The organism is Embleya sp. NPDC001921 (assembly GCF_053594475.1).
In genome coordinates this window covers 1-115,343 of record NZ_JBSFEO010000037.1, presented here as the reverse complement: position 1 = coordinate 115,343, position 115,343 = coordinate 1, and the positions used below count along the sequence as shown (strand labels likewise).

Sequence of the window (115,343 nt, the reverse complement as noted above, 5' to 3'; positions counted from 1 at the left end):
GCCGAGCCGCCGAGTCCCGACGATGGCCTCGTGATCCGGGACGAGGACTGGTACGGGAAGTCGTTGACGGAGAGCGACAGGTATACGCGCTACTCGTTCCTGGACACGGACTGGACCGAGGTGGCCGACGAGGGCGCGGTGTTCGACGAGTGCACGTTCGCCGGTGTGCGGTTCAACGCGTCGCGGCACACCGGGGCGGCGTTCACGAACTGCACGTTCAAGCGGTGCACCTTCTTCGATACCCGGTTCACCGACTGCAAGCTGGTCGGGAGCCTGTTCCGGCAGTGCACGTACACGCTGTTCGAAGTCTCGGGAGGGGACTGGTCGTTCGTCGGCCTGCCCGGCGCCGACCTGCGCCAAGCCGGCTTCGACGGCACTCGGATGCGCGAGGTGGACCTGACCGCCGCGCGCCTGGAGAAGGCGACGGTCACCGGTTGCGACCTGTCCGGCGCGCTGCTGCACGGCTCGAAGCTGAGCGGCGCCGACCTACGGGGCAGCGACCTCTCCTCGCTCGACCCGCTGACGGTCGAGTTCAACGGCGCGACCATCAGCCTCGAACAGGCCGCGACCCTCGCGACGACAATGGGGTGGCACATCGCCTGAACGGAACGCACCTGCGCGGCGCGGGATCGAGACGCCCCGCACCACCGCGGCATGACACACGGCGGCTATCACCTCCGCCACCGGGCCATCGGTGAACTCACGCTCTCCTACGTAAACTTCCGCACGGTCGACGACCCGGACCAGACCCTCGTCACCTGCATCGCCGAGGCCGACTCCCCTTCCGAAGCAGCCCTACGCATCCTCGCCAATCGCTCCCACCCCACTTCACCCCCCAGGCGGTATCAGGGCCACTCGCGTAGACGTCACTCCCGGCCGCCTGGACCCGGGCGACAAGCCCACGCTGCTCTCCCCGTGCGGCAACGCACGAGCAGCAGAGGTCAGTTCAGCACCTGAAGTTCGCCGATTCGAGTGGTGGTCGTGTCCGTGCCCGTCATACCCGGGAGCGGATGCGAGCCGGCCGCGTCGGTGTAGTAGGCCTCCCAATACACGGTGCCGGTCACTGTGAACTTGTCGCCGGTCTTCCCACGGGAGGTGGTCACGTATTTGTGGCCGCACTTACTCATATCGCCGAGGTCCGAAGGCTGGTACGGCCTGCCGGGCCCATTGCACACCACGGTGTTGCCATCGCCCATGTTCCAGACGACTTTGACCGAGCGCGCATAGGCCGTGACGGAAACACCGCCGAGATTCAAGGGCTGACTCAGCCACTCGGTCGACCACACGTGCTTGTCTTGGGAGTTGATCCACATCCAGACCGGGAGGCCTACCAGGCCGAGGTTCCCGTCGGCCGGGTTGACCGAAATCTTGGGGTTCTCGAGCCTGAGCTGCGCAAGGGCCATGAGTGCGACATCGGCGGGCGCGGGAGGCGGCGGCCCGGCGTTCCCACCTTGGCCTGCAGTATTGCCTGCTGTTCCGCCGATCCCGTCATCGGGAGGGAATCCCGGTTCTCCGGAACCACCGCCGGTGCCGCCACCTGTGTTCCCTCCGGTGCCGCCGCCGCTTGTTCCCCCTGGCGTGCGAATATCGATGCAGATGATCAGATTTCCGCATTGATTTACGTCTGCGGTTGCGGAGGGGAGAGTTATCAAGGCGGCGGAAACACCGGCAGAGCACGCTATGGCGACGTTGCGTAGAACCCTACGAGGTGCCATGACATCTCCTTTTGGAATGCCAGCGCTGGCGAAGCGGATTTATTGCTCTGATGGATTAAGCTGAGGTTCCGTCAACGGAGTAGGGGCGCCCAGAGCTGGCAACCAATTCGACCGGCCCATTGCCGGCGGCAGGCACTTTGAATGCATACATGCCTATATTGGTAATATCCAATTTTCGCCATGTAGTGACTCGCCCGCTGAGATTCTCATACGTTGCGCTCTGGTCAACGTTGAAAACTCCGGAGGGTCCCGCTGTCATATTTGATGTCAATTTTACGCTGCACATGACCAATTTTTCCCCGTCGGTGGTATTCCAGGCAGGGACGTGATTGTCATTCATGACTTCGGTGCGTACCGAGACGCTACCTCCCTTTGTGACCGAGATCAGATTCTGCTTGTTTGATTTCTCGTTCTGGAGGGTTTTCTGTGCTGAGCTTCCCCAGGTGGTCGAGACGGACCCCCCGGCGAGACTCGATGAGAAGTCGCCGCAGATCTTGTCTCCGTAATCGATGTCAGAGGTTCCATTCACGGTTGACATCTGTGCCACGCCGGGCAGTGTCTTCTTGACTTCGCTGAAAGCCAGGAATGTCATTTTCCACGGGCCCGACCCCTGGGTTTGACGCAATATGCCCAGTGATGATCGGGACTCGCTGCCCAGCTTTTGCGTGCCAATGGAAAGGAGCCATCTGTCACTGCCATTCGGTGCATCCTGAGGCTTGGCAACCTGGATATCACTCGTCGCGGCAGTCTCTTCAGCCAGTTGGATCTTGTTACCGAACTTGATAATTCGTTGCTGTCGAGCCTTTGAGATATCGAGAAGCGTACCGGTTTCAAGCTGATCGAGTCCGGCGATGTCGTGACTTGATTTGACCTTCTTGCTCGACTCGTAGTAGTTCTGCGCGATGGTTTTGGCCTCGGCCTCGCTGATCGGGGGCGCGACCGGCGCCGGGCTCTGGGGTGCGCTCGATGGAACGGGCGCGGGGGCTGCGGCGGTTTTGGGGGCGGGTTGGTTGATTTTGGGGGTATTGGGTTTTTTGTCGGAGGAGCAGGCTGTGGTGCTTGCCAGGAGGGTGAGTGTGGCTATGCCTGCCAGGAGGGTTGCCGGGATTGGGGTCTTCTTGGGTCCGGCCAAAACTGCCACCCCCGCAGTTGCGATCTTCGGAGTTCGGTGCTCAACGGTGATCTGACGAAGCATCATTGCACTTGATCGGGTGAGCCGTAAGCGTCTTCGGGAGATCACTGCACGTAGTGGGATTGCGCCACGCGTTGCGGGCAAATCGGTGGCTATCGCGTGATCATGCGTGGTCGCGGGTGGGTGCGCAGGTCCGGGCCGGTGGGGGTGGGATTGGTCGGCTCGGGGGTTGGGGGTGGGGCGGGCGCCGGTTCGGTGGGTGGCCGGAATGGGGTGGGGTCAGGGGGTGGTGCCGACGAGGGTGCTCAGGCCGTGGCCCTGTTGCCATTGCCCCAGGCGTGGGCGGTCGAGCAGGACGATGCCGTGGTGGCGGGCGAACTGGCGGGCCTCTGTGGTGAATCCGTGGAGGGCGACGAATACCGGGATGTCGGCTTGGTGGTTGTGGTGGGCCGTGCCGATGAAGTCGTGGAGGTCCAGGGGGTCGGTCTCGTGGTCGGCGGGGGCGCAGCGGATCAGGACCAGGCTGCCGTTGGGGAGGTAGGCCTTGACGTTGGCGTCCGGGGCGACCTGGACGGCGAGGAGGCCGTCGCGGCGGCAGAGGTCGGCGATCTGGAGCTCGAAGTCGCGGTCGTCCGGGTGTTCGGCGCGGTGGTCGAGGGCCGAGTTGGCGAGGTGTACGACCGCGCACAGGATGGCCACGGAGGCCGCGGTGGCCAGCCAGGCGTCGTTGCCGTTGATGCCGAGGAAGGCGAAGAGGTCGTGCAGCGCGATCGCCGGGATGCCGACCAGCAGGACTATGGCCCGGCCGCGGAGCTTGGCGTGGGCGGGGGTTCGGGGCATGCGGGATCCCTCCGTTGGCTGCCGACGGCGGAGCGGGCGGCAGCTTAGGCGGAGGGCGGACCCGTCAACCACCCGACTGGATGGGGGGAGTGGTGTGGTGGGCGGCTCCGGTGGGCCTCGTGCGGTCGGGATCGCCCTTGTCCGTGCGGGTGTTGGGGTCGGGTGGTCGGGTGGTCGGACGTTCGGTGGGCGCGGGGCCGTGTGGGTGATCGCAGGCGTTGGCCGCAGGGGGCTCGGAGGACCGCGGCGGTCCCCCGGATGCCACCGTGACTCGGGGGAGTCATGCGAGTGGGCGGCAGGAGGCCCACGGCTCTTGCCGGGCCGTCGTCCGGCGGCCGGCACGACTCAAGTCGGCCCGACCCGTCCCGATGCAAGCAACGCAACAGGCCTCGACGCGACCCAACGCAACAGGACCCGACCCGACCCACCCAACCGACCCGACCGACCCAACGCGATGCCGTGCCGGTCCCACGGGAATCCGAGTCGGGTCACCTTCGGCTCGACCTCCCGTCGACTCGAAGGTGAACGCAAGAAGAGATGACTGCCGGGAAAACAGTCGATGGCAAGACGATGGACCCCTCGACCGCATCCGGCGCACCGTCGAGGTTCTGCGACATTCGTTCGACCGGCGCCGACCGGTGCCGACCGCCGCCGATCGGCGCAGACCTGTGCCACCGACCGGCGCCACCGACCGGGGATTCGGGGACCGTTGGTCCTCGGCCCGGTGATCTGCGATTCCGAAGGCGGTTAGTGTGCCGCCGCCGGCTCCGCTATCTTCTGCCGAATGAGCAGGATCCGTAAGACAGCGATCATGGTTGTGGCATGTTTCGGTCTCGCCTTCGCCGGAGTGGCCTCCGCGTACGCGATTCCCGGGCAGCACCCGCAGGTCCGCAAGGTCTGTCGCGTACTCGACCCCGAGGCCAAGCACGCCAAGCGCGCGAACCATGATGGCCATGGCCGTACCGGTGACCCGTCGGTCCGCCGCCAGCGGCACGCGGGCGTGATGGGCGAGGTGGCCGACCACTACTGCGTGCCGGGCGGCGGGAAGCACCGGGTCAACCCAGGTGTACGACCTGCAGCACGGTGACGGTTGTCGTCCCTTCGTTGAGCAGGACCACCACGATCAAGGGCCCCGCGGCCGCGGTGCGGACGATGCGGTCGTCCTCGCCGTAGCGGACGGTGGCCGTGTACGGGTCACAGACCAACTTGTAGAGCAGCATTCCCCAGTGGTTCAGCGTGGTCTCGGGGAAGCGGTCGATGACCTCTTGGTGTTCGATGCCGATCCTCGGGCGCCACGTCACGCGGCACTGCTTTGCGCTCGGCCGCGTGCGATCCACTTGCGGACGATCTCTTCGTCCACTTCGTCGAGATCCGGGTCCTTGCCGGTGGCCCGCACCTGCGCCGCGAGGGCGCGCGCGTGCGGCAGGCCGGCGATCAGCTCTTCCGCGGCGTGGGTGTAGCGGGCCAGCAGCCCGGGCAGGTCGCCGATCGGCGTCAGGTGTACCAACCGCAGGAATTCGTGGCGGGCTTCGGGGTGCGGGAGTGCGTGGGCGATGCGATCCACGGTCCACGGGTCCGTGCTGTTCACGCCGGGCCTCTCTTCCCTCCGGACGAAATGATCCGGGATCAGATTAGGGGCCGAGCATGCGGTCGCGGTGTGATCGGCGCATGACGATCGGTGTGTCTCGGGAGTGACAATCCGTCAATTTCGGCCGGGTGAAGTGCATTTGCCCGTTCTGGCGGGCATGCACGCGACCGCCCCGGCGTCGTCGAGCGGGGTCGCCCCCGTCGGCTTGTTCGACTCCGGCTCCGCGACTCCCGATTCCGGTCGGACGTTCTCCTGCTCACGCGTATCGTCCCGCCGCGCCGACTCGGCCGCGTCGAGCGTCGGCGCCGTCGCCTCGGGTCCGGACGGCATCGCCTGCGTCGGCGGGGTCGATGAGATCGACGGCGGCGGCCAAGTCGGTGAAGTCGGTGAAGTCGGCAGGGTAGGCGAAGACGGCGAAGACGGCGGGCCCGACGGCATGGTCGGCATCGGCACCCGGGTCGCCGCCGGCGGTACTGGGGCCGCCGGCCCCACACTCGCCTGATGCGAGGGGACCAGGAACAAACCCGCGCTGGCGATCGCCAGTACGGCCACCCCCGCGCCGGACGCGGCCATCCGGCGGCGTCGGCGGACCCGCCTGCCGTCCGCGACGGCGGCGTCCACCACGCTGGGGAAGTCGGGCTCGGGCTGATCGAGGATCAGTTCGAACAGGTCGTGATCATTCATGGCCGGCCTCACCGTTCGGACAGCTCCCACATGTGCTCGCCGACGAGTTCGCGCAGCCGGGTCAGGCCGCGCGCGCTCTGGCTCTTGACCGTTCCGGTGCTGATCCGCAAGGCCTCGGCCGTCTGTTCGACACTCCAGTCCTCCCAGAATCGCAACACGAGAACGGCCCGGTAGCGCGGCGGCAGCCGCAGCAGCGCCGCCCGCAGGGTCAGCCGCAGATCCGGTGACGAGGGGTCGGCGCAAGGGTGTTGCGGGAGCTCGTCGACCGGCTCCTCCCGCCAACGGCCCTTGCGGTGCTGGTCGATGTAGGTGCGCGTCATCACGACGCGGGCGTACGCGTCGACGCTGCCGTCCCGACGCAGCCGGCCCCAGGCCGTGTACATCTTCATCAGCGTGGTCTGGGTGAGGTCCTGCGCCTCGTACCAGTCGCCGCACAGCAGGTAGGCCGAACGGCGGAGCTGGGCCTGGCGGGCCTCGGCGTACTCGCGGAACTCCCTCTCACGGGTGGCCTCCCTCACGCGGTCGGCGGCGTGGTGGCCAGGGAGTGGTCGCGGGGGTCGCGCACCGTGATCTCCTCCTTGCTGGACCCTCGGTTCGGGCGTGCGGCGCCCGGCCGTCGCCGGCTGCCTGTCCGCCTGTGCCTCGAGGGGTTGGTCATCCAGGAGATACGTGCTTCGGCGGCCTCGGGTTGCACGACGACGCCGAGATGTTTCGCACGCGCCCGGGGTGGGCGGACGGTGCAACGTGGGTCGATGGAGCGGCGTACTCCTCTCTGCAAGGTTCGGGACCCGATCGGGGTCCGGTGTCCAGCGAAGGGGTACGTACGTGACGAATCGTCAAGATCGGGCGCCCGGCCGGGGGATCCGCCGCGCGGGTCCCGTCGCCGGGGTGCTCGCGACCGTCGGCATCGCGCTGGGCGCCTGGGGCGGCATCGCGCCCGCGTCGGGAACCGGCGAGCCGCGACCGGAGCCCGCATCGGTGATCTCGGTCGAGGCCCGCGACCGGTCCGGCCCCCCGCCGACTGTCGAAGCCGACGGATCCACACAGCCGGGCGGATCCACGCAGCCGGGCGGATACACACCCCCGGACCGATCCACGCGGGATCGACCCACACCGGCGCGATCCACACCGAATCGGTCCACGGCGGACGGCTTCGGGGCGGACGGCTTCGGCGCGGTCGGGCCCAGGACCGCCGGCGCGCTCGTGCCGGGCAAGCCCCGCGTGGTCGTGCCGGGCAGAGCCGGCGTGGTCACGACCGGGAAGCCGTACGTGGACCGGGACTCCCACCCGGCCGCCCCGAGCGTGGCGGGAGGCGTCCAGCCCGTCGAGGCCCGTTCCACCGCCGTTGCCCACGGCCGCCTCGGGCGCGCCGCCCGGCACCTCCCGAGCACTGCCCCGACCGCCCCGCCCGCCTCGCGGGTCGCGTGGTAGACACTGATCGTCGCGGGTGACCCAGCCCGTGGTCGAGCCCGAACCCCACCGAGCCCCGAACCTCGAGTCGGGAGCCGGCCCCAGGTCAAGGAGTCGCAGCGTGGTCCCGATCGCCCCGGGTGCACTTCCGTTGCTCGGCCACACCCCGGCGCTGCTGCGTGACCGCTGGGACTTCGTGTCCTCGCTGCGGGCCCACGGGCCGATCGTGCGGATCCGGGTCGGGCCGAAGGAGCTGTACGTCCTCAACGATCCGGCCCTGGTTCGGTGTGTGCTGGTCGAACACGCGGACACGATCGAGCGGGACGGCTTCTTCAAGCAGGCCCGGTTGCACATCGGCGACGGCCTGGCCGCGTCGGACGGGCCGCTGCATCGAAGCCAACGGCGGACGCTGCAACCCGCGTTCCAGCGCTCGCGGATCGGCGGGTACGTCGAGCTGATCCGCCGCCAGGCCGAGGAGGCGAGCGCGCAATGGTTGCCCGGGGCCACGCTCGCCCTCGATCGGGAGATGAGCGAACTCGGGCTCGGCACGCTCGGCCGGTTGATCTTCGGTGAGAACCCGGCGGCCGACGCGGCGGTGGCCGAGGTGCGGCGGTCGTTGCCGGTGTTCATCCAGGAGGTGTTCACCCGGACCGTGTTGCCGGAGTGGGCACGGCAATTGCCCACTCCCGGCAACCGGCGCTTCGCCGAGACCGGCCGGCGGCTGCGTGAGGCGATCGCCTCGGCGGTGGACGCGGGCGCGGGGGAGGGTCTCCTGGGCGAGTTCGCCCGCATGGACATGGCGCCCGAACTGGTGCGCGACGAGGTCGTGTCGATGCTGATCGCCGGCAACGACAACACCAACGCCACCCTTTCGTGGGTGTTTCACGAGATCGGCCGGCACGAGGACGTGCGCAAGCGCCTGCACGCGGAGCTGGACGAGGTGCTCTCCGGCGGGCCGGTGACCGCCGAGAACATCGGCGCTCTCGTATATACAAGGTGTGTTGTCGACGAGACGCTGCGGTTGTACGCGCCGTGGCTGGTGGTGCGCCGGGCCAATCGCGACGTGGACGTGATGGGACATCACATCCCGCGCGGAAGCGACGTGTTGTACAGCCACCACGCGCTGCACCGGGATCCCGGGCTGTTCCCGGAGCCCGAGCGCTTCGACCCGGACCGGTGGACGGAACCGGGCTATCGCGGGCAGGTGCGCGGCGTGTACATGCCGTTCGGGGCGGGCGTGCATCGGTGCATCGGCGAACACCTGTTCCTGGCCCAGATCGTGACCACCGTCGCCGCGGTGTGCGCCCGCTGGCAGCTCGAACCCGTTCCCGGCAAGCCGTCCCGGCCCAGGACGAGCGCGCTGCCCCGTCCGGGCCGACTCCCGGTGCGGGCCGTCCGGCGCAGGCGCTGAAGTCGACGTCCACCGCGGGACCCGGGACCGCTGTCCGGGACGGGACCCCAGGCCGTCCGACAGCGGCCCACGCCCCGGTCGCCTGCACCTCGCGAGCCCGAACTGCCCACCCTGCCGCGCCTCCAGGCGACTTGGCGACACTTTCACCCGTTCGTCGGATTCGTCGAGGGGGCCCGAACAAGCGCACAGAGCGTGTCGAGTACCGTTCGAAGCGTCGGACCGGCGGTGCGTTATCACGTTCGGGCGATCACGGAGCGCGCAGAACTCGGCCGGCCAACAATTGCCCGAAAGTGCTTGCGGAGCGCCTCGTTTCGGGACCATCGTGGGGCCCGTTCGGTGTCCGGAACGAGATGCTTGCCCGTGATCTTGGGTGGGGTCGGGTTCGTCACATGGCGTCCCCGATCGTGCTGGTTGACGTGGTGGGAAGTCGTACCGGAAAGCTTCGAATGATCGACTTCGGCGGCTGTTTTCGGGCCGTTCACCATTCACCTGACAGTGTGTGTGGTGGAAGATACGAGCGGTAGCTCCGAAGTGGATCACGGTCCGCGCGGAACCTGGGTGGACCCGGCAGAGCAAGGGGGCGGAGCCGGTGGTGAAGGCAGCTACGGAACGGCCATCGGGCAACGGCGTGGCGCCGCAGGGCGCGGCCGCCGGTGCGATGCCGGTCACGCCTACGCGCAGCCTCGGCGCCAGACGCCGGCGGCCGGCGCTCATCGCGCTCTCGGTCGCACTGATCGCGGCCGGTGGACTCGGCTCGGCGGCGTTCTATCAGATGGGCGACGAACGGGTGCCCGTGCTCGCGGTCGCGCGTACCGTGCCCTACGGGCAGACCATCTCCGCCGAGGACCTGCGGGTCGTGGAGATCAACGACGCGCCGGGACTTCGTCCGATCGGCTCCGGCTCCAAGGCCGCCATCGTGGGCAAACGCGCGGCGGTCGAGCTGCGCGCGGGCACACTGCTGACCTCGGATCAGGTCACCGAGCGGATCGCGATCCAGCCCGGCGAGACGCTGGTCCCGATCGCCGTGGACGCGACCAGGATGCCGGTGCAGCGGGTCACACCCGGCACCCGGATCCTGGTCGTGACGGCCGCGCCCGGGGCCGGCGGCCCCGCCGGCTCCGCGCCCGCGCAGCCGGCCACCATCGCGGCCACGGTGATCCGCTCCAGTACGAGCGACCCGAACTCCGGCTCCGGCAAGTCCGTCCTGGACGTGGCGGTACCCGCCAAGGACGGTCCCGTGCTCGCCCTCCAGGTGGTCGAGGGCAGGTTCTCCATCGTCGTGCTGAACACGGGCAACGCGGACGCGGCGCCGGCCAGGACCGGAGGGGCCCCATGACCGTCGTCGCGGTCACCGGTGGCTCGGGCGCGCCCGGTGCCACCTCGACCGCGCTCGCACTCCTGCTCACCTGGCCGCTGCCGGCCGGTCGTCGGGTGATCCTGATCGAAGCCGATCCGGACGGGGGTTCGATCCTCGCCGGTGCTCTTCAAGGGCGGGTTTCGGCCGAATACGGCCTGCATCAACTGGGTGTGGCGCATCGTCAGGGAAACCTGGTCGACGCGTTCTTCCGGCAACTGGTGGACCTGTCCGACGGCCGCCGCGAACGGCTGTTGCTGCCCGGCCTCGTCGACCCCACACAGGCTTCCGGCCTGGCCTACACGTGGGATCCGATCTCGCAGCTCGCGGCCGGCCTGGGCAGCCAGCAGATCCCGCACGACGTGATCATCGACCTCGGCCGGCGCGGCACCACCGGCGCCTCGGCGATCGCCGCGCGCCGGGCCGACCTGGTACTGCCCGTCGTGCGCGGTACGTTGCCCTCGCTGGCCCAGGCGCACCCGCGGCTGGTCGCGCTGCGCAACGACCTCGACACGCACGGGACCGGCTCGGACTCGATCGCCCTCGTGGTGATCGAGCAGGGTCGCTACGCCCGGCAGGAGATCGGCAAGCACCTGGAGACGCCCGTCCTGGGCCTGTTGCCGTTCGATCCCGAGCGCGCACGGGTGCTCTCCGACGGCGAGGGCGACACCGGGAAGCGGTTCCTGCGCTCGAGGTTCATGCGCGCCGCACGCAGCACGGCGGAGGCCGCCCTCGCGTTGGCCGAACAGCGCCGGATGCGGTTGGCGCCGCGCCCCACCGGCGGCGAACTGCCGCCCGGACCCCAGGCGCCCATGCCGAGCGACGGCTGGGCGCAGGCGGCCGCGTACATCCGTCCACCGGCGGACTCCGAGGTCCGACCCGAGGCCGAACCGGCGCACCGGCCGGCCGGTGAGGAGGCGGGTCATGTTCGATAACGCGCGGCCCCTGCACCCGGATCCGCACAACAAACCGGAACCCGAACCACCCGCCGAGCCCGGCTACCGCCCGCACATGCACGTCGTGCCCGGGATCCCGGAGGCCGAGGACGTGCTGTACGCGCCGCCGCCACCGCCGTTGCGCACCTGGCCGGAGGGCTTCCAGCGGAGCACTCCGGGCGACCCCGACGCGGGCCCGGCGCCCACCTGGTCGGCGGGCGCGGGCTCGCTGACCCCTGCCGTCGGGCACATCCCGCCGCCGACGCCCGCCAACGGCACGCCGGTTCCGCCGGGCGCGCCGGCCCACCCGCACGCGCGGATGAACGGCGCGGCCCGGCACCCGGACACCCGGGACGGCATGTTCACCGTGCCGCCGACCGCGAGCGTGAGCGCGAGCGGAGTCGGCACGGTCAGCCGCCGTCCCCCGGCCGGTGCGCCGTCCCCGACCGGCGCCGTCAAGCCGCCCCGGAACCCGTCCGGCGAACCCGTGGTGGACCCGGCCGTGGTGCGGATACTCAAGGACCGCGCGGCCGAACAACTGCACGAGTTCGACAAGATGTCGCCCGGGATGACCAACGGGGACCGCGAGCAGCGCGGCCGGGCGATCGTCGCCCAGGTCGTCGCCGAATGGGCCGACGTCACCGCACGCGAGCGCGGCATCTCCACCACCCCCGCCGAGGACCGGGCGATGGCCCGGGCGGTGTGGGACTGGCTGTTCCGGGCCGGGCCGTTGGAGCCGTATCTGACCGACCCGGCCGTGGAGAACATCCTGGTCAACGGCTACGACACGGTCTGGGTCGACTACGCCGACCGGCCGCGTGTGCAGGTACCGCCGCTGACCTCCTCGGACGACGAACTACGCGAGTTGCTCCGCGATCTGGCCCGGCGTCACGGCAGCGGTGAACGCACCCTGTCCACCGCGCAACCCACGCTGGCCCTGCGGCTGCCGGACGGCTCGCGCCTCCAGGCGATCACCGAGGTCACTCCGCACACCTATGTGACGATCCGTCGGCACCGGGTGCGCGACGTACGCCTGGCCGAACTGATCGGCCTGGGCACGCTGGATCGGACCCTGGCCGCGTTCCTGGGTTCGCTGGTTCGGGCGAAGAAGAACCTGATCATCTGCGGGACGCAGGGCGTGGGCAAGACGTCGCTGCTGCGCGCGCTGTCCCACGAGATCCCCCGGGACGAGCGGATCGGCACCTTCGAGACCGAACTCGAACTGTTCCTGCACGAGTTGGGGCATCTGCGCCAGGTGGTCGCGATCGAGGCCCGGGAGGGCAACGGCGAACGCGGCATCGACGGCAAGTCGGCGGGCGAGTTGACCATCGGCGAACTGATCCCGTCCGCACTGCGCATGTCGCTGTCCCGGATGATCGTCGGTGAGGTCCGCTCCAGCGAGATCGTGCCGATGTTGCGGGTGATGACCAACGGCGAGGGCGGCTCCATGTGCACGCTGCACGTGCGCGAGCCGGACATGATCTTCGACCGGATCGCCGAACTCTGCCTGGAGTACGGCGCGCACATGAGTCCCGAACTGGCCTACCGGCTCGCCTCGAACGCCGTCGACTACGTCGTCTTCGTGCGGATGATCGACGAGACGGCGATCGGCGGGAAGCGGCATCGCTTCGTCTCGCACGTCCTGGAGGTGACCGGGATGGGCGAACACCGCCGCCCGGCCGTGAACACGATCTTCGCGCCGACCAGCGACGATCCGCGCGGCGTGGCCCGGATGTACCCCTCGGACATGCCGGACCTGATCCGGGCCGGCTTCAGCCCGCACCTGCTGGACGAACCGCACGGCTGGCGTCCGTTGCAGCTCAAGCTGCATCAGGTCGGGTGAGGGGCATGGGAGACGCGCTGTTGGTCGCGGTGTGCGGATGCCTGCTGGTCGGCGGTCTGATCGGTCTGGTGGTCGGCCTCGTCGGCACCTACGACGATCCGACGCCCAAGCCGCCCGGACGGCTGGAGTTGGCGGTACGGCGGTTGCGGTCGGGGCCGGTGAGCGCCCGACAGCGCACCGCGCGCCGGATCCGGCTCGGCATCGGCATCGCGGCGGCGGCCCTGGTCTGGCTGTTCACCGGGTTCCTGGTGGCCGGGCTGCTCGTGATCGCCGCGTTCAGCGGGCTTCCGTGGCTGCTCGCGCCGACCAAGAGCGATCGCACCATCATCAACCGACTGGACGCGCTCGCCGAGTGGACCCGGCGGATCGCCGACCTGATCGAATTGGGCGCGGGTCTGGAGAACGCGATCCTCACCTCGCGGGCGACCTGTCCGGAGCCGATCGTCGAGGAAGTCGGCGATCTGGTCAGCCGCTTGCAGTCGCGGTGGCGTCCGGACGAGGCGTTGCGCGCGTTCGCCGCCGACCTCGGCGACGCCACGGCGGACAAGATCGCCGCGGCGCTGATCCTGCGTGCCTCGGACCGCGGGCCCGGCCTGGCGATGGCGCTCAAGGATCTGGCCACGACGGTGCGCGAAGAGGTGCGTCAGCGCCGGGCGATCGAGGCGGACCGGGCCGGTGCCCGGATGGCGGTGCGCTGGATCACCTACATCACGCTCGCGGTGACCGGGCTGGTCGTGGTGATCAACCGCAGCTACGCGGAGCCGTACGGGACCGCGATGGGGCAACTGGTCCTGCTGCTGATGGCGATGGCCTACGTCGGCACGCTGATGTGGATGCGGGCGCTGGCCACGGACCGGGTCAAGCCCCGGTTCCTGGTCGCCGACCCGCGCAGCGTGGTCAAGGCCGCGCAGGCCGTGGACGTACAACAGGCGGACGGCGTGCACACCGCTCCCGTGTTGCGGGGTGAGTGGTCGTGATCCCACCCGTGATGATCGTCAGTGGTTGCGTGCTGGGTGCGGGCGTCGCGCTGCTCGTGCGCGAGCTGTGGCCCGCGCCACCGGACCTGGGCAATGCGCTGCATCGGCTCTCCGGAGCACCCAAGCGGCGCACCGAACAGACCGGCAGCAAGTACGACGACCAACTCGTCGCGCTGGCCCGACGGGTCCCGGGCTTTCGGGTGCCGCACCGTGAACTCGACCTGGTCGGCGAGACCGTCGCGCAGTTCGTGCGCACGAAGGCGTTGCTGGCCCTGCTCGGCCTGCTGCTGCCCGCGATGCTCTCCGCGGTGCTGGTGGCCACCGGTATCGGAGTGGCCTTCTACGTACCGCTGTTCCTGTCCCTGGCGGTGGCGGCGGGGATGTGGTTCATCCCGGACTTCGCGCTGCGCGACCAGGCCAAATTCGCCCGGATCGAGTTCCAGCACGCGGCGGCCGCCTATCTGGACCTGGTCGCGCTCGGCCGTGCCGGCGACGCGGGCCCGGCCGAGGCGCTGGAGCGGGCCGCGGCGGTGGGCGACGGCTGGGCGTTCGTCCGCATCCAGGACGCGCTGGCGCGGGCCCGGGTGGGCAGCGCCGACCCCTGGGACGGACTGCGCGACCTGGCCAAGGACCTCGACCTTCCCGAACTCGCCGACGTGGCCGACATCATCGAGATGGCCGGCACCGAAGGCGCCGCGGTGTACGGCACGTTGCGGGCCAGGTCGCAGTCGCTGCGCGTCGAGCTTCTCGCGAACGAGCACGAACAGGCGAACGCGGACTCGGAACGGCTCACCGTGCCCGGGACCATGCTCGTGGTGATCATGGGAATCCTGCTCGGATTCCCGGCGATATCCCGGATGTTCTCGGTATGAACCAGCTTCACGGTATGCACCGGCTTCACGGTACGAATCGGTGCCTTGGCGCGAATCGGCCTCTTGGTACGAAGCAATCTCTCGGTACGAAACAGCTTCTCGGTACGAATCAGTCTCTCGGTACGAATCGGCTTCTCGGTATGAACCACCTTCGGACCCCGAGCCGTTCTCCGGAAGGAGTACAGGCAATGCAGATCGGTTCCTCGTCCCCCGCGGTGCTCGATCGCGTGGAGACCGCCGTACACAAACTGGCCCCCGCCCCGATCGCCTTCGTGCTGATCGTCACGGGCGGTGTGGTGGACCGCTACCGGCGGCTGCGCAAGGAGCGCGACCACGGAGCGGTCAGCATCGAGACGGCGATCATCGTCGCGGTGCTGATGGTGGCCGCGGTCAGCGTCGCGGCGGTCATCTACACCATGTACAAGAAATACCAGGATGGGCTGAAGAAGTCCGATGACAAGTACCAGGAGCCGGTCCCCAACGCCGACTAGCGATTCGGACCACATCCTCGTGACCAAGGTGCCCCACGGCCACCCGTACGAAGCGATCCGGCGCCGCCTGCGCGAGGCGGGCGGGCCGGATCGTGGTGGCATGTCCATCACCATGGCGATCATCTTCCCGGTGTTCATCCTGGTCCTGCTCGCGGTGATCCAGGGCTGCCTGTGGTGGTACGCGCGAGAGGTGGCGATGCAGGCCGCCAAGGAGAGCGTCGAGGAGGCGCGGCGTCGCGGCGGCGACATCCCCGCCGCGGAACAGCGCGGGCGGGATGTGGCGAAGGACCTCAGCGGGGGAATGCTCAAAGACCTGAAGGTGGTTTCGGATCGGCAGGCAGAGCGGATCAGGGTGACCGTGCGGGGCACGTCGTTGTCGGTCGTGCCGGGGATCGGGAGTCTGACCATCACGCAGCACGCGGACGGCGTCGTCGAGCGGTGGACGACAGCGGGCCGATGAGGATCCGGGGGGCAAGGGTGTACAGGGGGAGCCCGCGGGCGGACGAGGGGTCGTTCGCCTTGGAGGCGGCGGTGCTCGCGCCCGTGTTGATCGCGTTCTTGTGTCTGATCATCGCGTTCGGGCGCACGACACTCGCCGGAAACGGGGTGGACGCGGCCGCGAAGGCGGGGGCGCGGGAGGCGTCGATCGCGCGCGACGCGGACCAGGCCGTGACGAACGCCAAGGCGGCGGTGGCGCGTTCCCTGGCACAGGACGGGATCGGCTGCAGGGCCGACACCGACGTGAGCACCGCCGGCTTCCGCGCCCCGGTCGGCACGGCGGCGACCGTCACGGTCACCGTCACCTGCAAGGTGTCCCTGTCCGACGTCGCCTTCCCCGGCATTCCCGGCTCGAAGACGATGAAGGGGCGTTTCACCTCCGTGATCGACACCTACCGGGAGAGGTCGCGGTGACGACCGGCCGGCGCCCGCGCGCGCACGCCGAGGGCGTCATCGGCGACCACCCCTCGGACCGGGGCTCGTTGGCCATCATGCTCGCGATCATGATGGCCGTGATCATCCTGCTCGTCGGGCTGGTCCTGGACGGCGGCGGCAAGTTGCGTACGGACTCCAAGGCCGACGCGTTCGCGCAGGAAGCCGCCCGTGCCGCAGGGCAGGCGATCGACCCCACCCAGGCCATTCCGGGCACCGCGATCGTGGTGCCGAGGGAGGCCGCCACGCGCGAGGCGCGCAGGTACCTCGCGTCCATCGATCCCGGTGCCATCGTCACCGTGACACCCGACGGTCGCAACGTCGACGTCTGGGTGACGCTTCACTACAAGACCAAGGTGGCCGCCTTCTTCGGCGTCTCCACCGTCACCGTCAGAGGCCATGCCCGTGCCGGGCTCGTCCATGGGATCCAAGCCCCGGAGGACGCACCGTGACCGTTACCCAAGGCCCTCGTCCCGGCTCCGGTCCCGGTACCCGGGCGCACGCTCGCAGCCGCGACGACCGCGGCCGACGCCGTGGACTCGGCCGCTTCCTCTTCGACTTCGTACGCGGCCTGCTCAGCCTCGTCGTCCTGCTCGCGTTGCTGGTCGGGCTGCCGGCGCTGCTCGTCGTGGCGACCACGACGCTGTTGCCGCACCGCCTGCCGGGGCTGGACGAGGTCACCAAGATTCTCACCGAGCCCGACGACGGGAGCGGCTTCATCGCCGCGCTCGCGATCATCGCGTGGATCGCGTGGTTGTGCTTCGCGATCTCCGTGGTGGTGGAAATCCCGGCGCAGGTACGGGGGTTGTCCGCGCCGCGGATTCGCGGTCTGGGCTGGAGCCAGAAGGCGGCCGGTGCGCTGATCGGCGGCATCATGCTGCTGCTACCCGCCGGTACCGCGTTGGCGGCCGGCGAGGCACAGGCGGCTCCGCATCTCTCGGAGCGTGTCGCGAGCGCGCCGAGCCGGGCCGTCGAGCAGGAAATCCCGGTCCGGGTACAGGATCCCGGGACGGGTTCCGGACCCACGCACACCGTTCAGCGCGGCGACTCGTTGTGGACGATCGCCGAGGAGCGGCTGGGCGACGGCAAACGGTGGACGGAGATCGCCAAGCTCAACGACGGCAAGGTGATGGCGAACGGGCAGCGGTTCGACTCGGCGGACTATGTCGAGGAGGGCTGGGTGCTGACGCTGCCCGCGAATGCGGCGCCGCCCGCCGAGGTCAAGTCCGCGCACGCGCCGGACACCGGACCCGGGGACCGGCGCGACGACAGGAAGGCGCTGCCGCAGACGGTCACGGTCAAGCCGGGCGACACGCTGTCGGACATCGCCGAGGAACTGCTGGGCGACGGCGACCGCTACCCCGAGATCTTCGCCGCGAACAAGGACAAGCCGCAGCCGACCGGTTCGGCCCTGACCGACCCGAATGCGATCGAGCCCGGCTGGACGCTCTCCATCCCGGGCGCCGGAGGCACCGAGGCCCAGCAGCCGCAAACCCCCCAGCAGCAACAGCCGCCCCAACAGCAGCCGCCCCAACAGCAGCCGCCGCAGCAGCAGGCACCACCCCAGCAGCAGGCGCCTCAGCAACAACCGCCCCAGCAGCAGGCGCCCCCACAGCAGCAACAGCAGCAACAGCCGCAGCAACAGCAGAAGCCGTTCGTCGAGACCCCGCCGCAGATCGCCAAACAGGATCCGGTCGCGGCGCCGAGCGCTCCCGCCGAGTCCGGCCAGGCGCCGAAGCAGAACGCGGAGAACAGCAATCCCACCGGGAGCCGCGCCGAGGCGCCCAGCCCGGGTGGCGACGAGCGTTCGCTGCCGGTCGGCGCCATCGCGTTGGGCGCGGTGGGCGCGGCGGCGGTGCTGGGCGCGTTGCTGGTGCGCCGTCGACTACAGCAGTCGGTGCGTCGGGACGGCCGGCGGATCGCGATGCCCGCGCCGGAGGCCGCCGACCTCGAACAACAACTGCGGGCCACCGAAACCCCGGACGCGCTCGACCTGTTCGACCGCACACTGCGCACGCTGTGCGCGCGGATGTCGGACACCGGACGTACCCTGCCGCTGATCGACTCGGTGCAACTGACCGACCGTCAACTCGAACTGCACCTGGCGGCCCCGTCACCGCCGCTGTATCCGTTCGAGGCGGTGCACGGCGACCACATGCACTGGACCTGCCCGGCGGACGCCGAGTTGCTGCACAGCAGTGCGGCGGCCAACGTCCCGGCGCCCTACCCCGCACTCGCCGTGCTCGGCGAAACCGACGACGGCAGGCAACTGCTGGTGGACCTCGAGTCGCTCGGGGTGGTCGGACTGACCGACGGATCGGGTGAGGACAACCTCGCGGTGCTGCGCGCGCTGGCGGTCGAACTGCTCTCCAACGTGTGGAGCGACGACCTGTGTGTGACCGTGGTCGGCTTCGGGCGCGAGTTGCGTGACGTGGAGCGCGAGGGCCGGCAACAACTGCGCTACGCCTACTCGCTGGACGAGGCGCTGGGCCGGTTGGCGACCTGGTCCGACGAGGTGGTCGGGCTGCTCGACGACGCCAGACTCACCTCGCCGCGCCAGGCCCGGACCAAGGGCATCCTGCCCGACACGTGGCCGCCGGAGATCGTCCTGTCCCTGGAGCCGCTGACCGAGGCGCACGTCGCGCACATCCAGCGCCTGACCAACACCTATCCGCGCGCGGCCGCCGCGATCATCGCGCCGATCCACGCCGAGCCCTGGCTCAGTGGGCTCGGTGTGACCCGATTGCCCACGATGCCCGGGGTGGTGACGCCGAGTCGGATCAACACCGATGTCCACGTGCAGCGTCTCGAAGACCCGCAGTACCAGGCCCTGGTGAGCATGTTCACCGTCTCCAAGGACCTGGACGGCGTGCCCGCCGAAGAGCCGCTGATCCCGGTGCGGCGCACCGAGCGCGCGCCGGAACCGGCGCACGCGGGGGCCGCGTCCGTCGGCGGCAGCATGTCCACGGCCGCGTGGTCCGCGGTCGGCGGCATGGAGCGGCCGGCCCGGGTGGGCGGCGGCATCGCCACCGAGGCCGACGCCGGGGCCGAGCCGGTACCCGGCTACTACCAGCCGGATCCCACCGATCCGGAGCCGGACGAGCGGGCGTTCGCCGCCCCCGGACGACCCGCGGCCGGTTCGGGACGGGACGCGCGGGTCGGCTCGGGTCCGGGCACGGGTCCCGGATCCTGGGGCACGGCCGTATACCCGCTCCCCGGAGGGCCGTTGGCACCTCCGGAGCGGATCGAGCGGCGGCTCGGATCGACCGAGGACACCGGTTCGCTGCCGCTGCCCTGGCTGCCCGAGGAGCCGCACGAGTACGACGCACAGTCCCCCGACGACGTCGAGCGCCCCTACGAACCTCAATTGTTCCAGCCGCCGGTGGTCGGTCCGGACATCGGCCCGACGGAGCCGCCGGCGTACTCGGAACCCGCCGACGCGGCGGGGCCGGCGGCCGAGGTGCGGGCCGGGGAATCGACCGACACGGAACCCGCGTACCCGCAACAGTCATATGCCGAACCGCCCTATGCGGAACCGCCGTACGCGCATCCGCCATATGGCGGCGAAGCGCCTGTGACGCCATCCTTCGAGGAGCCGGCCGCCGAGGGGTCGGTCCGCACCGGGTCGGTGTACGCCGACCCGAACGCCCAGGAGGCCGTCGTCGCCACGCCGGACCGGCAGGAAGCGGCCCCGGGGACGGTGGAATTCGAGGTGGCCGCGCTCGGGACCGCGGTGTCCGAGGCGGCGGACCCGGCGGACTCGACCCTCGGCGAACCGGTGTTCGGAATGCCCGTGGTTCCGGAACGGCGCGCCGCGCACGACCCGTTGGTCGACGAGCGGACGCCCGAGGACACCGGGCACGACGAAATAGGACTCGAAGGGGTGGACGATCCCGAGGACCACCCCTACGCACCCGCCGGGGACGCCGGACGACCGGCCGACTCGGTGGCGGCCGCAGAGGCCCCGGACGAGGGAACAGCAGTGCCGATCGAGGCTCGGACCAGCACCGGAGAACAAGCCGCGCCGTGGGATGTCGAGGAGGCCCCGGAGGGCGCCTACGCGGCCTACCCGGCCCACGCCGCCAATGGGCACGGGGGCGTTCGGGCCGACGTGCTCACCGGTCCTGGGGTCCAGGTCCTGGGCCCGGACGACGAGGTCGACCTGATGCAGGGCGGCGAGCGCGGGCGCACCGCCCCGGCGCCGGCCGAGCAGGCCCGTGCGGTGCCCCGGACGGCGGATGGCGTCGCGGGCGGCGTCGAGATGCCGTCCGCCGAGTACTGGGGCGCGCCGGGGCAGGTGCAGGAGGGCCTGACCGTCCAGGAGGGCCTGACCGCCGAGGACTCCGGCATGTTCCTCGTGGTCGCGCCGGAGGCGGAGGCCGCCGTGGTGGACGCCCCGGAAGTGGGCTCGACGTGGGACGTCGCGCCGCCGGTCGCCGCGCTCCCGGCCGAGGCGCCGGCGGCGCCGGGTCAGGCCTCGGAGGGCTTCGCGCCGACCTACCCGGAGATCCGGATCCTGGGCCAGGTCGATCTGATCGGCGTGGGCGAGGAGGTCGAGCACGGCCGACGCGCACGGCTCACCGAACTCGCGGCGTGGATCGCGCTGCACCCGGGCCGTCCGCTGACCGAACTCGACGCCGCGGTCTGGCCGCTGGGGGTCACCGCCACCGCGCGCAACTCGGCGATCAGCCAACTGCGCCGCTGGGTGGGCATCGGCCAGGACGGTACGAGCCACCTGCCGGCGGCGGTCGGCGGCGAGGGCTACGCCTTCGGGCCGGGCTTCGCGTGCGACTGGTTCCGCTTCCGTGAGTTGGTGGCGCCCGGCCTGTACGGGAACCACGAGGTGGCGATGGACTACGCGAGGGCCCTGGACATAGTGCGCGACGCGCCGTTCGACGGGGTGGGCCCGCGTCGCTACGTCTGGGCCGAGCCGTTCCGTCAGCAGATGATCGCCGAGATCGTCGACGTGGCCGCCCGACTGGCGGACTACCACCTGGACAACCACGACCCGCAGGCCGCCAAGCGCGCCTGTTCCGTCGGCCTGGTGGTGTGCCCGGAGTCGCAGATGCTCTACCGCACGATGTTCCGGGCGACGCACATAACCGGCGATCGTGCCGAGTTGGACTACTACGTCGACCGGTTGGACGGACTGCTCGCCGGCCTCGGCGCGGAACCCGAGCCGCTCACCGTGGAGTTGTTGCGGGACCTGTTGGACGACTGACCCGACGGTGGGCGGATCGGCGCGGTTCGCCGGTCCGCCCGCCGGATCGGGCATGACGCGGGCCGGATCGGGCATGAGGCGGGCCGGGTCGACCGGGCCCGGTCAGGCCCCGCGAATCAACAGCACGAGTACGGCCGCGCCGAGCAGGAACGGGCCGAACGGGACCACGCTGCCCCGACCGGCGCGCCGAGTCGCGGCGAGCGCGATCGCGTACAGGCCCACGCAGACGTACGCCAGGACCAGCCCCTGTACGAGCGCGGACCAGGACAGCCAGCCGAGCACCAGGCCGACCAGGCCGGCCGCCTTGGCGTCGCCCAAGCCGATGCCCAGACCGCAGAGCGCGAGCACGAGGTGCAGGGCGTACGCCGCGGCCATCGCGAACAGCGCGCGCAGGTAGGCGTCCCAGTCCAGCGGGGCGAGCAACAGCGCGGCGAGCACGGGATAGCCGGGCAGGGTCAGCGGATCGGGCAGCCGCATCAGCCGGGCGTCGCACACCACGAGTGCCGAGGCGAGCAACGCGAAGACCAGGAAGGCGGGCAGCACCGCCTGGATGCCCACCCGCCACGACAACGCGCCGGCGGTGAGCACGAACGCGACCGCGATCACGAGTCGGTCGCGGCGCAGCACGCCGGCGGTGTCCGCGTCGAGATGGATCGGAGATATCCGCACGGCATCGGATCCTGTCAGACCGACGAGCGACTCGGCACCGGGCCCGCGGGACTCGCACGCCGCCGCTGTGCCATCCGGGTGGAATCCCACGCCGTCCCGGCACCGGATCGGGCACCGGGCCGGGACGGATCCGGGCCGGATCGGGGTCGAACCCGGGTCGGACCGGGATCGAACCGGGATCGAACCGGGTTCGGATCGCGCCCCCTTGTGCCGGAATCCGTACCGAGGCACCCGGTCGGGCGGCACACTGGGGACGTGTCCAAAGCCATGGCGTTCGACCCGTTCCGGCAGCCTCCTCCCGCGTCCGCACCGGAGTTCGGAGACGGCGGGACGACGTCGGACCACGGCGTATACGTGTTCGACGACGAGCGCATCGTGCTCGCGGTGAACGTCGCGCTGGCGACGCGGCGGCCGTTGCTGGTCTTCGGGCCTCCGGGGTCGGGCAAGTCCACGCTCGCGCCGAACGTCGCGCGTCACCTGGGGCGGGTCTGCCACACCGAGGTGATCACCGCGCGCACCGAACCCGAGGACCTGCTCTGGCGGTTCGACGCGCTCCGCCGGCTCAACGACGCGCAGGTCCGCGAGGTCGCGCCGACGATCGGCGCCTACTGTGCGCAGGGCGTGTTGTGGAAGGCCTTCGATCCGTATCGCACCGCGCCCGGGCGGGCCACGCGGGCGCCGGAGGACGGGCCGCTGTACGGCCGGCACACCGGTCCCGCTCCGCTGTCCGTGGTGCTGATCGACGAGATCGACAAGGCCGATCCGGACCTGCCGAACAGCCTGCTGGTGCCACTGGACACGCTGCGTTTCACCGGCCCGGACGGCGAGGAGGTGCGGGCGCGCCCGGGCGCCGAGCCGCTGGTGGTGATCACCAGCAACAACGAACGGGAGTTGCCCGCGCCGTTCGTCCGCCGCTGCATCCTGCTCTCCCTCGAAGCCCCGGACCGCGCACATCTGTTGAAGGTGGCGCGCGGCCATCTCGGGGACGCCTGTGACGAATCCATGGCCGAGCAGGTCGCCGACCACCTGCTGAAGATCGCCAACGAATCCGAGTCGGCTCCGGGCCCGAGCACGGCCGAGTTCCTCGACACGTTGCGCGCGTGCCACGAACTGGGCGTCACCGCGGGCAGCCGTACCTGGGACCTGGTCGTGGAGGTCGCACTGAGCAAGGGCCGAGGGAGCGCGAGGCCACACGGGTGAGCGCCGGACGGGGGCAGGTCCATCTCGGCGACCTGGTCCGGGCGATCGTCGCGCTGGAGGTCACCGAGGTCGACACGGCGATGGAGATCGGCCGGGTGCTGGGGTTGTCCGCACCGGCCGACTCGGCACAGCCGGGACGCACTTCGGATCGGACCCCGGCGCCGGCGGAGGGCCCCGACGAGCCGCAGGGGGCCCGGGTCGATCCTCCCGTGGCCGTCAGCGCGCCCGCGCCGCCGTGGCGGGAGGCCGACGGCGGCTGCTCGTTGCTGGTGCTGCGTGAGCCGAGGCCGGGTGCGGGCCGGGTCGTGGCGACCGAGTCGGATGAGGCCGACGTACAACGGCTGTTGGACTCCGGCGCGGACGGTGATACGCCCGAACCCGTGTGGCCGAGGCGTTGGGCGCCGGGGGTGATGTTCGCGGCGACGTCGACCGACGTGATCGGTCGCGTACTGGACGAACGTGCGCTGATTCGCGGGATGGTCGATCGCGGGTTGGTTGGCAGGCTTCCCTTTCGAGCACGGCCGACCACGCGGCTGGGCATTCAACTCCTGCTGGACGGCGGCGAGTCGATGCGGCCCTTCCGATCCGACCAGCGATGGTTGCGCGAACTCGCGGACGCGGTGGTCGGGCGGGGCCGGGTCGAGGTGCTGCGCTTTCAGGGCACCCCGAGGCGCGGCGTGCGCGCGGTGGGACGCCGTGGGCCGGTGGCCTACCGGGCGCCCGCGCCGGGTACGCCTGTGGTGCTGGTGTCGGATCTGGGCCTGCGCAGGCTCCCGTTCAGCGCCGCCGCCGCGGCCGGTGCGGCCGAGTGGCGGGATTGGATCGACGCGGTACGTCGTGCCGGATGTCCGGTGGTGTGCCTGACGCCGTACGAGGCGCGGGCGCATCCGTGGGTGTTGCGCCGACGTGTGGCGATGGTGCCACTGGATCGGCGGACCTCGCTTCGCGCGGCGTGGCGGGAGAGTCGGCGGGCGGGGGAGGGGGTGCGGCGATGACGGGTCCACACGAGCCCTTCGACGCGCGCCCGGATCCGGGCCGCGAAGTCCCGCCTGAACTCGGCCGCGGCGGCCGACCGGAACCCGACCGCGATGCACGCCCGGAACTCGGCCGCGGCGGCCGACCGGAACCCGACCGCGACGCACGCCCGAACGGCGGCGGCGACCCGCCGCACCTCGACATCGCGTCGGACGGCGTCGAAGCCGAGGGATCGGCGGAGCTTCGCTATCTGCGGTGGCTGGCCGAGGCGGATCCGCCGTTGTACACACTGGCCCGAGCCCTGTGCCTGGCCCCGCACGCCGCCCCGGCGTTCGTTCGGCGGGCGCGGCTGACGTTCGTTCCGGCCAGTGCGGCGGGACTGGAGGCGGACCTCTGGTTCTCGCCGCTGATCGAGTCCGCCGACGCGCGGGCGCTCGTGCTCGATCCGCTGATCGCCGCCGGGTTGCGGCACGAACTGGCCCGGGAGCGATGGCAGTGGAAGGCGGTGCTCGACCTGACCGAGGACATGCAGCGCGACGCTCCGGAGTTGGTCCGGCGCTACACGCGACTCGCGCTGGCCGACGCCGGTGTGCGGTGGGTGGACACGGAAGCCGAACTGGCGGGCTTCGCCGCCGGGATCTCGGCCGGGGCGCCCGACGGTGCGTCGGCGGACGATCTCGCCCGCTGGCTCGTGCACTTCCTGCCCAGGCTGCCCCGGGTACTCGCGGCCGGAGCGCTCGCCCGCACACTGCTCATCTCGGCGGCGGCCCGGCTCGCGGTCGATCCGCCGGACTGGGTGGTCCAGCGGCACGGAACGGCCCGTTCCGCAGCCGCACGGACGGCCGTGACCCGCACGCCGGTGCGGGGCCACGTGGAACTCGGGGTGTATCTGGACGATGCCGGACTGACCCTCAGCCGCCCGCCGGCACCGGGCTCACGGGTGCTGGAAGTCCCGGGCGGGGAACGGATACGGGTCGAGCTGGCGGGGCCGGGAGAGGTCACGACACAGGGCCATACGGTGGAGATGGGGGCTGCCGAGTCGGTGCGGGTGCCGGTCGCTGTGTTCGCCGAACTGGCCGCGACGTCCACCGACCGGGATCCGCGGACGAGCCGCCGACTCACCAACACGCAGACGGTCTTCGGGGCCGCGGGCGCGTGGGCGGACGGCCGGCTCCGGGCGGTGCTGCGTCGGGCGGGCGAGGGGACGGAACTGCTGCTGTGGCAGGGCAAGCTGCGCCGGACCGTACCGCTGCGGGGAACTCCGCGCCTGCTGGCGGCCGATGACCGGACCGGGACGGTCCTGCTGGTGGCCGACGATCACTTGCTCGTCGTGCGGACCGAAGGGGCGGAGACGGTGTCCATCGGCGGCCTGGGGGAGATTCGCGACGCGGTCGTCGCCACACCCGACCCCTCGTCGCCGACGCCGTGTGTGGTCGTGGCGAACGAGCGCGGTGTGTGTACGGTCCGGCCGGACGCGCCGACGGATGCCCCGACGTACCTGTCCCGGTCTGCCGAAGTGGGCCTGCGGATCTGGGTCGGGCCCGAGTCGTCGGAGCTGGTGATCGTGCGCGGCAGCGCGGAACCGGAGTTCGTCGACCTCGCGGGAGGCGGCGCGACCCGGTCCGAGGCGCGCGCCGACGTGCTGCCGGTGACCGCGATCACCAGCGCGCACGGCGGCCGTCCGCTGCTCCTCGCGCAGACCGGGCCGCAACTCGTGCTGATGCCCACCGCCGACACGACCCATGTCGTCCGGGGCGGCGGCCTGAGCACGGACATCGTGTCCGTCGCGATCAGCCGCGGTGGGTCCAGGACCGCGGCCGTGGACCGGTCGGGCCGGCTGTTGAGATGGGACGGCGCGACGATGTCGGGTCGGATGCGCGAAGTGCCGCTCCCGTTCCCGGCGGCGAGTGTCTCGGCGGCGGGCCTGTGGGCGTTCACCGTGGTCGGCCGGGGTGGCCCGGTCGAACTGCGGGCCGAGGACGGCCGCACGGTGCTGCTCACGCCGACCCGGAACACGGACCCGGAGACGGGTTGGCTACGGGACACCCTGGTCGGCACGATGCCCGTGCGTGCCGGGGACCTGGAGTCCCTCGTGCGCTCGGGCATCGGCTGCGCATGTCTGCCCGTGCCGATGCGGGAGCCGACACCCGGGCGCCCCGGCTCGATGGCGGCCGGGGGGATCCTGCGCGCGGCGAGGGCGGCCGGGATCAGGATGCTGGTCGACGTGAACGTCACACCCGGTTCGGACGCCGCCCGGAACGACCGGGAATCCCGCTTGTTGCGGCATTGCGCCGAGTTGCTGGCGGCGGGTGCCGCGGGAGTCCGGGTGTTGCCGGCGCCTCGCGGTCCGAGTGGCGAAACCTGCACCGGCCGGGACGACCCGACGGTGGAATTCCTGCGAGCGCTGCGGCGGTTGGTCGACGGACATGCGGGACGGGTGCTCGTGCTCGATCGCGGTGCGGTCGGCGAGCCGGAACCGCGGGCCGGCGACGAGTGTTGCCATCTTGTGCTCGCCCAGGGCACTCGGTCGGTGCCGCAGGCGCTGGGGCTCTTGGCGACCCACGCACCGTTGGCGGACGCCGTACCCGACTGGACCCTGTCGCTGTCGACCGGCATCGGGAGTGACCCGGCGCGTGCGGGCGCGATGGCTTCGATCGCGCTCGCGCTACCGGGACTTCGAGCCGTGGCCGGGCTTCCCGTCGGCCCCCCGAGCGACGCCGTCGCCGCGCTGCTGCGGGTGCGCGGGCGGGAGCGGGCACTTGCCCGGGGCACCACGACCCGACTGGGGTCGGGCGACTCGGACGTCGTCGTGCTGTCGCGGCGACACGAGGACGACATCGTGGTCTGCGTGGCGAATCTCGGCACGCGGCGAGGCACCGTCGCGCTGACCACGCCCAGTCTGCCGCCCGGCAGGCTGGTGGACCTGCTGGATCTCTCGGGGACGCAACCGGCGCGCGCGCTCGGCGACAAGTCGCCGGCGATGATCGCCCTCGCCGCCCACGAATACCGCTGGTTCCGGCTGCTGACGTCCAATGAGCTCTACGCGAGCCGATCGTGACGGCCCATCACGTCTTCGACCGGCCGGGTGCCGCCCCGGCGCCCCGGCCGCGGATCTTCGTCAGCCACAGCACGCGGGCGAAGCCGGGACAGGTCTGCTGCCGATGCCTGGACGCGCGCGAAGCGTTGGTCGCGCGGTTGAGCGCCGAGGGCTTCGAGGCCGTGTACGACAAGGACTTCCTGCGCAGCGGCGACGGATGGCAGCAGGAGATCGCGCTGGAACTGCACGGCAGTCAGGCCACCGTGCTGCTGCTGTCCCGGCACGCGCTGGAGTCGGCGAACGTCGGCTACGAGGCCAGCATCGCGGACGGCCGGCGGCGGGCGGACGCGCGATACCGCTTCATCGCACTGAAGTTACCGGACGTACGCCGCGTCGATCTGGCCGCGAGTGCGCTCAAGGCGATCCATCTCGGGGAGGTGGACATGTGCGACTGGGCCGACGACGAGATCGCCGGCGGTCGGCTGCCGGCCAAGCTGTGTGCGGATCTGGCGCAGATCCGGTTGTGGCACCTGGACCGCTCCTCGCCCACGCGCAACGCGGTGACCGCCGCGCTGGGCGAGGCGTACGAGGGCCCGTTGCGGGCCGCCGCGCAGGTGCTGGGGGTGCGTGAGCGGCTGGACCGCGAAGTGCTCCGTGAGCGGCTCAGCGAGGCACTGTTGACCGAGCGCGCTCCGGCGCCCCGGCGCGAACCCGATCCGCTGGTACGGGCGTTGGGGCAGGTGTTGCCGGTGCTGCGGTCGGAGCCGGCGGTCACGGTGGCCGACCTCAGCGTGGTGTACGCGCGGGTGCCCACCCTGGCCGCCGCGCAACTGGGCGAGTTGCGCGGGCGCGAGGACGGACAGGTCGCCGTGCTCACCGCGACGCGGGACGGGACCCTGCGGGCGTACCTGCTCCGGGCCAGCGGACACCCGCGTCCGTGGCCGCACCTGGAGGTCACGGTGCCGGCCGGCGCCCGGATGGCGGCGGGTCTGATCGCCGCGATCCGGGACGCGGTGGCGGGGTACCTGGACTACGACGGCTACGACGACCCGGAGTTGGAGGGCGAGGCCGGGTTCCGCGATGTGATCGAGGCGCACGCGCTGGAGACCGGACCGATCGTGGTGGTCATCCGGCACCTGCCGGACGCGGCATTGGTGCGCGAGTTGCGGGTGGCGTTCCCGTGCCTGCTGTTGTTGTTCCTCACCGACCGGGTCGGCGCGTGCGGACCGATCGAGGCGATCGAGCTGGCACCGTTGACGCCGTCCGGTGAAAAGGAGTTGAGGCGTACGCACGGCCGGGCGATGCACCTGGCCGGACATCCGGAACGACCCGATCCGCCCAGGAGGCCCGCGTGACCGTCGGTACGGATCCGGTGCTGGAACAGACCTGGCACGCGCAGCGCCGCTGGTCGCTCGCCGCGTCGGCGGCCAAGGCGTCGGTGCAGCGATGGCGGCTGGTCCGGCTGGTGTTGGGGGTGTCCGGCGCGGTATCGGTCACGGCGGGCACGCAGGTGTCCGGCGATCCGGGCAAGGTGCTGGCGCTGATCGGCGCGCTGTGTGTGGGACTGGTGCCACTGGTGACGTCGCTGCGGTTGCCCCCGGCCCGGATCGAGGCCTGGACTCGGCTGCGTTCGGTCAGCGAGGGGCTCAAGAGCGAGGTCTACCTCTACCTGACGGTGAGTGATCCGTACCCGGGCGGAGTGGCCGAGCGGCGGGCACGCTTGTCCGCACGGCGTGCCTTTTTCGAGGACGAGGCGAGCGAACTGCTGGGCCTGCTGCCGTCGTTGGATCCGGCGCGGCAGCCGGCGCCGCCGGCCGTGCACGATGTGGACGGTTATGTGCGGGAGCGGATCGACGCTCAGGCGGACGGCTACTACCGGACGCAGGTGTCGCGGATGCGGCGGGGGCTGACCCGGATCCAGTTCGCCGAGTTCGTGTTGGCGCTCACCGGCATGGCGCTGGCGGCGGTGGCGGGCACGGTGGGCGGTGGTCGGCTCGGGGCGTGGGTGCCGGTGGTCACGACGGTCTCGGCGTCGGTGATGTTGTACGGATACGGCGTTCGGTACCAGGAGAACCTGATCTCGTTCGCCCGGACCGCCGAGCAGTTGCGCCGGTTGCGCGACGACCGGGTGGCGCGGATGCCGCTGGATCCGGCCGAGGAGGCGCGGTTCGTGGAGCGGTGCGAGAACGTCATCTCGATCGAGACGCAGGGGTGGATGGCGCGTGCGGCGCACTCGGATCCGGGGCCGCCGCAGTAGGCGCCGCGGAGGCGGGTGTTCGTCGGGCGGCGTCCGGAAGTGGGCGCGTGGGTGCGGTACTTCCCGAAGCGGCGTCAGGCCGTCCGCGTGCGCAGGTGGGTGGCGGCCGGGTTGTGCGGGTCGTCGGCGTAGCCGTGCGCGGGTTCGTCCGGGACGACGTCGGGCGCGGTGTAGGGGGCGGAACGCAGGCCCCAGTCGTAGTAGCCGCGGATCCAGTTGCGCATCCCCTCGACGCTCATCTCGACGGCGATGCGTTCGGTCGTGCCCAGGCCGAGTTCGCCGCAGATCTGCGGCATGTACGCCTGGAGCGTCATGAACGTGTCGAGTTGTTCGTACGTCATCCTGGTCGCCTCGCGCAGGGCGACGTCGTACGAGCAGTCCAGCCGGTCGCGCAGGACCACGACCAGGTTGTGCGACGCGACCCGGCGGCCGCGGCGGCCCGGTGACTGGATGTCGTTGATGTAGGCGATCGTGTCGGTCGCGGCCTCGCGCAGTCTGCGCATGAGCGGGTGTGCCTGGATCTGGGCGGGCACCTCGAACCTGCGGCTGCGTTCGATCGCGTCGAGCGAGTGCGGTATGCCGGCGGTGTTGCGGCGCATCACGCGATAGCTGTCCAGATCGGGCACCGCCCGGGAGGTGCTCATCCGCAGCTCGGACGCGTGCGAGGCGAGGAACCGGGCCCAGCTTGCCGCGAACCGGTTCTGCCAGGTGACCGAGGTGCCGTCGGACATCGAGGCCCAGACCTCGGACCAGGCCAGGGTGATCGGGGAGACCAGGTCGGGCGGGGTGCCGGGTTCGCGGAACGGGATGGTGATCAGTTCGCGGGCGATCTCGGCGACGCGGTCCGGGCGTTCGGGGGTCCGCGGGCGGGCGGTCGCGCCGCCGCCGGGGGTGGCGTCGGTGCGGGACTGGGCTCTGGTGCGGGCGTCGGCGTCCGGGTCGGCGTCGCAGTCGTCGTCGAACAGGAAGGCCAGCGCGAACCAGTTCATCAGCATGAACTGGTCGTCGGGCGACGCGTGCGGGTAGGTACGGCCGACGGCTTCCGGCAGGTCCCACGAGGCGTATTCGCGCAGGCCCGTGTCGGTGCGGATCAGGCCGCGGTCGCGGACCCAGTCGAGGTGGCGGCTCCGTGCCTGGTCCAGGTACGGACTGATCGGGGCCTCGAACGGAATCGAGAACAGCACATCCTGCGGCACCTGGTCTCCCACCCGTTGCGTGATCATTGTTATGCCGCATCGGCGTCGCCGGCGCAAGATCCTTTGCATGTGCGGAGAGTGACGTCGACGGGCGCTTCGACACGTGCGGTGATGCTGGTGCGAGCACGTGCGGTGATGCGTGTGCGGGCCGTGTCGTGGTGCTGCGTGCACGAGGCTCTCGCGGACGGGCTCGGGGGTCAGGCCGCGATGTGAGCGGTGCTCTCGGTGGAGAGCAGTGCTTTCAGGTCGTGCACGGCGGCGCGGCCGGCCCGGTTGGCACCGATCGTGCTTGCCGAAGGACCGTACCCCACAAGGTGGATGCGCGGGTCGCGCGCGGTATGCGTGCCGTCCATCCTGATCCCGCCGCCGGGCTCGCGCAGCTCCAGCGGCGCCAAGTGCCGCAGCGCCGCGCGGAATCCGGTCGCCCACACGATGGCGTCGGCGCGTACCGAGGAGCCGTCGGCCCACTCCACTCCGAGAGCGGTGATCCGATCGAAGATCGGCAGTCGCGTCAGCACCCCGTGCTCTCGCGCGGCACGTACCGCGGCCGTCGGCGGCAGCCCCGTCACCGCCACCACACTCTCCGGTGGAAGCCCCGCACGAACACGCTCCTCCACCCGGGCGACCACGGATCGACCGACCTCGGCACTGAACTCCCCGTCGCGGAACACCGGCGGCCGACGGGTGACCCATGTGGTGGTGCCGACCTCGGCGATTTCGGCGAGCGCGTGGATGGCGGACGTACCGCCACCGACCACGACCACATGCCGTCCGGCGAACTCGGCCGGCCCGCGATAGTCCGCCATGTGCAACTGCCGGCCGCGGAACTCGCCGGCGCCCGGGTAGTAGGGGATGAACGGGTGCCGCCACGTCCCGGTCGCGTTGATCAGGGCGCGGGCGGTCCAGGTGCCCCGGTCGGTTTCGATGGTCAACAGGTCGGCGGGGGCGGGGGGTTGCGTCGTTGTGGTTGCGTCAGGCGGGGCGGTGGTATGCGGGTCGGTGCTGTGCGGGCGTGTGTCGAGGGGAGGTGTGCCGGGGGTGGAGGTCGGGTGGGCAGCCGTGCCGGGGGCGGGAGTTGCGCCCGCGGCGGGGGTCGAGCGCACGGCCGTGACGGTTACGGGGCGCACGATGTTCAGGTCGAAGGCGCGCTCGTAGGTGGCGAAGTATTCGGGCAGCGCCTCGAAGGCGGGCCGGGTCGGGGCGATCTCCGGTACCGGCAGGCCGGGAAGCTCGTGGATCCCGTGTACGGCTTCCATCCGCAGCGTGGGCCACCGGTGCCGCCAGGCTCCGCCCGGGCCCTCGTCGGCGTCGAGTACGACGAACGACAGGCCGGAGCGGCGCAGATGGTAGGCGGCGGACAGCCCGGCCTGTCCGGCGCCGATGACCACGACGTCGAGGACACCTTCGTGGACGGGGCGCGTGTGGGGCGGACCGGTGCTCGCGGCCGTGGTCGACGTCCCGGTGCCTGTCGTCGTCACACTCACCATCTCGGTCACACGAGCGAGAACAGGTGGCCCCGGGAGATCCTTCCCGATCACCCCGTGGCGTCGACCACCGTCGCGACACCGATCAGTTGGCCGGCCACGGTGACCAGGCCGAGCCAGCGCCGTACGCCGCGCAGCCCCACTCTCGGCAACGCCGTCGAAACCGCGACCAGGAAGAGCGCGAGCAGGCTCGTCCCGAAGGCGAGCAGCGAGCCGTCGGCCGGGCCGACCGCCGGTTCGCGGCAGCCCCACCGCTCCAGACAGTCGCTGGTGGCGTTCCAGTAGCCGGCGAGTACGACGGTGCAGTCCACCAGGACCAGCACGACCGTGCCGAGGAACAGCCCCCAGCCCACCAGCAGGGCACGCGGACCGGACGCGTCCTCGCGGGCGCTCATGGGCGGGGGCTCATCCCGGGCTCGCCGGAGTCGCCGGGCCCGCCGGAGTCGCCGGGCGCTGGGCCCGTCGGACGCACGGAACCCACAGGACGCAGAAAACGCGCACGGCGCAGGCAAGACGCACGACGCAGGCAACGCGCACGACACAAGCAGCGCACACAACACTCAAGACGCGCACGCCGCATAGGCGCCTCAAGGCTCCCGGCTCGCACGCGAAGCGCAGAACCCACCGACCTCACCGGAGCAACCCGCCGCACCGGACTCATTCTCGGCGGCTCCTTCACGGATCCGATCCGAGCAGCCGACCGAGTTGCTCCTGACAGCGGTCCAGCCGGGCCTGGAGCAGGGTGACCTCGGCTACCAGTTGCGGCACGATCTCGTACTCGCCGCGCACGTACGGACTGGCGTCGGCGGCCACCGGCACCCCGGCGAGGCGGGCGTACGACCCGAACGACAACCCCACCCGCCCGGACGCACACCCGGTACAACTGCCGACCAGGCCGCGCCGGCCCACCACCCCCGTACCGGCGTCGACCAGCAGTTCGGCCGGATTGCCGCACCCGCAGGCCCCGACCCACACCGAGGTGACCCGCTGCCGGCTGTACCGGAAACCGCGCTCGAAGCGGATATAGCCGCCCAGCACGTCCACCCGCAACAGCGCGGCGTGCCGATACTCCGTGACGCACATCAGTTCGCGCGCGTCCGATTCGGCATGCAGGCAATAGAACCCGCAGTCGCAGCGCGCCGCCGGCGGCCGATGCCGCCGCCCGTACGCGCAGCGCGCCTCGGCCTCGACCTCGTACGGCTGAGCGCGCCCGATCGACACGCCGGCGAAGCTCGCCCGATCACCGTCCACCGACAACAACAACGCCGCGACCTTGTACCCCACGGGTGCGACGCCCGGCCGCTCCTCGGGCAGCCGCCGCCGGCCGATCATCGCCCGGCGACCACCGGCGGCACCTCCACCGCAGGCACCGCCGGGGCCGGCCCATCCGGCCCCCGACCCTCCTTCGGCCCGGGCGCCACCACGTCCCGCTCCCGCTCCTCCTCCACCCGCGTCACCCGCTCCACGACCACACCCGTCGCCACCGGCCTGCCGAGCTGCATGGGATTCCCCTCCCGATCGACTCCTCCCAGGAATGTTCACCCGCCACACCGCCACCCACACCCACCACCTGATCCCCACAAAACGCCCACCGGAGCCGACCAAACCAACCAACAGGTAACCGTGTCGCAAAGCCCTCCTGAACCTTGCTATCCTTGCCATGCACGCAGGGCACCACCCCTGCGCCCACTCGTCCGGGTGGCGGAATTGGCAGACGCGCTAGCTTGAGGTGCTAGTGCCCGAAAGGGCTTGGGGGTTCAAGTCCCCCCTCGGACACGTCGATGAAGTAAGAGGGCGGTGCCGGTCGAGTTTCGACCGGCACCGTTTTTGCGCTTTCTCGTCGGAGGACAGGCACAGGTTCGGGTGCTTGTGGACTCGCTGCTTGTTTCCGGGCCGGCCGTCCGCAGGGTCCTGCGGCTGTGTCCTGCGGCTCGACGGGCGTGCCGGTATTGGGGCGGCTCGTGCGCACTGAGGCCTGCCGCTGACGTCGATGGGCTGGGCGAACCGGACCGGGCCTTCGTGGCAGGACCGACGGCGGGAGCTTGTGGGCCTTGCGGCGACGTGGCTCAGCCGAAGTCGGGGACGCGGTGGTTCGGCGCGAGGGCGGCGGCGGCCGAGGGCGAGGGACGCGATGAGCGCGGTGGCCGCGGCAAGGCACGGCGGCAACGACCGGCGGGTGGTTCCCGGGTGGTGCACGCGACAGCTTCTCCAGCGTGGGCGGTGGTGTGCTGACGGCTGGGATGATGCTCGGCGATATTGCGCCGGGCGGCACCGGGAGCGGTCTGTACGGCCTGTTGGTCATGGTGCTGGTCGCGGTGTTCGTGGGCGGTCTGATGGTCGGCTGGACGCCCGAATACCTGGGCAGGCGGCTGGGGTTCGGGGAGATGCGGTACATCGTGCCGTACGGCCTGGCCGGCCCGGTGGTGATCCTGACCCGCACGGCGTTCGTGGTGAGTCGACCGGACGCTCACGCGTGCCGGGCCGCCGCGCTCGAGGTTCGGGGCGTTACCCGGCGCATCGGTTCGGAGGGTGCGGTATGGGAGCATCGGGCCGTTGCTTTGACGGCGGGGATTGGGAATATGCTTATTTGGGGTTTCAAGACCATATTCAAGACGCTTTCCGAGGGCGTCTTTCACTGTCCGAGGTGCGGGGGTGATCGGCAGTATCACCTGAAGTTTGCTCGGCGCTGGTTCACGCTGTTCTTCATTCCGATTTTCCCGTTCAAGGAGCAGGGCACGCACGTCGAGTGTGCGACCTGTGGCGGCACTTTCGAGGACACGGTGTTGCAGGGCGCGACGAGTGCGCAGATCTCCGAGCTGTTGGGCCAGGGGATGCGGGCGCTCGCGGTGACCATGCTGCGCGTTGCGGGTACGCCGTCCACGGCGGCGCGGACGGTGGCCACGGAAGCGGTCGTCGAGGCGGGGGTGTCCTGGTACTCGGTGGCCCAGTTGGACGCGGATCTCGTGGGTACGGGCTTCGAGTTGCCTCCGGTGCTGGTCCCGCTCGGTGACCAACTCCAGCCGCAGGGGCGGGAATGGCTGCTCACCCGGGCGGCGTTGATCGCCGCCGCGGAGGGCGGGATCGGTTCGGCCGAGCGGGCGCTGCTCGATCAGGTCGGCGGCTTGCTGCAGATGACCCCGGCGCATGTCACGGGTGTCGTCGAGACGGCCCAGCGCAGCGTGCGGCGCGGCTGACGCGCCCTGCCCCGGGGCCGCAGACCCCGCCGAGATCCCGCCCGCCCGCAAGGGTGGGCGGGATCTCGGCGTTTCGGCCGGAGCGATGCCGCCGGGATGGTCGGGAACCGGCAAGACGACGCGGCCATCGCGGCGGGCGAGTCGGTGGCCGAGTCCGCGGGCGCGGAGTCGGACAGGACGCGGCGGGCCCGGCGGCCGAGGGCGAGGAGGCGGCCGTCCGGCGTCCGGACCGCGCTGTCGTCCATGACCCACCCGCGGCCGGCGTGTTCGGTGCGGATCCGAACGAGGCCCACCCTGGCACCGCCCCTCGTCCAAGGCCTCGCCGAAGTGCACCGTCAACTCCGCGGACGGGATCGGCCTGGGCCCGGTCCGGCGCGCGAACAGCGCCGGCGGCAGGGCGTCGGCCGGTACGACCACGGCCGCCGCGTCCGACGTCCTGCCGTCGGCGAACCGTACCCAAGCCGTCAACTCGGCGTCCGCGGCACCGGACAGCGGCAGTGTCGCGGTCCCGGTCGTATCGCCAAACGCCTTGCGAGCGGCATGAGTTCGACCGGAGGTCCAGCGGGGCGCAAGCCTCCACCGGCGCCACCGCCGGTGTCGATGCCGGTCGGCAAGGGCGATTCGGGGTGGTGCGGCGGGAAATTCGGGAATCGGCCGGCGGAATGTGGCGGTTGTTCGTCGGTGGTGGGGGTTCAGGGGCTCCCGGTGGGTATCGAAGGAGCAGATAGTGCGCGGCGCGCGCACGACGGCGATTGCGCCGGAGACCGGAACGACCAGGAGGACGTGGCCATGACGCGGATCAGGATCGTCAAACGCCCCGTTTCCCCGCGGCCGCAGCCGCCGGCGGATTTGCGTACACCTTCCGGGCGACCCTTGCCCTATTGATGTCGATGTGGACTCGCCGAGGGCCGCCGGGGCGCGGTGTCGGCTGCCTGTGCGGTGGTCGACGGTTCGCCGGTGCCGTATTCGGCGGGTCCGTGTGTCGTGGGTCGCGTGATCGTGGGCCCGCGGAAGGCGGCGCGCTGCCGGCGGGCCGGATGCGCCGTTCGTGGTGGCGTTGGGTGAGTCCGTCGGCGTGCGCCCGGCCGACGTCCCGGACGCCGCGTCCGAAGCCTGGCCTGGTGGTACGAAGTTCTGCGGCCGGTAGCGGAGTTGCCTGCCCTGGGAGTGCACGGCCCCGAGGCGGAGCCGAGCCCGCTGTTCGAGCCTCGTAGTTGTCGAACGTCCGGCGGCGCGCGCCGAAGCCGGGCCGCCGTGTTCATGAGGAACAGCCCCTTGCGCGGTCACGCGTTCGTGTGGCGCTGGGATGCGCTCCCCGATGGGGGTGCCGGACGGACCGCGCCGAGTCGAGTCGCGCCACGCCGAGTCGCGCCGCGGCGCGCCGCGCCGCGCCGCGCTGAGCTGAGCGAGCCGCGCCGAGTCGTGCCCCGCCGCGCCGAACTGCGGCGATTCGGTCTTCGGCAGGAGCGCGACCGGATCGCGGCCCGCTTGGCGCCCCGGTGGCTTGATGCCCCGGCACCCCCGCGCCCTCGGTGCCCCCGTGGCGCGGCAACGAGAGCCGTGGCGCGGCATCGCCTTGCTCTCGAACCGCCGACCCTCCCTCTCGTCGTGCCCGCACGCCTGCGGACGACGATGGAATGACAGATGTTGAAATCTGTCAGTCCATGCTTCATGCTTGAGGAGTCGGCACCGCTGCGGCGCCGGTGACGAGAGTTTGAAGGGAAATGTCATGATCAAGCGGAACCTGGGTGCTCCGGGCAGCGGCGATACCGTCTCCGCGCTCGGCCTCGGATGCATGGGGATGTCGGCGCTGTACGGGCCGGCCGACCGGGCCGAGAGCATCGCGACCGTGCGTGCCGCGCTCGACGCGGGGGTCACACTGCTCGACACCGGCGACTTCTACGGCATGGGCCACAACGAACTGCTGATCGCCGAGGCACTGCGCGGGCGGGATCGCGACGCGGTGCATCTCAGTGTCAAGTTCGGTGCGCTGCGCGACGCCGACGGCGGCTGGTCCGGCGACGACGGGCGGCCCGGCGCGGTGAAGAACTTCCTCGCGTACAGCCTGGTCCGGCTCGGTACCGAGCACATCGACACCTACCGCCTCGCGCGCGTCGACCCGAGCACGCCCATCGAGGAGACCATCGGCGCCATCGCCGATGAGGTCAAGGCGGGTCGCGTGCGACACATCGGCCTCTCCGAGGTCGGCAGCGACACCATCCGCCGGGCGCACGCGGTGCACCCGATCAGCGACTTGCAGATCGAGTACTCGTTGATCTCGCGCGGGATCGAGAACGACATCCTGGACACGTGCCGCGAGCTGGGCATCGGGGTGACCGCGTACGGCGTGCTCTCACGCGGACTGATCAGTGGCCACTGGACACGCGAGCGGGCCGTCGCGCCGGGCGACTTCCGGGGGATGAGCCCGCGCTTCTCCGGCGACAACCTCGACCACAACCTGGCCCTGGTCGACGCGCTGCGGACGATCGCCGAGGCCAAGGGCGCGAGCGTCGCGCAGATCGCCATCGCGTGGGTGCTCTCGCGTGGCGAGGACATCGTTCCGCTGGTCGGCGCGCGCCGCCGGGACCGGCTGAGTGAGGCGCTCGGCGCGCTGGACGTGGTGCTGACCACCGAGGACCTCGCGTCCATCGAGCGGGCGGTTCCCGTCGGCGCGGCGGCCGGCGGCCGGTACGCTGCGCCGATGATGGCCCACCTGGACAGCGAGAAGTAGCCGACCACCCCGCCGGGCGCCGGTGCGCGGCGGGCGCGGGCATGCGCGGCGACGCCGGCAGTACGGCGCGCGGCGCGGCGAGCAGTGAAAGAGGTACGACACATGGCCGACGAACCGCTGACCCCCGAGCAGATCCTCGGTGCGGCCGAGGACGTCCTGCGGCGGTTCGGCCCGGCCAAGGCGACCGTGGTGGACGTGGCCCGGGCGCTGGGGGTCAGCCACGGCAGTGTGTACCGGCACTTTCCGAGCAAGCAGGCGTTGCGCGAGGCGGTCACCCGCAGATGGCTGGATCGGACCCACGACACGCTCGCGACCGTGTCGGCCACGGAGGGTACGGCCGCCGAGCGGTTGTCCGGATGGCTGGTCGGGCTGTTCACGGCCAAGCGGGCCAAGGCGTCCGCCGATCCGGAGTTGTTCGCGGCCTACATGCAGCTCGCGAACCAGGCCAGCGCCGAGATCACCCGCCACGTCGACGGCCTGATCGAGCAATTGGCCGGCCTGGTCGCGGACGGTGTCGCCGACGGGTCGTTCGCGCCGACCGACCCGCACGACACGGCGGTGGCCATCTTCAACGCCACTGATCGTTTCCACGACCCGGTACACGCCGCCGAATGGGCCGCGCCGGGCACCGAGGCAGCCTTCGAGAACGTCCGCCGGTTGCTGCTGGCCGGCCTGACGAACCCGGCACGGGAAGTCTGAACGCCGGACCGCCCTCGACCGCCGACCGCTCCACCGCTCCACCGCTCGACCGCCGACTGCCGACCGCCCGATCGGGGCGGGCCCGACTCGGTTCGCGCCCCTCCCGTCCCCCGCACCCCGCGGACAGGCGTTGATCGAATGTGCATCGGACGTTGATTGACGCGCGTAACACTGACGCGTCCACGCGGCCTCGGCCGCACCCCGCGACGGCCGGAGGCCCCCGCCGTCGCCGTCCGCAAAAGGAACCGCCCCATGCCCGCCGCCGGCCAGGCCGCCTCCTCCCCGCTCCTGCGCTTCACCGGGATTCGGCTCGTACACACCGCGCTGCGCCGCGACCTCGCCCCGATGGCGGCGCGGATCCGGGTGCCGCATACCGACGAGGGGGTGTCCGTCGCCGACGTCCTGGCCCAATGGCGGCTGCTCGCCCGGATCCTGATGGCCCATCACGAGTACGAGGACGCGTGCCTGTGGCCGGTGTTGCGGGTGGCCCGTCCGGAACTGCGGTTGCTGCTCAACCGCTTGGAGGCGGACCACCACCGGATCGACCACGACCTGACCGTGGTCACCGCGATGATCGACAGCCTGGCCCGCGACCCGGAGCGCGCGTGGATGGTGGCCGCCGCCGTCGAGGCCGCGGTGGAGACGATCGACGCGCACCTGCGGGTGGAGGAGGTGCAGGTACTGCCCGAACTGGCCGCGGTGGTCGCGGCCGGCGAGCACATCGGCACCCTCGGCGCCTCGCTCGCGGCGATCGACGCGGCCGAGGTGTTCGACGTCCCGACGTCGGTACGCGGCGCGCCGACCGACGCGATCACGTGGCTGCTGGACGGGATCGCCGGAGTCACCGCGGTCACCGGCGCGTCCGGTCTCCCCGCAGGACCGACCCACGGCCGGTACCCGGGACCACGCTCGGCGTGACCCGCCGCCCCGGCCCCGGTCCCGCTCCCTGACGCGCCCGTCCCCGTTCCCGACGTCCCCGTCCCCGTTCCCGACGCCCTCGTCCCGTGCCCGAAGAATGGCCGTCGCCGTTCGTCCACCGGGCACGGCCGCCGCCACCGCGTACGCGCCTTCCCCCGCCGAGTCCGGCCTCGGCCATGCCGCGCACAACCGGCCGGCGCGTAACGCCCCGCCTCGCCCGTGCCGCGCATGCCCGACCCATCGCCGCGTACCCCTCGGCGCACCCCCGCGTACGCCTTGACCTGCTCTATGCCGGGCGTCCGAGCGGAGCACCCGATTCCTCTCTACTCTTGACTGATGACGAATCACCCCCCAAATGGCCCATGATGGTGGTCACCCGTGGAGTTTGGTGGGGTGTGTGCCGGTCGTCCACGGCGCGCGTGGCATGCTGTGCCGTCAATGTTCTGCCGGATGGGGGAACGGCGGCCGTCCCGGGGGGATATCGATGAAACTGGCATTCCTCGTTGAGGAGCACTACCGCCACGACGGCATGCCGCTCGACGTGGTCCGACAGCTCGACGCGTGGGGGCATCACGTCGACATCGTGCGTCCCGGAAGTTCGTTGATCGAGTTGTCCGACCTGATCCGGGCCGGTTCGCACGACGCGTGGGTGCTCAAGACGGTTTCCGGCGGTCCGGGGCTGAGCATGTTGGAGGCCGCCGCGGCGCTCGGGCTGACCACGATCAACGACGCGCGCGCGATTCGATCGGTGCGCGACAAGGCGGTGGCCGCGGTGATCGCGCGCGCCCACGGGTTGCCGATGCCGGTCACCTATTTCGCCGCGGTTCCCGAGTTGCTCTCCTCGATTCCCGCCGACCGCTACCCGCTCGTGGTCAAGCCGGCCGACGGCAGTTCCGGGCGGTCGGTGCACCTGGTGCGCACGCCCGCGGAACTGGCCCGATTGGGCGGCGAACTCGCGGGTGAGGGACCGTTGTTGGCCCAGGTGTACGTGCGCAATGCGGGCCAGGACCTGAAGGTGTACTCGATTTCGGGGGAACTGCACGCGACCGTGCGGCGCTCACCGCTGCATCCGGAGCATCGTGTCCGCGAGAGTCGGGTACCGCTGCCGAGCGGAACGGCCGCGCTCATGCACCGAATCGGCGCGGCCTTCGGGCTCGACCTGTTCGGCGTGGACATCATCGAGGGGCCGGACGGGCCGATGGTGGTGGACATCAACGACTTCCCGAGCTTCCGCTGCGTGCCGGACGGGGTGGCCCGGGTGGCCCGCGCCGTGCTCGACCTCGCGAGCGGCGGCGGCACCGGAATGAGTGCCGCGGCCGGTACGGGCGTCGGCGCGAACGGCGTCGTCCGTACGCCGCTGCGCGTCCGGCCCGCGGTCACCCCCGCCCGCGCCGGTACGACTCCGATCGTCGACGCCGCGCCGCCCGCGTACGTCGGCTGACGGGGCGCGTGCACACGTGCGGATCTGCCTTGTCACCGATCGGCCCGACCACCCTCTCCTGGCGGACGCCCGAGCCTTGCTGACACGTCGTCATGAGGTGGTCGCGCTCGATCCGGACACCGTCACCGACCGACACCCGATCACCGCCGACGTCTATCTGCTCAAGGCCCGTACCGCGAAGGCGCTCGCGTTCGCGGAGCGGGCCGAGCGGCACGGCGCCCGGGTGCTCAACTCCGCGGCGGCCACGCGGGCGTGCCAGGACCGGGTACGCATGGCCGAACTCGCCTGGGCGGCCGACCTGCCGTTCCCGGACACCACGGCGTTCGCCTCTCCCGCCGGACTGCTCGCGACCGGCCCGGCGTTCCCGCTCATGGTCAAGAGCCGGCACAGCCGCCGGCACGACCTGGTCGCCCGGGTCGACGACCCGGACGCGCTGGGCGCGCTGGCCCGGGACTGGCCCGACGAGCCGATCGTGGCCCAGGAGTTCGTCGACAACGGCGGCTGGGACCACAAACTGTGGGTGGTCGACGGCCACGTCTTCGCCGGCCTGCGTCGTACCGCGCTCGACGGCCCCGCCGAAACCAAGCCGATCGCGCCCGAGGACCTCCCCACCGGCTGGTCCACGCTCGCCCGCCGGGTCGGCATCGCCTTCGGCCTGGACGTGTACGGCGTCGACATCCTGGAGGTCGACGGCACCCCGTCGATCATCGACGTCAACGCCTTCCCCGGCATGCGCGACATGCGCGGAGCCCCGGAGGCACTGGCCCAATTGACCGAACTGACCGAACTGACCGAACTGAACGACCCGAGCGTCTCGGCCGTCTCGGCCGCACGATCGAATGGCACCGACGAAAGCGGCGAACGGGCACGTTCGGGCGGGCCGGTGCGGTCGCCGCACACCGAGTCGATCGCGTGAGCCGGACCGACGGCCGGACCGACGGCCGGACCGAGTGACGGAAGACCAGCCGGATCGACCGACGGACGACGACCGCCGCCGCACGTGACGACAGGCTCGCCCGCGGAGCCCGTCGCTCAGACCCGCTTCGGCAAGTACCGTTCCAGGCCGCTGAGCACGTGGTCGGGAGGCTCCTCGCGGAAGGTGACGGGGACGGGGCCGACGGGAACGGGAGACCGACGGGAACGAGACGGTCGGAAGCCGGACCACGGATGTGCGACGACACCGTGGTTGCCACCCGTCCTCCGCGCCTACCCCGTCTTGCGCGGTTGTCCCGGAACCACCATCGGCGCGCCCGTGACCGGGCACGGGATGACCACGCAGTCGAGTCCGAAGACGTCGCGCACCAGATCGGCGGTGACGATCTCGGCGGGCGTGCCCTGCGCGACGATCGAGCCGTCGCGCATCGCGATCAGGTGGTCCGCGTAGCGGCACGCCTGGTTGAGGTCGTGCAGCACCGCGACCACGGTGCGCTCCCGGGTGACGTTCAACTCGCGCACGAGGTCGAGCACTTCGACCTGGTGCGCGATGTCCAGGAAGGTGGTCGGCTCGTCCAGGAGCAGGATGCCGGTGCCCTGGGCGAGCGCCATCGCGATCCACACCCGCTGCCGCTGGCCGCCGGAGAGCTCGTCCACGTAGCGGTCGGCGAGTTCGACCACGTCGGTGCGCCGCATCGCGTCCGCCACCACGTCCTCGTCCTCGTCGGACCACTGCTGCCACCAGCGCTGGTACGGCTGCCGGCCGCGCGCTATCAGGTCGGCGACGGTGATGCCCTCGGGCGGTACCGGGCTCTGCGGCAACACGCCGATCCGCCGGGCGATCTCGCGGGTGGGCAGGTCGCGCAGCGCCGCGCCGTCGAGCAGCACGCTGCCCGAGACCGGCTTGAGCAGCCGGCCCAGCGAGCGCAACAGGGTCGACTTGCCGCACGCGTTCGGGCCGACCACCACGGTGACCTTCCCGGCCGGTACGTCCAGATCGAGGTCGCGCACCACGATCCGGTCCTCGTAACCGAGCGTCAGATCGCGCGCGCCGAGCTGATGGGTGGTCATGAGGCGCCTCCGGCACGGGAACGGGTCAACATCCACAACAGGTACGGGCCGCCGACGGCGGCGGTGAGCACGCCCACCGGCAACTCGGCGTCGGGGATCAGCATCCGCGCGCCGATGTCCGCGAGGACCACGATCAGCGCACCGAGCAGCGCCGAACACACCAGCGGCACCTGTGGGGTTCGGGTCAGTCGGCGGGCCAGTTGGGGCGCCACCAGGGCGACGAAGTCCACCGGACCGGCGGCCCCCGTGGCCACCGACGCGAGCAACACGCCGACCACGACCAGGCCGAGCCGGATCCGGCCGAGCCGCACGCCCAGGGCGATCGCGGTGTCGTCGTCGAAGCCGGCCGAGCGGGAGGCCCGCGCCGCCCACACGATCGCCGGGGTGAGCGCGAGCAGTACCCAGAACAGCGGCTCGGCCTGGGACCAGCCACGCCCGTTCAGGCTGCCCGACATCCACACCTTGGCCTGCTGGGCCAAGGTGATGTCGGCCTTGGTGAGCAGCAGGTTGGTAACCGAGTACAGCGCCACCGAGATGCCGACGCCGATCAGCACGAAGCGCTGCGCGTTCAGGCCCCGGCGCCAGGCCAGCACGTAGACCAGGAAGGCCGCGACGGTGCCGCCCGCGACCGCGGTGAGCGGGGTCGCGGTGGGCCCGCCGAAACCGAAGACCAGGCCGAACACCACGGCCGCCGCCGCCCCGTGCGAGACGCCGATGACATCGGGACTGGCCAGCGGGTTGCGCGCCACGGTCTGGATCAGCGCGCCGGCGATGCCGAAGGACAGCCCGACCAGCAGCCCGGCCGTCGTGCGCGGTAGCCGCAGCGTCTCGACGACGATGCTCTCGTCGACGCCGAACACCACCTCGAGCACGTCGCCGGGCGGGATGAACCGCACGCCCACGCACAGGCTGAGCAGGAAGGCGGCCGCGAGCAGCACGGCCAGCACGCTCGCGACCACCGTGGAGCGGCGGTGCAGCAGGAACGAGAAGCGCGGGCGACGGACCAGGACATGGCCGTACGGGCGGTAGCTCATCCGGACACCACCGGCTTGCGGCGCACCAGCGCGACCAGGATCGGTACGCCGATCAGCGCGGTCATCGCCCCCACCTCGACCTCGGCGGGCGGGAAGATGATCCGGCCCAGCACGTCGGCGACCAGCAACAGGATCGGCGCGAGCAGTGCCGACATGGTCAGCACCCAGCGGTGGTCGGTGCCCACCAGGGCCCGCGCGGCGTGCGGGACGGCCAACCCGACGAAGGAGATCGGGCCGGTCGCGGCCACCGCGACGCCGGTCAGCACGGTCGCGCCCAGGCCGCCGATGATCCGGATGCGATTCACCTTGTGGCCCAGCCCCTTGGCCACGTCGTCCCCCAGCGCGAGCGCGTCCAGGCCGCGCGCGACGGAGGCCATCAACAGCATGCCCGCGGCGACGAACGGCAACATCTGCCAAGCCACGTCGTCGGTGCGCCCGGACAGCGAGCCGACCAGCCAGAACCGGTACTGGTCCAGCGTGCCCTGGTCGGTGGTCAGCACCAGGGTGATCACCGCGCCGAGGGTGGCCGCCAGGGCCTGCCCGGACAGCGCGAGCTTGACCGGGGTGGCGCCGCCGCGCCCACGCGCCGCGACCGCGTACACGAGCACCCCCGTGCACAGCGCGCCGGCGAAGCCGAACCACACGTATCCGGTCAGGCTGGTCACGCCGAACACCGCGATCGCGGTCACCACGCCGGTGGCCGCGCCGGTGCTGATGCCCAGGATGCCGGGCTCGGCGATCGGGTTGCGGGTCAGCCCCTGCATGCAGGCGCCGGCGATGCCGAGCGACGCGCCGACCAGGAGCGCGACCACGGTACGCGGCACGCGCATGGAGTTGACCACGATCGCGTCCGTGGAGTCGCCGCCGTGCACGAGCGCGTCCAGGACGATGCTCGGCGCGATGGCTCGACTGCCCACGGCGAGGCTGAGCAGACAGGCGGCGGCCAGCACGAACAGGACCGAGACCAGGTAGAGGGCTCGGCGCTTGGTCGCGTGACCCCGCGTCGGGAGGACATTCACTGGAGAAGGCTAGGCTTACCTGATATGTCCGAGTGGGCCGGGGCCCGAGTTCACGCAGGGTCGCCGGACGATTTCGCCCGCCGTGCCCGCCACCCGCGCACGAGCGCGTCCGGGCCGACCGTGAACGCCGCCTCGGCGCCGACCGCCTCGCCGACGGCCCGGTTCTCCGATCCCTCGACACCTCGACCTTCGATACTTCGATACTTCGATACTTCGATACTTCGACTTTCGACTCCTCGACCGAGACGGTCGAGCGGATCCGGCCCGTGCAGTGGTGGGATCCGTATCGGCCGAGACACCCGAGCGGAACCGAATCACCTTGATCTACGGAGTGAGCACCATGACCACCACCCTGTTCCGGGGCGCCGTCCGCACCGGCACGGGCGACACCGACGCGCTCGCCGTACGCGACGGCCGGGTCGTCGCGCTCGGGGCGGCCGCGCTCGCGCTGGACGCCGACGAGGTCGTCGAACTGGGTGCGGGCCTGCTGCTGCCGGCTTTCGGTGACGGACACGCCCACCCCCTATTCGGCGGTCTCGAACACTTCGGGCCGCAGGTCAAGGGCCTGGGCAGCGTCGAGGCCATCGCCGCCGAGGTCGGGCGCTGGGCGGCCGAACACCCGGACGAGGAGTGGATCGTCGGCGCGAGTTACGACCCGACCCTGGTCCCCGACGGCGAGTTCGACGCCCGCTGGCTGGACGCGGCGGTGGCCGACCGACCCGTGGTGTTGCGGGCGTACGACTATCACACCGTGTGGTGCAACACCGAGGCGCTGCGCCGGGCCGGGGTCACCGCCGCCACCCCCGACCCTCGGCTCGGCTGGATCGTCCGTCGCCCGGACGGCTCGGCGCTGGGCACGCTGCGCGAATGGCACGCGTGCGATCTGGTGCTCGACCGGGTGCCGGGACGACCGCTGGACGAACTGGTCGACGCTTTGCGGGTGGCCGGTGCGGCGTACGCGAGCGCGGGACTGACGTGGGTTCAGGACGCCTGGGTGGAACCGGAGATGGTGCCGGCGTACGTCGAGGCGGCGCGGCGCGGTGCGTTGGCCTTCCGGGCCAATCTGGCCTTCCGCGCCGACCCGGACCGGTGGCGGGACCAGCGTGCCGAGTTCGTCGCCGCGCGGGCGTCGGTGGCGGCGGAGGGCGGGCCGTTGTTGTCCGCGCGCACGGTGAAGTTCTTCGCGGACGGCGTGATCGAGGGCGGTACCGCCGCGATGCTCGAACCCTATTGCGACGCGCCGCACAGTTGCGGGATGCCGGTATGGCCGCCGGCCGCGCTGGCCGAGGCGATCACCGCGTTCGACGCGGACGGGTTCCAGGTGCACATCCACGCGATCGGCGACGCGGGCGTACGGACCGCGCTGGACGCGATCGAGGCCGCCGCGTCGGCCAACCCGACGTGGGATCGGCGGCCGGTGATCGCACACGTGCAAATCGTCGACCCGGCCGACCTGGATCGGTTCGCACGGCTCGGGGTGATCGCCAACTTCGAGCCGCTGTGGGCCCAACTCGACCCGTTGCAGACCGAGTTGTCTCTTCCCCGGGTGGGTCCGGAGCGCGGTGATCGGCAGTATCCGATGCGCGGCCTGGTCGACTCGGGCGCACCGGTGTCGTTCGGCAGCGACTGGCCGGTGAGTTCGCATCGGCCGTTGGAGGGCATCCAAGTCGCGGTCACCCGACGGACGTTCGAGGGCACGCCGAGCCAGGGCTGGACGCCGCGCGAGCGGTTGACGGTGGATCAGGCGTTGGACGCCTACACGGGCGGGGTCGCGCATCAGGCGTTCGCGGACGACCGGCGGGTGTTGGAGGTGGGCGGTGCGGCCGATCTGGTGTGGCTGAGCGCGGATCCGCGCGTGGTCGACCCGATGGCGCTGCGGCGGATCGCGGTGCTGGGGACGTGGTTGGCGGGGGCGCGCACGCACTGAACCGATGGGCGGGGCGAGGCGAGGCGGGGGCCTCGCCCGGCGTGCGGGCCGGCCGCGCGAGAGCAATCTTCGAGCGTACCCACCGGTTGCTGGTCAACTCGGCCGAGGATGGCCACATTTGGCAGCCCTATGACCCTTACGAGTGAATCTGGAGGTGATTCGGGCTAAAGCTGACGCTTGTGCCGGAAGATCGATCTCATGAGCGCATGGGGTCGGGCGCGCCGGTGGGGGTGCGTGGTCGGGGCGGGGGCCTTGCTGGCTGCTCCGGCCGGTGTGGCGTGGGCGGGGACGGGCAGCGGGAGTGGCCACGCGCCGGGCACGAACGTGGATGTGTGTGTCTCGATCGGTCGTTCGCCCGGAGCGGTGGTCAAAGTCGATGTGACCGCGGCGACCGGGCCGCCGACCCATGGGATCGGGCTCACCGTCGACTTCCGGCTGGTGCGGGACGGCTCGTGTCGGCCGACGCCCAAACCGTCGCCGACACCCACGAAGCCCAAGCCCACACCGCCGCCCGCGACCACGCCGCCGCCGAAGCCCACGCCGGTGCGGACCACTGTGCCGCCCGAGGTGCGGTCCACGCCGGTGGCGGTCGTCGTGCCCAAGCCGACTCCGCCGCGGCCGACCCCGCCCCTCTCGAAGCCCCCCAGCCCGCCGCCCACTCCGCCGCCGACCACTCCTCCGGTGGTGACCCCGCCGCCGCTGCAACCGATCGCGGTCCGGCGGCCGGTGCTCCGGCCTCCCGCGGCGGCACCGCCGGCGCGTGGGACGTCGATCGTCACGACGACGCTGCTGATCACCGCGCCGGCGATCCTGGCCGGCGCCGCGCTCAAGCCCCGAGGGCGAGCGGGTGCGCGCGGGTCGAGCGGCGGATCCGGCTGAGTCGACTCGTTTCGCCCGAGACGGCCGGGCCGCGCCGGCCGTACCCGATTCCCGCTTGTTGCGGCGGACGCTCCCGCGTTCGTGGTGCGGACCGCCGTTTCGGCTTCCCGCCGGGCGCGGTGGGCTCCCCGGGGACTTCCACCCGCGTCCCTCGCACCACTCCACCCGGCCACATCGCACTCCTCGATCCGGAGGTCACCCATGACGCATTGGGTTGTACTGGCACTCGCGATGGTCGCGGTGTGCACGGTCGTCCTGGCGGTCGTCGTGCTCAAGCAGCGCCGGTTGCCGGACGACGACGACCCGTCGGCCACCCCGGACGTGCTCGAATACATGACGATGATGATCGGCGTCGTCTACGCGATCGTGCTCGGTCTCGCGATCGCCGGCGTGTGGGAGGGGCGGAGCGCCGCCGAGGACGAGGTCCGGCGCGAGGCGCAGGCGTTGCACGAGGTCAGTGAGCGGGTTCGGGTCTATCCGGAGCCGGTGCGTGATCGCCTGCGGGCGGATGTCGACGCCTACGTGAAGTACGTGGTCCGGAAGGAATGGGCCTATATGGCCGACCACGGCGAGTTGTCCGACCGGGGCTCGAAGTTGTTCGACACGATCCGGCACGGCGCCACCGACTACGTGCCGCAGGGCGACCAGGAAATGCAGATGTACCAACCGATCCTGGACCAGGTCGCGATCGCGGACGACGCGCGGCAGGCGCGGGGCGGACAGGCCGGCTCGTCGATGCCGGGACTGGTGTGGTTCGGCCTGATCATCGGGGCCATGGTCACCGTGGGCATGATCTTCACGCTGCAGATCCGCAGATCGGCGCCGGAGTTGATCGTGGCCGGGTTGTTCAGCGCGCTGATCGCCTTCCTGTTGTTCCTGATCTGGGATCTGGACGCCCCCTTCGGTCGAGGCATGACGGCGGCATCGGACGCGTTCGTCACGCTGTTCCCCGGCTCCGGATAGCGATCCGGGGGACGCCGGAACAGCGGTCACCGATAACGGGCCTCTGAGGCAACGAACCGACGACACCGCGCAATTGCATCGGGTCGGCGTACCCGGCCGATACCGGGACGTGCTCCCGGGCACGCCGACCTGAAACAGGTGGTACGGGGTCAGTGCACCTCCGTGCGGATGACCCGAATCGTGCCGAACAGCAGCGGCAGCACCAGCCAGATGGCCATCGTGGTGCCGACTCTGGCCCACTCGGTGCCGGTGATGCCGGTGGCGTAGAGGGGTTCCAGGACCAAACCCGGGTTGATCCAGCGGTTGGTGGACTCCATGGCGGAAACGAGGCTCGAGAGGATGCCCAACAGGCTCGGGATCATGAAATAGGCCACGATGGCGAGCGGCGCGTTCAACAACGCCGTGCCGAACGCCAGGCCGATGGTGATGCCGAGGATCGCGGCGAGCAGTGTCGACGCGATCACCGAGGGCGGTATGGACCAGGTGCCCGCGCCGCGATCGGTGATCGTGGCGACCAGGCGCCCGAGCGTCGCGCACATTAGGCCCACCACGAGCCCGATCACGCACAACACTCCTCCCGCCGCGAGCTTCGCGGCCAGCACCCGGCGGCGGTCCGGCACGAGGGCGAAGGTGGTCAGGGCCGTGCGCTGGGACCATTCGCCGGTCACCGCGAGGATGCCGATCACCGGGAAGAGCACGGCGACGCCCGCCTGGGAGGAGCTGAGGAACTCCTGCCAGGTTCGGTCCTCGCGCGGTGCGGCGGTCAGGTTCACGATCACCAGGGCCACGGCGGCGAGCCCGACCACGCCCAACAGCCATCTGCCCGCACGGGTGTCGGTCATCTTGCGCAGTTCGACCTCGGTCAGTCGGCCGAGCGTGGGGGCGGCGACGGTCATGACCCGATCTCCTGGGGCACGGAGCCGATCAGGCTCAGGAACATCTCTTCGAGTCCTTCGTGTTCGGCGGGCCGCAGGTCCACCAGAACCACCCCCGCGTGCGCGGCGGCTCGTCCGACCGCCTCGGCGGGGGCGTCCACCAGGTAGGCGCCGGCCGGGTCGGCCGGGCGATGCGGCAGCGCTGCCGCGACCAGGGCGGTGCGCAGGGCGACCGGGTCGAGGCCGACGACGCGGGTGCCGCCGGATGTGGTGAGCAGGTCGTCCTTCGCGCCGTCGGCCACGACTCGGCCCTTGGCGATCATCACGATCCGGTCGGCCACCGCCTCGATCTCGCGCAGTTGGTGCGACGACAACAGCACGGTGCCGCCCCGGTCGGCGAAGTCGCGCAGAAGCGTGCGCATTTGGTAGACGCCTTCGGGGTCGAGGCCGCTGGTGGGCTCGTCCAGGATGAGCACGGCCGGGTCGCCCAGCAGCGCCTGTGCGACGCCCAGCCGTTGGCGCATCCCGAACGAGTAGCCGCCGACGCGACGCTTGGCCGCCTGGCCGGACAGGCCGACCAGGGTCAGGAGTTCCTCGACGCGAGCCCGGTCCACGTCCAGCACACGGGCACACAGCGCCAACGTCTCGCGCCCACTGCGGCCCGCGTGCTGGGCCGCCGCGTCGAGCAGCACGCCGACGTGGCGCCCGGGATTGCCCAGTTGCCGGTAGGGCACGCCCTGGATGGTGGAGCTGCCCCGGGTGGGTGGGGTGAGGCCGCAGATCATCCGCATCGTGGTGGACTTGCCCGCTCCGTTGGGCCCGAGGAACCCGGTCACGGTGCCGGGCTCGCAGCGGAACGAGACGTCTTCGACGGCGACATGCTCCCCGTAGCGCTTGGTGAGGTGCTCGACTGTGATCATGGCTCCAGCGTGGTCGCGCCGGGTGGTCGTGCGCAGCGGCCGAGGGGCCAGGATCCGCGGCCTTGGTCTATATCCGCCGCGACCAAGGACTCGGGTGCGAGGATCGACAGTCGTGGCCGGCTCAGGAATCGGAGGCGTCGTGGACCAACAGGGCGATCTGCACCCGGTTGTTGAGGTCGAGTTTGGTCAGCAGCCGGGAGACGTACGCCTTGACGGTCGCGATGCTGATGGACAGTTCCCTGCCGATCTCGGCGTTGGTGCGGCCCTTGCCCACGAGTGCGGCCACCGCGCGTTCACCCTCGCTGAGTCGGTCGAGGGCGGCCCGGGCCCGGGTTCGGCGCGGATCGACGCCGGCTGCCGCGACGTACGACATCATCCGGCGCATCACGTCGGGTGAGAGCATCGGCTCGCCGCCCGCGACCCGGCGGATGGCCTCGATGATGTCCGGTGGCGGAGTGTGTTTGAGCAGGAAACCGCTCGCGCCCGCGCGCATCGCCTTGAGGATGTGGTCGTCGGTGTCGAAGGTGGTCATCACGATCACCTCGGGCGCCTCCGGCCTGGCCCGCAGCGTCGCGGTGGCGGCCAGTCCGTCCACCCGGGGCATCCGGATGTCCATCAGCACCACGTCCGGCCGGTGTTCGTCGACCGCGACCAGGACGTCGGCGCCGTCGGACACCTCCGCCACCACGCGCACGTCGGGCAGCCCGGAGAGCATCATCGAGAGTCCGGCGCGGACGAGGGCGTCGTCGTCGACGACCAGGACCCGTACGCAGCCGTCGGCAGTAGTCACTTGGCCAACGGTAGCCAGACCCGGAGCCGGAAGTCACCGTCACCGGTGCGACCGTGCTCGAGTCGGCCGCCGATCAGCGCCACCCGCTCGCGCAGCCCGATCAGCCCGGCTCCCGCGCCGGGGATGCCGCTGCCGGCGTGACCGCGCGGCAGCCGGTTGACCACCTCGATCGCGAGGCCGTCCTCGGGAGCGGGCGCGACCAGCACGCGTACGTGGGCGCCGGGAGCGTGCTTGCGGGCGTTGGTCAGGCCCTCCTGGACGATCCGGTAGGCGTGCCGCCCGGTGCGCCCCGACACCGTCGGCAGTTCGGCCAGGTCGAGGTGCACGGTCGCGCCCGCCTGCCGGGACTCCTCGATCAGCGCGGGCAGGTCGCCGAGCACCGGCTGCGGGCGCTCGGGTTCGTCGCCGTCGCCGTCGCCGTCTGCGTCGCCGTCAGTCTCGTCCGGATGGGCGCGCAGTACGCCGATGACCTCGCGCAGGTCCTCCAGGGCCTCGAACGCGCACTGGCGGATGACCTCGGCGGCGCGGGCCTCCTCCGGTGCCGCGCCGGCCCGGTATTCCAGGGCGCCGGCGTGGATCGCCAGCAGCGAGATCCGGTGCGCGAGCACGTCGTGCATCTCCCGGGCGAGTCGCTCGCGTTCGAGATGGCGGGCCTCCTCCACGCGCAGCCGCTGGCCCTCCTCGGCCTGCCGGGCGCGCTCGCGCCAGCTCGCGGTCAACTGCCGCTGGGATCGGATGAGCATGCCGGTGACCACGGAGGTGGTGATCAGCAGGAGCATCGCCAGGACGGAGGTCCAGTAGGCGCGCGCGGAGTCGGCGCCGACCCAGAACGTGCCCGCGATCAGCGCGACCTGGAACCCGGCGACCGAGACGCTGGTCCGCCAGGGCCGGTGGATCGCCAGGTTGAGCAGCACGACCGGGCCCGAGCCGGTGACGGCGGCCGAGAAGAAGCCGACGGTCACCCACACCACGGCGAGTCGGGTCGGCTGAGCCCGGCGGAACAGCAGCATGCCCGCGAACATGATGCCGCCGAGGACGGCCTCGACCCATACGTTCGGCGCCTTGTCGTCCTCGTGGAGCGCGGTGACGAGGATCATCGAGCCGAGCACGAAGGCGCCCAGGGCGTAACCGAGGTCGGCGGCCCATTCGCGGCGGGTCCGGGCGCGGCGGGTCGCGGCCGGCGCGGGGGGTTTCGGCTCCGGTGCCGGGTCGGTTCGGCGCGCTCGGGTCTTGATCACATCTCAGCGTAGGCAGTGGTTCGGCGGGTCCGGCAGTGGCCGGGGGTCGACGCGGGCATCGACTTTGGTCGTCGTATCGCGGCCGGGTGGCGGCCGTTCCCGGCCCGATGCGGCCATCGAGCCGGGGCCACCGGTCTCAGCCGATCTCGGAGAGGCAGTACGTGCTGCCGTAGGTCGGGACTCCGTTGCGGGTCCAGTAGCTGGAGTACGTGTAGTCCGCGCCGCTCACGTTGTCGCACGGGCGGCCGGCCATCGTGTACGGGAACACGCGCAGGACCTTGAAGTTGGCCTTGGGGTCGGAGCAGCGGACCGAGGTCAGCTCCTCCTGGCTGCTGCCGGTGGTGATGCTGCCGCTGAGGCACTCGCCCTTGTCGTACGCGGTCTTCGTGCTCTCCGGCGTCGCCGATGTCTCGGCGGTCCGCGTGCTCCGGCTCGTGGCGGACGGCGACTGGCTCGTCGTGCCGCGGGTCGAGACGGGGTACGTGGCCGGCGCCGTGCGCGGCGTGAAGGAGGTGGACGCGGAAGCCGTACCCGTGCTCGAGGTGCCGACGTGCGCCGTCTTCCTGTCGTTCCCGTCGCAGGCTCCGACCAGCAGGAACGTGGCGGACACGGCCACGATCACCGCGAATGGCGTGCGTGCGCCGAACGACCCGATCCGATCGGTCATGAGGATGCCCCTTTTCCGTACCGCGTCGTTTACCGGCGGCACCGGTAAACCATGGCGGTCCCGATTCGGCTCGGGCAACCGAAATCCGGGCAATCAAGGGGACTCCCTCAGCCCACCACCCGCCAGGCGCGTCGACCGTGCGGCGCATGCGTGGCGGAGCGGGGTCGAGAGGTCAGGAGGTGCCCGGGTCGACCGATTCGGCGGACAGTTCGGCGTTGCACGCGTTGCAGGTCCAGCGGGGGCGGAGCGGGTCGCCGCAGGTGACGTGGGTGATCCGGACGCCGGCCAGGCCGTCGGCGCTGAAGCGTTGTTCAGACCAGGCGATCAGGAAGGCGAAGGTGGGGAAGAAGTCGTGGCCCTTGGGGGTCAGCCGGTAGCCGGTGCGGCGTGCGCCCTCCTGCAGCGGTACCCGGGTCAGGATGCCCTCGTCGGTGAGTAGGCCCAATCGGGTGGTCAGGGTGTGCGGGGCGGTGTCGTGCACGAGGCGTTGGAAGTCGCCGAAGCGGTGCACGCCCAGGAACGCGGCGGCCAGGATCGCGGTGGAGGTGCGATCGGCCAGGACGGCGGCCGCGGCGATCGGGGAGTGCTCGCCGGTCGCCGCGGCCGAGCGGTGGTAGCGCCGCCTGGGATTGGTGGCCTCGGCCGGGACGGCGGGGTCACGGACCGCGGCGGTGTCGCGCGCGCTCACGCCGATCGCCCCGCACGCGCCGCAGCCGAAGATCGGATCGAAGCCGTTTCCACAGGTCAGGTGTCGGGGGCGGGCCCGGACCCGGAGCGGCGAGGTGGGTGCCCAGCGCCGGTCCCACGCGTTGATCGCCACGAACGCCGGCCACAGGTCCCGGCCCGCGTCGGTCAGCCGGTATTCCCGGCGTGGTCCGGTCGCGGCCAGTACGCCGTCGGCCAGCAGGTCGCGCAGTCGCCGGGTGAGGACCGGGTCGGAGATGGCCAGCGCCGACTTGAGGTCGCCGTATCGCACCGGACCGGCCAGTGCCGCCCGCACGATCAGCAGGTTCCACAGGTCGCCCATCACCAGCAGGCCGTGCCCCAGTGAGGTGTGGGCGGGGGTCGGGGCGGGGGCAGTCTCCATGGGCGAAGTATTCCTTCGGTCTTTCCCCCGGTCGTGGCGAGCCCTCCATACGAGTGGGAAGTGCCTGATCCGGTTACTTCCACTCTAGAAGTACTCGACGCCGCGGGTTAGCCTCCCGACATACCTGGTTCCCTGCCGGCGAGTCTCCATCGACCTCGGAGTGGCCATGAACGACGAAGCCCGCGTAGTGCTCGAGCCGGTCGAAGACGGTGAGGAGAATCCCTATCTGCTCGGCGTGTACGCGCCGGTCGTGGATGAGATTTCCGCAGACGATCTGGAAGTGATCGGTTCGATTCCGGCCGATCTCAACGGGGTGTACGTGCGCAACGGCCCGAACCGCCGGTTCCCGGCGACCGGCCGGCACCACTGGTTCGACGGCGACGGCATGGTGCACGCGGTGCACTTCGAGAACGGCCGGGCGCGGTACGCGAACCGCTGGGTGCGCACCGAGGCGTTCGAGGCGGAGAGCGGGGCCGGACGCGGGTTGTGGACGGGCGTGATGGAGGATCCCAAGGGCAATCCGTTCGGCAACGGACACGGCCTGGGCCTGAAGGACTCCGCGAACACCGACGTCACGTTCTTCGCCGGCAGGCTGCTGGCGAGTTGGTATCTGTGCGGTACGCCGCGCGCGCTGGATCCGCTGTCGCTGGCGACGCTGGGTCCCGAGACCTTCCTGGGCACCCTCACCGGCGACTTCATGGCGCATCCCAAGGTGGACGAGGCCACCGGTGAACTGTTCTGGTTCGACTACGGACCCGAACCGCCCTACCTGCGCTACGGCGTGGTGGGCGCGGACGGAAGGGTCGCGCACACCACGCACATCGACCTGCCCGGCCCGCGCCTGCCGCACGACATGGCGATCACCGAGAACCACGCGATCCTGATGGATCTGCCGCTGATCCAGGACCAGGAGGCGCGTCGACAGGGCCGGTACAAGCTGCACTTCGAGCGATCGTTGCCGTCCCGATTCGCGGTCCTGCCCCGGTACGGCGACGGTTCCCGGGTGCGCTGGTTCGAGGCCGCGCCCGGGTACATCTACCACGTCGTCAACTCCTGGGAGGAGGGCGGCGAAATCGTGTTGGACGTGTGCCGGGTCAAGGACCCGCAGCACCAGCCGAGGATCTCCCACCCGCTCGCCCGGATGCTCGCTTACCTGCGCCTGGACGCCCAACTGTGGCGCTACCGTCTCGACTTGACCACCGGACGCACCGTCGAGGGGCCGCGCGACGAGGACAACACCGAGTTCCCCTCCATCGACTCGCGGATGGTGGGCCGGCGCAACCGCTTCGCCTACAACGTGCACATCGCGCGCGAGGACACCCTGCTCTTCGACGGCATCGTGCGCTACGACCTGCACACCGGCGAACGCCAGGACCACCGCTTCGGTGCCGGGCGTTGGGGATCCGAGGCGCCGTTCGCCCCGCGCGACGGGGGCACCGGCGAGGACGACGGCTACCTGGTGTCGTTCGTGACCGACGAACGCGAGAACCGCTCGGAGGTGGTGGTTCTGGACGCCGCCGACCTGGCGGCCGGGCCGGTGTGCCGGATCCTGCTCCCGGTCCGGGTGCCGGTCGGCTTCCACGCCACCTGGGTGCGCGCCGATCAACTCGGAGGCCGGGGATGAGACTGCACACCGCCGAGCAAGCCGCGCGCTACGCGCCGTGGTGGGGCGGCCCGACCTGGGACCGGATGTTCCGCGATCGGGTGGCCGAACACCCGGACCGCACCGCGATCGTCGACCCGCCCAACCGCATCGCGTCGATGGACGGCCCGCCCAAGCGGCTGACCTGGGCCGAACTCGACTCATACGTGGATACGTTGGCCGCCGTACTGCTCGATCACGGGGTGGCGCGCGACACCGTGGTGGGCGTGCTCCTGCCCAACTCGGTCGAACTCGCCGCCGTCTACCTGGCGATCACCCGGCTCGGCGCGATCGCGACGCCGTTCCCGGTGCAGTACCGCGAGTACGAACTGACGGAGTTGGCCGGGCCGGCCGATGTCCGGGTGTTCGTCACCGCCACCCGGGCGGCCTCGTGGCCCGCGGCGCGGGTGATCGGGGGACTTCCGCTGTCCGGCACGCGTGCGGTACTGGCCTTCGGCGACGACGTCCCCGAGGGCGTAACCGCGCTCGACGCCGCGTGCGCCAAGGTCTCGACACTGGCGCTCGGTCGCTACCTGGCGGGTCTGGAGAGCGACTCCGGCGACTGTGTGACGATCTGCTGGACGTCGGGAACCGAGGCCATGCCCAAGGGGGTTCCGCGCTGCGCCGACGACTGGACGCCGATGGCGCTGGGCAGTGTCGACGCCGCCTCGCTGACCGGCGCGGACGTGCTGCTCAATCCGTTCCCGATGGTCAACATGGCGGGCATCGCCGGGATGTTCCTGCCGTGGTTGATCACCGGTGCCGTCCTGGTGCAGCACCACCCGTTCGACGCGGGCGTGTTCCTGGGCCAACTGGCCGCCGAGCGGGTCACCTACACGGTGGTGCCGCCCGCGCTGTTGGCGATGCTGTTGCGCCAGGACACCCTGCCGGACGGGGTGTTCGCGTCGCTGCGCGTGGTGGGTTCGGGATCGGCGCCGCTGACCGAGGAGATGACGGTCGGCTGGGCCGAGCGGTTCGGCATCGAGGTGATCAACTACTTCGGCTCCAACGAGGGCGCGAGCCTGGCGGCGGATCCGAGCAGCGTGCCGGACCACCGCGATCGCGCGCACTACTTCCCGCGCTTCGGCTCGCCCGACCACACCTGGTCCAACCGTGCCTCGCACGGCCTGCGCAGCCGGTTGGTGGATCCGGCCACCGAGGTCGAGATCACCGAGGTGGGTGTACCGGGGGAGCTGCGGCTCCAGGGACCGGGGGTGTTCGCCGGGTACGTCACGCGCGATCCGCGGGCGCGGCGGGAGGCGTTCGACGACGACGGCTGGTTTCGGACCGGGGACATGTTCGCGTACGCGGCCGACGCGTCGGGGGATCCGTGCCGGCTGCGCTACATCGACCGGGCCAAGGACATCGTGGTGCGCGGTGGGATGAACATCTCCGCGGCCGAGGTGGAGAACCATCTGAGCGCGCATCCGGCGGTCGCCGAGGTCGCGATCGTCGCGGTGCCCGACCCGGTGATGGGCGAACGCGCCTGCGCGGTCGTGGTGGTCGCGCCGGGCGAGCGCACACCGTCCCTGGCCGAACTGGGCGCGTTCCTGAGGGAACGTCACATCGCGGTGTACAAGCTGCCCGAGCGGCTCGAACTGGTAGAGGCACTGCCGCGCAACCCGGTCGGCAAGGTGCGCAAGGCCGAACTGCGCACGCGCTTCGTCGACTTCGGGGCCGGTCCGGCGTCGGCGGCGGGCGCCGGTTCGGCATCGGGGCCCGGCTCGTCCGCGGCTCCGGTGGAGGACCATCCGGAAGGAGCCGACTCGTGACCTTGACCCCTCTCTACATCCTCGGCGGCGCGCAGACCGACTTCGCCCGCAACTGGTCCAAGGAGGGCCTGGGCTTGGTCGACCCGATGCGTGAGGTCGTCCTGGCCGCGGCGGCGGACGCGAAGGTGGATTTGGACGCGATCGAGGTCGTGCACGTGGGCAACCTGGCGGGCGAACTGTTCGCCGGGCAGGCGCACCTGGGCGGCCTGATGGTGACCGCCGTACCCGAGTTGGCGGGCCGGCCGAGCATGCGGCACGAGGCGGCGTGCGCGTCCGGGAGTTGCGCGGTGCTCGCGGCCGGCGCCGACCTCGGGGCGGGGCACTACGACCTCGCGCTCGTGGTCGGTGTCGAGCTGATGCGCAATGTGCCCGCGGACGAGGGCGCGGCCCATCTGGGTACGGCCGCGTGGGCCGGACACGAGGCGTCGCACGCGCGGTTCCCGTGGCCGGCGCTGTTCGCCGAGATAGCCGACGCCTACGACGCCCGATACGGCCTGGACCCCGCATACCTGGGCGCGTTCGCGGCGGGCGCGTTCGCGAACGCCGCGCGCAACCCGCTCGCGCAGGCCCGGGACTGGGACTTCCCGGCGGCGGCCTTCACCGCCGACGACACGGCCAATCCGACGGTCGCCGGTCGACTGCGGCGTACCGACTGCGGCCGGATCACCGACGGCGCCGCCGCACTGGTCCTGGCCTCCCCCGCCTGGGCCGCCGAACACGGGCTCGATCCGGCGGAGTTGGCCTGCGTACGCGGCTTCGGGCATCGCACCGACACGTTGTCCCTGGCCGCCAAGCTGGATCGGGCCGAAGAGGCGGTGATGTTCCCGCACTTGGCCGGCGCGGTCGCGGACGCCTATCGGCGGGCCGGGCTGCGCGGGGCCGCCGAGGTGCACGTGGCCGAACTGCACGACTGCTTCACCATCACCGGCCTGGTGGCTCTCGAACACCTGGGCGTGTGCGGTCCGGGTCAGGCGGGTCGTCTGGTTGTCGACGGGGTGTTCGGGCCGGGCGGGCGATTGCCGGTCAATCCGGGCGGTGGACTGCTGGGTCTGGGGCATCCGGTGGGCGCGACCGGTGTGCGGATGGTGCTCGACGCGGCGCGGCAGGTGACCGGTCGGGCCGGGCCGATCCAGGTCGAGGACGCGCGTACGGCGTTGACGGTCAATGTGGGCGGTTCCTTCACGACGATCGTGACCACGGTCGTGGGCCGGGGGGCGGACGAGTGAGCGGCGAGGTGTACGTCCTCGACTCGGTGCGCACGCCGCGCGGCGGGCCGGCCGGGCTGCCCGCGCGGGCTCTGGTCGAGCACGTGCCGGCGGCGCTGGTGGCGCGTACCGGAGTGGATCCGGCGCGGGTGGACGACGTGGTGCTGGGCTGCGCGGGGCAGGTGGACGAGCAGGGCGCCAACCCGGCGCGTACGGCCGTGCTCACGCTGGGCCGGCCGGACGGCGTTCCGGGCCGGATGATCAACCGGTTCCACGCGTCCGGGATCGACGCGGTCGCCTCGGCCGCGGCGCTGGTCCGGGCCGGACAGGCCGACCTGGTGATCGCAGGTGGGGTCGAATCCTCCTCCCGGGTGCCGAGGTTCGCGGATCGCGGGCCGCTGTGGACCGACGCGGCGGGACCGGGGGCGGCCGTGGTGTTGGAGAGGATGCCGTGAGCGAGGACGTGCGACCCCACGGGCCGGGGCTGTCGGTCTCGCTCGGGTTGTGGCAGGACCGGCCGGCGGAGGAGGCGCTGACGACGGCGCGGCTGGCCGACGAACTCGGCTACGTCGAACTGTGGATCGGTGAGATGGCCACCTATGACGCGTTCGCGCTGGCCACCGCGGTGGCCGGGGGCACCGGGCGGATCCCGCTGACCGTGGGGCCGTTGGCGGTCACCGTGCGCGATCCGGCGACGATCGCGATGGGGGCGGCCTCGGTTCGGGCGCTGACCGGGCGGCGGGTGACGGTGGCGCTGGGCACCTCTTCCACGGTCGTGGTGGAGCGATGGCATGGGCGCTCGCGGGCCCGGGCGGGCATCGCGCTGGCCGAATCGGCCCGGCAGACCCGGGAGCTGCTGGACGGGGTTCGGTCGGATGGGCAGGGGGAGGTGGTCCGCTCCGACGGCTACCGGCTGCGGTTGCCGCCGCCGGGCGGGTCGGGCCTGACCGTGGCCGCGTTCGGGCCTGCGGCGATCCGGACGGCGGCGCGGTACGCGGATCGGCTGGTGTTGAACCTGGTCTCGCCGGAGACCGCGGCTGAGCTGATCGCCTCCCTGTCGCGAGCCGCGAAGGAGGCCGGGCGGCCGCGGCCCAAGGTCGCCGCGTGGGTGTGCGCGGCGGTGGGGTCGGGCGCGGTCGAGGGGGCGGAGCAACTGCGGCGCGGGCTGGTGGGGTATCTGGCCGCACCCGGGTATGGCGAGATGTTCGCGCGTGCGGGCTTCGGGGAGTTGGTCGCGTACGCGCGGACGGGGCCGCATCCGCGGGAATTGCTGGCGGCGATTCCGGAGGCGGCGGTGTCGGTGGTGGGGTTGCTGGGGTCGGTGGCGCACGCGCGCTCGCGGATCGCGGCGTATCGGGCGGCGGGGGTGGACGAGGTCGTCCTTGTGCCTTCGGCTACCGCGGGGGATCCGGGTGGCTCTGCGACGTTGTCGGCGTTGGTGGGTTGTTGACGCTGTTGTCCTCAAACGCCGGACGGGCTGGAATCGGCCCGGTCCCGCGTTGTCCTCAAACGCCGGACGGGCTGAGAGGGTCGGTTTCGGCCGAGGGGGTGGGGTGGGTCTGGTCCGGCGTTGTCCTCAAACGCCGGACGGGCTGAGGGGGGTTGGCTTGGGGTGGCGGGTTGTTCAGGGGTGGGTGGCGTCCAGGTCGGTTGCGTAGAGGGTGAGGGCTTTGCGGTAGGGGGTCAGGTGGGGGTGGGTGCTGGTGGTGGCGATGACGTGGAGGAGGGATTCGACCGCGGTCTTGGGGTCGCCGGCGTTGTAGAGGGCCATGGCCAGGAACGTGGTCAGGCCCGGGTCGTCGGGGAATTCGGTGAGGCCCCGCTGCAGGATCGCCACCGCCTTGTCGTGCGCGCCGAACGCACGGTACGTGCTGCCCAGGCCCAGGAACGCGCCCAGGCGGTCCTCGGCCGGCAGGCCGTCCCCGATCAGGGCCCATTCGTAGAACGGCACGGCCTCGCGTTCCAGGCCGAGCACGTCGTGTGCCCAGGCCGCCTGGTAGGCGACCTGCGCGTCGCCCGGATGCCGCTCGACCAGCGGTACCAGCCGCGCCCGTGCCTCCTCCACCGAGCCCGCCTCGCGCAGCGCGATCGCCTCGGCCAGGGCCGTGTCCCGTTCGTTGTCGATCATCCGGGCAGTGTTCCCTATCGGGCGGCCCGCACACGGTCGGGCTCGGGAACCACCCGAACCGGCCGCCCGGTTCGGTGCGTGGCCGGGATCGACCACGCGAGCAGCGCCGCGAGCAGGCAGCCGGTGCCCAGCATGCCGAAGCAGATCAGGTAGCCGGTCAGCTCCGGCGCCTGCGCCACGCCCGCCGCGCGCGCGGTGCCCGAGTCGACCAGCGTCGCGCTCAGGATCGCGCCGAGCACGGCCGTACCGGTTGCCCCGCCCACCGTGCGCAGTACCGCGTTCATCCCGTTGGCCACGCCGGTCATGTCCGCGGGCACGTTGTCGTTGATCAGCGCGGGCATCGCGGAGAACGCGAGCCCGAGGCCGAAGCCGAACAGCACACCGACCATCGAGAAGGCCCACCAGTGCCCGTGCAGCGGCAGCAGCAGGGCGAACGCCGCGCCGCTGAGCAGCGGTCCGAGCACCAGGGCGGGCTTGGGGCCGTAGCGATTGGTCATCCGGGCCGCCACCGGCGCCGCGGCCAGGTTGCCGATCGTGCCCGGGAGCATGATCAGGCCCGCGATCAGCACCGACTTGCCGAAGCCGTAGCCGAGCGCCGACGGCGCCTGGATGAACGGCGGGAACAGCAGCGAGGAGCCGTACATCGCCATGCCGGTGAACACCCCGGACAGGTTGGCCAGCAGTACCGGCCGGCGGGCCATCACCCGCAGGTCGACCAGGGGTTCGGGATGGTGCAGCGCCCAGGCGATCCACGCGGCGAACATCACCGCGGCCAGGATCAGACCGCCGAGCACCAGCGGGTCGCCCCACCCGGACCGGCTGCCCATGCTCACCGCGGCCAGCAGCGCGGCCAGCCACGCGGACAGGGTCAGCGCGCCGATCAGGTCGACGTGCCCCTGGCGCCGTTCGGCGGTGTCCGGCACCACCCGCCACACCATCAGCATGGACAGCGCCGCCACCAGCGCGGAGAGCCAGAACAGCAGGTGGTAGTCCCAGCGGTCGGCGATCAGGCCGGTCATCACCGAGCCGAACGTGGCGCCGACGCTGATCGTGGCGCCGATGGTGGCGATGCTGCTTGCCGAGCGCTCCTTGGGGAACTCGTCGCGCACCACGCTCAGCGCGAGCGGGACCACGCCGCCGCCCATGCCCTGGAGTACCCGGCCGGCGATCAGCATCACGTAGGACGTGGTGCACGCGGCCAGCACCGAGCCGACCGCGACCGCCGCGAGCGCGAACAGCAGGAAACGTTTGCGACCGCGCAGGTCGCCGAGCCGGCCCAGCAGCGGGGTGGCCACCGCGGCGGCGAGCAGGTTGCCGGTGAGCACCCACGCGATGGCCGAGCTGGAGACGCCGAGACGGTTCTGCAATTGCGGCAGGATCGGCGAGACCACGGTCTGCATGACCGCCATCGTGGTCGCGGCGAAGGACAGGGCGACCAGGATCATCGTCGGGCCGTGGCGCTTGGTCGGTGTGCGCGCGGCCCCCTTGGTGCCCGTGCTCATGCCGTCAGCGGCCGGTCCTCGACCCAGTCGCAGTGCAGCGTGCGGGTCTCGATGCGCCAGCCCTCGTCGGTGCGCGCGAACGTGTCGAGGTAGCGGATCGACATCACCCGGTCGCGGCGTACTCCGCACGACTCGTAGATGTGGTGCGCCATGCAGTACGTCTCGGCGTTCGCCCGATCGCCGCCCGGTTCGAAGGCGACGAGCTGATTGGCGATCAGGTGGGTGGTGGCCAGGTATCGGTCCAGGCTCGTCAGCGCCTTGGCGATCTCGGCCCGGCCGGTGCGTACCGCCGGCGGCTCGGTGGATCCGGGGTCGCGGTGGATCACCAGGCGGCCCTCGGGGGTGAACATCGAGGCGACGAGGTCGGGCCTGCGGCGATCCGCGCCGTGTGCGTAGGTCTGCGCCACATCCCGGATCTCGCTGCGATCGCGCAGTTCCCCCGAATCGTGCGGAGCGGGCGAATCCGCCTCGTCGTCGTGCATGTCCACCCTTTCAGCAGCCGTCGATCGCATGCTGACAGCAGTTGGATGACACACGCAAGTTTCTCTGACGTCGCGTCAGTTACATCTTCCGCGCAACGAACCGCACGCCCGGAACGCCCGAACCACGCGCCCGGGACGTCCGAACCGGGCGCCCGGGGCCGACCCGACCGGCCGACCCGACCGGCCGACCCGACCGGCCGACCCGACCGGGCGGCCCGGCCGGGCGGCCCGGCCGGCGCGCACGAAGTGCCCGAGTCCCGGTCGCGGCCGACCCGCGCCGCAGCCGGCCGGCTACCCCCGCGCCACGAACACCACGTCCGGTTCCCCGCGCGGCACCGGCACCTGATGCACGGTCACCTGTGCGAACCGCGCCCGCAGTCGGTCCGCGAAGGCCGGACTCGCGGTCGCGCTCCACACCGTCAGCACTCCGCCCGGCAACAACCTGGCCCGCAGCGCGGCCAGTCCCGCGTCGTCGTACAGCGACGCGTTGCCGTCGGTGACCGTCCAATCCGGCCCGTTGTCGATGTCCAGGCACACCGCGTGGAAGCGCCCGTCGGCCCCCTCGCGCAACACGCGGGTGTGCTCACCCGACCTCTCGCCCGACCAGGCCGCCGCCTCGTGGCCCGCCCGCTCCGACACCCCGTCGACAGGCGCGGTAAGAGGGGAGCGCACCCAGGCCACCAGATCCGATGTGATCACCCTCACGCGCGGATCCGCCAGCGCGTGCCCGGAGAAGGGGGCGAGCGGTCCCCGGCCCCACCGCACCACGGCGGGTTCACGTTCGATCACGGTCACTTGCCCGACCCGGGGATCGGTGAGCGCCTCGCGCAGGGTGAAGCCGACACCCAGCCCGCCGACCAGGATCCGCAGCCCTCCGGGGACACCGAGCGTCTCCAGTACGTCGTGCGCCTCGTGCGCGGCGGGCGCCTCGCGCGCGACGGGCGCCTCGCGCGCGACGGGCGCGTCACGCGCGTCGAACGCCTCCAGCGCGTGCAACGCCGTGCGTACCAGCAGCCGCTCCGACGCGCCCGCGCGCGTGTCCATCAGAAAGCAGCCGTTGCTGATGATCTCGTAGTGCTCGCCCACGCGCCGCAGGACGAGTTCGCCGTCCGCCGCCGGGACGCGTTCGATCTCGTGTGCGTCGGTGGTCGGATCGATCGTGTACATCGGTTCACTGACTCCTTGTCGCTTTATGGAGAACGGGTGTCGCCGTGTCGCCTTCTCGCCTCCCGGGCGCCTTCGCATGCCGTGTGCGGCGGATCGCGAGCACCTCATAACAGTGCCATCACGAAGCCGGGGAATTCCGATCCCGAGGGGCCGAACGGTGACACGTGTGCAGTGCTGCGCCCCACCTCGCACAGGACCGGACACGGGCTGCCGGCCAGCGGTTTTCGCCGGTTCGGTGACTCTTGCACCCTGTAGGACACCCCGTTAAGGTCCCGGCCATTGCTTCATGGCCCATTGACTGATGGCATGTCAGATCCAGTCGCAGGGACGCCTCGCAGGCGGAGCCCGGGGCAGGGCAAGCACAAGACGAGAACGACGCGAGCACAGCGCAGGAGAAGTACGTGAGAGCGCACCGGGCACATCGGCCCGGCCCGCGGAAACGAAGTGTCGGGAGGGCTGATGGCATCAACTTCCGCCGGGCGGCGTGGGACGCGCCGCCGAGCGGCGGCCGGCTTGCTGGTCGTGCCGCTCCTGTTGGCGGTCGGCTGTAGCCGCTCGGGTGACGACGCGGTGGCCAAGGGTCCGGGATCGGGGGGCTCCGGCACCGCGGGATCCCAGAACCCGAAGGCTCCCGTCGGCACCGGCGCGCCCGGTGACTTCGGCACGCTCAAGGACGTCTGCGGCAAGGGCGACGGCAAGCCGCTCACCAAGAAGGCCGACCGAGGCGTCACCGAGAAGCAGATCTCGGTCAGCGTGACCGGCGACCCCGGTGCCCCCGCACAACCGGGCCTGGGCAAAGAGTTCTTCGAGATGGCCGACGGCTTCACCAAGTGGTGCAACGGCCTCGGCGGGATCAACGGCCGCACGATCAAGCTGACCCAGCGCGACGCCGCGCTCAGCAACGTCGGCACCGTGATGACGGCGGCCTGCCAGAGCGACTTCATGGTGGTCGGCGGCGGCAACCCGTTCGACAACGACGGCGTCAAGGCGCGTACCGGGTGCAAGCTCGGCGCCTTCCCGGCCTACGTGGTCGGTGAGGAATCGGCCAAGGCCGACCTCCAGGACCTCGCGGTCGGCCTGCCGGTGTCCACCACGGTCGTGGGCGCGTACAAGGCGGTCTTCGCCGCGCACCCCGAGGTCAAGGCCAAGGTCGGCCTGCTCGGCCAGAACATGGCCTCGCTGCGGCCCTCGATGGCCCGCTACAAGGCGGGTGTGGAGGCGGCCGGCGGCACGATCGTCTACAAGGAGGACGTCCCCGTCATGCCGCCCCCCGGGCGCACGACGCTGGAGAAGATGAAGAACGCCGGGGTCGAGATGCTGATCACCACGTGGCTCGCGGTGGACTCGTCGTCGATGTTCCGCGAGATGGACGCGATGAACTGGCACCCCAAGGTCATCGTCAGCGACGCCTCGGCCTACAACCGCTACACCCTCGCCGCCGCCAAGAACTCCAAGATCCCCGACACCTACATCTACCCGACGTTCGTGCCGCAGTCGCTCGGCGACAAGAACCCGGCCGTGCAGAAGGCGCTGGAGATCCTGCACCTGGCCGAGCCGAGCAAGGACCTGGAGTTCTTCCACATGTCCGGGATCAACTCCTGGCTGCTGTGGGCGAGCGCGGTCAAGGAGTGCGGTACGGAGGTCACCACGGAGTGCGTGCTCGCCAAGGGCAAGCGCGCCAACTGGGACGCGGGCGGCCTGTTCGCGCCCGGTCCGATCGTGGAGACCAAGGACGTGCGCGCCGCCGACTGCTTCACCATGGTCAAGGCGACCGCCAAGGGCTTCGAGTACGACGCGGCGCTGACCAAGCCGAACAAGGCCGAGTTCTTCAACTGCGACCCGGCCAACGTGGTGGCCGTCGCGCCCGGTGCGCCGAGCGCGCCGCCGGCCTCGACACCGCCGACCACTCCGGGAGCCGGTACGCCGCCACCCGCCGAGACGCCCGGTGGGGGCAGCCCGCCGCCCGCCGACTCGGGCGAGCCGCCGCCGGCCGCGCCGCCGGAGGAGAACGCCTGAGTCGCCCGCACACCCGAGCGACACCGCACCACCCGCGACACCGCACCACGGCACCACCCGCACCACGGCACAACCCGCGACACCGCGGCAACCGGCAATCGCACGACCCGCACCACCGCTGCACCCGTCGGCCGCTCACTCCGGTCGGTCCGACCCAGCGACACCCGTCGCCCTCTCGCCCCGCACCGGGCGGGAGGGCGGCCCAGCGGCCCTGACGACCTGTCAGGAGCCGTGCCGCACCAGTCTCCGAGACCGATCGCCCCGCGACACGGCCCGGCCCGAACGGAGGGCGCGTGCACGAGTTCATCATCCTCACCATCAGCGGCCTGGTCACCGGCGGCATCTATGCCATCACCGCCGGCGGCCTGACCCTGACCTACACCACCACGGGCATCTTCAACTTCGCCCACGGTGTCACCGGCGCGCTCGCCGCCTTCACCTACTGGCAGTTGCACTTCGACTGGGGCTGGCCGATCTGGCTGTCCATCGTCGTGGTGCTGGGCATCCTGGCCCCGGCGTTCGGGGTCTTCCTGCACTTCGCCATCATGCGACGGCTGGAGGGCACGTCGGAGACGACGCGCCTGATGGTCACCGTCGCGGTGCTGCTGAGCCTGCTCGCCGCGGTGATGTGGATCTGGGATCCGCAGACCCCGCGCAACGTGGTCAACTTCTTCCCCGGCGAGTCCGTGGACATCGGCGGCACGCGCGTGTCCTACCACGACCTGATCACCCTGGCCGTGGCGCTGATCGTGGCGATCGGCCTGTGGGTGCTGCTGCGCTCGACCCGCGCGGGTGTGGCCATGCGCGCCACCGTCGACGACCGCAACCTCGCCGTGCTCAACGGCTCGCGACCCGAGGTGCCCGGCATGCTGGCCTGGGCGACCGGCACCATGCTGGCCGCGGTGGCCGGCATCCTGATCGCGCCCAAGCTCTCCTTCGCCGCGCTGCCGCTGACCCTGCTGATCGTCAACGCCTACGCCGCGGCGGTGATCGGCCGGCTCAAGAGCCTGCCGTGGACCTTCGTCGGCGCGATGATCATCGGGTTGGTCACCGAGTACGGCAAGGGCTACCTCACCGAGACCAGGTTCCCCACCGCGGGCCCCTACCTGTCCGGCCTCACCGACTCGATGCCGGTGCTGGTGCTGTTCGTGGCGATCCTGCTGCTGCCCACCTCCCGGCTGCGCGGCCACGCCTCCTCCCGCACCCGCGAGATCGCGCACCGCCCGACCTGGACCGGCTCGCTCGTCTTCGCCGGCCTGGTGATCGCGGGCGCGGTGGTCGCGGCCAACACCCTCGGCGCCGCCGACCTGTTCGCCAGCACCAAGATGTGGGGCTTCGCGATCATCGGCCTGTCGGTGATCCCGCTGGTCGGCTATGCCGGGAAGATGTCGCTGGCCCAACTGGGCTTCGCGGGCATCGGCGCGATCTGCGTGTCGCACCTCGGCTCCGGCGGCAACCCGCTGGGCCTGCTGTGGGCCGCGCTGATCTGCGCGGGCATCGGCGTGCTGGTCGCGCTGCCCGCACTGCGCCTGTCCGGGATCTACCTGGCCCTGGCCACCGCCGCGTTCGCGGTCATGCTGGACCGCTGGATCTTCCAACTGCCCGCGTTCACCTGGGGCGACACGAAGATCGACCTGTTCAACAGCGGCACGCTCAACTTCGAGCGCTTCGACTGGCCGGGCATCGACATCTCCTCCGACCGGGCCTACTTCATCTTCGGCGCGGTCTTCTTCGCGCTGTCCTCGCTGGTGGTGGTGTGGATCCGGCGCGGCGAGTTCGGCCGCAGGCTGCTGGCGATGAAGGACAGCCCGGCGGCGTGCGCGACGATCGGGATGAACCACAAGCTGACCACGCTCACCGTCTTCGGCCTGTCCGCCGCGATGGCGGGCGTCGGCGGCGGGATCATGGGCGGCGCGCTGGGCACCCTGTCCCCGGTCAACTTCGACTTCACCGCCGGGCTCTCGGTGCTGATGCTGATGGTGATCGCCGGTCTGACCTCGCCGGGCGCGGCGCTGTTCGCGGGCATCTTCCTGGGCACCCCGCTGATGACCAACCTCTTCCCCGACTACGCCCAGCTCACCACGATCCTGATCGGCCTCAACGGCATCGCGCTGGGCAAGAACCCGAACGGCTTCATCGCCGCCAAGATTCGCCCGGAATGGGAGCCCGCACTGCGCCGGCCGGTCATCCTGGCGGCCAGCGCCGCGGCGCAACTGGCGCTGGTCGTACTGCGGTTCACCGACGTGATCGGGAACTGGGTCTTCGTCATCGGGATCCTGCTCGCGGTGGTCGGCATCCCCGCCGCGGTCAAGGCCGAACTGATGCTCGAGGCATCGCGCGCCGAACAGGAGCTGCCGCCGGGCCTGTCCGAGCAGCCCGAGGGACTGGGCCTGAACGGCGCCCGGTTCAAGGCCGCCGACATCGAGGCCCTGGACAAGTTGATCGCGATGCCCTCGCTGCCGACGGTCGCGATGGCCGACACACCGTCACCCACCCTGCCTGGAGCGCGTCATGGGGCTTGAGGTCGAGGGCGTCACGGTCCGCTTCGGCGGCCACACCGCCTTGAACAACGTCAACATCTGGGCCCACGAGGGCAAGGTCACCGGCCTGATCGGACCCAACGGCGCGGGCAAGACCACGATCTTCAACGTGATCACCGGTCTCCAGCCACCGTCGTCGGGCCGGGTCAGGATGGACGGGCGCGACGTCAGCAGGCTCGCGCCCTACCGCCGGGCCCGCCTGGGGATGGCCCGTACCTTCCAACGCCTGGAGCTGTTCGGCTCGTTGACGGTCCGGGAGAACATCCAGGTCGCCGCCGCGCAGTACCGCCGGCTGCACCGGGGCACCAAGGAGACCCCGCAGGACACCTCCGCGCGTCTGCTGCACCGCCTGAACCTGACCGAGATCGCGCATGTGCGTGCCGACCAACTGCCCACCGGGCAGGGCCGCGTGGTCGAACTCGCGCGTTCGCTGGCGTCCCGGCCCAAGATCCTGCTCCTGGACGAGCCCGCCTCCGGCCAGGACGACGAGGAGACCCGGGGCTTCGGACAGCTGTTGCGCGAGATCGCCGACGACGGGGTCGCGGTGCTGCTGGTCGAGCACGACATGGATCTGGTGATGAACACCTGCGACGAGTTGCACGTGCTTGACTTCGGCAAAAAAATCGCCAACGGTACGTGCGACGAGATCCGCGCCAACACCGCCGTACAGGCGGCATACCTGGGCACCGCCGACGCCGCGGAGGCCGCCGAAGTCCTGCAGGAGACCGTATGACGCTGAACGTGGCCGACGCGCCGCCGGCCGGCCCGCGCGGCATCCCGCCACTGCTCGAACTGCGCGGCATCAGCGCCGCGTACGAGCAGGTCGAGGTGCTGCACAAGGTGGACCTCGCGGTGCCCACCGGCAAGGTGATGGCGGTCCTGGGGCCCAACGGCGCCGGCAAGACCACGATGCTCAAGGTGATCACCGGGCTGCACGAGCCCACCGGCGGGGACATCTACCTCGCCGGGCGGTGCGTCACCGGGGCAGCGCCCGTGGACCTGGCCCGGATCGGCCTGTGCAGCATCCCGGAAGGCCGCGGCGTCTTCCCCAATCTCACCGTGTCCGAGAACCTGTGGATGGCGACCTACCGAGGGGTCTCCCGCAAGGAGATCGAGGAGAAGGTCTTCCCGATCTTCCCCCGCCTCGAACAGCGCCGGACCCAGGCCGCGGGCACGATGTCGGGCGGCGAACAGCAGATGCTGGCCGTCGCCCGGGCGATCGCCACCAACCCGGCCATCATCCTGCTCGACGAGCTCTCGATGGGCCTCGCGCCCCTCGTCGTCGATCAGCTGTACGACGTGGTCGGCAAGATCGCCGAGACCGGTGTCACCGTGCTCCTGGTCGAGCAGTTCGCGCGCACGGCCCTGGCCGTCGCCGACCTCGCCGCGGTCATGAGCGGTGGCCGGATCCTTCAGGTCGGCACCCCGGACGAGATCGCCGGCGACCTGCACAGCGCGTACCTGGGCGGCTGAGCGCACATGGCCGTCGGGTACGTACCAACCTCACGGCGACCCACGAGGTGAGCACTTTATGAGTATGAACAGCGTGAACGCCGACGGGCACCCCGCACCCGCGAGGCCCGGCGGCGAGCCGCCGACGGTTCCGCAGGGGGTGCCGACGGCCGGACCACCACCGGCGTTCGCCCCGCGTCACGCGGCGATCCCGGCGGCCACTCAGGATCGGACCCGGCAGTTCACCGCCGACGTCGGCGCCCTCAAACTGCGCGCGCCCAAGACCATGCTCGACACCCAGTTGATGTGGCTGGGCGTCGGTCTCATGGTGCTCGGGATCGGCATGGGCATCGGCGCCTACTTCATGTCGCACGGCACGACGCTGATCCTGACCCAGAACGACGCGATCACGTTGGGTCTCGCGGCGATCCCGGTCTCGCTCCTCGGGTTCGCCCTCTTCATCCGCTATTCGTTGTCCACGTACCTGCGGTTCTGGCTGGCCCGGCTGATCGCCGCCCAGCAGACGCCGCAGGCCGCCCCGGCGGTCGCGGGGCCGGGCGCGGACGCCACGGCGGTGCTGCCCGCCACCCCGGCGGGGCACTGAGCGACATTCGGGGGCGAGGACTCCTCAACGGGCCGCGCGCGGTGTCATCCTGAACGGGACGGACGCCGCGCGCAGCACCCGTGGAGGGCAGCGAGGACATGAGCGACAACCCGCAACCGGCGGACCCCGGTCCGACCGACACCCCCGCCCGGGACGGAAAGCGCCTCCGGCTGGTCACGGTGGTGTGGGCCGTGCTGATGGCGGTCGCGGTCGTGATGATCATCCTGATGCTGCGCAGTTGAGCCGTTTCGCACTGCGCGCTCGTGACCCGGCCGTGGCCGGCCTCCGCACGGAGGCCGGCCACGGCCGCGTCGGGGCTCGTTCAGATCGCGGGCGGCAGGTCCACCAGCGTGCCCAGCGCGGCCCGATGCCGGTCCGAGGTGCCCAGCAGCAGCGAGGAGGCCATCGCCCGCTTGAGGTACAGGTGCGCCGGGTGCTCCCAGGTGAAGCCGATCCCGCCGTGCATCTGCACACACTCCTCCGCGGCGCGCACCGCGACGTCGCCGCAGTACGCCTTGGCCAGTGCGGTGGCCACCGCCGCGTCCGCCGAGTCCTCGGCCAGACACGCCGCCGCGTAGCGCGCCGCGGCCCGGGCCGCGGCGATGTCCGACCACAGATCGGCCGCGCGGTGCCGCAACGCCTGGAAGGAGCCGATCGGCCGGCCGAACTGGTGCCGGACCTTCAGGTACGCCACCGCCTCGGCCAACGCCTGCTCGGCCACCCCCAGTTGCTCCGACGCCAGCAGCGCCGCGCCGTACCGCAGCGCGTGCCCGAACGCCGCCTCGGCGTGCTCGGGCCCGGCCAGCACCCGGCCGCGCACCTGATCCAACGTCAACTCGCCCACCGGGCGCGTCGGGTCCAGCGAGGTCACCGCGCGCCGGGACAGGTTCGCCGCGTCGCCCGCCACCAGGGCCAGGTGCGGCTCGCCGGCCACGATCACCGGGACCACCAACAACTCGGCCCGATCCGCGGCCAACACCCCGGTCACCGCACCGGTCAGCGACAACCCCGACCCCTCCGGCGCACCGGTCACCGACAGCGGGAAGGCGGCCCCCGGCCAGGTGCTCGCGGTCACCGCGAGCGTGCCGGTGCGCGTGCCGTCCGCGAGCACGCGCAGCGCGCCGTCGCGTGCCTCGCCGGCCGGGCAGGCCAGCAGTGCCGAGCAGGCCAGCACCGCGCCGGCCAGGAACGGCACCGGCGCCACCGCGCGACCCAACTCCTCCAGCGCCACCGCGACCTCCCGAGGCCCCGCGCCGGCCCCGCCGAACTCCTCCGGGATCAGCAGCCCGGCCAGGCCCAACTCGGCCGCGACCGCCTTCCACAGCCCGTCGTCGTACGGCTCGTCGGTGTCGATCCGGGCCAGCACGTCGTGCCACCCGCAGCGGTCCCGCAACAGCGCGCGCAAGCTCGCGCGCAGATCCTCCTCGACCTCGCCGTACAGCAGCGACGGCATGCCGGACTCGTTCACCGGGGCATCTCCTTCCACGGCACCCCGGTGTCCGTGCGCGGCTCGCGCGGCAGGTCCAGGATCCGGTCGGCGATCACGTTGCGCAGCACCTCGGACGTGCCGCCCTCGATCGAATTGCCCTTGGCCCGCAGGTAGTAGTAGCCCGGCGCACGCGCGCCGAGCGTGGCCTGGCCCAACTCGCTGCGGCGCATCGCCCAGTCGTCGTAGCCGAGCCCCTCCTCGCCGGTCAGCTCCAGCCACAACCGGGTCACGTCCTGGTTCAGCCGGGCGTAGGCGATCTTGGCCGCCGACCCCTCGGGGCCGGGCGCGCCGGCCGCCAACTGCTGGCGGATGCGTTCGTTGCCCAGCCGGGCCACCTCGCACTCCACCCAGGCCCGCAGCAGCCGGTCGTGCAGTCCGGGCGTACGCAGCTCCGGCCGATCCCGCCACATCCGCGCGACCGCGCCGATCGCGTCGGCTTCGCGCGGGACGGCCGCGCCGCCGATGGCCACCCGCTCGTTCATCAGCGTCGTGTTCGACACCGTCCAGCCCTGGCCCACCTCGCCCGCCCGGTGCGCGTCCGGGATCCGCACGTCGGTCAGGAAAACCTCGTTGAACTCGGCCTGCCCGGTGGCCTGGCGCAGCGGACGCACCTCGACCCCCGGCGACGTCATGTCCAGGAAGAAGTAGGTCAACCCCTGGTGCTTGGGCAGGTCCGGATCGGTCCGGGCGAGCAGCATCGCCCAGCGCGCCTTGTGCGCGAGCGAGGTCCACACCTTTTGACCGTTGACGATCCAGTCGCCGTCACCCTCGCGCACCGCCCGGGTGGCCAGACCCGCCAGGTCCGAGCCCGCGCCGGGTTCGCTGAAGAGCTGGCACCAGATCTCCTCACCGGTCCACAGCGGGCGCAACAACCGGGCCCGCATCTTCGGGCCGGCGTGCGCGACGATGGTGGGCGCGCCCATCCCCAGGCCGATCGGATTGCGATATCCGCCGGCCGCCTTCGCGCCCGCCGTGGTCAACGCGCTCTCGAGCACCTGCTGCAACGCCCGCGAGGCACCGAGGCCGCCGCAGCCGATCGGGAAGTGCACCCAGGCCAGGCCCGCGTCGAAGCGATGGCCCAGGAACTCGGTCGAGGACATCGTGGTCGGATCGTGTGCCGCGACCAGTTCGGCCACTCTGCGGCGCACCTGCGCCGCGTCGACGGCACCGGCACCCGGTCCGCCGCCGGCAGGGTCGTCCGGTTCTCGGTCGCTCACGCCGTCCCGCTCTCCCACAACCGGTGCCTCCGTCCGTCGTCATGACGCCCTGTTCATCGACACCGACGCACCGTCGACAACCGGGCCACCTGGATGCTAGGCGCTGAACTCACCGGTAGGAAGCCCGCGCCCGGGCCCCCAAGCGATGCGCCCAGGCGATATGTTCGTCTCCCCGTGTGATCGAGCCACCCGCACGGACTTCAGCCGGGACCTTCCGGGATGCCGCGCGTCGCAGGGGGTGCTGTACCAGTCATGACCGCCGAAGAACTCGAGGCGGGTCTCGCCGCCGAACTCGCCGCGGACGGGGAGTCGGTCACCGAAGCACTGGACAAGTGGTCGGTGCGCACCCCGACGCGGGTCTTCATCCACTACGGCGAACACGGCCTGGACCTGAGCTACGCCGAGGCCAAGCGGGCCACCGACACGATCGCCGGCAACCTGGCCCGGGCGGGTATCCGGCGCGGCGACCGGGTGGCGGTGCACTGCCGCAGCGCGTACGCCGCCGCGCTGTGGATGTTCGGCATCTGGAAGGCCGGCGCGGTGTACTGCCCGCTGGACGCGGACGCGATCGGCGACCTGCTGGTCGAGCAACTGGAGGCCACCCAGCCGCTGCTGGTGGTCACCGAACGCGCGCTGGTGCACACGCTGGAGACGGTACGGCCGCATCTGAACCGGTTGCCGAGGCTGACCGTGCACGACGCGGTGGGGCCCAGGCCGCCGCACGGCTATCCCGAGATCGCCTACGCCAACTTCCTGGCCCGCGCGGTGCCGCCAGCGGTGACGATCGACCCGGGCGACATCGGGATGATCGTGCACACCGCCGGGGTGACCGGGCGGCCCAAGGCCGCCGTGCTGGCGCACCGTTGGCTGAACTCGTACACGCTGCTGCTGCGCCGGCTCACCACGCCGGAGGACGTGGTGCACGTGGACCTGCCGCTGCATTCGATCCAGGGCGCGTTCGCGGGACTGGCCCGGGCCGCGTGGGCGGGTGCCGGCGTGTCGCTGTGGGATCGCTTCCATCCGGTCGACTACTGGCGTCGCGTGGCGTCGGCGGGGGCCACGAGCGCGGTGCTCACCGAGACGATGGTGGGCTGGCTCGCCGGTGCGCCGGAGCGGCGCGGCGAGCGGAACAACCCGCTGAGCACGGTGCTGATGCAGCCGCTGCCGCCGACCCATCACACGTTCGCGCGCCGGTTCGGGATCGACACCGTGGTGGCCGGCTACGGGCAGGTCGAGACGGGCCTGCCGATCGCGGCGGTACTGGTCGGGTCGGATCCGGGCGAGGGCACCCCGGCGCCGCTGCGGCGCGGGCAGGCGCCGGCGGCGGTGGCGAAGGTGTGTGCCCGATTGGGCGTACCGGTGATCGACGGGGCGCGGATCGTGCGCAAGGGCTGTCTGGGCGCGCCGTTGCCGTTCGCCCGGGTGGCGGTCCTGGACGAGCACGACCGCCCGGTGCCGCGCGGCGTGGTCGGCCACCTCGCGGTCCGCCCGCATCTGTCGGGCCTGATGGTGCAGGAGTACGTGGACGATCCGCTGAGCATCGCGGAGGCCACCCGCAACCTGTGGTTCCACACCGGCGACGCGGCGGTGCTCGACGAGGAGGACGGGCTGCTGCACTTCGTCGACCGGGTCGTGGACCGGATCCGGATCCGCGGCGAGAACGTGTCGGCGTACCACATCGAGGACCTGATCAACCAGCATCCCGACATCGCGGTGGGCGCGGTGTTCGGGGTGCCCGCCGACCGGGACGACGAGGACGAGGTGGTCCTGTACGCCGAACCCGAGCCGGGCCGTCCGCTCGACCCGGACGAGCTACGCGCCTGGTGCGCGCAGTCGTTGCCCGCGTACATGCGGCCGGCGCACGTGCGCATCGTCGCGCGGATGCCGCGGACGCCGAACGGGCGGGTGGAGAAGTATCGGCTGCGCCGGCACTTCCTGGGTCTGGCCGATCGTCCGGGCCCGGCGGTGCGCGGTGTTCCGGTGCCGGCGGCGACGCCGATGCCCGCGGCGCGGCCGGCGCTCGCCCCCGCGCTGTCCCCGGTGCGGTCCGCGCTGCCGCCGTCGTTGCCGCCGGGGACGCGGCGCTGACCTCGTTCGCCGCAGCCGCGCATGCGGATAGCTGATCGTGCGGATATGTCGCTTTCCAGCGGGAAGGCGTACCACGCACGCGACTCCGCGGGCGTGGGCAGATCCGAGGAGCGGCACCCATGGACAGCACGAAGGGCGTCACGGGACCGACCGCCGAATCCGGTGCGGGGCGGCATCGGCGCAGCGGCAAGGGATTCGGGTTCGGCCTGCTGGTCGTGCTCGGCACGGTGTTGGTGCTCGGCGGGATCGTCGGTCTGGTCTACACGGGCGTGGCCACGTTGACCACGATGGTGTTGTTCGGCTGGCTGCTGCTGATCGGCGGCGTGGTCGGGTTCGTACAGGCCATCCAGGCGCGCAAGGAGAACGCGTTCTGGCTCGTGGTCGCGGTCTCCGCGCTCAACATCGCGGCGGGCGTGGTGTTGTTGCGCCGGCCCGAGGTGGCGGCCGAGGCGCTCACCCTGTTCGTAGCCCTGTTGCTGCTGGGCGCGGGCATGTTCCGCATCGTGGGCGGCGTGGCGAGCATGTCCGCCAAGATGATCTGGACCGTCCTGGTCGGCGTGGTCGACCTGGTCCTGGGTCTGCTGGTGCTGGCCGAATGGCCGAGCAGCAGCCGCTACGCGATCGGTACGTTCATCTCGCTGGCCCTGCTCTTCGACGGACTGAGCCTGGTCAGCCTCGGCCTGACGGGCCGTCGGATCGTCGGCATGGTCCGCGAGGCGGAGGTCCCGGACGCGGCGCCGCCCGCGGCGGACGAGGTCTCGCACGACCCGGCCTCCGCCGAGTGGAAGGCCGAGCGGGACGGGACCAGGGAAGGCACCTTCAAGGGCCCGGACACGATGACGAAACGACGCGACGACGAGGTGTAGTTCAAACGACCGCGAACGCCGGACGGGCTGCAAGCAGCCCGTCCGGCGTTCGCGGTCACTTCGCCGTCCGCGTCGGCGGCCGGCGAAGAGGCGGTCCTACCTCGCCTCGGCCCGCGCCGCGGGCGTGCGCCGGCTCATCAGCAGCGCCGGCACGAACGCCAGCGCCATGAAGCTCACGGCCCACCAGTACGTCCCCTGGAAGGCGTCCGCCAACCGCGGCCCGATCTCGGCGATCACCGCCGGCGACAACGCGTGCAACTCGCCGAGCCCACCGGCCCCCTGCCCGGCGGGCAGGCCGTCCCGCATCGCGCCGGCCAGCAGCACCGACATCAGCGCCCCGCCGACCGCCGCCGAGACCTGCTGGATGATGGTCAAGGTGGTACCCGCGACCGCGACCTGCTCGTGCGACATGGCGCGCAGCGCGGAGGCGGTGGTCGGCATCAGCGTCATGCCGACCCCGACGCCCATCACCGACAGGCAGGACATCAGCACCCAGTACGGGGTGTCCGCGGCGACCTGCGTGGTGAAGGCGAGGAACCCGGAGGCGGCGACCACGATGCCGACCAGCACGATCCGTCCCGGCGCGACCCGGTCACTGAGCCTGCTGGCGACCTGCATCGACAGCGCGGTGGCCAGTGCCTGCGGTGCGCCCAACAGGCCGGAGGCGGTGGCGCTCTCGCCGCGCACCAGTTGGTAGTACAGCGGGGCCAGCATCATCGAGCCGAAGTACGCGCAGACGAACAGCACCATGGTGCCCGCTGCGGCCACGAACGGGCGGCTGCGGAACAGTCGCAGGTCGATCAGCGCGTGCTCGATCCGCAGCGCCCGGACCACGAAGCCGACCACCAGGAGCGCGCCGAGCACGGCCGGCACCAGCACCCCGACGGAGCCGAAGTCGCCCTTGTCGCCGCCGGTGGCCAGGCCGTAGACGAGCAGCGCCAGACCGGGGGAGAGCATCAGCAGCCCGGGCACGTCCAGCGGCCTGGTCGGCTGCGGGGTGTCCCGGGGGAAGACCTTGGCGGCCAGGCCCAGGGCGATCGCGCCGATCGGCACGTTGATGAAGAAGATCCAGCGCCACGACACGTCGTCCACGAGCCACCCGCCCAGGATCGGGCCGGCCAGCGGGCCGATCAGGATCGGGATGCCCAGGATGGCCATCGTGCGGCCCATCCGGGCGGGATCCGAGGCCCGGGCCAGGATGGTCATCCCGACCGGCATGATCAGGCCGCCGCCGAGCCCCTGGAGGACCCGGAAGGCGATCAGCGACTCGGCCGACCAGGCCAGTCCGGCCAGCACGGATCCGGCCGCGAAGGTGCCGATCGAGAACATGTACAGGCGTTTGGTGCCGAATCGGCCCATCGCCCACGCGGCCACCGGGATGACCGTGGCCAGGGCCAGCGTGTATCCCGTCGCCACCCATTGGATGGTGGCGAGCGGGGCGTCGAAGTCCTGGGCGAGGTGGTTGAGCGCGACGTTGACGACGGTGACGTCGAGGACGGACATCACCGAGCCGAGGACGACCACGAGGGCGATCGCCGCGATGCTGCGGGAAGGGGCGGGGGCGTCGGCCGCGGGCGTACTCGCGGTCGGGGCGGTGGTCGTTGCCATCACGGGCTCCTGGCGTTCGGCGGGGGAATGGCGGCGGCTTCCCGGACGGCTCTCAGACGCCGTACGGGCGGCGCGCGCGCATCGACCGGGAGGCGTCGGTCCACCACGCGAGCTGATCGAGCATCACCTTGGCCGCGGCGTCGGTGCCCGCGACGTCCACCGGCTGCCCGTCCGCGTCGAACTTCTCCCAGGCCATCGGGAACGCCAGCCCGTCCCGGGTGGTGACCATGTGCTGCTCCGCGAAGACCAGGCGCAGTTGCTCGACGGCGCGCAGGCCGCCGGAGATGCCGCCGTAGGACACGAAGCCGACCGGCTTGCCCTGCCACTCGCCGCGGAACAGGTCGATCATGTTCTTGAGTCCGGCCGGGAAGCTGTGGTTGTACTCGGGCGTGACCACCACGAACGCGTCGGCGGCGTCGAGCCGGGAACCGACCGCGGTGACCACGGCGGCGGGCTCGCTGCCCATCGGGGCCCACACGTCCGGCAGCCGGTCGTGCGCCAGGTCGATGATGTCCACCTCGAAGTCCCCGTGCTGCTCGGCCTTGGCGGCGAACCAGTTGGACACGACCGGAGCGAAGCGACCCTCGCGGGTGCTCCCGACGATGACGGCCAGGCGGAAGGTGTTCGTGGCGGTGGTGGTCTGCGTGTCGGTGCTCATGAGGTCCCCCAAGAAGACGAAGAGAAGTGCGAACGAGTGCGGTGCGGGCCCGGAGGCGATTCCGTCCGAGCGCCTGGTGAAGACGTTAGAAGTTGAAGTCAACTTCAGGTCAAGCCCGGCTTCGCACTTCTTTTCCCGAGCCATCGCCCGGACCCGCCCCGGGGGTTGCCGAACCCGAGCGGAAATCGCTCAAGCGCGCTTCGCGCCCGTCGCGGTCGGGGACGCCTCGCCCGGGCCGCCGAGGGTGGTCAGGGCGGCGATGGTGGCCAGGGCCACGGCCCCGGCGCACACCATGACCGTCGAGGGGGAGGAGGCGTCGACGACGGCGCCGCCGGCGAGCGCGCCGGTGGCCAGGGTGAGCTGGAACGACGACGTGAACACGACCGTGGCGGCCTCCTGGGCGTGCGGCGCGGAGCGGGCGAACCAGGTCTGCGAGCAGGCCGGGACGGCGCCGTATGCCAAGCCCCAGACCACGAGCAGGCCGATCGCGCCCGCGTCTTGCCGGCCGAGCAGCGGGAACAGCAGGGTGGCGAGGGCGATCAGCGCCGCGCACGTGACGAAGGTCGCGCGCAGGCCGCGGACCATCGTCACGCCCGCGACGAAGTTGCCGACGATGCCGGCCACGCCGAAGGCCAGCAGGTAGACACCGATCAGCTCCCGGTCCGCCCGGGTGACCTGCTCCAGGAACGGCGTCACGTACGTGTAGGCGCCGAAGTGCGCGATCACGATCAGGCACGTCGCGGCGAGGCCGATCCGGATGCCGCCGCCGCGCAGCAGACCGCACAACACCCGGGCCCGGGTGACCTCGAGCGCGGGCAGCGGCGGCAACAGTACGGCCAGCGCGATCGCCACGCCGAGCGCGAGCACGCCCATGACCACGAACGAGGCGCGCCAGCCGATGTGTTCGCCGAGCTGCGTACCGGCCGGCAGGCCCAGCACGGAGCCGGCCGGAACGGCCGCGAAGATCACCGCGGTTGCCGTACCCACCAGCTCCGCACGCACGAGCCGAGGCGCCAACCCGGCCCCGATCGACCAGAATCCGCCGATGGTGACCCCCACCAGGGCCCGCGCCACCAGCACCACCCAGAACGCGGGCGCGATGGCCGCGAGGAAGTTCGCCGCCGCCAACAACACGATCAGCGCGACCAGCATCGTGCGTCGATCCAGCCGCCCGGTGGACACCGTCACCACCGGCGCACAGACCGCCGCCAACAGGCCCGGCACGACCATCAGCCACCCCGCCGTGCCGTCCGAGACGCCGAAGTCGTCCCCGATCGGCGTCAACAACCCGATCGGCAGAATCTCGGTCGTCACGATCGCGAAGATGCCGACCGACAGACACACCACGCCCGGCCAGTACCGGGGCGACTCCCGGCGGGCCGATCCGGGTGCGTCGGCGGTGTGCGAGTCGGCTCCGGCAATGGCGGACATGACGTCCCTTTCGGCAGGGCGGGGAGGGGGTCCCCGACAACGGGGAGTCCCAGTACAACCGCGCCCGCCGCCCCGGGTCTGGCGGTATCCCGCCCTCAACGTCACCGACCCGGCGCCCCCGACCCGCCAACCGAAGGGGCTTCGCTGTGGGCGAACAGGGATCGGGAGGGCGGGGGAACAAAGAGGGGCTCTTGTTTCTTGAGTCAGTGCAGCGCAACTTTTTCGACTGTGGCTACCTGAGGGGCATGACATGAGCGAGACCATCGGGACCCTGACCCTGCCGGTTCTTCCGCTGGACGACGTGGTCGTCCTCCCCGGCATGGTGGTCCCGCTCGAACTCGACGACGCGGAGACCCGTGCCGCCGTGGATGCCGCGCGGGCGGCCGCGGGGCGGTCCGCCGGACCCGGCATCCGTAGTGAGAGCAAGGCACGGGTGCTGCTTGTTCCGCGTGACGACGGGCAATACCCCGCGGTGGGCACGCTCGGGGTGATCGAGCAGGTCGGCCGGCTGCCCGGGGGTGAGTCGGTCGTGGTGGTGCGCGGCGAGAGCCGGGTGCGGATCGGCACCGGAACCACCGGGCCCGGCGCGGCGCTGTGGGTCGAGGCGACCCGGGTGGCGGACGTCGAGGCGGACGAGCACACCCACGAGCTGGCCCGCGAGTACAAGGCCCTGGTCACCACCGTGCTGGGCAAGCGCGGCGCGTGGCAGGTGGTCGACCACGTACAGGCGCTGGAGGACCCGAGCGACCTGGCGGACAACTCCGGCTACGCCCCGTACCTGACGCTTCAGCAGAAGATCGAGGTCCTGCAGACCGTCGACGTCCAGGAGCGGCTGACCAAGGTCGTCGGCTGGACCCGGGACCACCTCGCCGAGCTGGACGTGGCCGAGACGATCCGCAAGGACGTCCAGGAGGGCATGGACAAGCAGCAGCGCGAGTTCCTGCTCAAGCAGCAGCTCGCCGCGGTGCGCAAGGAGCTCAACGAGCTCAACGGCACCCCGGACAGCGAGGAGGAGGACTACCGCGCCCGGGTCGAGGCGGCGAACCTGCCGGAGAAGGTGCTGGCCGCCGCGCTCAAGGAGGTCGACAAGCTGGAGCACGCCTCCGACGCGTCGCCCGAGGGCGGCTGGATCCGCACCTGGCTGGACACCGTCCTGGAAATGCCGTGGAACGAGCGCAGCGAGGACGCGTACGACATCGCCGAGGCGCGCGCGATCCTGGACGCGGACCACTCCGGTCTGGTGGACGTCAAGGAGCGCATCGTCGAGTACCTCGCGGTCCGCAAGCGCCGTGAGGAGCGCGGGCTGGGTGTGGTCGGCGGCCGGCGATCCGGCGCGGTACTGGCCCTGGTCGGCCCGCCCGGTGTCGGCAAGACCTCGCTGGGCGAGTCGGTGGCCCGTGCGATGGGTCGCTCGTTCGTCCGGGTCGCGCTCGGCGGTGTGCGCGACGAGGCCGAGATCCGCGGCCACCGGCGCACCTACGTCGGCGCGCTGCCCGGTCGCATCGTTCGGGCGATCAAGGAGGCGGGCAGCATGAACCCCGTCGTCCTGCTCGACGAGATCGACAAGGTCGGCTCGGACTACCGCGGCGACCCCACCGCGGCCCTGCTGGAGGTGCTCGACCCGGCCCAGAACCACACCTTCCGCGACCACTACCTGGAGGTCGAACTCGACCTCTCCGACGTGGTGTTCCTGGCCACGGCCAACGTCCTGGAGACGATCCCCGAGCCGCTGCTGGACCGGATGGAACTGGTCCGGCTCGACGGCTACACCGAGGACGAGAAGGTCGTCATCGCCCGGGACCACCTGATCAAGCGTCAGTTGGACAAGGCGGGTCTGGACGACACCGAGGTGTCCTTCACCGAGGACGCGCTGCGGCTGCTGGCGGGCGAGTACACCCGGGAGGCGGGCGTGCGCACCCTGGAGCGCTCGATCGCCCGCGTGCTGCGCAAGGTCGCGGCCCGGCAGGCGCTGGACGCCGACGCGCACCCGCTGCCGATCACGGTGGACGCCGGCGACCTGCGCGACTACCTCGGCCGGCCCCGGCACACCCCGGAGTCGCTGCTGAGCAAGGCCGAGCAGCGCACCGCGGTGCCGGGCGTGGCCACCGGGCTCGCGGTCACCGGCGCGGGCGGCGACGTGCTCTACATCGAGGCGTCGCTCGCGGACGCGGAGACGGGCGGTACGGGACTGACCCTGACCGGCCAACTCGGCGACGTGATGAAGGAGTCGGCGCAGATCGCGCTGTCCTACCTGCGCTCGCGCGGGGCGGAGCTGGAGGTGCCGGTGGGCGACCTCAAGGACCGAGGCGTGCACATCCACGTCCCGGCCGGAGCGGTCCCCAAGGACGGCCCGAGCGCCGGCGTCACGATGACCACCGCGCTGGTGTCGCTGCTCACCGGGCGGCCGGTCCGCTCGGACGTCGCGATGACCGGTGAGGTCTCGCTCACCGGCCGGGTACTGCCGATCGGCGGCGTGAAGCAGAAGCTGCTCGCCGCGGAGCGGGCCGGTGTGACCACCGTGCTGATCCCCAAGCGCAACGAGGCCGACCTGGACGACGTGCCCGAGGAGATCCTGAGCCGGCTCACCGTGCACGCGGTCGCCGACGTGCGCGAGGTGCTGGAACTGGCCCTGGAACCGGCCACCGCCAAGCACACCATCGCCGCCTGATCCCGCGTCGACCTGCGAAACCCCTGCTGCGCGAGTCGCCTTCCGGGCGGCTCGCGCAGCACTTTTCGGCCAAGATCGGACAAGCCGGTTGGCGGTGAGTCTCGATTCGATCACGTGGTCGGATGGTTCGGTCGGTTGCTGCCAGTATTTGCGTATGTCATATGGAACGGGTGGGGACCCGCACTGGGGAAACGGTTCGTCCGCTTCTCCGCAACCCGGGCTTCCACCGCAATCTCAACCGCAACGTCCCTGGTACCAGCGCACCTTGTGGATCGTAGTCCTGCTCGTCGTGTTCGCACCGGTGGGCATCTTCCTGATGTGGAAGTACACCGACTGGCAGCGCCCCCTGAAGATCGGCGCGGCGATCGTCTCGGCCGTGGTCTTCCTGGTCGCGTTCTCGAGTGGGCTGTCCGGCGGAGGGGACGGCGACTCCGGGGACAAGGTGACGCCGGCCTCGACGTCGACGTCGGTACCCTCGGGCGCGGCGACGACGCCCGCGCCCGGTGCCACCACGGCGCCGAAGAACGCGCCGTCCGCGAGCACGGCTCCCGCCGATCCGCCGCCCGCGTCACCGGCGCAGGAGGAGGCGAACACGCCGAAGCCGAACACGCCGAAGGCCGACCCGCCCAAGACCGACCCGCCGAAGAACGACCCGCCGCCGGCCGATGGCGGCGTTCAGGTCAGGGGCCGCTTCTGTTCGCAGCTCGGCGCCACCGCGGTGAACAACAAGGGTGAGTCGCTGGTGTGCGCCAACAGCACCAACGGCAGCAAGCGCTGGACGTAGCACCGACCGACTTTCACATCGCCGACCTGTACGGCCCCCGGCCTCTCGCCGGGGGCCGTCCCACTTGAGTACATCTACTCATGTGCGCAACACCCGGTCGGCCCAACACTGTTGCCATGACAACGCCGCTGCGTACCAACAACACCCAGGGCTTCTTCGTTCAGGCCGCGCTGTCCTTCGGCGTATCCGTGAGCGCGGTCCTGATCGGGATCGTCTACCTTCCGGTGGACCGCTGGATCCGGGCCTTCCTCGGCCTCGGCGTGCTCTACGTCGTGACGTCGAGCATCACCATCGCCAAGGTCGTCCGCGACCGCCAGGAGAGCGAGGCCGTGGTCAGCCGGGTCGACCAGGCGCGCCTGGAGAAGCTGCTGACCGACCACGACCTGTTCCGCAACGACACGATCTGAGCCCGGAGCGGCGGCGCTCGACGCGCCGCCCCGGCCTACTGGCCCAATTCCTCGATGGTCTTCAGGATTCGTTTGTCCGACACCGGCTGCGGTGTGCCGAGCGACTGGGCGAAGTAGCTCACCCGCAGCTCCTCGATCTGCCAGCGCACCGCCGCGACCTCCGCCGGGATCGGTCCGCCCTTGGTGTGACGGTCCAGCAGGTCCCGGTGGGCCGCCTGGATCTGATGGACCTTCAGCATGCGCTCGCGATCGCGGACCGGGTCCGCCTCCAGGCGCTGCAACCGGCGCTCCATCGCCTGGAGATAACGATGCACGTCCGGTAGCCGGCGCCAACCCGCCTCGGTCACGAAGCCCTTGTGCACCAGTGCCGTGTACTGCGCCTTCACGTCGGCGAGCGCCGGTGCCAGTGCGGGACTGCGGGTGGCCTTGAGCCGCCCGGCCACGTTGTGCGACGCGCCCAGGATGCGCTCGACCTTGACCACGGTGTCCTCGGTCAGCCGAGGCAGCCCGGCCTTGACCCGGTCGCGCAGCCGCACGAACCCCGCCTCGTCCCACACCGGGCCACCCGCGTCCTGGATCAGCATGTCCGCCGCGCACGCGAGGATGTCCTCGAAGAGCGCGTCGATGCCGCCGTGCGGGTTGTGGCTGAGCGTCAGCTTGGCCATGTTGGGCAGCCGGCCCTGGATCTGCTTGACCGGCGACTGCACGTTCGACAACACCAGGCGCCGCGTCCCGCGCCGCATCGCGCGCAACTGCTCGGGCTCGCTGTCGAACAGCCGGACCGCCACCGAGGCGCCCTCGTCGACCAGCGCCGGATACGCCTTGACCACCAGCGGCCCGCGTCGCTGTTCGACCACACGCGGCAGTTCGCCGATGCTCCACGTGGTGACGCCCGTGCGCTCGATGTCCAGTGTGCTCGCCGCCTCGGACACCGCGGCCCGCATCCGGTCGCGCAGCTTGAGCTTGAGCGCCTCCAGGTCCTTGCCCTCGGCGAGAACGCGCCGCTCGTCGTCGAGCACCCGGAAGGTCATCCGCAGATGCTCGGGCACCTTCGCCAGGTCCCACGTCTCGCGCTTGACCGGCATGCCGGCCATCCGGCTCAACTCGCGCTCCAGCACGTCCACCAACGACCCCCGGCGAGCCGGGAGCCGGGCCAGGATGGCGCGCGCGTAGTCCGGCGCGGGCACGAAGCCGCGGCGGATGCCCTTGGGCAGCGCACGGATGTACGAGGTCACCAACTCCTCGCGCAGGCCCGGGATCTGCCAGTCGAAGCCGTCGCCGGTGAGCTGGTTGAGCACCGCGACCGGGATGTGCGCGGTGACCCCGTCCGCGTTCGAGCCGGGCTCGAACTGATAGGTCAGCTTGAGCTCCAGGCCCTCCTCGACCCACGTGTTCGGGTAGTCCTCCTCGGTGATCCCGCCCGCCTTGGCGTTGATCAGCATGGACTTCTCGAAGCTCAGCAGATCCGGCTCGGCCCGGTGGGCCTTCTTCCACCACGCGTCGAAGTGCCGTCCGGAGACCACGTCGGCCGGGATGCGCTCGTCGTAGAAGTCGAACAGGGTCTCGTCGTCGACCATGATGTCCCGGCGTCGCGCCCGGTGTTCGAGCTCCTCGACGTCCGCGAGCAGGCGCCGGTTGGCGGCGAAGAACTTGTGGTGCGTACGCCAGTCGCCCTCCACCAGGGCGTGCCGGATGAACAGTTCGCGGGACAGCTCCGGATCGACCTTGCCGTAGCCGACCTTGCGCGCGGCCACGATCGGCACGCCGTACAGCGTGACCTTCTCGTAGGCCATCACCGCGGCCATCTTCTGTTCCCAGTGCGGCTCGCTGTAGGTGCGCTTGATCAGGTGGCCGGCCAGCGGCTCGATCCACTCGGGCTCGATCCGCCCGGCGATCCGCGCCCACAGGCGGGAGGTCTCGACGAGTTCGGCCGCCATCACCCACCGCGGCGGTTTCTTGAACAGCGCCGAGCCGGGGAAGACCGAGAAGCGGGTGCCGCGCGCGCCGCCGTACTCGCGCTTGGCCGGGTCCATCAGGCCGATGTGCGAGAGCAGACCGGAGAGGATCGCGGTATGGATGTGCTGCGTGTTCGGCTCCTGCGGTTCGCCGCCGGCCTCGATCCCGAGCGACTTGGCGGCCGAGCGCAACTGGCTGTGCAGGTCCTGCCATTCACGTATGCGCAGGTAGTGCAGGAACTCGCTCTTGCACAACTTGCGGAACCGGCTGGAGGACAGCTCGTCGCGCTGTTCCTTGATGTAGTTCCACAGGTTGAGATACGCCAGGAAGTCGGATTCCTTGTCCGCGAACCGCGCGTGCAACTGGTCGGCGTGCTGCTGGTGTTCCGCGGGGCGCTCGCGCGGATCCTGGATGGACAGCGCGGAGGCGATGATCAGCACCTCGCGCACCACGCCGTTGCGGTCCGCCTCCAGGATCATCCGGGCCAGACGCGGGTCGACCGGAAGCTGGGACAACTTGCGGCCGACCGGGGTCAGCCGCTTGCGCACGTCCGGCTCGTCCGGGTCCAGCGCGCCCAGTTCCTGCAGGAGTTGTACGCCGTCCTTGATGTTGCGCCGGTCCGGCGGCTCCACGAACGGGAACGCGGCGATGTCGCCGAGGCCCAGCGCGGTCATCTGCAGGATGACCGAGGCCAGGTTGGTGCGCAGGATCTCCGGGTCGGTGAACTCGGGCCGCGACTCGAAGTCCTCCTGTGAGTACAGCCGGATGCAGATGCCGTCCGAGGTGCGCCCGCTGCGGCCCTTGCGCTGATTGGCGGAGGCCTGCGAGACGGCCTCGATCGGCAGCCGCTGCACCTTGGTGCGCAGGCTGTACCGGGAGATCCGGGCGGTGCCGGGGTCGATCACGTACTTGATGCCCGGCACGGTCAGCGAGGTCTCGGCGACGTTGGTCGCGAGCACGATGCGTCGCCCGGTGTGTTGCTGGAAGACCCGGTGTTGTTCGGCGGCGGACAGGCGCGCGTACAGGGGCAGTACCTCGGTGTTGCGCAACTGCCGTTTGTTCAGTGCCTCGGCGGTGTCCCGGATCTCGCGCTCACCGCTGAGGAAGACCAGGATGTCGCCGGACGCCTCGCCGAGCAGCTCGTCCACCGCGTCGCTGATCGCCTGCACCTGATCCCGATCGTCGGCGCGGCGCCTGCCCCCGGCCTCCTCGTCGTCCTCGTCCTCGTCGGCCTCCGCGACGAGCGGGCGATAGCGCACCTCGACGGGATACGTACGGCCGGACACCTCGATGATCGGCGCGTCGTCGAAGTGCTGGGAGAAGCGCTCCGGGTCGATCGTGGCCGAGGTGATGATCACCTTGAGGTCGGGACGGCGCGGCAACAACTGTTTGAGGTAGCCGAGCAGGAAGTCGATGTTGAGGCTGCGTTCGTGCGCCTCGTCGATGATCAGCGTGTCGTACTGCCGCAGCAGCCGGTCGTTTTGCACCTCGGCGAGCAGGATGCCGTCGGTCATCAGCTTGACCAGCGTGTTGTCGCTGGACTGGTCGTTGAAGCGGACCTTGTAGCCGACCACGTCGCCCAGTTGTCCGCCGAGTTCCTCGGCGATGCGGTCACCGACCGTACGCGCGGCGATCCGGCGCGGCTGGGTGTGCCCGATCAGGCCCTGTACCCCGCGGCCCAGCTCCAGGCAGATCTTCGGGATCTGGGTGGTCTTGCCGGAGCCGGTCTCGCCCGCGACGATGACGACCTGGTGGTCGCGGATCGCGGCCAGGATGTCGTCCTTCTTTTGGCTGACCGGCAACGCCTGGGGATACCCGATCGCGGGCACGGCGGCGCGCCGGTTCGCGACCCGCGTCTCGGCGGCGTCGAACGCGGTGATCAGGCTCTCGGTCTCGGCGACCTGCTGCGGACCCTTGCGGTTCTTGCGGGCCCGGTCGAGGCGACGGCGCAGACGGTCCTGATCCCGAAGCATCAGGTGGGGCAGGCGCGCCTGGAGGTCGGCGAGCTGAGATGTGGCTACTGGCGTTCCCATTACGGGGTCAAGGATAAGTGGCACCCCGGGGGCGCAGGCCAGCGGATTACTCCGACGGCGATCCTCCCGGCAGATTCTGCTGTCATGTCAATTGTTGAACGTAGAACTACTTGGTACCCTGGAGCCATGGACACCACCGCGCCCCGGAGCGCCGCGCGCATGCCCGTCGTCTACCTCGGCCACGGCGCGCCGCCGCTCGCCGACGACGCGTTGTGGCCCGGCCAGCTCGCCGCCTGGTCCGCCGAGCTGCCCAGGCCCACGGCGATCCTGATGGTGTCCGCGCACTGGGAGGACGCCCCGATCGCGCTCGGCGCGACCCGCACGATTCCGCTCGTGTACGACTTCGGCGGCTTCCCGGAGCACTACTACCGGGTCACCTATCCGGCGCCGGGCGCCCCCGACCTGGCGGCGCGGGTGCGGACGCTGCTCGGGCCGAACACGCGGGACGTGCCGGAGCGCGGCCTCGACCACGGTGCGTACGTACCGCTGGTCGAGATGTACCCGGACGCCGACGTGCCGGTGCTCCAGATGTCGCTGCCCACGCTCGACCCGGAGCGGCTGTACGAGGTCGGCCGACGGCTCGCGCCGCTGCGCGAGGAGGGCGTGCTGATCGTGGGCAGCGGCTTCTTCACGCACAACCTGCGCGGCCTGGACCCCCGGGCGGACGCGCCGGCGCCGGGGTGGTCGAGCGAATTCGACCACTGGGGCGACGAGGCGTTCCGCGCCGGCGATGTGGACGCGTTGCTCGACTTCACCCACAAGGCGCCCGCCGCGCGCCTGGCGCACCCCAGGACCGAGCACCTCGCGCCGCTGTTCGTCTCGCTCGGCGCCGGACACGAGGACCTGGACCGGCTGAGCCAGGTGATCGACGGCTTCTGGTTCGGGCTCTCCAAGCGGTCCATCCAACTGGGCTGACGCGAAAAGTCGGATGGTCCGCGTTCGAATGGTCCGAATAGGGCCAATGTCGTAAATAAACGGAACTGCGCCACGGCGCGCCACCGGAGCCGTACCGTAGCCGCATGGCTGCCAGAACCCTGCCGCAGAGCTGCGTGGGAGTCGGCTGCATGCTCGTGCGTGAGCACCTGAACACCGAACAGCGTTTCTGGGCGGCGAGGTTCTTTCCGTCCGGGGCGTGCGGGAGGACAGCGGGCTGCTCGTCGCGCTGCTGATGGCGTCGGCGCTGCATCGCGTCGCGCGCGGTCTGGGCATGTCGGACGCCGACCCGGATGCCGTCATGCGCGTTCCCGTGGTGCCGACGCACGCGCTCCTGCGCACCGACCACGACGCGATCGAGGCGGCTCGGACGTTCACCAATCCGGCCGAACTCGACGAATTCCACACCCGCCTGACCCGCCTGTGCCCGGGCCGCGACGCGGTCTGGCCCTCGGTCCGCTGGACCGCCGAGGACCTCCTGCTGGTCTACGCGCACGCGGCGGCGACGCACCGGGTGCTCCCCACCCTGGACCCGACCCGGGCCCTGGCCGACATCGACCCGGGCCTGACCGTGGCCGGGCTGTGGGAGGAGTGAGCCGAGGGCCCCGGGTCGATACGCGCGGAGGTCCCCCGCCCCGTCTCGGGCGAGGGACCTCGGTGCCGGCGCGGTTGCGCGCCTCAGGCCTCGTCGGCCGGGGTCAGGTCGCTCTCGTAGTGCACGATCGTCGGTGGGACCGCGAAGAACTCGCCGACGATGGCCCGCCACTGCGGGAACAGGTCGGACTCGCGGAAGCCGACCGTGTGCGCCTCCAGCGTCTCCCAGCCGATCAGCAGCAGGTACGACGTGGGCGACTCGACCTGGCGGATCAGGCGCGCCCAGCGGAAACCGTCGGACTTGGCGACGACCTCGCGGCCACGCAGGAACGCGGCCTCGAATTCGGCCTCGCGACCTTGCGCGACGGTGATGTCCGCGTGCTCGATGATCATGACAGGCTCCCTGCTCGGTCGGATCGGCTGCCGGGCTCGGATCGGGTACACGATCGGGGTCCGGGCGACACGAGGATCATGGCGAACCGCCCCGGCGCGGATCGCGCCGGGGCGGTTCGCCACGCCGACGACCGGGCGTCGGCCCGGCCCGGGGACCGTCGGCCGTCCACCGTCAGCCGAACCAGCTCCGCTTCTTCCGGGTCAGCTGGTAGCCCAGGATGCCGAACACCACGGCGACGAAGGTCGCCATCGCGGTCCAGAACCACCGCGCGTTCGGACCGTCCATCCAGTCCCACTGGTACCAGTGGTCCTCTTCCTGGTCCCAGGCCACCGACCGGGTGTCCGCCGTCTGGCCGCTCTTGAGCACCGAGCCGGCCTTGGTGATCGGCACCAGCGGGTCGGAAAGCCGCCGGTCCGAGGTCGGAACCTGGTCGTCGCCGTCCTTGGTGTCCACCCGCACCGTCACCTTGGTCGCGGCGCCCGCGTCCAGGTCGGGCACGTCCATCGCGGCGATCCGGACGAAGTACATCCCGGGCAGCGGGTCGGTGGACCACGGCTCGGCCCAGTCGCGGACCGTGCGCGGGGTGCAGGTCAGGCCGAGCTTGGTGTCGGTCTTCTGCGCGGTGGCGACCTGCTTGCCCTCGACGCACGGCTGGCGCCGGCGCAGGCCGTCGTAGATCTCGATCCGGTAGGTCACCGGGCCGCTGCGCGCGTTGCCGGAGGCCAGCTCCAGATCCACCTTGGCGTGGATCTCCTTGCCCGCCTTGGCCGGGAACTGCCAGTACAGATATTCGCCTTGGGACGCCGACCAGCGCGCGTCCTCGCCGAGCGCGAGCGTGCCCGCGCCCAGGAACGACGTCCCCGGCGGCACGTCCTGATCGGCCGTCGCCGGCGCCGCGAACAGCGTCACGCCCACGAACGCCGCCGCGACCGTCGCCAACGCCCGCTTGATTCCACGGATCGCGCTCGTCATGACATCGCCTTCCCGAGAGCCTTGAACGCCCGGCGCAGCCAGCCGGCCAACAGCCCGGCGATCAGGCCGAAGGCGGCGAGTACGCCCAGGAACACCCAACCGCGGCCCAGACCGTGCACGTTCGCGGCCTTGCTGTCGGTGGCCTGGACCAGGTCCACCGTCAGCTCCAGCGGCAGGCCCGGCTTGGTGGCCACGTTCGGCTGCGCGGCGAACGCGTTGGTGACGACCAGGCAGATCGTCCTGGTCTTCGCGTTGTCGCTGTCGGTCTTGTACGGGTAGCGCAGACCGGCGGACTGCACGTCCGTGCGGCCGTTGCCCGCGCCCGCGTTGCCGACCAGTTCGCGGCCGTCCTCACTGAACGCGGTGACCGTCACGTCGTAGTCGCGCGCGACCTTGCGGTCCGAACCCACGGTCGCGGTGGCCCGCAACTCCTGGTTCGGCTTGACCGGGACCTTGTACCACAGGTGCTGGCTGAACTCCTCGCGGTCGCTGTACACGCCGGGCGCCAGCAACGGCGCGTCCTGGCAGCCGTTCGGGCTGCCCTTGACCGACGCGGGCGTCTCGTCCGCCTCGCGCACCGCGCGCTTGACGATCTGCTGGACCTTCTGCGACAGCTCGTCCGCGTTGAGCACCGAGGTGTAGGTGCCGCCGGTGGCCTCCGCGATGCAGGAGAGCTGACGACGGGTGTTCTCGTCCGGGACCAGGCCCAGGGTGTCCACGATCAGGTTGAGTCCGGACGCGGCCAACTCGCGGGCCACGTCGCACGGGTCGGGCGGCGCGCAGGTCTCCTCGCCGTCGGTGATCAGCACGATCCGACGGCTGCCGGCGCCGGTGCCCAGGTCCTTGGCGGCCTCGCGCAACGACAGCGCGATCGGAGTCCAGCCGGTCGGGGCCAGCTTGGCGATCTCGTTCTTGATCACGACCTTGTTGGGCCTGCCGACCGGGGCCAACTGCTGGGTGTCCACGCACCCCTTGGCCTTGTCGTTGCCCGGGTAGGTGGCACCCAGCACCCGCACGCCGAAGTCGGCGGGTTCCGGAACGCTGTCCACGACCTCGTTGAAGGCCTTCTTCGCGGCGTCCATGCGGGTCATCCCGCCGGCGTCGTTGGCCTTCATCGATCCGCTCACGTCGAGTACCAGCTCGACTTTCGGCGGAGGCCCGGTCGGATTCGTCTCGTCGGCCATCGCGGACGGTGCGGAACCGCCCACGACAGCCCAGGTCGTCAGCAGGCCGATCAAGCCGGCCCCGACCTTTCGCATCTTGATCGTCACGGGGGAGGATCCTACGGATCAAAGCGGCCCGCCGTTTGCCGTCCGCCGTAGGTCGATTGACAACCCGTCAGGCGGTTGATGACGATTCGTCGGAAACATTCCCGGCGGGCGCGGTCAGGTCGTACAGCGTCACCCCGTCCACGGTGGTCGCGGTGAACGTCCGCGCGACCCAGGTCGCGATGTCCTGGGAGGCGTTGCTGCCGCCCATGCTGCGCAGTCCGCCGCCGCCCGCGCCGGCACCGTCCGCGCCGCCGCCCATGCCGCCGGCTCCGCCGCCGATGAAGTAGTGGATCCGGCCATCCGTGACCAACTTTTGGAACTCGGCCAGGGTCGGCGAGGGATCGCTGCCGTTGAAACCGCCGATCGGCATGACCGGCTTTCCGGTGGCCAGTTGATAGCCCGAGGCGCTGTTGGAGCCGACCGAGGCGGCCACCCACGTGTACGCGTCGCTGCCGCGCTTCAGGGTGTCGACGACCTCCTTGCCGGGCGTGCTGCCGTTGAGCAGTCCGCCCATCCCGCCGCCGCCCATGCCACCGCCCTGACGAGGCGTCATCCCGCCGTTGCCCTGCGCAGCGCCGCCGTTGCCCGGCGTGGGGCGCTGCCCGCGAGGGCCGCCGGTGCCGTCGGGGGTCTGGCCGTTCCGTCCCGGGGTGCCCGGGAAGGCCTGGGCGCCCTGGCCCGGTTGGCCGCCCTGGGCCTGTCCCGGCGGGCCGCCCTGGAACGACCGGGGCCCGCCCGCCATGCCCGCGGGACCACCCGGCCCGCCGCGCCCGAAGCCCATTCCGGCCGGCCCCGCCGACGGGATCGACCCGCCCTTCGCGGTCGAGACGGTGTCCCAGGTGTACGCCGCCGGTCCCGCGAGCAGCGCGGCCACCGAGACCGCGGCGGCCACCGGCGCGAGCCCGCGCAGCGCGGTCAGCGCGGCGCCGAACAGACCCAGTGCGCCCACGACTCCGCCGACCAGCACGACGTGGCGCAGCCACGGGTGCCAGTCCGGCGTCCGGTCGAGCAGGTGGTACGACCACCACGCGCCGACCATCACGGTCAGCGCCGCGACCGCCGCCGCGCGCACGACCCGACGCCGCTCCCACAGCAGCGCGGCGCCCATCGCCACCACCGCGGCGATCGCCGGCGCCAACGCGATGTTGTAGTAGGCGTGGAAGATGCCCGCCATGTAACTGAAGACCAACGCCGTGATCAACAGCCATCCGCCCCACAGCACGATCGCCGCGCGGGCGGGATCGGTACGCGGTGCGCGTCGGGTCAGCCACAGGCCCACCACGAGCAGGATCAGCGCGCTGGGCAGCAACCAGGAGATCTGGCCGCCCATCTCGGCGTTGAACAGCCGGTCCCACCCGGTGGCGCCCCAGTTGCCGCCACCGCCGCGCGGTCCGCCTCCGCCGCCGCCCACACTGCCGGTCTCGTTGCCGTTGAGCCGCCCGAGTCCGTTGTAGCCCAGGGTGAGTTCGAGGATCGAGTTGTGTTGCGAACCGCCGATGTAGGGGCGGGAGGATTCCGGCCACAGTTCGACGATGGCGATCCACCATCCGCCCGCGATCAGCAACGCGAGACCGGACCACAGCAGTTGCACCACCCGGCGCCAGAACCCGACCGGCGCGCAGACCAGGTACACCAGCGCGAAGGCCGGCACGATCAGGAACGCCTGGAGCATCTTGGCCAGGAAGCCGAAGCCCACGCACGCGCCCGCCAGCACCAACCAGCGGGTGCTCGCGCTCTCCTGGGCGCGCGTCACCGCGTACGCGGCGACGGTGAGCAGCAGTACGAGCAGCGCGTCCGGGTTGTTGAACCGGAACATCAGCGCCGCGACCGGCGTCAGCGCGAGCAGCGCGCCGGCCAACAGGCCCGCCCAGGCCGGGAATCGGCGCCGTACCGCGAGGTAGAGCACGCCGACCGTGGCGACGCCCTCCAGGGCCTGCGGGACCAGGATGCTCCACGCGTTGACGCCGAAGACCCGAGCGGACAGGCCCATCACCCACAACGACGCGGGGGTCTTGTCGACGGTGATCGAGTTGCCCGCGTCCGAGGAGCCGAAGAAGAACGCCTTCCAACTCTCGGTGCCGGCCTGGACGGCGGCCGAATAGAAGGAGTTGGCCCAGCCGGAGGCGCCCAGGCCCCAGATGTACAGCAGGCCGGTGCCCAGCAGCAGGGCGAGGAACGCGGGCCGCACCCAGGGCGCGTCCGCCTCGCGCCCGCGAACCAGTCGGGCGTACCAGGGTCCGGCGGTCGCGCTGCCGGCATCGGGACGCGGTACGGGGAGCGGAGCCACTACGGCGGTCATGCGTCCTCACCTGCCGAGCCGGTCGCACCGGCGGAGTCGATACCGGTCGGACCGGCGGTTTCGGTCGCGCCGGCGGACCGGTGCGAGGGGGCCGAAGAGATCCGTGCGCTCGGGGCGGTCCGTGCGGCCGGAGCCGCCGAAGGGGCCGAGCCTCGCGCAGCGTTGGACGTGATCGAAGTCACCGAGGCGATCGCCCGCCCCGGGCCTGTCGCGGTCGCCGAAGCCCCCGGATCCGTCGGAGACGACGGGTCCGACGGGTCGGACGGACCCACCGAGGCGGCGACTCGCGCGGTCCGGAACACCCACACCCGCAGCAGCAGGAACCGCACGACGGTGGCGACCACGCTCGCGCCCACCAAGGCACCCGCCTCGACCGTGCGCGAGGGGCGGGCGATCGCGGCGTGCAGCGCGGCCAGCGTCGCGCTGCTCAGGCCCAGGCCGACGACGAAGGCCAGGCCGCCCTGGGCCTGATGGCGCCAGGCCCCGGTCCGGCCGCGGATCCCGAAGGTGAATCGGCGGTTGGCCGCGGTGTTCGCGATCGTGGTGATGGTCAGGGCCGTCGCGTTCGCCGCGAGCGCGCCCATGTCGTCGCGCAGCAGGACGTACAGCAGCAGGTGTGCCAGCGTGCTCAGCACCCCGATCATCGCGAAGCGCGGCAACTGCGCACGCATGCCGCGCGGCAGCCGCGCCTCGCGTACCCGGGGCGGGACCGAGACCCGAAAGGTGCCCGCCGCGATCCGCCGGGCCACCCGCGCCATGCCGCGCAGATCGTCCAGCGCGGTGCGCAGCACGTCGACCCGGCTGTCCGGATCGTCGACCCAGTCCACCGGGACCTCGTGGATCCGCAGCCCGTTGCGCTCGGCCAGCAGCAGCAGTTCGGTGTCGAAGAACCACTCCTCGTCGTGGACGTGCGGCAACAGCGCCTGCGCGACCACCGTGCGCACGGCCTTGAAGCCGCACTGGGCGTCCGAGAAGCGCGCGGCGAACACCCCGCGCAGCAGCAGGTTGTAGGACCGCGACACCACCTCGCGGCGGGGACCGCGGACCACCGCCGCCGAACGGGCCAGCCGGGTGCCGATGGCGAGATCGCTGTGACCGCTGACCAACGGCGCGACCAGCGGGAGGAAGGCGTCCAGGTCGGTGGACAGATCGACGTCCATGTAGGCGACCACATCCGCGTCGGACTCGGTCCACACCTTGCGCAGCGCCCGGCCGCGGCCCTTGCGGTCCAGGTGCACGGCGCGTACGTGCGGCAGTTCGCGCGCCAGTTCGCGGGCCACCTGCCAGGTTCGGTCGGTGCTGGCGTTGTCCGCGATGACGATGCGGAAGGCGTAGGGGAATCCGCCGAGCAGATAGGCGTGCAGGCGGCGCACGCCGGCGGCCAGGACGTGCGCCTCGTTGTACACGGGTACCACCACGTCCACGATCCGGGTGCGAATCGGTGTCGTCAGGCTCATGCCGGAGACGTTGTCGAGCGGGCCTGGGAGCCGTCTGAGGCGTTTCTTAAGGTGGGATGAGAATCGTCGCGGCGGCCGGAAACCGGGGTGTCCTCGGCACGCAGGCGGGCGGGGGCTGGCGCGGGACGGTGGTGGGATGCGAATCTCGCGGTCCGAGACGCGCCTATGCTGCCGATCGCAGGACCGGTACAGCGCGACACAGCGATCCGGAGGTCGGATGAACACCTCGGCGGGTAGATCAGTCGGTGCGGACTCCGCGCAACCGTTCGTGGAGGCCGTCGAGATCCCGGCGGGCGGATGGATCTTCAACGCCCGCGTGGCCGGACCGGCGGACGGCCGGCCGGTGTTGTTCCTGCACGGCTTCCCACAGACGTCCGCGTCCTGGACGGCGCAACTCCTGGGTCTGGCGCGGGCCGGCTACCGGGCCATCGCGTTCGACCAGCGCGGCTACTCGCCGGGTGCCCGCCCGCCCCAGGAATCGGCCTACGGGCGCGACGAGTTGGTCGGCGATGTGATCGCCGTGCTGGACGCGCTCGGAACGGCCCGGGTGGACCTGGTCGGCCACGACTGGGGCGGCGCGCTCGCGTGGCAGGTGGCCGGCCTGCACCCGGAACGGCTGCGCACCCTGACGGTGGTGTCCACGCCGCACCCGGTCGCGCTCGCCGCCGCGGTCCGCGACGACGCCACCGGTCAGCGGGAACAGTCCTCGTACATCCGGCTGTTCCGCACCCGCGGGGTGGCCGAGGAGAAGCTGCTGGGGGAGGACGCGGCCTATCTGCGCGCGGCGTTCGCCTCGCTGCCCACCGAGTTCACCGAGCGCTATCTCGCCGTTCTGCGCGAACCGGGCGCGCTCACCGGCGCGTTGAACTGGTACCGGGCGATCGATCCGAAGGTGCTGCGCGACATCGGCGACATCGCCACACCCACGCTCTACGTCTGGAGCGACCGCGACCCCGCCTTCGGTCGTGCCGCGGCCGAGGCCACCGCCGATTCGATCACCGGCCCGTACCGCTTCGAGGTGCTCGCCGACGTCGACCATTGGGTCCCGGAGAACGGCGCGGAAGCCCTGACGGGCCTGCTGCTGGAGCACTTGGCCGCCTTCGACGACCAGGGGTGACACCCGAGGGGCCGCCTCCCACCCCGGGCGGCCCGATCACCGGCGGCAACAGGCGCTGTCACGAACCCGATCCCCGAGCCGGACTCTGCCTCCCGAGCCCGAGCCCGAGCCCGATCCCCAAGTCCGAGCCCCGAACCCGACCCGACCCCGGCTCGGCGTCGAGCGGGCGGCCTTTCGCTCCGGGCGCTGTCCGGTCAGCTCGAGGTGCCCGGGAGGCGGAGCCGGGCGATCGTGCCGGGCCCGTCCTCCGCGGGCTCGAGGGCCACCGTGCCGCCCGCGTCGGCGGTGGTGCGGGCCACGATGGCCAGACCCAGACCCGAACCGGGCAGGCCGCGAGCGGCGGGCGCGCGCCAGAAGCGTTCGAACACGTACGGCACGTCCGCCTCGGCGATGCCGGGGCCGTGGTCGCGCACGGTGAGTTCGCCGTCCACGAGCCGGACCTCGACCCTCGCCGCCCCCTCCGCGCCGCCGAACTTGAGCGCGTTGTCCAACAGGTTGACCACCGCCCGCTCCAGCGAGGCCGGTTCGCCGCGCACGAACCAGGGACTGATGTCCACCTCGATCCGCGCGTCCGGCGCGCGCAACCTGGCCCGCCCCACCGCGCGTTCGATCGCGGTGTGCAGCGCGGCGGTGGTGGACGGCGGCGCGCTGGGCGCCTGCTCCGGCCGGGCCAGCAGCAGCAGATCGCCGACCAGGTCGGAGAGTTCGAGCAGTTGCGCCTTGACGTTGTGCAGCAGGCGCTCCTTGTCGGCGGTCGGGATCGGCCGCCCGGTCTGCTCGCTGCGCAGCAGCAGGTCGGTATTGGTGCGCAACGACGTGAGCGGAGTGCGCAGTTCGTGTCCCGCGTCGGCGATCAACCGCTGCTGACGCAGCCGGGACGCCTTGAGCGACGCGGTCATCGCGTTGAACGAGCGGCCCAGGCGGGCGATCTCGTCCTTGCCCGCGATCGGGATCACGGTGTCCAGGTCCTCGGTGCGGGCCACGTGTTCGGCCGCCTCGGTGAGCCGGTCCACCGGCTTGAGCGCGGCCCGGGCGACCAACAGGCCCAGGGTCGCGGCGCCGACGATGCCGATCGCGCTCACCACCACCAGCCACATGGCGAGGCTGTCCAGCGAACTCTCGATCTCGCCGAGCGGCCGGGACACCGACACCGCCGTGTCCCGGCTGACCCGCTGGGTCATCACCCGGACGTGCTTCCCGTCCTTGGTGGTCGCGTCGTGGAACGTCACCTGCTTGCCGCCCGCCGCGACCGCCTTGTCGTCCGCACTCACCGGGACCGGGGCCACCGGGTCGGTGCTGGTGCCCAGTTGGGTGCAGGACCACCCGTCCGCCCTGATCACCTGGTAGGTCAACAGGCCGCGCTGGAACGGCGGTGCGGGCCGACCGCAGATGTCCGCGATGGTGGAGCTGGGGCCGCCGCGCGGATTCAGGAACGGTGTGCCGGTGGTGGCCAGCGTGCGGTCCATCTGCTCGCGCAGTTGATTGCGCGTCAGCACCCAGCAGGTCACCGCCGCCGCCGCGACGGCGAGGGCGACGGCGAGCGCGGTGAGCAGCGCAAGGCGGGCGCGCAGCGGCAGGTGACGGTGCATCAGGCCGGCGTCTCCGCCACGCGCAGCACGTAGCCGACGCCGCGCACCGTGTGTACCAGCCGGGGCAGCCCGCCCGCCTCGGTCTTGCGGCGCAGGTACATCACGTACACGTCGAGCGAGTTGGACGCGGGTTCGAAGTCGAACCCCCAGACGTTGCGCAGGATCTGCTCCCGGGTCAGCACCTGGCGCGGATGGGTGAGCAACAACTCCAGCAGGGTGTACTCCGTTCGGGTCAGGTCGATCGGCTTGCCGGCCCGGGTGACCTCGCGGGAGGCGGTGTCCATCCGCAGGTCGGCGAAGGAGAGCGCGTCGTCCGCCGATTCGCTCGGCCCGGACATCGCGCTGCGCCGGAGCAGCGCCCTTACCCGGGCCAGCAGTTCGTCCAGCTCGAACGGCTTCACCAGGTAGTCGTCCGCGCCCGCGTCGAGCCCGGTGACCCGGTCCCCGACCGCGTCGCGCGCGGTGAGCATCAGCACCGGGAGCGTGTCGCCGCGCGCGCGTAGTCGCCGGCACGCGGTGAGGCCGTCCATCCGCGGCATCAGCACGTCCAACAGGACCAGGTCCGGCTCGTCGCCGGCGATCGCGGTGAGCGCGGCCACACCCTCGTCGGCGAGGGTGACCCGGTAGCCCTCGAAGCGCAGGCTGGACTCGAGTGCCTCGCGAACGGCGGGTTCGTCGTCGACGACGAGGATGTGCGGCGTTCCGGTGTCGGCGGCGGGCGTCATGGCGGCGACTCCTTGGTTCGGCGGGATCCGGGGGACCGGTTACTGCGGGTCGCCCCACGGTCGCACGCGGACACCCTCCGTGTGGACTCGGCACAAAGCGTGTCGTACCAATGTGCGCGCCGGACATGAAAGGAACATGAAAGCGACGCCGTTCGGTCGCCGATGACCCGCTCATGTGAGGATCTACGGCGTGCCTTCAGTCCTCCGACGGGGGACCGAGGACAGGCCCCAGGGCCACGGGACCGGTATCGCGAGGGCAACCACGCCCGCCGCGGCGCCGGCCCCGCGCGGCACGGGTGACCCCCGACCGTCGCGCCGACCGCCCCGAACCCGGAGGAGAACCGTGGACGCCGAGCCGGTACGCAGCAACCCGGACGCCGAGCCGACGCACCCGCACGCCGGCGACGACCCGGTGCGAATGAGCCTGGACGACGGAATCGCCACCATCACGCTGGATTCGCCGGCCAACCGCAACGCGTTGTCCGCGCGCCTGGTCGCCCGGCTGCGCCACCACCTCGCCGAGGCCGGCGTGGACGAGCGGGTGCGCGCGGTGGTGCTCACCCACACCGGGCCGACCTTCTGCTCGGGCATGGACCTGCGCGAGGCGGCCGCGGGCGGCATGGCGCAGGGCGCCGAGCAACTGCTCGCGCTGCTGCGGCTGGTGGTGGAGGTACCGGTGCCGGTGGTCGCGCACCTGCGGGGCAACGCGCGTGCGGGCGGGATCGGTCTGGTCGGCGCGGCGGACCTGGCCATCGCGCCCGCGCAGGCCACCTTCGCGTTCACCGAGGCGCGGCTGGGGCTCAGCCCGGCGGTGATCTCGTTGACCACGGCGCCGCGGATGGACCCGCGCTCGGTGTCGCGATACTTCCTCACCGGTGACGTGTTCGACGGCGTGGAGGCCGAGCGGATCGGGCTGCTCACCCGCGCCGTGGAGGGCGCCGGCGGTGCGGACGACGCGGTCGCGGCGCTCGTCGCCTCGTTCCGACTGTGCTCGCGGCAGGGCCTGATCGAGTCCAAGAAGCTCACCACCGGCGCGGTACGGGCGGGCTTCGACCGCGACGGCCAAGCCCTCGCGCGGCGTTCCGCCGAGTTGTTCGCCTCGCCCGACGCGACCGAGGGCATGGCGGCCTTCCGGGAGAAGCGCAAGCCGAAGTGGGTGACCGGATGAGCGGGTGGCGGCGCGCGGCGTGAACGGCGAACTGTTCCCGCTGCCCCGGGAGCGGGTCGAGATCGCGCCGGGAGCGTGGCACGTACCGGACTGGCTCTCGCTCGACGAGCAGCGCGAACTGGTGGTGGCGGCGCGGTCGTGGGCCGCGCCGCCGGCCGGCATGCGGCACGTGGTGATGCCGTCGGGCGGCGTGATGAGCGTGCGCAGCGTGAGCCTGGGACTGCACTGGGAGCCCTACCGCTACACCGAGCGGCTGCCGACCGGCGAGCGGGTCAAGCCCTTCCCGCCACTGCTCGGCGACGCGGCCCGACGCGCGGTGGCCGAGGTGTACGGCTCGATCCCGGCCGACCCGTACGACATCGGCCTGGTCAACTTCTACGACGCGGACGCGAGGATGGGTTTGCATCGGGACGCGGACGAGGAGTCGCCGGCCCCGGTGGTGTCGCTGAGCATCGGCGACACGTGCGTCTTTCGCTTCGGCAACACCGAGACCCGCACCCGCCCGTGGACCGACGTGGAACTGCGCGGCGGTGACCTGGTGGTGTTCGGCGGCCCGTCCCGCCTCGCGTACCACGGCGTGCCCAGGATCCGCCCGGGCACCGGCGATCCGAGCACCGGGTTGGCCGCCGGGCGGCTCAACATCACCATCCGGGCTTCGGGTCGACCCGGCGGGTGAGGGCCGCGCTCCTCGGGCACCCCCGAGTGCGGCGCCGGGTGTCTCTTCCCTCGGGACGGGGTTGACGGATCACGCCCCGGAAGGGAACGCTCGTACGAGTCACCGAGCGGAGTCGATCGGTCACCCATCGGATTCCTCGGGAGTCCAGGGTCCACCGTGCGGCATCGCCGTCGGCCCGAACCGGACCGGTCACACGAGCCATTGGGAGCGCCATGTCACCGCGACGCCGCCGGGTCGGTCCGCTCCTCGCCGTGGGCGCGTCGGTCCTGGTCGCGTGCGGCGGGCCGGCACACTACCGGGCGGTGGTGTCCGCGTCGCCGGCCGACGGGAGCGGCCCGTGCGGGGCCGCGGTCGACCACGGTGAGTTACCCGAGTGGGCGCGCGTGGGCCTCGCGCCCGGTGCGGCACCCCCGCATGTGTTCGGCGCGCGCGGCGAGATCGTCGCGATCCTGCTCGGGTATCCGTACACGGCCCCGGCCAGGCCCGGCCGGCCGAGCAAGATCCTGTGGGCGGTGCGCCCGCGGCCCGACGGCGTGGAGCGGCCGACCGGGGCGCTGCGGATCGAGGCGACCCTGGTCGGCGGCGGCGACATCGTCACCCGCGAGGTGACCGGCGGCCCCGGCCCGTCCAACATCGACCTGCCCGCGCCGGGATGCTGGCATCTCGACCTGGCCTGGTCCGGCCGCTCCGACGCGGTGCACATCCCGTACGGATCCGCGTAGCCGAACGACGCGCGTGCCAGTGCCCATGCCCCGGGCGGTCGGGGATCCGGGGCTCGCCCCGGGTCGTCCCCGGGCTATCCCGCCGCCGCGGCCAGTGCGGCCAGGGCCATCCGCCGCAACATCGGCGCCAGCACGCGCTGCGGCGTGCGCAGGGTGTGCGGGGTCGAGTTGATCAGGCCGAAGGCGGCGTGCACCGCGGCGCGCGCCTCGCGGTCGTCGAGGCGGTCCGGGTGGGCCTTGAGCGCGACCTCGACCCAGATCTCCACGTACGCGCGCTGCACCCGGCGGATCCGGTGCCGCTCGGCCGTGGGCACCTGGTTGAGCGCGTGGTCGTGCAGCGTGATCAGGTCCGGGTGACGCAGCGCGAACTCGACCTGACCCTCGATCAGCGCGTCCAGAGCCCGCGCCGGGTCCTCGATCGCGGCCCGCTCCAGCCCTCTGGCCAGGAGCTGCTCGCTGATGCCCACCAGCAATTCGGTCAGCATCGCCTCCTTGCCCCGGAAGTGCTTGTACAGCGCGGGGCCGCTGATCCCGACCGCCGCGCCGATGTCGTCCATGCCCACGCCCTGATAGCCGCGCTCGGCGAACAGCCGGGCGGCCACCTGCAGGATCTGGTCTCGACGGCTCACGGTCATGTGTCCATGCTAGACACTCGGATTAACCGTGGTTAACCTCGGGGGCAGGTGAACGAAGGTTAACTTGAGGCGGTGTCATGGAGAGCGTGCTCGGCACAGCCGCCGACCCGGGGGCGAAGACGTACCGGGCCAACGCGGAAGCACACGAACGCGCGGTCGGCGAACTGCGCGACCGGCTGGCGACCACCGCCCTGGGCGGCGGCGAACGCGCCCGGGAGCGGCACACCGCGCGCGGCAAACTACTGCCGCGCGACCGGGTGGAGGCGCTGCTCGACCCGGGCACGCCGTTCCTGGAGATCGCGCCGCTGGCCGCCGACGGGATGTACGGCGGCGACGCGCCGGCGGCGGGAATCATCGCGGGCGTGGGCCGGGTGGCCGGACGCGAGTGCGTGATCGCGGCCAACGACGCGACCGTCAAGGGCGGCACGTACTACCCGATGACGGTCAAGAAGCACCTGCGCGCGCAGGAGGTCGCGCTGGAGAACCGGCTGCCGTGCCTGTACCTGGTCGACTCCGGCGGCGCCTTCCTGCCGATGCAGGACGAGGTCTTCCCGGACCGGGACCACTTCGGCCGGATCTTCTTCAACCAGGCGCAGATGAGCGCCAAGGGCATCCCGCAGATCTCCGCCGTGCTCGGCTCGTGCACCGCCGGCGGCGCGTACGTGCCGGCGATGAGCGACGAGACGGTGATCGTGCGCGACCAGGGCACGATCTTCCTGGGCGGCCCGCCGCTGGTGAAGGCCGCCACCGGCGAGGTGGTCAGCGCCGAGGAGTTGGGCGGCGGCGACGTGCACGCCCGGATCTCCGGCGTGGTCGACCACCTCGCGGCCGACGACAAGGACGCGCTGCGGATCGTCCGCGACATCGTCGGCACGCTCGGCGCCCGACCGCGACTGCCGTGGGACGTACGCGAGATCGAGCCCCCGGCGGTCGATCCGGCCGGGCTCTACGGGGTGGTGCCGCCGGACGCGCGCACGCCCTACGACGTGCGCGAGGTGATCGCCCGGATCGTCGACGGTTCGCGCTTCCACGAGTTCAAGGGCGAGTACGGCACCACGCTGGTCACCGGCTTCGCCCGGATCCACGGCCACCCGGTGGGCATCGTCGCCAACAACGGCATCCTGTTCGCCGAATCCGCGGTCAAGGGCGCGCACTTCATCGAATTGTGCGACCAGCGCGGGGTGCCGCTGGTGTTCCTGCAGAACATCACCGGCTTCATGGTCGGCAAGGACTACGAACACGGCGGCATCGCCAAGCACGGCGCCAAGATGGTCACCGCCGTGGCCACCACGCGCGTGCCCAAGCTGACCGTGGTGATCGGCGGCTCGCACGGCGCGGGCAACTACTCGATGTGCGGCCGCGCGTACAGTCCGCGGTTCTTGTGGATGTGGCCCACCGCCAAGATCTCGGTGATGGGCGGCGAGCAGGCCGCGACCGTGCTCGCCACGGTCAAGCGCGACCAGATCGAGGCGCGCGGCGAGAGCTGGTCCGGCGAGGAGGAGTTCAAGCAGCCGATCCGCGACCAGTACGAACGCCAGGGCAACGCCTACTACGCGACCGCGCGGCTGTGGGACGACGGGATCATCGACCCGCTCGACACTCGCACCGTACTGGGGCTGGCGCTGACGGCGTGTGGGAACGCGCCGCTGGCCGAGCCGCGGTTCGGTCTGTTCCGGATGTGAGGGGTCACGACGTGTTCGAGGCTGTACTGGTCGCCAACCGAGGCGAGATCGCGGTCCGGGTGATCCGCACGCTGCGCCGACTGGGCGTGCGCGCGATCACCGTGTACGCGCCGGACGACGCGGACGCGCGGCACGTGCGCGAGGCCGATGTGGCGGTCGAGGTGCCCGGCTATCTGGACGGCGACGCCGTGGTCGCGGCGGCGCTGCGATCCGGTGCCCGGGCCATCCACCCCGGCTACGGATTCCTGTCCGAGAACGCCGCGTTCGCCGCCGCCGTCGAGCGGGCCGGACTGGTCTTCGTCGGACCGCCGGCGGCGGTGATCGAGCTGATGGGCGACAAGATCCGGGCCAAGGAGACGGTCGCGGCCTACGGCGTCCCGGTGGTGCCGGGCGGCGGCGCGGCCGGCATGTCCGACGGCGAACTCGCGGACATCGCCCGGGAGATCGGCTTCCCGGTGCTGATCAAGCCGTCGGCGGGCGGTGGCGGCAAGGGCATGCGCCTGGTGCACGACGGGGCGCTGGTCGCGGACGAGATCGCGGCGGCCCGCCGGCAGGCCAAGGGCGCGTTCGGCGACGACACGCTGCTGATCGAGCGCTGGATCGAGCGGCCCCGGCACATCGAGATCCAGGTGCTCGCGGACACCCACGGCAGCGTCGTGCACCTGGGCGAGCGCGAGTGCAGCCTGCAGCGCCGACACCAGAAGATCATCGAGGAGGCCCCGTCCGCGCTGCTGGACCCGGACACCCGGGCCGAGATGGGCGCCGCCGCCGTGCGCGCCGCCAAGGCCTGCGGCTACGTGGGCGCGGGCACCATCGAGTTCATCGTGCCGGCCGAGAATCCCGACTCGTTCTACTTCATGGAGATGAACACCCGCCTCCAGGTCGAGCACCCGGTGACCGAACTGGTCACCCGGGTCGACCTGGTGGAGAGCCAACTGCGGGTCGCCGCCGGCGCCGCGATCGGCAAGTCCGACGTGTCGATGCACGGCCACGCGGTCGAGGCGCGGATCTACGCCGAGGACCCCGACCGGGGCTTCCTGCCCACCGGTGGACGGGTGCTGATGGTGTGTGAGCCGGACCTGGAGGGCGTCCGGGTGGACTCCGGGCTGCGCGAGGGCGGCGAGGTCGGCAGCTCCTACGACCCGATGCTGGCGAAGGTGATCGCGTACGGCGACGACCGCGCGACGGCGATCACCCGACTGCGGGCGGCCCTCGCGCAGACCCGGGTGCTGGGTGTGACCACCAACCTGGGCTTCCTGTACCGCCTGTTGGGCGACCCGGCGGTGCTCGCGGGCGACCTGGACACCGGATTGGTCGAGGCCAGGACGGACGACCTGACCGGTCGGCCGGCGCCGCCCGAGGTGGCGGTCGCGGCGGCGCTGGCGGCGCGCGCCGAGCGGATCACCGGCACCGGCTGGGTGGACCCGTTCTCGGCGCAGACCGGGTGGCGGGTCGGCGGGCCGGCCTGGGACACGCACGTGTTGCGGATCGGGCCGGGCGAGCCGATCGAGGTTCGGGTGCGCGACGGCGAGGTCTCGGTGGACGGCGGCCCGCCGGTGCCCGCGTCGGTGCGGGTCGTGCCGGGCGGGCTCGTGGTCGGCCACGACGGGCTGACCAAGCGCTTCGACTACATCGCCGAGTCGTCCGGGGTGCGCTGGCTCGCGTACGGCCCGGACACCTGGCGGGTGAGCGAGGTGGACACCGTACGGGCCGAGGCGGCCGGCGGCGCGGCGGCCAGTGGTGCGCTGACCTCGCCGATGCCCGGCACGGTGACCGTGGTCAAGGCCGCGGTGGGCGACCGGGTCACCCGCGGCCAGACCGTGGTCGTGGTGGAGGCGATGAAGATGGAACACGCGCTGACCGCGCCCTTCGACGGCGTGATCGCCGAGATCGGCGTATCGGCCGGCGCGTCGGTGGCGATGGACCAGACGCTGGCGGTGGTGGTGGCCGAGGCGGTGGTGGTGGCGGAGGCGCCGGCCGCACCGCTCGACGGGGCGCTCGTGGAACCGATCGGCGGGTCGCCGGGCGCGCCGCTCGGCGGGGCGGAACTCGGCGATGCGCCGCTCGGCGGGGCACCCGAGGTGCCGCTCGACCGGGAGGCGAAGGCCTGATGACGCGACAGTTGCCGGACACCCACCGCGAATTGGGGCTGCCGGAACGGGTGTTCATCCACGAGGTGGGCGCCCGCGACGGACTCCAGAACGAGTCGGGTGTGGTGCCCACCGAGGCCAAGGTCGAGTTCGTGCGCCGACTGGCCCGCGCCGGTCTGGGCACGATCGAGGTGACCAGCTTCGTCCCGCCCAAGTGGGTGCCCCAACTCGCGGATGCCGCCGAGGTGTTCGCGGCCGTCCTCGCGGACGCCGAGATCGCGACGGCCGATCGCCGGCTGCCGGTCCTGGTGCCCAACGAACGCGGCTTCGACCGCGCGCTGGAGCTGGGCGCGCGACGGATCGCGGTGTTCGGCAGCGCCACCGAGACGTTCGCCCGACGCAACCTCAACCGCACGGTGGCCGAATCGCTGGACATGTTCCGCCCGGTGGTCGAGCGGGCCGGTGCCGCCGGCATCGACACCCGCGGCTACCTGTCCATGTGCTGGGGCGACCCGTGGGAGGGCCCGGTCCCGCTCGACCAGGTGGTCAGGGTCGGCAAGGCCCTCGTCGAGATGGGCTGTTCGCAGCTCAGCCTGGGCGACACGATCGGTGTCGCCACACCCGGACACGTCACCGCGCTGCTGACCGCCTTCGCCGAGGCCGGTGTGCCGGCCGAGCGGATCGCCGTGCACTTCCACGACAGCTACGGCCAGGCCCTGGCCAACACCCTCGCGGCGCTGCGCTTCGGGGTGACCACGGTGGACGCCTCGGCCGGCGGTCTGGGCGGTTGCCCGTACGCCGAGAGCGCCACCGGCAACCTGGCCACCGAGGACCTGGTCTGGATGTTGCACGGCCTGGGCGTCGACACCGGCGTCGACCTGGGCGCACTGGTGGCCACCAGCGTGTGGATGGCCGACCTGCTCGGCCGCCCCAGCCCCTCGCGCGCGGTCCAGGCGCTCGCCGGCAAGCGGGTGGACGCGCACGGCCTGGCACTGATCGACCCGACCTCCTAGGGCGGGTCTTCGATCCCCGTCGGGCGGTCGAAGAACCGCCCAGCGACTGCCACCCGCAGCCGACCGACCCACCCACGGACCGGTGTCGCCACGAGCGCGCCGACCCGCCCCGCCACCGAATCCGGGAGCCTGCCCCATGTTGGACCACCGCCTCGACGACGAGTACGAGCAACTGCGGCGCACCGTCGCCGAGTTCGCGAAGGACGTGATCGCCCCCGCGATCGGCGAGCTGTACGAGAAGCACGAATTCCCGTACACGATCGTGCGCGAGATGGGCCGGATGGGCCTGTTCGGGCTGCCCTTCCCGGAGGAGTACGGCGGCATGGGCGGCGACTACCTCGCGCTCGGCCTGGTGCTCGAAGAGCTGGCCCGGGTCGACTCCTCGGTCGCGATCACGCTGGAGGCGGCCGTCTCGCTGGGCGCGATGCCGATCCACCGGTTCGGCACCAAGGAGCAGAAGCAGACCTGGCTGCCCAAGCTGACCAGCGGCGAGATGCTCGGCGCCTTCGGCCTGACCGAGCCCGGCGGCGGCTCGGACGCCGGTGCCACGCGCACCACCGCGCGCCTGGACGAGGCGACGGGGGAGTGGGTGATCAACGGCGGCAAATGCTTCATCACCAACTCCGGCACCGACATCACCGGCTTCGTCACGGTCACCGCGGTCACCGGCACCAACGCCGGCGGCGGCAAGGAGATCAGCACGATCATCGTGCCCGCCGGCACCAAGGGCTTCACCGTCGCGCCGCCGTACTCCAAGGTCGGCTGGAACTGCTCGGACACCCGTGAGCTGTCCTTCGACGACGTGCGCGTCCCGGCCGAGAACCTGCTCGGCGAACGCGGCCGGGGCTACGCCCAGTTCCTGTCCATCCTGGACGAGGGCCGGGTGGCCATCGCGGCGCTGGCCACCGGGTTGGCGCAGGGCTGCGTGGACGAGTCGGTGCGCTACGCCGGCGAACGTGAGGCCTTCGGCCGCCCGATCGGCGCCAACCAGGCGATCGCCTTCAAGCTCGCCGACATGGAACTGCGCGCGCACAACTCCCGGTTGGCCTGGCGGCACGCCGCCTCGCTGCTGGTGCACGGCGAGCGGTTCAAGAAGGAGGCCGCGCTGGCCAAGCTCTACAGCTCGGAGAGCGCGGTGGACAACGCCCGCGACGCCACCCAGATCCACGGCGGCTACGGCTTCATGAACGAGTACCCGGTGGCCCGCTTCTGGCGCGACGCCAAGATCCTGGAGATCGGCGAGGGCACCAGCGAGGTCCAGCGCATGCTGATCGCCCGCGAGCTGGGGCTGCCGCGCTGATCGCGGCGGGACACCGGGGCCGACCTTCGGGGACGCACGTCGTCCCGGAAGGTCGGCGTCGGTGTCCTGGGCGGATGGGCGGCTTTACAGCGAGACGGCGCGGGTGACGCTCACGACCAGCACGCTGTTGCTGACCATGTACCGGATGAACACGCCCGTAACCGTGGCCTCGCGGCGGTCCCGGTCGGACCCCACCTGACTGGATCCGTGCCCGTAGGGGTCGTTGACCACGGTTGATTCGACGGTCGATTTGAAGGCGCGGATCTGCGAGGCCGACAGGGGCTTGAGGCCATCCTCGGCCCGGTCGGAGTACTGCACGTAGTAGCGGCTCATCGAGGCACCGCGTTTCCGTCGCCGTCCGTCCACTGGGCAAAGCTGAAATCCCCGGCCTTGATGCGGCGGGCATCTTCTTCGTCCTCCTCCTGAGCCTCCGGAGGAAGCGCCCAGTGCAGGATGGCATCGCGTTCGAGCCGATCGAGCGGGGTCTCGTACATGACCTTGTCGAACTCGTCGCGACGATCCTCGGGGAGCGCGGCCCGGATCTCGGCGAGCGTATTCGGCAGCTCGATCCGCTCACCACGGACGACGGTGGTTCTGGGCATGGCGGCCTCCTGCTCGCGATGGGCCTTCCAGAATGGCATCGCGCGGTCCCCGCCCGACAGCCGGCGCGCACGAGGGCACCACACACGACCCCGGCGCGCGCCCCCGCGAGAATGCGGGGGCGCCGACGTATCTCCCCCGAGTTGCCGACGATCGTCCAAGCCACGGCGACCGGGCGGACGCCGGTCGAGCCTGGGATTCCGGAAGGTGGGATTTCGCGTTCTGATGGTTGACCTAGTCCACTGTTGTGAGGATGGTGGCGGGCAGGCAGTTGTCCGGGACCAGGGGAGGGACGCCGTGGCCAAGCGGTTCGAGGGACGTAGAGCTTTGATCACCGGGGCCAGCAGGGGAATCGGGTCGGCGTTGGCGGTGCGGCTCGCGGCCGAGGGAGCCGATGTGGCGGTGACCGCGCGTACGTTGCGACAGGGCAACCTGGCCGGGTCGTTGGAGCGGACCGAGACACTGATCGCCCGGCACGGGCGGCGCAGCGCGGTGGTGGTGGCCGATCTGTCCGACGAGGGGCAGCGGGCCAGGATCGTCCCGGCCGCCGAGGAGGGACTCGGCGGGCCGATCGACATCCTGGTCAACAACGCGGCGATGGCCTCGTACGCGTCGCTGCGGGTGTATCCACAACGGCGGGCGCGGCTGCACTTCGAGGTCAACGTGCTCGCGCCGATGGAGTTGTGTCAGGCGGTGGTGCCCGCGATGGCCACGCGCGGCGAGGGCTGGATCGTGAACGTGACCAGCGGCACCGCGCGGCCGTGGGCGGGGCCGCCGTTCGAACTGGGCGTACTGGGCACCAAGACCGCGGTGTACGGGGCGTCCAAGGCCGCGTTGAACCGGATCACCAACGCGCTGGCCGCGGAGCTGTACGGGACCGGCATCCGGGTGAACACGATCGAGCCGCGGGCCGCGGTGCTCAGCGAGGGCGCGGAGGAGTTGGTCGGCGGGCAGTTGCGACCCGATCAGATCGAGACCATGGACCAGATGGTCTCCGCGACGCTGGAACTGTGCGACGGCCCGGCTTCGCGCACCGGCGGCGAGTACGTGAGCCTGGACCTGCTGGCCGAACTGGGCATCAGGGTCTGAGCGCCGGGCCGGCGAACCGACCGCGAGGCGCGGCTCACCCGGCGGGCCGACCGCGGTCTGTACGCCTCACTCCGGCAACCGCAGCAACAGCGCGGCGAGCAGGCGGGTCTTGGGGTCGGTCCAGTCCAGCCCGGTCAGTTCGCCGGCCCGGCGGATCCGGTAGCGCAGCGTGTTGGGATGGATGTGCAGGGCCGCCGCCGCCCCGCGCACGTCGCCCAGCGCGTCCAGCCAGGCCAGCACCGAGCCGGTGTACTCGGTGCCGTGCTCGGCGTCGTGCGCGCGCAGCGCGTTCAGCCGGGGATCGCGGATGTGTCGCCGTTCGATCAGCAGCGCCTGGACCTCGCCGTAGAGCACCGCCGGGCGGACCTCGGACAGGGCCGCGACCTCGGCCGACACACCGCCCGCCGCCATCGCGTCCAGGACCCGGTCGACCGATTCCCGGGCCGCCACCGTGCGGGCCAGGCTCGGCGCCGGGTCGCCGACGGCGCCGCGTACCGCGAGGTCCAGGTGGCCGTGCGCCGCCTCGGCGATCTCGTGCGTCCACCCCAGCACCACCGCCTCGGCCGGCGGCGCGGACAGCAGGACGTACAGCCGCGCGCCCAGCGGGGCGACGTGTGCGTGGCTGTGCCGGGCCGCCGCGTACACCGAGACCAGGTTGGCCAGTTCGGTCCGGGCCAACTCCTGGGACGGCTCGTCCGGCCTGCTCGCGTGCACGGTGAAGCCCAGGACCTGCACCGGTCGCACCGGATCCAGGCCCAACTGGGTGCCGGCCGTCCGGGCCGCGACAGCGCCGGTGAGCAGGCCCGCGACACTCTCCCGGGTCAGGCCGGCCTCGGCGGGCAGCCGGGTACGCCGCCGGACCAGGTGCAGCGTGGCCACCCGCGCCGCGCCGAGCAGCACCTCCGCGGCCCGCTCGGCGAGCGGCTGCCGGCCCTCCTGTACCCAGATCGTGCCCAGCCAGCGCCCACCCGCGTGCACGCCGACCGCCAGTCGGCGGCGGATGCCCAGATCGGGGCGCTCCTCGACGGCGACCACCTCGGCCGTGGTGCGCAGCCGGTGGAAGACGCCCCAGTCGCGCAGCCGGGCCATGTACTCCTCCGGCCCCTGCCAGCCCAGGATGGACAACCGGCGCAGTTCGTCCGCCTCGTCCGGCCCGGTCGCGCGCGAGTAGGCGAGCACGCGGTTGGCGCTGTCCTCGATGCTGACCCCACCGCCGGTGAGCATCGCGGTGGTCTGGGCGAGCGAGAACAGGTCGCCGCCGTCCGGTGGTTCGGCGTCCGGGCGTTCGTCCAGCGCGGCGTGCGCGAGCGCGGCCACCTGCTCCCAGCGGGCCTCCGGGCGCACCGAGAGCAACACCACGCCCGCCGTGTCGGCGACCTCGCGCAGCGCCGCGTGTTCGCCCTTGACCGCGACCGCCGTCGCACCGGCCGCGCCCGCCGCGCGCACCGTGCCCGCCGCCGCGCGGCCGCGCAGGCCGACCGCCAGGAGCAGGTCACCCGGCATCGTGTGCGGCTCCTCCTCCGGGTCGAGGATCGACACGTGCCGGACCAGGCCCTCCAGGCCGCCGGCCGCCGCCGCGACCCGGACCGGGCCGTCGCCGACCGGGCCACCCAGGGCAGCCAGCAGTTCGCGCAGCGGGACGCCGGTTTCGGCCACTTTCGGCCCCTTCGGGAATGTTGGCCGATGAGCCAAGTTCGGAGTTTCGAGTTTAACCGATCGGATAAACACCCGAGGCCGAGTCCGGCCTAGCGTTGGGGTCGGGAGCCATGCCCGATCTCGTCGTGGGTCAGGCGTCCGGCAGAGCACCGATCACCCGGACCGCCGAACGCCGAGGCCGCCGATCACCGAACACGTCGATCACAGAACACGTCGATTACCGAACACGTCGATCGCCGAACATTCGCATCACCGAACAGGAGCGCCGTTTTGGACGCTGTGACCCAGGTCCCCGCCCCGGTCAACGAGCCGGCACACGACTACGCCCCCGGCACGCCCGCGCGGGCCCGCCTCGAAGCGAAGCTCAAGGAACTGGCCGCGGCCCCGATCGACCTCCCGATGACCATCGGCGGCGAGCGCCGGATGGGCTCCGGTGAGCGCACGGACGTGGTGCAACCGCACAACCACGGCGCACGCCTGGGCACCTTCGCGCACGCCGGCACCCAGGACGCCCGGGACGCGATCGACGCGGCCCTGGCCGCCGCGCCCGCGTGGCGCGACCTGTCCTTCGACGACCGCGCGGCGATCTTCCTCAAGGCCGCCGACCTGCTCGCCGGCCCGTGGCGCGAGACGCTCGCCGCCGCGACCATGCTGGGCCAGGGCAAGAACGCGCAGCAGGCCGAGATCGACTCCTCCTGTGAGCTGATCGACTTCTGGCGCTTCAACGTGCAGTTCGCCCGCCGGGTGCTGGCCGAGCAGCCGATCAGCAGCCCGGGCGTGTGGAACCGCACGGACCACCGGCCGCTGGAGGGCTTCGTCTACGCGATCACCCCGTTCAACTTCACCGCCATCGCGGGCAACCTGCCCACCGCGCCGGCGCTGATGGGCAACGTGGTGATCTGGAAGCCCTCGCCCACCCAGACCTACTCGGCCGTACTGCTGATGCGCCTGCTGGAGGAGGCCGGACTCCCGGCCGGTGTGATCAACCTGGTCACCGGCGACGGCATCGCGGTCTCCGAGGTCGCGCTCGCGCACCCGGCGCTCGCGGCCATCCACTTCACCGGGTCCACCGCGACCTTCCAGCACCTGTGGCGCACGGTCGGCGAGAACATCGCCGGCTACCGCACCTACCCGCGGATCGTCGGCGAGACCGGCGGCAAGGACTTCGTGGTCGCGCACCCCAGCGCCGACCACGACGTGCTGCGCACCGCGCTGGTGCGCGGCGCGTTCGAGTACCAGGGACAGAAGTGCTCGGCCGCCTCGCGCGCCTACATCCCGCGCTCGATCTGGGAGTCCGGCTTCAAGGACGACTTCCTGGCCACCGTCGACGGGCTGTCGATGGGCGATGTCACCGATCTGAGCCACTTCGTGGGCGCGGTCATCGACGAGCGCGCGTTCGCCAAGAACAAGGCCGCGATCGACCGCGCGCACGCCGACGACACGGTCGAGGTCGCCGCGGGCGGCAGTTACGACGACAGCGTCGGCTGGTTCGTCCGACCCACCGTGCTGGTCTCGGCGAACGCCGACCACGACATCTTCAAGGACGAGTACTTCGGCCCGATCCTGGCCGTGCACGTCTACGAGGACGACGCCTACGACACGATGCTCGCCCAGATGGAGTCGGTGTCCGCGTACGGCCTCACCGGCGCGGTGATCGCGCAGGACCGCGAGGCGATCGCGCACACCGCGCACGTGCTGCGGTTCGCGGCGGGCAACTTCTACATCAACGACCGCCCCACCGGTGCGGTGGTGGGTCAGCAGCCGTTCGGCGGCGGGCGCGCGTCCGGCACCAACGACAAGGCCGGCGCGATGCAGAACCTGATGCGCTGGACCAGCTCGCGCTCGATCAAGGAGACGTTCGTCCCGGCGACGGACCACCGCTACCCGCACATGGGCTGACCCACCCTCACCCCACCGGTACTTCGGGAGAAGAAATGCTCCGCAGCCCCATCCTCGCGGCGGCCCGCTCGCCGCGGACCCGCTCGCTGGTCGAGCACCTGCCGCCGACCCGGGCGATCGTGGACCGCTTCGTGGCGGGCGACGTGCTCGCGGACGCGATCCGGGTGACGCGCGAACTCGTCGAGTCCGGGCGCAAGGTGACGCTCGATCACCTCGGCGAGGACACCGCCGACCGGGCCCAGGCCGACGCGACGGTGGACGCGTACGAGGCGCTGCTCGCCACGCTCGGCGAGACCGGGCTCGCGCGCAGCGCCGAGGTGTCGGTCAAGCTCTCCGCCGTCGGACAGTTCCTGCCCGGCGACGGCGAGCACATCGCGCTGGACAACGCCCGGCGGATCTGCGCGGCCGCCGCGCGGGTGGGCACCACGGTCACCCTGGACATGGAGGACCACACCACGACCGACTCGACCCTGGGCATCCTGCGCGATCTGCGCAAGGACTTCCCGTGGGTGGGAGCGGTGCTCCAGGCGTATCTGCGCCGCACCGAGCAGGACTGCCGGGAACTGTCCCACGAGGGCTCGCGGGTGCGGCTGTGCAAGGGCGCCTACCAGGAGCCGGAGTCGGTCGCGTTCCAGGACAAGGGCGACGTGGACCGCTCGTACGTGCGGTGCCTGCGGATCCTGATGGGGGGTGCGGGCTACCCGATGGTGGCCTCGCACGACCCGCGCCTGATCGCCATCGCGCGACACCTCGCGGACCTGGCCGGGCGCGCGCCGGGCAGCTTCGAGTTCCAGATGTTGTACGGCATCCGGCCCGAGGAGCAGGCCCGGATCGTCGAGCGCGGCGACCTGATGCGCATCTACCTCCCCTACGGCGCCGAGTGGTACGGCTACTTCATGCGCCGGCTCGCCGAACGCCCGGCGAACCTGACCTTCTTCCTGCGCGCGATGGCCACCAAGGGGTAGACCCGGCAGACCCGGTAGACCCGGTAGACCCGGTAGACCCGGTAGACCCGGTAGACCCGGCAGACCCGGAAGCGCCGGACGGGCGCCGCGGTTTCTACCAGATCGCGGGCGCTCGGCGACCGATAATCGCAGTTCGGGCCCGTTTCCAGGGTGTATTCGATCACGGTGCTCTCAG

102 protein-coding genes, 1 tRNA gene and 3 pseudogenes (1 of these 106 running past the window's edge) are annotated in these 115,343 nt (G+C 71.5%); 62 read left to right on the top strand and 44 right to left on the bottom strand.

The genetic code is table 11. From position 1 onward, the window contains the following. Positions 1-603, top strand: the 3' portion of a protein-coding gene (locus ACWCPW_RS35465; protein WP_449765681.1) for a pentapeptide repeat-containing protein. Its footprint begins 42 nt before the window's first position; 603 of the gene's 645 nt are visible here — the last part of the coding sequence; the start codon falls outside the window, past its left edge; its stop codon occupies positions 601-603. A 45-nt stretch (positions 604-648) separates the two neighbouring features. Next, a pseudogene (locus tag ACWCPW_RS35460) lies at positions 649-957 on the top strand (MmyB family transcriptional regulator); the annotation flags it as partial. On the opposite strand, the gene ACWCPW_RS35455 reads toward ACWCPW_RS35460, so the two are convergent. The 3 genes from ACWCPW_RS35455 to ACWCPW_RS35445 form a co-directional block, all read right to left on the bottom strand. After that, complete coding sequence (locus tag ACWCPW_RS35455) at positions 942-1,403, bottom strand: hypothetical protein (protein WP_449765680.1); 462 nt, start codon at positions 1,401-1,403, stop codon at positions 942-944. The pseudogene ACWCPW_RS35460 and the gene ACWCPW_RS35455 sit on opposite strands and share 16 nt — an antisense overlap. A 367-nt stretch (positions 1,404-1,770) precedes the next feature. Continuing rightward, positions 1,771-2,910 (bottom strand): hypothetical protein, encoded by a 1,140-nt coding sequence (locus ACWCPW_RS35450; RefSeq protein WP_449765679.1) that lies wholly within the window; start codon positions 2,908-2,910, stop codon positions 1,771-1,773. Positions 2,911-3,126: 216 nt separating this feature from the next. Further along, positions 3,127-3,687 (bottom strand): restriction endonuclease, encoded by a 561-nt coding sequence (locus ACWCPW_RS35445; RefSeq protein WP_449765678.1) that lies wholly within the window; start codon positions 3,685-3,687, stop codon positions 3,127-3,129. Positions 3,688-4,471: 784 nt separating this feature from the next. Between ACWCPW_RS35445 and ACWCPW_RS35440 the strand changes: the two genes are divergently transcribed. Beyond that, positions 4,472-4,774 (top strand): hypothetical protein, encoded by a 303-nt coding sequence (locus ACWCPW_RS35440; RefSeq protein WP_449765677.1) that lies wholly within the window; start codon positions 4,472-4,474, stop codon positions 4,772-4,774. Here the strand turns inward: ACWCPW_RS35440 and ACWCPW_RS35435 are convergent. Both ACWCPW_RS35435 and ACWCPW_RS35430 read right to left on the bottom strand, forming a co-directional pair. Continuing rightward, complete coding sequence (locus ACWCPW_RS35435) at positions 4,743-4,988, bottom strand: hypothetical protein (protein WP_078974732.1); 246 nt, start codon at positions 4,986-4,988, stop codon at positions 4,743-4,745. The genes ACWCPW_RS35440 and ACWCPW_RS35435 overlap by 32 nt on opposite strands. Further along, positions 4,985-5,275, bottom strand: coding sequence for a hypothetical protein (locus ACWCPW_RS35430; RefSeq protein ID WP_402229019.1), 291 nt, complete (start codon positions 5,273-5,275; stop codon positions 4,985-4,987). Before ACWCPW_RS35430 ends, ACWCPW_RS35435 begins: the two co-directional genes overlap by 4 nt. Positions 5,276-5,480: 205 nt before the next feature. Between ACWCPW_RS35430 and ACWCPW_RS35425 the strand changes: the two genes are divergently transcribed. After that, positions 5,481-5,777 (top strand): hypothetical protein, encoded by a 297-nt coding sequence (locus tag ACWCPW_RS35425; protein ID WP_449765676.1) that lies wholly within the window; start codon positions 5,481-5,483, stop codon positions 5,775-5,777. Positions 5,778-5,967: 190 nt separating this feature from the next. Here the strand turns inward: ACWCPW_RS35425 and ACWCPW_RS35420 are convergent, their stop codons facing one another. After that, positions 5,968-6,477 (bottom strand): SigE family RNA polymerase sigma factor, encoded by a 510-nt coding sequence (locus tag ACWCPW_RS35420; protein ID WP_449765675.1) that lies wholly within the window; start codon positions 6,475-6,477, stop codon positions 5,968-5,970. A 307-nt stretch (positions 6,478-6,784) separates the two neighbouring features. On the opposite strand from ACWCPW_RS35420, the gene ACWCPW_RS35415 reads away from it, so the two are divergent. The 12 genes from ACWCPW_RS35415 to ACWCPW_RS35360 all read left to right on the top strand — a co-directional run bounded on the left by ACWCPW_RS35415 (position 6,785) and on the right by ACWCPW_RS35360 (position 21,403). Next, positions 6,785-7,390 carry a hypothetical protein gene (locus ACWCPW_RS35415; protein ID WP_449765674.1) on the top strand — a complete coding sequence of 202 codons (606 nt, stop codon included), beginning with the start codon at positions 6,785-6,787 and terminating at the stop codon, positions 7,388-7,390. A gap of 100 nt (positions 7,391-7,490) precedes the next feature. Further along, positions 7,491-8,780, top strand: a complete 1,290-nt coding sequence (locus tag ACWCPW_RS35410) for a cytochrome P450 (protein WP_449765673.1) — start codon at positions 7,491-7,493, stop codon at positions 8,778-8,780. Positions 8,781-9,372: 592 nt separating this feature from the next. Next, positions 9,373-10,116 carry an SAF domain-containing protein gene (locus tag ACWCPW_RS35405; RefSeq protein WP_449765672.1) on the top strand — a complete coding sequence of 248 codons (744 nt, stop codon included), beginning with the start codon at positions 9,373-9,375 and terminating at the stop codon, positions 10,114-10,116. Further along, on the top strand, positions 10,113-11,069 hold the full coding sequence (locus ACWCPW_RS35400) for a hypothetical protein (RefSeq protein ID WP_449765671.1): 957 nt from the start codon (positions 10,113-10,115) through the stop codon (positions 11,067-11,069). Before ACWCPW_RS35405 ends, ACWCPW_RS35400 begins: the two co-directional genes overlap by 4 nt. Beyond that, positions 11,059-12,912 (top strand): ATPase, T2SS/T4P/T4SS family, encoded by a 1,854-nt coding sequence (locus tag ACWCPW_RS35395; RefSeq protein WP_449765670.1) that lies wholly within the window; start codon positions 11,059-11,061, stop codon positions 12,910-12,912. The genes ACWCPW_RS35400 and ACWCPW_RS35395 overlap by 11 nt, the downstream gene beginning before the upstream one ends. A 5-nt stretch (positions 12,913-12,917) precedes the next feature. Further along, positions 12,918-13,889 carry a type II secretion system F family protein gene (locus ACWCPW_RS35390; RefSeq protein WP_406299086.1) on the top strand — a complete coding sequence of 324 codons (972 nt, stop codon included), beginning with the start codon at positions 12,918-12,920 and terminating at the stop codon, positions 13,887-13,889. Further along, positions 13,886-14,761 (top strand): type II secretion system F family protein, encoded by an 876-nt coding sequence (locus ACWCPW_RS35385; protein ID WP_395859597.1) that lies wholly within the window; start codon positions 13,886-13,888, stop codon positions 14,759-14,761. Before ACWCPW_RS35390 ends, ACWCPW_RS35385 begins: the two co-directional genes overlap by 4 nt. Positions 14,762-14,949: 188 nt before the next feature. Continuing rightward, positions 14,950-15,252 (top strand): hypothetical protein, encoded by a 303-nt coding sequence (locus tag ACWCPW_RS35380; protein WP_395859596.1) that lies wholly within the window; start codon positions 14,950-14,952, stop codon positions 15,250-15,252. Between the two features lie 19 nt (positions 15,253-15,271). Next, positions 15,272-15,712, top strand: coding sequence for a TadE family protein (locus ACWCPW_RS35375; protein WP_449765669.1), 441 nt, complete (start codon positions 15,272-15,274; stop codon positions 15,710-15,712). 17 nt (positions 15,713-15,729) lie between these two features. After that, entirely contained in the window at positions 15,730-16,164 is a 435-nt protein-coding gene (locus ACWCPW_RS35370; protein ID WP_449765668.1) for a TadE family protein, read from the top strand. Then, entirely contained in the window at positions 16,161-16,634 is a 474-nt protein-coding gene (locus tag ACWCPW_RS35365) for a pilus assembly protein TadG-related protein (RefSeq protein WP_449765667.1), read from the top strand. Before ACWCPW_RS35370 ends, ACWCPW_RS35365 begins: the two co-directional genes overlap by 4 nt. Further along, a complete protein-coding gene (locus tag ACWCPW_RS35360) occupies positions 16,631-21,403 on the top strand; it encodes a LysM peptidoglycan-binding domain-containing protein (RefSeq protein ID WP_449765666.1) in 4,773 nt (1,590 codons plus the stop codon). The genes ACWCPW_RS35365 and ACWCPW_RS35360 overlap by 4 nt, the downstream gene beginning before the upstream one ends. 102 nt (positions 21,404-21,505) lie before the next feature. Here the strand turns inward: ACWCPW_RS35360 and ACWCPW_RS35355 are convergent, their stop codons facing one another. Beyond that, positions 21,506-22,072, bottom strand: a complete 567-nt coding sequence (locus ACWCPW_RS35355; RefSeq protein WP_449765665.1) for a prepilin peptidase — start codon at positions 22,070-22,072, stop codon at positions 21,506-21,508. Positions 22,073-22,327: 255 nt separating this feature from the next. Between ACWCPW_RS35355 and ACWCPW_RS35350 the strand changes: the two genes are divergently transcribed. Genes ACWCPW_RS35350 through ACWCPW_RS35330 form a run of 5 tightly spaced genes read left to right on the top strand, consistent with a single transcriptional unit; the run spans position 22,328 to position 29,541 of the window. Further along, positions 22,328-23,272 carry an AAA family ATPase gene (locus tag ACWCPW_RS35350; protein ID WP_449765664.1) on the top strand — a complete coding sequence of 315 codons (945 nt, stop codon included), beginning with the start codon at positions 22,328-22,330 and terminating at the stop codon, positions 23,270-23,272. Then, positions 23,269-24,267, top strand: coding sequence for a hypothetical protein (locus ACWCPW_RS35345; RefSeq protein ID WP_449765663.1), 999 nt, complete (start codon positions 23,269-23,271; stop codon positions 24,265-24,267). The genes ACWCPW_RS35350 and ACWCPW_RS35345 overlap by 4 nt, the downstream gene beginning before the upstream one ends. Next, positions 24,264-27,305, top strand: coding sequence for a hypothetical protein (locus ACWCPW_RS35340; RefSeq protein ID WP_449765662.1), 3,042 nt, complete (start codon positions 24,264-24,266; stop codon positions 27,303-27,305). The genes ACWCPW_RS35345 and ACWCPW_RS35340 overlap by 4 nt, the downstream gene beginning before the upstream one ends. Continuing rightward, positions 27,302-28,639 carry a toll/interleukin-1 receptor domain-containing protein gene (locus tag ACWCPW_RS35335; protein WP_449765661.1) on the top strand — a complete coding sequence of 446 codons (1,338 nt, stop codon included), beginning with the start codon at positions 27,302-27,304 and terminating at the stop codon, positions 28,637-28,639. Before ACWCPW_RS35340 ends, ACWCPW_RS35335 begins: the two co-directional genes overlap by 4 nt. Next, the gene (locus tag ACWCPW_RS35330) at positions 28,636-29,541 is read left to right on the top strand and encodes a DUF4231 domain-containing protein (protein ID WP_449765660.1); all 906 of its coding nucleotides are present in this window, start codon (positions 28,636-28,638) and stop codon (positions 29,539-29,541) included. The genes ACWCPW_RS35335 and ACWCPW_RS35330 overlap by 4 nt, the downstream gene beginning before the upstream one ends. Before the next feature lie 74 nt (positions 29,542-29,615). Here the strand turns inward: ACWCPW_RS35330 and ACWCPW_RS35325 are convergent, their stop codons facing one another. The 5 genes from ACWCPW_RS35325 to ACWCPW_RS35305 form a co-directional block, all read right to left on the bottom strand. Beyond that, positions 29,616-30,737, bottom strand: coding sequence for a terpene synthase family protein (locus ACWCPW_RS35325; RefSeq protein WP_449765659.1), 1,122 nt, complete (start codon positions 30,735-30,737; stop codon positions 29,616-29,618). 197 nt (positions 30,738-30,934) lie between these two features. Beyond that, entirely contained in the window at positions 30,935-32,125 is a 1,191-nt protein-coding gene (locus ACWCPW_RS35320) for an FAD-dependent oxidoreductase (protein WP_449765695.1), read from the bottom strand. A gap of 146 nt (positions 32,126-32,271) precedes the next feature. Then, positions 32,272-32,616 (bottom strand): hypothetical protein, encoded by a 345-nt coding sequence (locus ACWCPW_RS35315; protein WP_449765658.1) that lies wholly within the window; start codon positions 32,614-32,616, stop codon positions 32,272-32,274. A gap of 280 nt (positions 32,617-32,896) precedes the next feature. After that, positions 32,897-33,553, bottom strand: coding sequence for a hypothetical protein (locus ACWCPW_RS35310; RefSeq protein WP_449765657.1), 657 nt, complete (start codon positions 33,551-33,553; stop codon positions 32,897-32,899). Further along, positions 33,550-33,723, bottom strand: coding sequence for a hypothetical protein (locus ACWCPW_RS35305; protein WP_449765656.1), 174 nt, complete (start codon positions 33,721-33,723; stop codon positions 33,550-33,552). The genes ACWCPW_RS35310 and ACWCPW_RS35305 overlap by 4 nt, the downstream gene beginning before the upstream one ends. A 190-nt stretch (positions 33,724-33,913) precedes the next feature. Between ACWCPW_RS35305 and ACWCPW_RS35300 the strand changes: the two genes are divergently transcribed. The 3 genes and pseudogenes from ACWCPW_RS35300 to ACWCPW_RS35290 all read left to right on the top strand — a co-directional run bounded on the left by ACWCPW_RS35300 (position 33,914) and on the right by ACWCPW_RS35290 (position 35,415). Then, a tRNA-Leu gene (locus tag ACWCPW_RS35300) sits at positions 33,914-33,997 on the top strand. 392 nt (positions 33,998-34,389) lie between these two features. After that, positions 34,390-34,683: pseudogene (locus tag ACWCPW_RS35295) on the top strand (potassium-transporting ATPase subunit KdpA); the annotation flags it as partial. A 117-nt stretch (positions 34,684-34,800) separates the two neighbouring features. After that, complete coding sequence (locus tag ACWCPW_RS35290; RefSeq protein ID WP_449765694.1) at positions 34,801-35,415, top strand: zinc ribbon domain-containing protein; 615 nt, start codon at positions 34,801-34,803, stop codon at positions 35,413-35,415. A gap of 378 nt (positions 35,416-35,793) precedes the next feature. On the opposite strand, the pseudogene ACWCPW_RS35285 reads toward ACWCPW_RS35290, so the two are convergent. Beyond that, positions 35,794-36,987: pseudogene (locus ACWCPW_RS35285) on the bottom strand (hypothetical protein); the annotation flags it as partial. 157 nt (positions 36,988-37,144) lie between these two features. On the opposite strand from ACWCPW_RS35285, the gene ACWCPW_RS35280 reads away from it, so the two are divergent. From ACWCPW_RS35280 to ACWCPW_RS35260, 5 genes are all read left to right on the top strand, one after another. Continuing rightward, positions 37,145-38,146 (top strand): aldo/keto reductase, encoded by a 1,002-nt coding sequence (locus tag ACWCPW_RS35280; RefSeq protein WP_449765655.1) that lies wholly within the window; start codon positions 37,145-37,147, stop codon positions 38,144-38,146. Positions 38,147-38,248: 102 nt separating this feature from the next. Next, complete coding sequence (locus ACWCPW_RS35275; RefSeq protein WP_449765654.1) at positions 38,249-38,845, top strand: TetR family transcriptional regulator; 597 nt, start codon at positions 38,249-38,251, stop codon at positions 38,843-38,845. Between the two features lie 252 nt (positions 38,846-39,097). Continuing rightward, positions 39,098-39,763 (top strand): hemerythrin domain-containing protein, encoded by a 666-nt coding sequence (locus tag ACWCPW_RS35270; RefSeq protein ID WP_449765653.1) that lies wholly within the window; start codon positions 39,098-39,100, stop codon positions 39,761-39,763. Positions 39,764-40,247: 484 nt separating this feature from the next. After that, a complete protein-coding gene (locus ACWCPW_RS35265) occupies positions 40,248-41,204 on the top strand; it encodes an ATP-grasp domain-containing protein (protein WP_449765652.1) in 957 nt (318 codons plus the stop codon). 76 nt (positions 41,205-41,280) lie between these two features. Further along, positions 41,281-42,120 carry an ATP-grasp domain-containing protein gene (locus tag ACWCPW_RS35260; protein WP_449765651.1) on the top strand — a complete coding sequence of 280 codons (840 nt, stop codon included), beginning with the start codon at positions 41,281-41,283 and terminating at the stop codon, positions 42,118-42,120. 290 nt (positions 42,121-42,410) lie between these two features. Here ACWCPW_RS35260 and ACWCPW_RS35255 read toward each other — a convergent pair whose 3' ends face one another. From ACWCPW_RS35255 to ACWCPW_RS35245, 3 genes are read right to left on the bottom strand one after another with little or no spacing between them, the layout of a single operon-like run. After that, complete coding sequence (locus tag ACWCPW_RS35255) at positions 42,411-43,208, bottom strand: ABC transporter ATP-binding protein (RefSeq protein ID WP_449765650.1); 798 nt, start codon at positions 43,206-43,208, stop codon at positions 42,411-42,413. Further along, a complete protein-coding gene (locus ACWCPW_RS35250; protein ID WP_449765649.1) occupies positions 43,205-44,242 on the bottom strand; it encodes a FecCD family ABC transporter permease in 1,038 nt (345 codons plus the stop codon). Before ACWCPW_RS35250 ends, ACWCPW_RS35255 begins: the two co-directional genes overlap by 4 nt. Continuing rightward, the gene (locus ACWCPW_RS35245; RefSeq protein WP_449765648.1) at positions 44,239-45,261 is read right to left on the bottom strand and encodes a FecCD family ABC transporter permease; all 1,023 of its coding nucleotides are present in this window, start codon (positions 45,259-45,261) and stop codon (positions 44,239-44,241) included. Before ACWCPW_RS35245 ends, ACWCPW_RS35250 begins: the two co-directional genes overlap by 4 nt. A gap of 340 nt (positions 45,262-45,601) precedes the next feature. Here ACWCPW_RS35245 and ACWCPW_RS35240 point away from each other — a divergent pair, with 340 nt between their 5' ends. From ACWCPW_RS35240 to ACWCPW_RS35230, 3 genes are all read left to right on the top strand, one after another. Beyond that, positions 45,602-47,188, top strand: coding sequence for an amidohydrolase (locus ACWCPW_RS35240; protein ID WP_449765647.1), 1,587 nt, complete (start codon positions 45,602-45,604; stop codon positions 47,186-47,188). 363 nt (positions 47,189-47,551) lie between these two features. After that, the gene (locus ACWCPW_RS35235; protein WP_449765646.1) at positions 47,552-48,067 is read left to right on the top strand and encodes a hypothetical protein; all 516 of its coding nucleotides are present in this window, start codon (positions 47,552-47,554) and stop codon (positions 48,065-48,067) included. Between the two features lie 201 nt (positions 48,068-48,268). After that, a complete protein-coding gene (locus ACWCPW_RS35230) occupies positions 48,269-49,030 on the top strand; it encodes a bestrophin-like domain (RefSeq protein WP_449765645.1) in 762 nt (253 codons plus the stop codon). 149 nt (positions 49,031-49,179) lie between these two features. On the opposite strand, the gene ACWCPW_RS35225 is transcribed toward ACWCPW_RS35230, so the two are convergent. The 6 genes from ACWCPW_RS35225 to ACWCPW_RS35200 form a co-directional block, all read right to left on the bottom strand. Continuing rightward, on the bottom strand, positions 49,180-49,926 hold the full coding sequence (locus ACWCPW_RS35225) for an ABC transporter permease (protein WP_449765644.1): 747 nt from the start codon (positions 49,924-49,926) through the stop codon (positions 49,180-49,182). Continuing rightward, complete coding sequence (locus ACWCPW_RS35220) at positions 49,923-50,825, bottom strand: ABC transporter ATP-binding protein (protein WP_449765643.1); 903 nt, start codon at positions 50,823-50,825, stop codon at positions 49,923-49,925. The genes ACWCPW_RS35225 and ACWCPW_RS35220 overlap by 4 nt, the downstream gene beginning before the upstream one ends. Positions 50,826-50,946: 121 nt before the next feature. Continuing rightward, positions 50,947-51,615 (bottom strand): response regulator, encoded by a 669-nt coding sequence (locus ACWCPW_RS35215; protein WP_449765642.1) that lies wholly within the window; start codon positions 51,613-51,615, stop codon positions 50,947-50,949. After that, a complete protein-coding gene (locus ACWCPW_RS35210) occupies positions 51,612-52,853 on the bottom strand; it encodes a sensor histidine kinase (RefSeq protein WP_449765641.1) in 1,242 nt (413 codons plus the stop codon). The genes ACWCPW_RS35215 and ACWCPW_RS35210 overlap by 4 nt, the downstream gene beginning before the upstream one ends. Before the next feature lie 136 nt (positions 52,854-52,989). Beyond that, on the bottom strand, positions 52,990-53,520 hold the full coding sequence (locus ACWCPW_RS35205) for an LppU/SCO3897 family protein (protein WP_449765640.1): 531 nt from the start codon (positions 53,518-53,520) through the stop codon (positions 52,990-52,992). A gap of 172 nt (positions 53,521-53,692) precedes the next feature. Further along, positions 53,693-54,607, bottom strand: coding sequence for a winged helix-turn-helix transcriptional regulator (locus ACWCPW_RS35200; RefSeq protein WP_449765639.1), 915 nt, complete (start codon positions 54,605-54,607; stop codon positions 53,693-53,695). 166 nt (positions 54,608-54,773) lie between these two features. Between ACWCPW_RS35200 and ACWCPW_RS35195 the strand changes: the two genes are divergently transcribed. The 5 genes from ACWCPW_RS35195 to ACWCPW_RS35175 are packed head-to-tail and all read left to right on the top strand — an operon-like array spanning position 54,774 to position 60,676. Next, on the top strand, positions 54,774-56,231 hold the full coding sequence (locus tag ACWCPW_RS35195; RefSeq protein ID WP_449765638.1) for a carotenoid oxygenase family protein: 1,458 nt from the start codon (positions 54,774-54,776) through the stop codon (positions 56,229-56,231). Then, positions 56,228-58,021 carry a class I adenylate-forming enzyme family protein gene (locus ACWCPW_RS35190; protein WP_449765637.1) on the top strand — a complete coding sequence of 598 codons (1,794 nt, stop codon included), beginning with the start codon at positions 56,228-56,230 and terminating at the stop codon, positions 58,019-58,021. The genes ACWCPW_RS35195 and ACWCPW_RS35190 overlap by 4 nt, the downstream gene beginning before the upstream one ends. After that, positions 58,018-59,247, top strand: coding sequence for an acetyl-CoA acetyltransferase (locus tag ACWCPW_RS35185; protein WP_449765636.1), 1,230 nt, complete (start codon positions 58,018-58,020; stop codon positions 59,245-59,247). Before ACWCPW_RS35190 ends, ACWCPW_RS35185 begins: the two co-directional genes overlap by 4 nt. Further along, on the top strand, positions 59,244-59,681 hold the full coding sequence (locus ACWCPW_RS35180; RefSeq protein ID WP_449765635.1) for a thiolase family protein: 438 nt from the start codon (positions 59,244-59,246) through the stop codon (positions 59,679-59,681). Before ACWCPW_RS35185 ends, ACWCPW_RS35180 begins: the two co-directional genes overlap by 4 nt. Then, complete coding sequence (locus ACWCPW_RS35175) at positions 59,678-60,676, top strand: LLM class F420-dependent oxidoreductase (protein WP_449765634.1); 999 nt, start codon at positions 59,678-59,680, stop codon at positions 60,674-60,676. The genes ACWCPW_RS35180 and ACWCPW_RS35175 overlap by 4 nt, the downstream gene beginning before the upstream one ends. A 174-nt stretch (positions 60,677-60,850) precedes the next feature. On the opposite strand, the gene ACWCPW_RS35170 is transcribed toward ACWCPW_RS35175, so the two are convergent. The 4 genes from ACWCPW_RS35170 to ACWCPW_RS35155 all read right to left on the bottom strand — a co-directional run bounded on the left by ACWCPW_RS35170 (position 60,851) and on the right by ACWCPW_RS35155 (position 64,505). Beyond that, positions 60,851-61,354 (bottom strand): tetratricopeptide repeat protein, encoded by a 504-nt coding sequence (locus ACWCPW_RS35170; protein WP_449765633.1) that lies wholly within the window; start codon positions 61,352-61,354, stop codon positions 60,851-60,853. Between the two features lie 14 nt (positions 61,355-61,368). Then, positions 61,369-62,856 (bottom strand): MFS transporter, encoded by a 1,488-nt coding sequence (locus ACWCPW_RS35165; RefSeq protein WP_449765632.1) that lies wholly within the window; start codon positions 62,854-62,856, stop codon positions 61,369-61,371. Then, positions 62,853-63,338 (bottom strand): nuclear transport factor 2 family protein, encoded by a 486-nt coding sequence (locus ACWCPW_RS35160; protein ID WP_449765631.1) that lies wholly within the window; start codon positions 63,336-63,338, stop codon positions 62,853-62,855. Before ACWCPW_RS35160 ends, ACWCPW_RS35165 begins: the two co-directional genes overlap by 4 nt. A 291-nt stretch (positions 63,339-63,629) precedes the next feature. After that, positions 63,630-64,505: a spermidine synthase gene (locus tag ACWCPW_RS35155; RefSeq protein ID WP_449765630.1), complete on the bottom strand. Its 876-nt coding sequence runs from the start codon at positions 64,503-64,505 to the stop codon at positions 63,630-63,632. 459 nt (positions 64,506-64,964) lie between these two features. Here ACWCPW_RS35155 and ACWCPW_RS35150 point away from each other — a divergent pair, with 459 nt between their 5' ends. The 6 genes from ACWCPW_RS35150 to ACWCPW_RS35125 all read left to right on the top strand — a co-directional run bounded on the left by ACWCPW_RS35150 (position 64,965) and on the right by ACWCPW_RS35125 (position 71,359). Further along, the gene (locus ACWCPW_RS35150) at positions 64,965-66,521 is read left to right on the top strand and encodes an ABC transporter substrate-binding protein (RefSeq protein WP_449765629.1); all 1,557 of its coding nucleotides are present in this window, start codon (positions 64,965-64,967) and stop codon (positions 66,519-66,521) included. Between the two features lie 293 nt (positions 66,522-66,814). After that, positions 66,815-69,043: a branched-chain amino acid ABC transporter permease gene (locus tag ACWCPW_RS35145; RefSeq protein ID WP_449765628.1), complete on the top strand. Its 2,229-nt coding sequence runs from the start codon at positions 66,815-66,817 to the stop codon at positions 69,041-69,043. After that, positions 69,033-69,794, top strand: a complete 762-nt coding sequence (locus ACWCPW_RS35140; RefSeq protein ID WP_449765627.1) for an ABC transporter ATP-binding protein — start codon at positions 69,033-69,035, stop codon at positions 69,792-69,794. Before ACWCPW_RS35145 ends, ACWCPW_RS35140 begins: the two co-directional genes overlap by 11 nt. Continuing rightward, a complete protein-coding gene (locus ACWCPW_RS35135; protein ID WP_449765626.1) occupies positions 69,791-70,534 on the top strand; it encodes an ABC transporter ATP-binding protein in 744 nt (247 codons plus the stop codon). The genes ACWCPW_RS35140 and ACWCPW_RS35135 overlap by 4 nt, the downstream gene beginning before the upstream one ends. A 58-nt stretch (positions 70,535-70,592) precedes the next feature. Continuing rightward, the gene (locus ACWCPW_RS35130) at positions 70,593-71,117 is read left to right on the top strand and encodes a hypothetical protein (protein ID WP_449765625.1); all 525 of its coding nucleotides are present in this window, start codon (positions 70,593-70,595) and stop codon (positions 71,115-71,117) included. Between the two features lie 98 nt (positions 71,118-71,215). Further along, complete coding sequence (locus tag ACWCPW_RS35125; RefSeq protein WP_449765624.1) at positions 71,216-71,359, top strand: hypothetical protein; 144 nt, start codon at positions 71,216-71,218, stop codon at positions 71,357-71,359. Positions 71,360-71,439: 80 nt separating this feature from the next. Here ACWCPW_RS35125 and ACWCPW_RS35120 read toward each other — a convergent pair whose 3' ends face one another. Then, positions 71,440-72,585, bottom strand: a complete 1,146-nt coding sequence (locus ACWCPW_RS35120; RefSeq protein ID WP_449765623.1) for an acyl-CoA dehydrogenase family protein — start codon at positions 72,583-72,585, stop codon at positions 71,440-71,442. Further along, positions 72,582-73,823: an acyl-CoA dehydrogenase family protein gene (locus ACWCPW_RS35115; RefSeq protein ID WP_449765622.1), complete on the bottom strand. Its 1,242-nt coding sequence runs from the start codon at positions 73,821-73,823 to the stop codon at positions 72,582-72,584. Before ACWCPW_RS35115 ends, ACWCPW_RS35120 begins: the two co-directional genes overlap by 4 nt. Positions 73,824-74,075: 252 nt before the next feature. On the opposite strand from ACWCPW_RS35115, the gene ACWCPW_RS35110 reads away from it, so the two are divergent. Beyond that, entirely contained in the window at positions 74,076-75,911 is a 1,836-nt protein-coding gene (locus ACWCPW_RS35110; protein ID WP_449765621.1) for an AMP-binding protein, read from the top strand. Positions 75,912-76,030: 119 nt separating this feature from the next. After that, a complete protein-coding gene (locus ACWCPW_RS35105; protein ID WP_449765620.1) occupies positions 76,031-76,777 on the top strand; it encodes an HdeD family acid-resistance protein in 747 nt (248 codons plus the stop codon). Between the two features lie 96 nt (positions 76,778-76,873). On the opposite strand, the gene ACWCPW_RS35100 is transcribed toward ACWCPW_RS35105, so the two are convergent. The 3 genes from ACWCPW_RS35100 to ACWCPW_RS35090 all read right to left on the bottom strand — a co-directional run bounded on the left by ACWCPW_RS35100 (position 76,874) and on the right by ACWCPW_RS35090 (position 80,474). Beyond that, complete coding sequence (locus ACWCPW_RS35100) at positions 76,874-78,385, bottom strand: DHA2 family efflux MFS transporter permease subunit (protein ID WP_449765619.1); 1,512 nt, start codon at positions 78,383-78,385, stop codon at positions 76,874-76,876. A 52-nt stretch (positions 78,386-78,437) separates the two neighbouring features. Then, a complete protein-coding gene (locus ACWCPW_RS35095) occupies positions 78,438-79,043 on the bottom strand; it encodes an NADPH-dependent FMN reductase (protein WP_449765618.1) in 606 nt (201 codons plus the stop codon). A gap of 189 nt (positions 79,044-79,232) precedes the next feature. Beyond that, positions 79,233-80,474, bottom strand: coding sequence for an MFS transporter (locus tag ACWCPW_RS35090; protein ID WP_449765617.1), 1,242 nt, complete (start codon positions 80,472-80,474; stop codon positions 79,233-79,235). A 250-nt stretch (positions 80,475-80,724) separates the two neighbouring features. On the opposite strand from ACWCPW_RS35090, the gene lon reads away from it, so the two are divergent. The 3 genes from lon to ACWCPW_RS35075 all read left to right on the top strand — a co-directional run bounded on the left by lon (position 80,725) and on the right by ACWCPW_RS35075 (position 84,333). Further along, positions 80,725-83,142: an endopeptidase La gene (gene lon, locus ACWCPW_RS35085; RefSeq protein ID WP_449765616.1), complete on the top strand. Its 2,418-nt coding sequence runs from the start codon at positions 80,725-80,727 to the stop codon at positions 83,140-83,142. Positions 83,143-83,407: 265 nt separating this feature from the next. Continuing rightward, on the top strand, positions 83,408-83,926 hold the full coding sequence (locus tag ACWCPW_RS35080) for a hypothetical protein (protein WP_449765615.1): 519 nt from the start codon (positions 83,408-83,410) through the stop codon (positions 83,924-83,926). A gap of 116 nt (positions 83,927-84,042) precedes the next feature. Beyond that, the gene (locus ACWCPW_RS35075; RefSeq protein ID WP_449765614.1) at positions 84,043-84,333 is read left to right on the top strand and encodes a YiaA/YiaB family inner membrane protein; all 291 of its coding nucleotides are present in this window, start codon (positions 84,043-84,045) and stop codon (positions 84,331-84,333) included. A 35-nt stretch (positions 84,334-84,368) separates the two neighbouring features. Here ACWCPW_RS35075 and hrpA read toward each other — a convergent pair whose 3' ends face one another. Beyond that, positions 84,369-88,322 carry an ATP-dependent RNA helicase HrpA gene (gene hrpA, locus ACWCPW_RS35070; protein ID WP_449765613.1) on the bottom strand — a complete coding sequence of 1,318 codons (3,954 nt, stop codon included), beginning with the start codon at positions 88,320-88,322 and terminating at the stop codon, positions 84,369-84,371. 126 nt (positions 88,323-88,448) lie between these two features. Here hrpA and ACWCPW_RS35065 point away from each other — a divergent pair, with 126 nt between their 5' ends. From ACWCPW_RS35065 to ACWCPW_RS35055, 3 genes are all read left to right on the top strand, one after another. Then, positions 88,449-89,237, top strand: a complete 789-nt coding sequence (locus ACWCPW_RS35065) for a dioxygenase family protein (RefSeq protein WP_449765612.1) — start codon at positions 88,449-88,451, stop codon at positions 89,235-89,237. 104 nt (positions 89,238-89,341) lie between these two features. Next, on the top strand, positions 89,342-89,491 hold the full coding sequence (locus ACWCPW_RS35060; RefSeq protein WP_449765611.1) for a hypothetical protein: 150 nt from the start codon (positions 89,342-89,344) through the stop codon (positions 89,489-89,491). After that, positions 89,455-89,850, top strand: coding sequence for a hypothetical protein (locus ACWCPW_RS35055; RefSeq protein ID WP_449765610.1), 396 nt, complete (start codon positions 89,455-89,457; stop codon positions 89,848-89,850). Before ACWCPW_RS35060 ends, ACWCPW_RS35055 begins: the two co-directional genes overlap by 37 nt. A gap of 83 nt (positions 89,851-89,933) precedes the next feature. On the opposite strand, the gene ACWCPW_RS35050 is transcribed toward ACWCPW_RS35055, so the two are convergent. The 5 genes from ACWCPW_RS35050 to ACWCPW_RS35030 form a co-directional block, all read right to left on the bottom strand. Further along, complete coding sequence (locus tag ACWCPW_RS35050) at positions 89,934-90,242, bottom strand: antibiotic biosynthesis monooxygenase family protein (RefSeq protein ID WP_449765609.1); 309 nt, start codon at positions 90,240-90,242, stop codon at positions 89,934-89,936. Positions 90,243-90,414: 172 nt separating this feature from the next. Continuing rightward, the gene (locus ACWCPW_RS35045; protein ID WP_449765608.1) at positions 90,415-91,215 is read right to left on the bottom strand and encodes a peptidase; all 801 of its coding nucleotides are present in this window, start codon (positions 91,213-91,215) and stop codon (positions 90,415-90,417) included. Continuing rightward, positions 91,212-92,486 (bottom strand): VWA domain-containing protein, encoded by a 1,275-nt coding sequence (locus tag ACWCPW_RS35040; protein WP_449765607.1) that lies wholly within the window; start codon positions 92,484-92,486, stop codon positions 91,212-91,214. Before ACWCPW_RS35040 ends, ACWCPW_RS35045 begins: the two co-directional genes overlap by 4 nt. Positions 92,487-92,553: 67 nt before the next feature. Further along, positions 92,554-94,785, bottom strand: coding sequence for a glycosyltransferase family 39 protein (locus ACWCPW_RS35035; protein WP_449765606.1), 2,232 nt, complete (start codon positions 94,783-94,785; stop codon positions 92,554-92,556). Then, entirely contained in the window at positions 94,782-96,242 is a 1,461-nt protein-coding gene (locus ACWCPW_RS35030) for a glycosyltransferase (protein WP_449765605.1), read from the bottom strand. Before ACWCPW_RS35030 ends, ACWCPW_RS35035 begins: the two co-directional genes overlap by 4 nt. A gap of 217 nt (positions 96,243-96,459) precedes the next feature. Here ACWCPW_RS35030 and ACWCPW_RS35025 point away from each other — a divergent pair, with 217 nt between their 5' ends. Further along, entirely contained in the window at positions 96,460-97,359 is a 900-nt protein-coding gene (locus tag ACWCPW_RS35025) for an alpha/beta fold hydrolase (RefSeq protein WP_449765604.1), read from the top strand. Positions 97,360-97,553: 194 nt separating this feature from the next. Here ACWCPW_RS35025 and ACWCPW_RS35020 read toward each other — a convergent pair whose 3' ends face one another. After that, positions 97,554-98,948, bottom strand: coding sequence for an ATP-binding protein (locus ACWCPW_RS35020; protein ID WP_449765603.1), 1,395 nt, complete (start codon positions 98,946-98,948; stop codon positions 97,554-97,556). Continuing rightward, positions 98,948-99,673 carry a response regulator transcription factor gene (locus ACWCPW_RS35015; RefSeq protein WP_406299156.1) on the bottom strand — a complete coding sequence of 242 codons (726 nt, stop codon included), beginning with the start codon at positions 99,671-99,673 and terminating at the stop codon, positions 98,948-98,950. The genes ACWCPW_RS35020 and ACWCPW_RS35015 overlap by 1 nt, the downstream gene beginning before the upstream one ends. Positions 99,674-100,016: 343 nt before the next feature. Here ACWCPW_RS35015 and ACWCPW_RS35010 point away from each other — a divergent pair, with 343 nt between their 5' ends. The 3 genes from ACWCPW_RS35010 (at position 100,017) to ACWCPW_RS35000 (ending at position 102,239) form a co-directional block, all read left to right on the top strand. Then, a complete protein-coding gene (locus ACWCPW_RS35010) occupies positions 100,017-100,841 on the top strand; it encodes an enoyl-CoA hydratase family protein (protein ID WP_449765602.1) in 825 nt (274 codons plus the stop codon). Between the two features lie 19 nt (positions 100,842-100,860). Next, the gene (locus ACWCPW_RS35005; protein WP_395859513.1) at positions 100,861-101,517 is read left to right on the top strand and encodes an alpha-ketoglutarate-dependent dioxygenase AlkB family protein; all 657 of its coding nucleotides are present in this window, start codon (positions 100,861-100,863) and stop codon (positions 101,515-101,517) included. A 212-nt stretch (positions 101,518-101,729) separates the two neighbouring features. Next, positions 101,730-102,239, top strand: coding sequence for a hypothetical protein (locus ACWCPW_RS35000; RefSeq protein WP_449765601.1), 510 nt, complete (start codon positions 101,730-101,732; stop codon positions 102,237-102,239). A 74-nt stretch (positions 102,240-102,313) separates the two neighbouring features. Here ACWCPW_RS35000 and ACWCPW_RS34995 read toward each other — a convergent pair whose 3' ends face one another. After that, on the bottom strand, positions 102,314-102,874 hold the full coding sequence (locus ACWCPW_RS34995; protein WP_395859511.1) for a TetR/AcrR family transcriptional regulator: 561 nt from the start codon (positions 102,872-102,874) through the stop codon (positions 102,314-102,316). 77 nt (positions 102,875-102,951) lie between these two features. Here ACWCPW_RS34995 and ACWCPW_RS34990 point away from each other — a divergent pair, with 77 nt between their 5' ends. The 4 genes from ACWCPW_RS34990 to ACWCPW_RS34975 all read left to right on the top strand — a co-directional run bounded on the left by ACWCPW_RS34990 (position 102,952) and on the right by ACWCPW_RS34975 (position 108,959). Beyond that, complete coding sequence (locus tag ACWCPW_RS34990; protein ID WP_449765600.1) at positions 102,952-104,556, top strand: carboxyl transferase domain-containing protein; 1,605 nt, start codon at positions 102,952-102,954, stop codon at positions 104,554-104,556. Positions 104,557-104,567: 11 nt separating this feature from the next. Further along, a complete protein-coding gene (locus ACWCPW_RS34985; protein ID WP_449765599.1) occupies positions 104,568-106,667 on the top strand; it encodes an acetyl/propionyl/methylcrotonyl-CoA carboxylase subunit alpha in 2,100 nt (699 codons plus the stop codon). Further along, on the top strand, positions 106,667-107,659 hold the full coding sequence (locus ACWCPW_RS34980) for a hydroxymethylglutaryl-CoA lyase (protein ID WP_449765598.1): 993 nt from the start codon (positions 106,667-106,669) through the stop codon (positions 107,657-107,659). The genes ACWCPW_RS34985 and ACWCPW_RS34980 overlap by 1 nt, the downstream gene beginning before the upstream one ends. 139 nt (positions 107,660-107,798) lie before the next feature. Further along, on the top strand, positions 107,799-108,959 hold the full coding sequence (locus tag ACWCPW_RS34975) for an acyl-CoA dehydrogenase family protein (RefSeq protein WP_449765693.1): 1,161 nt from the start codon (positions 107,799-107,801) through the stop codon (positions 108,957-108,959). Between the two features lie 84 nt (positions 108,960-109,043). On the opposite strand, the gene ACWCPW_RS34970 is transcribed toward ACWCPW_RS34975, so the two are convergent. Together ACWCPW_RS34970 and ACWCPW_RS34965 are read right to left on the bottom strand one after the other, a co-directional pair. Next, complete coding sequence (locus tag ACWCPW_RS34970) at positions 109,044-109,292, bottom strand: hypothetical protein (protein WP_449765597.1); 249 nt, start codon at positions 109,290-109,292, stop codon at positions 109,044-109,046. After that, entirely contained in the window at positions 109,289-109,561 is a 273-nt protein-coding gene (locus ACWCPW_RS34965) for a hypothetical protein (protein WP_406299179.1), read from the bottom strand. The genes ACWCPW_RS34970 and ACWCPW_RS34965 overlap by 4 nt, the downstream gene beginning before the upstream one ends. Positions 109,562-109,856: 295 nt before the next feature. On the opposite strand from ACWCPW_RS34965, the gene ACWCPW_RS34960 reads away from it, so the two are divergent. Continuing rightward, complete coding sequence (locus tag ACWCPW_RS34960; protein ID WP_449765596.1) at positions 109,857-110,648, top strand: SDR family NAD(P)-dependent oxidoreductase; 792 nt, start codon at positions 109,857-109,859, stop codon at positions 110,646-110,648. Positions 110,649-110,714: 66 nt separating this feature from the next. On the opposite strand, the gene ACWCPW_RS34955 is transcribed toward ACWCPW_RS34960, so the two are convergent. Next, a complete protein-coding gene (locus ACWCPW_RS34955; RefSeq protein WP_449765595.1) occupies positions 110,715-112,304 on the bottom strand; it encodes a PucR family transcriptional regulator in 1,590 nt (529 codons plus the stop codon). 270 nt (positions 112,305-112,574) lie between these two features. On the opposite strand from ACWCPW_RS34955, the gene pruA reads away from it, so the two are divergent. Further along, a complete protein-coding gene (gene pruA / locus ACWCPW_RS34950) occupies positions 112,575-114,203 on the top strand; it encodes an L-glutamate gamma-semialdehyde dehydrogenase (RefSeq protein WP_449765594.1) in 1,629 nt (542 codons plus the stop codon). Positions 114,204-114,238: 35 nt separating this feature from the next. Beyond that, positions 114,239-115,168 carry a proline dehydrogenase family protein gene (locus ACWCPW_RS34945; RefSeq protein WP_449765593.1) on the top strand — a complete coding sequence of 310 codons (930 nt, stop codon included), beginning with the start codon at positions 114,239-114,241 and terminating at the stop codon, positions 115,166-115,168. Here ACWCPW_RS34945 and ACWCPW_RS34940 read toward each other — a convergent pair. Further along, a partial coding sequence (locus tag ACWCPW_RS34940; protein WP_449765592.1) for a hypothetical protein occupies positions 115,093-115,343 on the bottom strand: 251 nt, incomplete at its 5' end. The genes ACWCPW_RS34945 and ACWCPW_RS34940 overlap by 76 nt on opposite strands.

Bases quoted from the DNA above. Each gene is read 5' to 3' on its own strand.
- ACWCPW_RS35455 (WP_449765680.1), bottom strand. From the start codon at position 1,403: ATGGCCCTTGCGCAGCTCAGGCTCGAGAACCCCAAGATTTCGGTCAAC.
- ACWCPW_RS35450 (WP_449765679.1), bottom strand. From the start codon at position 2,910: ATGCTTCGTCAGATCACCGTTGAGCACCGAACTCCGAAGATCGCAACT.
- ACWCPW_RS35445 (WP_449765678.1), bottom strand. From the start codon at position 3,687: ATGCCCCGAACCCCCGCCCACGCCAAGCTCCGCGGCCGGGCCATAGTC.
- ACWCPW_RS35440 (WP_449765677.1), top strand. From the start codon at position 4,472: ATGAGCAGGATCCGTAAGACAGCGATCATGGTTGTGGCATGTTTCGGT.
- ACWCPW_RS35400 (WP_449765671.1), top strand. From the start codon at position 10,113: ATGACCGTCGTCGCGGTCACCGGTGGCTCGGGCGCGCCCGGTGCCACC.
- ACWCPW_RS35395 (WP_449765670.1), top strand. From the start codon at position 11,059: ATGTTCGATAACGCGCGGCCCCTGCACCCGGATCCGCACAACAAACCG.
- ACWCPW_RS35390 (WP_406299086.1), top strand. From the start codon at position 12,918: ATGGGAGACGCGCTGTTGGTCGCGGTGTGCGGATGCCTGCTGGTCGGC.
- ACWCPW_RS35380 (WP_395859596.1), top strand. From the start codon at position 14,950: ATGCAGATCGGTTCCTCGTCCCCCGCGGTGCTCGATCGCGTGGAGACC.
- ACWCPW_RS35340 (WP_449765662.1), top strand. From the start codon at position 24,264: ATGACGGGTCCACACGAGCCCTTCGACGCGCGCCCGGATCCGGGCCGC.
- ACWCPW_RS35315 (WP_449765658.1), bottom strand. From the start codon at position 32,616: ATGAGCGCCCGCGAGGACGCGTCCGGTCCGCGTGCCCTGCTGGTGGGC.
- ACWCPW_RS35310 (WP_449765657.1), bottom strand. From the start codon at position 33,553: ATGATCGGCCGGCGGCGGCTGCCCGAGGAGCGGCCGGGCGTCGCACCC.
- ACWCPW_RS35305 (WP_449765656.1), bottom strand. From the start codon at position 33,723: ATGCAGCTCGGCAGGCCGGTGGCGACGGGTGTGGTCGTGGAGCGGGTG.
- ACWCPW_RS35290 (WP_449765694.1), top strand. From the start codon at position 34,801: ATGCTTATTTGGGGTTTCAAGACCATATTCAAGACGCTTTCCGAGGGC.
- ACWCPW_RS35280 (WP_449765655.1), top strand. From the start codon at position 37,145: ATGATCAAGCGGAACCTGGGTGCTCCGGGCAGCGGCGATACCGTCTCC.
- ACWCPW_RS35275 (WP_449765654.1), top strand. From the start codon at position 38,249: ATGGCCGACGAACCGCTGACCCCCGAGCAGATCCTCGGTGCGGCCGAG.
- ACWCPW_RS35270 (WP_449765653.1), top strand. From the start codon at position 39,098: ATGCCCGCCGCCGGCCAGGCCGCCTCCTCCCCGCTCCTGCGCTTCACC.
- ACWCPW_RS35265 (WP_449765652.1), top strand. From the start codon at position 40,248: ATGAAACTGGCATTCCTCGTTGAGGAGCACTACCGCCACGACGGCATG.
- ACWCPW_RS35255 (WP_449765650.1), bottom strand. From the start codon at position 43,208: ATGACCACCCATCAGCTCGGCGCGCGCGATCTGACGCTCGGTTACGAG.
- ACWCPW_RS35250 (WP_449765649.1), bottom strand. From the start codon at position 44,242: ATGAGCTACCGCCCGTACGGCCATGTCCTGGTCCGTCGCCCGCGCTTC.
- ACWCPW_RS35240 (WP_449765647.1), top strand. From the start codon at position 45,602: ATGACCACCACCCTGTTCCGGGGCGCCGTCCGCACCGGCACGGGCGAC.
- ACWCPW_RS35230 (WP_449765645.1), top strand. From the start codon at position 48,269: ATGACGCATTGGGTTGTACTGGCACTCGCGATGGTCGCGGTGTGCACG.
- ACWCPW_RS35225 (WP_449765644.1), bottom strand. From the start codon at position 49,926: ATGACCGTCGCCGCCCCCACGCTCGGCCGACTGACCGAGGTCGAACTG.
- ACWCPW_RS35220 (WP_449765643.1), bottom strand. From the start codon at position 50,825: ATGATCACAGTCGAGCACCTCACCAAGCGCTACGGGGAGCATGTCGCC.
- ACWCPW_RS35205 (WP_449765640.1), bottom strand. From the start codon at position 53,520: ATGACCGATCGGATCGGGTCGTTCGGCGCACGCACGCCATTCGCGGTG.
- ACWCPW_RS35200 (WP_449765639.1), bottom strand. From the start codon at position 54,607: ATGGAGACTGCCCCCGCCCCGACCCCCGCCCACACCTCACTGGGGCAC.
- ACWCPW_RS35195 (WP_449765638.1), top strand. From the start codon at position 54,774: ATGAACGACGAAGCCCGCGTAGTGCTCGAGCCGGTCGAAGACGGTGAG.
- ACWCPW_RS35190 (WP_449765637.1), top strand. From the start codon at position 56,228: ATGAGACTGCACACCGCCGAGCAAGCCGCGCGCTACGCGCCGTGGTGG.
- ACWCPW_RS35170 (WP_449765633.1), bottom strand. From the start codon at position 61,354: ATGATCGACAACGAACGGGACACGGCCCTGGCCGAGGCGATCGCGCTG.
- ACWCPW_RS35165 (WP_449765632.1), bottom strand. From the start codon at position 62,856: ATGAGCACGGGCACCAAGGGGGCCGCGCGCACACCGACCAAGCGCCAC.
- ACWCPW_RS35160 (WP_449765631.1), bottom strand. From the start codon at position 63,338: ATGCACGACGACGAGGCGGATTCGCCCGCTCCGCACGATTCGGGGGAA.
- ACWCPW_RS35155 (WP_449765630.1), bottom strand. From the start codon at position 64,505: ATGTACACGATCGATCCGACCACCGACGCACACGAGATCGAACGCGTC.
- ACWCPW_RS35150 (WP_449765629.1), top strand. From the start codon at position 64,965: ATGGCATCAACTTCCGCCGGGCGGCGTGGGACGCGCCGCCGAGCGGCG.
- ACWCPW_RS35140 (WP_449765627.1), top strand. From the start codon at position 69,033: ATGGGGCTTGAGGTCGAGGGCGTCACGGTCCGCTTCGGCGGCCACACC.
- ACWCPW_RS35135 (WP_449765626.1), top strand. From the start codon at position 69,791: ATGACGCTGAACGTGGCCGACGCGCCGCCGGCCGGCCCGCGCGGCATC.
- ACWCPW_RS35130 (WP_449765625.1), top strand. From the start codon at position 70,593: ATGAGTATGAACAGCGTGAACGCCGACGGGCACCCCGCACCCGCGAGG.
- ACWCPW_RS35125 (WP_449765624.1), top strand. From the start codon at position 71,216: ATGAGCGACAACCCGCAACCGGCGGACCCCGGTCCGACCGACACCCCC.
- ACWCPW_RS35110 (WP_449765621.1), top strand. From the start codon at position 74,076: ATGACCGCCGAAGAACTCGAGGCGGGTCTCGCCGCCGAACTCGCCGCG.
- ACWCPW_RS35105 (WP_449765620.1), top strand. From the start codon at position 76,031: ATGGACAGCACGAAGGGCGTCACGGGACCGACCGCCGAATCCGGTGCG.
- ACWCPW_RS35100 (WP_449765619.1), bottom strand. From the start codon at position 78,385: ATGGCAACGACCACCGCCCCGACCGCGAGTACGCCCGCGGCCGACGCC.
- ACWCPW_RS35095 (WP_449765618.1), bottom strand. From the start codon at position 79,043: ATGAGCACCGACACGCAGACCACCACCGCCACGAACACCTTCCGCCTG.
- ACWCPW_RS35090 (WP_449765617.1), bottom strand. From the start codon at position 80,474: ATGTCCGCCATTGCCGGAGCCGACTCGCACACCGCCGACGCACCCGGA.
- lon (WP_449765616.1), top strand. From the start codon at position 80,725: ATGAGCGAGACCATCGGGACCCTGACCCTGCCGGTTCTTCCGCTGGAC.
- ACWCPW_RS35075 (WP_449765614.1), top strand. From the start codon at position 84,043: ATGACAACGCCGCTGCGTACCAACAACACCCAGGGCTTCTTCGTTCAG.
- hrpA (WP_449765613.1), bottom strand. From the start codon at position 88,322: ATGGGAACGCCAGTAGCCACATCTCAGCTCGCCGACCTCCAGGCGCGC.
- ACWCPW_RS35065 (WP_449765612.1), top strand. From the start codon at position 88,449: ATGGACACCACCGCGCCCCGGAGCGCCGCGCGCATGCCCGTCGTCTAC.
- ACWCPW_RS35060 (WP_449765611.1), top strand. From the start codon at position 89,342: ATGGCTGCCAGAACCCTGCCGCAGAGCTGCGTGGGAGTCGGCTGCATG.
- ACWCPW_RS35050 (WP_449765609.1), bottom strand. From the start codon at position 90,242: ATGATCATCGAGCACGCGGACATCACCGTCGCGCAAGGTCGCGAGGCC.
- ACWCPW_RS35045 (WP_449765608.1), bottom strand. From the start codon at position 91,215: ATGACGAGCGCGATCCGTGGAATCAAGCGGGCGTTGGCGACGGTCGCG.
- ACWCPW_RS35035 (WP_449765606.1), bottom strand. From the start codon at position 94,785: ATGACCGCCGTAGTGGCTCCGCTCCCCGTACCGCGTCCCGATGCCGGC.
- ACWCPW_RS35030 (WP_449765605.1), bottom strand. From the start codon at position 96,242: ATGAGCCTGACGACACCGATTCGCACCCGGATCGTGGACGTGGTGGTA.
- ACWCPW_RS35025 (WP_449765604.1), top strand. From the start codon at position 96,460: ATGAACACCTCGGCGGGTAGATCAGTCGGTGCGGACTCCGCGCAACCG.
- ACWCPW_RS35020 (WP_449765603.1), bottom strand. From the start codon at position 98,948: ATGCACCGTCACCTGCCGCTGCGCGCCCGCCTTGCGCTGCTCACCGCG.
- ACWCPW_RS35015 (WP_406299156.1), bottom strand. From the start codon at position 99,673: ATGACGCCCGCCGCCGACACCGGAACGCCGCACATCCTCGTCGTCGAC.
- ACWCPW_RS35000 (WP_449765601.1), top strand. From the start codon at position 101,730: ATGTCACCGCGACGCCGCCGGGTCGGTCCGCTCCTCGCCGTGGGCGCG.
- ACWCPW_RS34995 (WP_395859511.1), bottom strand. From the start codon at position 102,874: ATGACCGTGAGCCGTCGAGACCAGATCCTGCAGGTGGCCGCCCGGCTG.
- ACWCPW_RS34990 (WP_449765600.1), top strand. From the start codon at position 102,952: ATGGAGAGCGTGCTCGGCACAGCCGCCGACCCGGGGGCGAAGACGTAC.
- ACWCPW_RS34980 (WP_449765598.1), top strand. From the start codon at position 106,667: ATGACGCGACAGTTGCCGGACACCCACCGCGAATTGGGGCTGCCGGAA.
- ACWCPW_RS34970 (WP_449765597.1), bottom strand. From the start codon at position 109,292: ATGAGCCGCTACTACGTGCAGTACTCCGACCGGGCCGAGGATGGCCTC.
- ACWCPW_RS34965 (WP_406299179.1), bottom strand. From the start codon at position 109,561: ATGCCCAGAACCACCGTCGTCCGTGGTGAGCGGATCGAGCTGCCGAAT.
- ACWCPW_RS34945 (WP_449765593.1), top strand. From the start codon at position 114,239: ATGCTCCGCAGCCCCATCCTCGCGGCGGCCCGCTCGCCGCGGACCCGC.